115 protein-coding genes, 1 tRNA gene, 1 other RNA gene and 1 pseudogene (1 of these 118 cut by a window edge) are annotated in these 109,296 nt (G+C 72.8%); 49 read left to right on the plus strand and 69 right to left on the minus strand.

Annotated elements, in window-relative coordinates; genetic code table 11:
• Positions 1-137, minus strand: partial view of an alpha/beta hydrolase gene (locus tag AC07FJ_RS01920; RefSeq protein WP_479044258.1) — the 5' end (the start) only. The gene continues 1,180 nt to the left of window position 1, outside the view; the window shows 137 of its 1,317 coding nt (coding positions 1-137); it begins with the start codon at positions 135-137; its stop codon lies off the left edge, out of view.
• Positions 138-397: 260 nt separating this feature from the next.
• On the minus strand, positions 398-1,069 hold the full coding sequence (locus AC07FJ_RS01925) for a TetR/AcrR family transcriptional regulator (protein ID WP_479044261.1): 672 nt from the start codon (positions 1,067-1,069) through the stop codon (positions 398-400).
• A gap of 115 nt (positions 1,070-1,184) precedes the next feature.
• On the opposite strand from AC07FJ_RS01925, the gene AC07FJ_RS01930 reads away from it, so the two are divergent.
• Both AC07FJ_RS01930 and AC07FJ_RS01935 read left to right on the plus strand, forming a co-directional pair.
• Positions 1,185-2,813 (plus strand): MFS transporter, encoded by a 1,629-nt coding sequence (locus AC07FJ_RS01930; protein WP_479044263.1) that lies wholly within the window; start codon positions 1,185-1,187, stop codon positions 2,811-2,813.
• 257 nt (positions 2,814-3,070) lie between these two features.
• Positions 3,071-3,487 (plus strand): peptidase inhibitor family I36 protein, encoded by a 417-nt coding sequence (locus AC07FJ_RS01935; protein ID WP_479044265.1) that lies wholly within the window; start codon positions 3,071-3,073, stop codon positions 3,485-3,487.
• An 89-nt stretch (positions 3,488-3,576) separates the two neighbouring features.
• Here the strand turns inward: AC07FJ_RS01935 and AC07FJ_RS01940 are convergent, their stop codons facing one another.
• Together AC07FJ_RS01940 and aceE are read right to left on the minus strand one after the other, a co-directional pair.
• Complete coding sequence (locus AC07FJ_RS01940) at positions 3,577-4,329, minus strand: potassium channel family protein (RefSeq protein ID WP_361414004.1); 753 nt, start codon at positions 4,327-4,329, stop codon at positions 3,577-3,579.
• Positions 4,330-4,443: 114 nt separating this feature from the next.
• The gene (aceE, locus tag AC07FJ_RS01945) at positions 4,444-7,191 is read right to left on the minus strand and encodes a pyruvate dehydrogenase (acetyl-transferring), homodimeric type (RefSeq protein WP_479044267.1); all 2,748 of its coding nucleotides are present in this window, start codon (positions 7,189-7,191) and stop codon (positions 4,444-4,446) included.
• A 431-nt stretch (positions 7,192-7,622) separates the two neighbouring features.
• Here aceE and AC07FJ_RS01950 point away from each other — a divergent pair, with 431 nt between their 5' ends.
• From AC07FJ_RS01950 to AC07FJ_RS01975, 6 genes are all read left to right on the plus strand, one after another.
• Complete coding sequence (locus AC07FJ_RS01950) at positions 7,623-8,066, plus strand: DUF3052 domain-containing protein (RefSeq protein WP_468295690.1); 444 nt, start codon at positions 7,623-7,625, stop codon at positions 8,064-8,066.
• A gap of 179 nt (positions 8,067-8,245) precedes the next feature.
• Entirely contained in the window at positions 8,246-8,731 is a 486-nt protein-coding gene (locus AC07FJ_RS01955; RefSeq protein WP_361414013.1) for a peroxiredoxin, read from the plus strand.
• A 113-nt stretch (positions 8,732-8,844) separates the two neighbouring features.
• Entirely contained in the window at positions 8,845-9,420 is a 576-nt protein-coding gene (locus tag AC07FJ_RS01960; protein WP_361414016.1) for a TerD family protein, read from the plus strand.
• Positions 9,421-9,556: 136 nt separating this feature from the next.
• A complete protein-coding gene (locus tag AC07FJ_RS01965; protein ID WP_361414019.1) occupies positions 9,557-10,132 on the plus strand; it encodes a TerD family protein in 576 nt (191 codons plus the stop codon).
• Between the two features lie 85 nt (positions 10,133-10,217).
• On the plus strand, positions 10,218-11,360 hold the full coding sequence (locus AC07FJ_RS01970; protein WP_479044272.1) for a DUF475 domain-containing protein: 1,143 nt from the start codon (positions 10,218-10,220) through the stop codon (positions 11,358-11,360).
• Between the two features lie 93 nt (positions 11,361-11,453).
• Positions 11,454-12,194 carry a TerD family protein gene (locus AC07FJ_RS01975; RefSeq protein WP_479044275.1) on the plus strand — a complete coding sequence of 247 codons (741 nt, stop codon included), beginning with the start codon at positions 11,454-11,456 and terminating at the stop codon, positions 12,192-12,194.
• Positions 12,195-12,259: 65 nt separating this feature from the next.
• On the opposite strand, the gene AC07FJ_RS01980 is transcribed toward AC07FJ_RS01975, so the two are convergent.
• Complete coding sequence (locus AC07FJ_RS01980) at positions 12,260-13,216, minus strand: TerD family protein (protein WP_479044277.1); 957 nt, start codon at positions 13,214-13,216, stop codon at positions 12,260-12,262.
• A 188-nt stretch (positions 13,217-13,404) separates the two neighbouring features.
• Here AC07FJ_RS01980 and AC07FJ_RS01985 point away from each other — a divergent pair, with 188 nt between their 5' ends.
• The 3 genes from AC07FJ_RS01985 to AC07FJ_RS01995 are packed head-to-tail and all read left to right on the plus strand — an operon-like array spanning position 13,405 to position 17,923.
• Positions 13,405-14,568 (plus strand): HpcH/HpaI aldolase/citrate lyase family protein, encoded by a 1,164-nt coding sequence (locus AC07FJ_RS01985; RefSeq protein ID WP_479044280.1) that lies wholly within the window; start codon positions 13,405-13,407, stop codon positions 14,566-14,568.
• 26 nt (positions 14,569-14,594) lie between these two features.
• Positions 14,595-17,102, plus strand: a complete 2,508-nt coding sequence (locus AC07FJ_RS01990) for a phosphoribosyltransferase (RefSeq protein ID WP_479045241.1) — start codon at positions 14,595-14,597, stop codon at positions 17,100-17,102.
• Entirely contained in the window at positions 17,099-17,923 is an 825-nt protein-coding gene (locus AC07FJ_RS01995) for an HAD family hydrolase (RefSeq protein ID WP_479044282.1), read from the plus strand. The genes AC07FJ_RS01990 and AC07FJ_RS01995 overlap by 4 nt, the downstream gene beginning before the upstream one ends.
• On the opposite strand, the pseudogene AC07FJ_RS02000 reads toward AC07FJ_RS01995, so the two are convergent.
• The 4 genes and pseudogenes from AC07FJ_RS02000 to AC07FJ_RS02015 form a co-directional block, all read right to left on the minus strand.
• Positions 17,892-18,503: pseudogene (locus AC07FJ_RS02000) on the minus strand (DedA family protein); the annotation flags it as partial. The gene AC07FJ_RS01995 and the pseudogene AC07FJ_RS02000 overlap by 32 nt on opposite strands.
• A gap of 89 nt (positions 18,504-18,592) precedes the next feature.
• A complete protein-coding gene (locus AC07FJ_RS02005; RefSeq protein ID WP_361414040.1) occupies positions 18,593-18,820 on the minus strand; it encodes an FmdB family zinc ribbon protein in 228 nt (75 codons plus the stop codon).
• Positions 18,821-18,865: 45 nt separating this feature from the next.
• Entirely contained in the window at positions 18,866-20,242 is a 1,377-nt protein-coding gene (locus tag AC07FJ_RS02010) for a hypothetical protein (protein ID WP_479044284.1), read from the minus strand.
• 107 nt (positions 20,243-20,349) lie between these two features.
• The gene (locus tag AC07FJ_RS02015; RefSeq protein ID WP_479044286.1) at positions 20,350-21,069 is read right to left on the minus strand and encodes a DUF4097 family beta strand repeat-containing protein; all 720 of its coding nucleotides are present in this window, start codon (positions 21,067-21,069) and stop codon (positions 20,350-20,352) included.
• Positions 21,070-21,335: 266 nt separating this feature from the next.
• Here AC07FJ_RS02015 and AC07FJ_RS02020 point away from each other — a divergent pair.
• From AC07FJ_RS02020 to AC07FJ_RS02040, 5 genes are all read left to right on the plus strand, one after another.
• Positions 21,336-21,410: transfer RNA gene (locus AC07FJ_RS02020), tRNA-Val, on the plus strand.
• A gap of 566 nt (positions 21,411-21,976) precedes the next feature.
• On the plus strand, positions 21,977-23,248 hold the full coding sequence (locus AC07FJ_RS02025; RefSeq protein ID WP_479044289.1) for a WS/DGAT domain-containing protein: 1,272 nt from the start codon (positions 21,977-21,979) through the stop codon (positions 23,246-23,248).
• Between the two features lie 10 nt (positions 23,249-23,258).
• Positions 23,259-23,786: an SMI1/KNR4 family protein gene (locus AC07FJ_RS02030; protein ID WP_479044291.1), complete on the plus strand. Its 528-nt coding sequence runs from the start codon at positions 23,259-23,261 to the stop codon at positions 23,784-23,786.
• 43 nt (positions 23,787-23,829) lie between these two features.
• Positions 23,830-24,351 carry a DUF6584 family protein gene (locus AC07FJ_RS02035; protein WP_479044293.1) on the plus strand — a complete coding sequence of 174 codons (522 nt, stop codon included), beginning with the start codon at positions 23,830-23,832 and terminating at the stop codon, positions 24,349-24,351.
• Between the two features lie 48 nt (positions 24,352-24,399).
• Positions 24,400-24,951 carry a DUF6882 domain-containing protein gene (locus tag AC07FJ_RS02040; RefSeq protein ID WP_479044295.1) on the plus strand — a complete coding sequence of 184 codons (552 nt, stop codon included), beginning with the start codon at positions 24,400-24,402 and terminating at the stop codon, positions 24,949-24,951.
• A 5-nt stretch (positions 24,952-24,956) separates the two neighbouring features.
• Here AC07FJ_RS02040 and AC07FJ_RS02045 read toward each other — a convergent pair whose 3' ends face one another.
• The 4 genes from AC07FJ_RS02045 to AC07FJ_RS02060 all read right to left on the minus strand — a co-directional run bounded on the left by AC07FJ_RS02045 (position 24,957) and on the right by AC07FJ_RS02060 (position 27,074).
• Positions 24,957-25,649 carry a pentapeptide repeat-containing protein gene (locus AC07FJ_RS02045; RefSeq protein ID WP_479044296.1) on the minus strand — a complete coding sequence of 231 codons (693 nt, stop codon included), beginning with the start codon at positions 25,647-25,649 and terminating at the stop codon, positions 24,957-24,959.
• A gap of 241 nt (positions 25,650-25,890) precedes the next feature.
• Positions 25,891-26,538 carry a DUF7691 family protein gene (locus AC07FJ_RS02050; protein WP_479044298.1) on the minus strand — a complete coding sequence of 216 codons (648 nt, stop codon included), beginning with the start codon at positions 26,536-26,538 and terminating at the stop codon, positions 25,891-25,893.
• Between the two features lie 43 nt (positions 26,539-26,581).
• Positions 26,582-26,656, minus strand: a complete 75-nt coding sequence (locus AC07FJ_RS02055) for a 50S ribosomal protein bL37 (protein ID WP_403550818.1) — start codon at positions 26,654-26,656, stop codon at positions 26,582-26,584.
• Positions 26,657-26,750: 94 nt separating this feature from the next.
• Entirely contained in the window at positions 26,751-27,074 is a 324-nt protein-coding gene (locus tag AC07FJ_RS02060) for a hypothetical protein (RefSeq protein WP_479044300.1), read from the minus strand.
• Positions 27,075-27,314: 240 nt separating this feature from the next.
• Here AC07FJ_RS02060 and AC07FJ_RS02065 point away from each other — a divergent pair, with 240 nt between their 5' ends.
• Both AC07FJ_RS02065 and AC07FJ_RS02070 read left to right on the plus strand, forming a co-directional pair.
• A complete protein-coding gene (locus tag AC07FJ_RS02065; RefSeq protein ID WP_479044302.1) occupies positions 27,315-27,485 on the plus strand; it encodes a hypothetical protein in 171 nt (56 codons plus the stop codon).
• A 25-nt stretch (positions 27,486-27,510) separates the two neighbouring features.
• Positions 27,511-27,756, plus strand: a complete 246-nt coding sequence (locus AC07FJ_RS02070) for a DUF2277 domain-containing protein (RefSeq protein WP_479044305.1) — start codon at positions 27,511-27,513, stop codon at positions 27,754-27,756.
• Here the strand turns inward: AC07FJ_RS02070 and AC07FJ_RS02075 are convergent.
• The 5 genes from AC07FJ_RS02075 to AC07FJ_RS02095 form a co-directional block, all read right to left on the minus strand.
• The gene (locus AC07FJ_RS02075; RefSeq protein WP_479044307.1) at positions 27,728-28,312 is read right to left on the minus strand and encodes a DedA family protein; all 585 of its coding nucleotides are present in this window, start codon (positions 28,310-28,312) and stop codon (positions 27,728-27,730) included. The genes AC07FJ_RS02070 and AC07FJ_RS02075 overlap by 29 nt on opposite strands.
• A gap of 64 nt (positions 28,313-28,376) precedes the next feature.
• The gene (locus AC07FJ_RS02080) at positions 28,377-28,868 is read right to left on the minus strand and encodes a DoxX family protein (protein ID WP_479045244.1); all 492 of its coding nucleotides are present in this window, start codon (positions 28,866-28,868) and stop codon (positions 28,377-28,379) included.
• A 107-nt stretch (positions 28,869-28,975) separates the two neighbouring features.
• The gene (locus tag AC07FJ_RS02085; RefSeq protein WP_479044309.1) at positions 28,976-30,877 is read right to left on the minus strand and encodes an FAD/NAD(P)-binding protein; all 1,902 of its coding nucleotides are present in this window, start codon (positions 30,875-30,877) and stop codon (positions 28,976-28,978) included.
• A 237-nt stretch (positions 30,878-31,114) separates the two neighbouring features.
• Positions 31,115-32,764 (minus strand): alkaline phosphatase D family protein, encoded by a 1,650-nt coding sequence (locus AC07FJ_RS02090; RefSeq protein WP_479044311.1) that lies wholly within the window; start codon positions 32,762-32,764, stop codon positions 31,115-31,117.
• Positions 32,765-32,851: 87 nt separating this feature from the next.
• The gene (locus tag AC07FJ_RS02095; RefSeq protein ID WP_361415142.1) at positions 32,852-33,508 is read right to left on the minus strand and encodes an HNH endonuclease family protein; all 657 of its coding nucleotides are present in this window, start codon (positions 33,506-33,508) and stop codon (positions 32,852-32,854) included.
• 212 nt (positions 33,509-33,720) lie between these two features.
• On the opposite strand from AC07FJ_RS02095, the gene AC07FJ_RS02100 reads away from it, so the two are divergent.
• Together AC07FJ_RS02100 and AC07FJ_RS02105 are read left to right on the plus strand one after the other, a co-directional pair.
• The gene (locus AC07FJ_RS02100) at positions 33,721-34,479 is read left to right on the plus strand and encodes an ABC transporter permease (protein WP_479044313.1); all 759 of its coding nucleotides are present in this window, start codon (positions 33,721-33,723) and stop codon (positions 34,477-34,479) included.
• Between the two features lie 240 nt (positions 34,480-34,719).
• On the plus strand, positions 34,720-35,304 hold the full coding sequence (locus AC07FJ_RS02105; RefSeq protein WP_403549960.1) for a TMEM165/GDT1 family protein: 585 nt from the start codon (positions 34,720-34,722) through the stop codon (positions 35,302-35,304).
• A gap of 61 nt (positions 35,305-35,365) precedes the next feature.
• On the opposite strand, the gene AC07FJ_RS02110 is transcribed toward AC07FJ_RS02105, so the two are convergent.
• Complete coding sequence (locus AC07FJ_RS02110; protein WP_479044316.1) at positions 35,366-36,055, minus strand: HAD-IA family hydrolase; 690 nt, start codon at positions 36,053-36,055, stop codon at positions 35,366-35,368.
• 209 nt (positions 36,056-36,264) lie between these two features.
• Positions 36,265-37,335 (minus strand): peptidoglycan-binding domain-containing protein, encoded by a 1,071-nt coding sequence (locus AC07FJ_RS02115; protein WP_479044319.1) that lies wholly within the window; start codon positions 37,333-37,335, stop codon positions 36,265-36,267.
• A 186-nt stretch (positions 37,336-37,521) separates the two neighbouring features.
• Between AC07FJ_RS02115 and AC07FJ_RS02120 the strand changes: the two genes are divergently transcribed.
• Positions 37,522-39,597: an MFS transporter gene (locus AC07FJ_RS02120; protein ID WP_479044321.1), complete on the plus strand. Its 2,076-nt coding sequence runs from the start codon at positions 37,522-37,524 to the stop codon at positions 39,595-39,597.
• A gap of 12 nt (positions 39,598-39,609) precedes the next feature.
• Here the strand turns inward: AC07FJ_RS02120 and AC07FJ_RS02125 are convergent, their stop codons facing one another.
• The 9 genes from AC07FJ_RS02125 to AC07FJ_RS02165 form a co-directional block, all read right to left on the minus strand.
• On the minus strand, positions 39,610-40,596 hold the full coding sequence (locus AC07FJ_RS02125; protein ID WP_479044323.1) for an NAD-dependent epimerase/dehydratase family protein: 987 nt from the start codon (positions 40,594-40,596) through the stop codon (positions 39,610-39,612).
• Between the two features lie 69 nt (positions 40,597-40,665).
• On the minus strand, positions 40,666-41,157 hold the full coding sequence (locus AC07FJ_RS02130) for a GNAT family N-acetyltransferase (RefSeq protein WP_479044326.1): 492 nt from the start codon (positions 41,155-41,157) through the stop codon (positions 40,666-40,668).
• Between the two features lie 2 nt (positions 41,158-41,159).
• Entirely contained in the window at positions 41,160-41,849 is a 690-nt protein-coding gene (locus AC07FJ_RS02135) for an O-methyltransferase (RefSeq protein ID WP_479044328.1), read from the minus strand.
• Between the two features lie 67 nt (positions 41,850-41,916).
• Positions 41,917-42,318 carry an aggregation-promoting factor C-terminal-like domain-containing protein gene (locus AC07FJ_RS02140; RefSeq protein WP_479044331.1) on the minus strand — a complete coding sequence of 134 codons (402 nt, stop codon included), beginning with the start codon at positions 42,316-42,318 and terminating at the stop codon, positions 41,917-41,919.
• A 318-nt stretch (positions 42,319-42,636) separates the two neighbouring features.
• Complete coding sequence (locus tag AC07FJ_RS02145) at positions 42,637-43,503, minus strand: ECF transporter S component (protein WP_479044334.1); 867 nt, start codon at positions 43,501-43,503, stop codon at positions 42,637-42,639.
• The gene (locus AC07FJ_RS02150; RefSeq protein WP_479044336.1) at positions 43,500-45,206 is read right to left on the minus strand and encodes an ABC transporter ATP-binding protein; all 1,707 of its coding nucleotides are present in this window, start codon (positions 45,204-45,206) and stop codon (positions 43,500-43,502) included. The genes AC07FJ_RS02145 and AC07FJ_RS02150 overlap by 4 nt, the downstream gene beginning before the upstream one ends.
• Positions 45,203-46,297 (minus strand): energy-coupling factor transporter transmembrane protein EcfT, encoded by a 1,095-nt coding sequence (locus AC07FJ_RS02155; RefSeq protein ID WP_479044339.1) that lies wholly within the window; start codon positions 46,295-46,297, stop codon positions 45,203-45,205. The genes AC07FJ_RS02150 and AC07FJ_RS02155 overlap by 4 nt, the downstream gene beginning before the upstream one ends.
• 10 nt (positions 46,298-46,307) lie before the next feature.
• Positions 46,308-46,991 (minus strand): SCO2322 family protein, encoded by a 684-nt coding sequence (locus AC07FJ_RS02160; protein ID WP_479045246.1) that lies wholly within the window; start codon positions 46,989-46,991, stop codon positions 46,308-46,310.
• Complete coding sequence (locus AC07FJ_RS02165; RefSeq protein WP_479044341.1) at positions 46,991-48,301, minus strand: prenyltransferase/squalene oxidase repeat-containing protein; 1,311 nt, start codon at positions 48,299-48,301, stop codon at positions 46,991-46,993. Before AC07FJ_RS02165 ends, AC07FJ_RS02160 begins: the two co-directional genes overlap by 1 nt.
• 291 nt (positions 48,302-48,592) lie before the next feature.
• Between AC07FJ_RS02165 and AC07FJ_RS02170 the strand changes: the two genes are divergently transcribed.
• Positions 48,593-49,006 (plus strand): VOC family protein, encoded by a 414-nt coding sequence (locus tag AC07FJ_RS02170; RefSeq protein WP_479044343.1) that lies wholly within the window; start codon positions 48,593-48,595, stop codon positions 49,004-49,006.
• A gap of 17 nt (positions 49,007-49,023) precedes the next feature.
• Here AC07FJ_RS02170 and AC07FJ_RS02175 read toward each other — a convergent pair whose 3' ends face one another.
• Positions 49,024-49,653 carry a TetR family transcriptional regulator gene (locus tag AC07FJ_RS02175; RefSeq protein WP_479044346.1) on the minus strand — a complete coding sequence of 210 codons (630 nt, stop codon included), beginning with the start codon at positions 49,651-49,653 and terminating at the stop codon, positions 49,024-49,026.
• Between the two features lie 196 nt (positions 49,654-49,849).
• Between AC07FJ_RS02175 and AC07FJ_RS02180 the strand changes: the two genes are divergently transcribed.
• From AC07FJ_RS02180 to AC07FJ_RS02190, 3 genes are all read left to right on the plus strand, one after another.
• Complete coding sequence (locus AC07FJ_RS02180) at positions 49,850-51,169, plus strand: glycosyltransferase family 4 protein (protein WP_479044348.1); 1,320 nt, start codon at positions 49,850-49,852, stop codon at positions 51,167-51,169.
• A 70-nt stretch (positions 51,170-51,239) separates the two neighbouring features.
• Positions 51,240-51,980, plus strand: coding sequence for a class I SAM-dependent methyltransferase (locus AC07FJ_RS02185; protein WP_479044350.1), 741 nt, complete (start codon positions 51,240-51,242; stop codon positions 51,978-51,980).
• A complete protein-coding gene (locus tag AC07FJ_RS02190) occupies positions 51,977-53,050 on the plus strand; it encodes a prenyltransferase/squalene oxidase repeat-containing protein (protein WP_479044351.1) in 1,074 nt (357 codons plus the stop codon). Before AC07FJ_RS02185 ends, AC07FJ_RS02190 begins: the two co-directional genes overlap by 4 nt.
• A gap of 1 nt (position 53,051) precedes the next feature.
• On the opposite strand, the gene AC07FJ_RS02195 is transcribed toward AC07FJ_RS02190, so the two are convergent.
• The 12 genes from AC07FJ_RS02195 to AC07FJ_RS02250 all read right to left on the minus strand — a co-directional run bounded on the left by AC07FJ_RS02195 (position 53,052) and on the right by AC07FJ_RS02250 (position 64,649).
• Entirely contained in the window at positions 53,052-54,059 is a 1,008-nt protein-coding gene (locus AC07FJ_RS02195; protein ID WP_479044353.1) for a hypothetical protein, read from the minus strand.
• 15 nt (positions 54,060-54,074) lie between these two features.
• Positions 54,075-54,665, minus strand: a complete 591-nt coding sequence (locus AC07FJ_RS02200) for a hypothetical protein (RefSeq protein WP_479044355.1) — start codon at positions 54,663-54,665, stop codon at positions 54,075-54,077.
• Positions 54,662-54,799, minus strand: a complete 138-nt coding sequence (locus AC07FJ_RS02205) for a hypothetical protein (RefSeq protein WP_479044358.1) — start codon at positions 54,797-54,799, stop codon at positions 54,662-54,664. The genes AC07FJ_RS02200 and AC07FJ_RS02205 overlap by 4 nt, the downstream gene beginning before the upstream one ends.
• Positions 54,800-54,816: 17 nt before the next feature.
• Positions 54,817-55,371, minus strand: coding sequence for an SMI1/KNR4 family protein (locus AC07FJ_RS02210; RefSeq protein ID WP_479044360.1), 555 nt, complete (start codon positions 55,369-55,371; stop codon positions 54,817-54,819).
• Between the two features lie 90 nt (positions 55,372-55,461).
• Positions 55,462-55,932: a hypothetical protein gene (locus tag AC07FJ_RS02215; protein WP_479044362.1), complete on the minus strand. Its 471-nt coding sequence runs from the start codon at positions 55,930-55,932 to the stop codon at positions 55,462-55,464.
• A gap of 22 nt (positions 55,933-55,954) precedes the next feature.
• Positions 55,955-60,622 (minus strand): DUF6531 domain-containing protein, encoded by a 4,668-nt coding sequence (locus tag AC07FJ_RS02220; protein WP_479044365.1) that lies wholly within the window; start codon positions 60,620-60,622, stop codon positions 55,955-55,957.
• A 164-nt stretch (positions 60,623-60,786) separates the two neighbouring features.
• Positions 60,787-61,080, minus strand: a complete 294-nt coding sequence (locus AC07FJ_RS02225) for a hypothetical protein (protein ID WP_361414149.1) — start codon at positions 61,078-61,080, stop codon at positions 60,787-60,789.
• A 92-nt stretch (positions 61,081-61,172) separates the two neighbouring features.
• Positions 61,173-62,051: a hypothetical protein gene (locus AC07FJ_RS02230; RefSeq protein WP_479044367.1), complete on the minus strand. Its 879-nt coding sequence runs from the start codon at positions 62,049-62,051 to the stop codon at positions 61,173-61,175.
• 100 nt (positions 62,052-62,151) lie between these two features.
• Complete coding sequence (locus tag AC07FJ_RS02235; protein ID WP_479044369.1) at positions 62,152-63,027, minus strand: N-acetylmuramoyl-L-alanine amidase; 876 nt, start codon at positions 63,025-63,027, stop codon at positions 62,152-62,154.
• 9 nt (positions 63,028-63,036) lie between these two features.
• Complete coding sequence (locus AC07FJ_RS02240; protein ID WP_479044372.1) at positions 63,037-63,438, minus strand: hypothetical protein; 402 nt, start codon at positions 63,436-63,438, stop codon at positions 63,037-63,039.
• An 8-nt stretch (positions 63,439-63,446) separates the two neighbouring features.
• A complete protein-coding gene (locus AC07FJ_RS02245) occupies positions 63,447-64,055 on the minus strand; it encodes a hypothetical protein (protein ID WP_479044375.1) in 609 nt (202 codons plus the stop codon).
• Positions 64,056-64,067: 12 nt separating this feature from the next.
• Positions 64,068-64,649 carry a class I SAM-dependent methyltransferase gene (locus AC07FJ_RS02250; protein ID WP_479045249.1) on the minus strand — a complete coding sequence of 194 codons (582 nt, stop codon included), beginning with the start codon at positions 64,647-64,649 and terminating at the stop codon, positions 64,068-64,070.
• A gap of 315 nt (positions 64,650-64,964) precedes the next feature.
• Between AC07FJ_RS02250 and lanL the strand changes: the two genes are divergently transcribed.
• Positions 64,965-67,667, plus strand: a complete 2,703-nt coding sequence (gene lanL, locus AC07FJ_RS02255; RefSeq protein ID WP_479044377.1) for a class IV lanthionine synthetase LanL — start codon at positions 64,965-64,967, stop codon at positions 67,665-67,667.
• 14 nt (positions 67,668-67,681) lie between these two features.
• Positions 67,682-67,834, plus strand: a complete 153-nt coding sequence (locus AC07FJ_RS02260) for a VenA family class IV lanthipeptide (RefSeq protein WP_479044379.1) — start codon at positions 67,682-67,684, stop codon at positions 67,832-67,834.
• A gap of 64 nt (positions 67,835-67,898) precedes the next feature.
• Here the strand turns inward: AC07FJ_RS02260 and AC07FJ_RS02265 are convergent, their stop codons facing one another.
• Positions 67,899-68,339 carry an ATP-binding protein gene (locus tag AC07FJ_RS02265; RefSeq protein WP_479044381.1) on the minus strand — a complete coding sequence of 147 codons (441 nt, stop codon included), beginning with the start codon at positions 68,337-68,339 and terminating at the stop codon, positions 67,899-67,901.
• Between the two features lie 84 nt (positions 68,340-68,423).
• Here AC07FJ_RS02265 and AC07FJ_RS02270 point away from each other — a divergent pair, with 84 nt between their 5' ends.
• The 3 genes from AC07FJ_RS02270 to AC07FJ_RS02280 all read left to right on the plus strand — a co-directional run bounded on the left by AC07FJ_RS02270 (position 68,424) and on the right by AC07FJ_RS02280 (position 71,025).
• Positions 68,424-69,272 (plus strand): helix-turn-helix domain-containing protein, encoded by an 849-nt coding sequence (locus tag AC07FJ_RS02270; protein ID WP_479044383.1) that lies wholly within the window; start codon positions 68,424-68,426, stop codon positions 69,270-69,272.
• Positions 69,232-69,507 carry a DUF397 domain-containing protein gene (locus AC07FJ_RS02275; RefSeq protein ID WP_479044385.1) on the plus strand — a complete coding sequence of 92 codons (276 nt, stop codon included), beginning with the start codon at positions 69,232-69,234 and terminating at the stop codon, positions 69,505-69,507. The genes AC07FJ_RS02270 and AC07FJ_RS02275 overlap by 41 nt, the downstream gene beginning before the upstream one ends.
• A 66-nt stretch (positions 69,508-69,573) precedes the next feature.
• On the plus strand, positions 69,574-71,025 hold the full coding sequence (locus AC07FJ_RS02280; protein ID WP_479044387.1) for an MFS transporter: 1,452 nt from the start codon (positions 69,574-69,576) through the stop codon (positions 71,023-71,025).
• Between the two features lie 59 nt (positions 71,026-71,084).
• Here AC07FJ_RS02280 and AC07FJ_RS02285 read toward each other — a convergent pair whose 3' ends face one another.
• On the minus strand, positions 71,085-71,384 hold the full coding sequence (locus tag AC07FJ_RS02285; RefSeq protein ID WP_479044389.1) for a type II toxin-antitoxin system Phd/YefM family antitoxin: 300 nt from the start codon (positions 71,382-71,384) through the stop codon (positions 71,085-71,087).
• Positions 71,385-71,454: 70 nt separating this feature from the next.
• Here AC07FJ_RS02285 and AC07FJ_RS02290 point away from each other — a divergent pair, with 70 nt between their 5' ends.
• Entirely contained in the window at positions 71,455-72,096 is a 642-nt protein-coding gene (locus AC07FJ_RS02290) for an ATP-dependent Clp protease proteolytic subunit (RefSeq protein WP_479044390.1), read from the plus strand.
• Complete coding sequence (locus AC07FJ_RS02295) at positions 72,096-72,404, plus strand: hypothetical protein (RefSeq protein ID WP_468295943.1); 309 nt, start codon at positions 72,096-72,098, stop codon at positions 72,402-72,404. Before AC07FJ_RS02290 ends, AC07FJ_RS02295 begins: the two co-directional genes overlap by 1 nt.
• 56 nt (positions 72,405-72,460) lie before the next feature.
• Here the strand turns inward: AC07FJ_RS02295 and AC07FJ_RS02300 are convergent, their stop codons facing one another.
• Together AC07FJ_RS02300 and AC07FJ_RS02305 are read right to left on the minus strand one after the other, a co-directional pair.
• Complete coding sequence (locus AC07FJ_RS02300; protein WP_361415223.1) at positions 72,461-72,607, minus strand: hypothetical protein; 147 nt, start codon at positions 72,605-72,607, stop codon at positions 72,461-72,463.
• A 60-nt stretch (positions 72,608-72,667) separates the two neighbouring features.
• Positions 72,668-73,957, minus strand: a complete 1,290-nt coding sequence (locus AC07FJ_RS02305; protein WP_479044393.1) for a hypothetical protein — start codon at positions 73,955-73,957, stop codon at positions 72,668-72,670.
• Between the two features lie 262 nt (positions 73,958-74,219).
• On the opposite strand from AC07FJ_RS02305, the gene AC07FJ_RS02310 reads away from it, so the two are divergent.
• The 4 genes from AC07FJ_RS02310 (at position 74,220) to AC07FJ_RS02325 (ending at position 78,053) form a co-directional block, all read left to right on the plus strand.
• Entirely contained in the window at positions 74,220-75,035 is an 816-nt protein-coding gene (locus AC07FJ_RS02310) for a Nif3-like dinuclear metal center hexameric protein (RefSeq protein WP_361414188.1), read from the plus strand.
• Positions 75,032-75,775, plus strand: a complete 744-nt coding sequence (locus AC07FJ_RS02315) for a zinc ribbon domain-containing protein (RefSeq protein WP_479045252.1) — start codon at positions 75,032-75,034, stop codon at positions 75,773-75,775. The genes AC07FJ_RS02310 and AC07FJ_RS02315 overlap by 4 nt, the downstream gene beginning before the upstream one ends.
• Positions 75,775-77,055: a bifunctional RNase H/acid phosphatase gene (locus AC07FJ_RS02320; protein ID WP_479044395.1), complete on the plus strand. Its 1,281-nt coding sequence runs from the start codon at positions 75,775-75,777 to the stop codon at positions 77,053-77,055. The genes AC07FJ_RS02315 and AC07FJ_RS02320 overlap by 1 nt, the downstream gene beginning before the upstream one ends.
• 182 nt (positions 77,056-77,237) lie before the next feature.
• Positions 77,238-78,053 (plus strand): SCO4651 family lipoprotein, encoded by an 816-nt coding sequence (locus tag AC07FJ_RS02325; RefSeq protein ID WP_479044397.1) that lies wholly within the window; start codon positions 77,238-77,240, stop codon positions 78,051-78,053.
• Here AC07FJ_RS02325 and eda read toward each other — a convergent pair.
• Positions 78,050-78,697, minus strand: a complete 648-nt coding sequence (gene eda / locus AC07FJ_RS02330; protein WP_479044399.1) for a bifunctional 4-hydroxy-2-oxoglutarate aldolase/2-dehydro-3-deoxy-phosphogluconate aldolase — start codon at positions 78,695-78,697, stop codon at positions 78,050-78,052. The genes AC07FJ_RS02325 and eda overlap by 4 nt on opposite strands.
• A 63-nt stretch (positions 78,698-78,760) precedes the next feature.
• Positions 78,761-79,543: a peroxide stress protein YaaA gene (gene yaaA / locus AC07FJ_RS02335; RefSeq protein ID WP_479044401.1), complete on the minus strand. Its 783-nt coding sequence runs from the start codon at positions 79,541-79,543 to the stop codon at positions 78,761-78,763.
• Between the two features lie 193 nt (positions 79,544-79,736).
• Between yaaA and AC07FJ_RS02340 the strand changes: the two genes are divergently transcribed.
• Positions 79,737-81,185: an RNB domain-containing ribonuclease gene (locus AC07FJ_RS02340; protein ID WP_479044402.1), complete on the plus strand. Its 1,449-nt coding sequence runs from the start codon at positions 79,737-79,739 to the stop codon at positions 81,183-81,185.
• On the opposite strand, the gene AC07FJ_RS02345 is transcribed toward AC07FJ_RS02340, so the two are convergent.
• Together AC07FJ_RS02345 and AC07FJ_RS02350 are read right to left on the minus strand one after the other, a co-directional pair.
• On the minus strand, positions 81,136-81,747 hold the full coding sequence (locus AC07FJ_RS02345; protein WP_479044404.1) for a hypothetical protein: 612 nt from the start codon (positions 81,745-81,747) through the stop codon (positions 81,136-81,138). The genes AC07FJ_RS02340 and AC07FJ_RS02345 overlap by 50 nt on opposite strands.
• Positions 81,744-82,520 (minus strand): MerR family transcriptional regulator, encoded by a 777-nt coding sequence (locus tag AC07FJ_RS02350; RefSeq protein ID WP_479044406.1) that lies wholly within the window; start codon positions 82,518-82,520, stop codon positions 81,744-81,746. Before AC07FJ_RS02350 ends, AC07FJ_RS02345 begins: the two co-directional genes overlap by 4 nt.
• An 89-nt stretch (positions 82,521-82,609) precedes the next feature.
• Here AC07FJ_RS02350 and rnpB point away from each other — a divergent pair.
• Positions 82,610-83,008, plus strand: an RNA gene (gene rnpB, locus AC07FJ_RS02355) — RNase P RNA component class A.
• Between the two features lie 8 nt (positions 83,009-83,016).
• On the opposite strand, the gene AC07FJ_RS02360 is transcribed toward rnpB, so the two are convergent.
• Both AC07FJ_RS02360 and AC07FJ_RS02365 read right to left on the minus strand, forming a co-directional pair.
• Positions 83,017-83,313, minus strand: a complete 297-nt coding sequence (locus AC07FJ_RS02360) for a DUF6087 family protein (RefSeq protein WP_479044409.1) — start codon at positions 83,311-83,313, stop codon at positions 83,017-83,019.
• A 161-nt stretch (positions 83,314-83,474) separates the two neighbouring features.
• Positions 83,475-84,524 (minus strand): excalibur calcium-binding domain-containing protein, encoded by a 1,050-nt coding sequence (locus AC07FJ_RS02365; RefSeq protein WP_479044411.1) that lies wholly within the window; start codon positions 84,522-84,524, stop codon positions 83,475-83,477.
• Positions 84,525-84,771: 247 nt separating this feature from the next.
• On the opposite strand from AC07FJ_RS02365, the gene AC07FJ_RS02370 reads away from it, so the two are divergent.
• Complete coding sequence (locus tag AC07FJ_RS02370; RefSeq protein ID WP_479044412.1) at positions 84,772-85,080, plus strand: hypothetical protein; 309 nt, start codon at positions 84,772-84,774, stop codon at positions 85,078-85,080.
• 8 nt (positions 85,081-85,088) lie between these two features.
• Here the strand turns inward: AC07FJ_RS02370 and AC07FJ_RS02375 are convergent, their stop codons facing one another.
• The 3 genes from AC07FJ_RS02375 to AC07FJ_RS02385 all read right to left on the minus strand — a co-directional run bounded on the left by AC07FJ_RS02375 (position 85,089) and on the right by AC07FJ_RS02385 (position 88,582).
• Positions 85,089-85,970, minus strand: a complete 882-nt coding sequence (locus tag AC07FJ_RS02375) for a PhzF family phenazine biosynthesis protein (protein ID WP_479044414.1) — start codon at positions 85,968-85,970, stop codon at positions 85,089-85,091.
• Positions 85,971-86,082: 112 nt separating this feature from the next.
• Positions 86,083-87,516: a hypothetical protein gene (locus AC07FJ_RS02380; RefSeq protein WP_479044416.1), complete on the minus strand. Its 1,434-nt coding sequence runs from the start codon at positions 87,514-87,516 to the stop codon at positions 86,083-86,085.
• A gap of 307 nt (positions 87,517-87,823) precedes the next feature.
• Entirely contained in the window at positions 87,824-88,582 is a 759-nt protein-coding gene (locus AC07FJ_RS02385) for an SDR family oxidoreductase (RefSeq protein ID WP_479044418.1), read from the minus strand.
• Between the two features lie 96 nt (positions 88,583-88,678).
• Here AC07FJ_RS02385 and AC07FJ_RS02390 point away from each other — a divergent pair, with 96 nt between their 5' ends.
• Entirely contained in the window at positions 88,679-90,292 is a 1,614-nt protein-coding gene (locus AC07FJ_RS02390; protein ID WP_479044420.1) for an alkaline phosphatase D family protein, read from the plus strand.
• A gap of 95 nt (positions 90,293-90,387) precedes the next feature.
• Complete coding sequence (locus AC07FJ_RS02395) at positions 90,388-91,671, plus strand: Bcr/CflA family multidrug efflux MFS transporter (RefSeq protein ID WP_479044422.1); 1,284 nt, start codon at positions 90,388-90,390, stop codon at positions 91,669-91,671.
• Positions 91,672-91,674: 3 nt separating this feature from the next.
• On the opposite strand, the gene AC07FJ_RS02400 is transcribed toward AC07FJ_RS02395, so the two are convergent.
• A complete protein-coding gene (locus AC07FJ_RS02400; RefSeq protein WP_479044425.1) occupies positions 91,675-93,000 on the minus strand; it encodes a hypothetical protein in 1,326 nt (441 codons plus the stop codon).
• Positions 93,001-93,187: 187 nt separating this feature from the next.
• Here AC07FJ_RS02400 and AC07FJ_RS02405 point away from each other — a divergent pair, with 187 nt between their 5' ends.
• Together AC07FJ_RS02405 and AC07FJ_RS02410 are read left to right on the plus strand one after the other, a co-directional pair.
• On the plus strand, positions 93,188-94,156 hold the full coding sequence (locus AC07FJ_RS02405) for a small ribosomal subunit Rsm22 family protein (RefSeq protein WP_479045254.1): 969 nt from the start codon (positions 93,188-93,190) through the stop codon (positions 94,154-94,156).
• Positions 94,157-94,285: 129 nt separating this feature from the next.
• Positions 94,286-94,771, plus strand: a complete 486-nt coding sequence (locus tag AC07FJ_RS02410) for a hypothetical protein (RefSeq protein WP_479044426.1) — start codon at positions 94,286-94,288, stop codon at positions 94,769-94,771.
• Positions 94,772-94,845: 74 nt separating this feature from the next.
• Here the strand turns inward: AC07FJ_RS02410 and ddaH are convergent, their stop codons facing one another.
• Complete coding sequence (ddaH, locus tag AC07FJ_RS02415; RefSeq protein WP_479044428.1) at positions 94,846-95,694, minus strand: dimethylargininase; 849 nt, start codon at positions 95,692-95,694, stop codon at positions 94,846-94,848.
• An 87-nt stretch (positions 95,695-95,781) separates the two neighbouring features.
• Entirely contained in the window at positions 95,782-95,970 is a 189-nt protein-coding gene (locus AC07FJ_RS02420) for a DUF6243 family protein (protein ID WP_479044430.1), read from the minus strand.
• Positions 95,971-96,088: 118 nt separating this feature from the next.
• Here AC07FJ_RS02420 and AC07FJ_RS02425 point away from each other — a divergent pair, with 118 nt between their 5' ends.
• Positions 96,089-96,715, plus strand: a complete 627-nt coding sequence (locus AC07FJ_RS02425) for a TetR/AcrR family transcriptional regulator (protein WP_479044432.1) — start codon at positions 96,089-96,091, stop codon at positions 96,713-96,715.
• A 131-nt stretch (positions 96,716-96,846) separates the two neighbouring features.
• Positions 96,847-97,584 (plus strand): bifunctional DNA primase/polymerase, encoded by a 738-nt coding sequence (locus AC07FJ_RS02430; RefSeq protein ID WP_479044434.1) that lies wholly within the window; start codon positions 96,847-96,849, stop codon positions 97,582-97,584.
• Between the two features lie 44 nt (positions 97,585-97,628).
• On the opposite strand, the gene AC07FJ_RS02435 is transcribed toward AC07FJ_RS02430, so the two are convergent.
• Positions 97,629-98,588, minus strand: coding sequence for an SCO2278 family lipoprotein (locus AC07FJ_RS02435; RefSeq protein WP_479044436.1), 960 nt, complete (start codon positions 98,586-98,588; stop codon positions 97,629-97,631).
• On the minus strand, positions 98,497-99,405 hold the full coding sequence (locus AC07FJ_RS02440; RefSeq protein ID WP_479044439.1) for an FTR1 family protein: 909 nt from the start codon (positions 99,403-99,405) through the stop codon (positions 98,497-98,499). Before AC07FJ_RS02440 ends, AC07FJ_RS02435 begins: the two co-directional genes overlap by 92 nt.
• A gap of 43 nt (positions 99,406-99,448) precedes the next feature.
• On the opposite strand from AC07FJ_RS02440, the gene AC07FJ_RS02445 reads away from it, so the two are divergent.
• The gene (locus AC07FJ_RS02445; protein ID WP_479044441.1) at positions 99,449-100,108 is read left to right on the plus strand and encodes a PhzF family phenazine biosynthesis protein; all 660 of its coding nucleotides are present in this window, start codon (positions 99,449-99,451) and stop codon (positions 100,106-100,108) included.
• Positions 100,109-100,148: 40 nt separating this feature from the next.
• On the opposite strand, the gene AC07FJ_RS02450 is transcribed toward AC07FJ_RS02445, so the two are convergent.
• Both AC07FJ_RS02450 and map read right to left on the minus strand, forming a co-directional pair.
• Positions 100,149-100,817, minus strand: coding sequence for a biliverdin-producing heme oxygenase (locus AC07FJ_RS02450; RefSeq protein ID WP_479044442.1), 669 nt, complete (start codon positions 100,815-100,817; stop codon positions 100,149-100,151).
• Positions 100,818-100,950: 133 nt separating this feature from the next.
• Positions 100,951-101,808 carry a type I methionyl aminopeptidase gene (gene map / locus AC07FJ_RS02455; RefSeq protein WP_479044444.1) on the minus strand — a complete coding sequence of 286 codons (858 nt, stop codon included), beginning with the start codon at positions 101,806-101,808 and terminating at the stop codon, positions 100,951-100,953.
• Positions 101,809-101,866: 58 nt separating this feature from the next.
• On the opposite strand from map, the gene AC07FJ_RS02460 reads away from it, so the two are divergent.
• Positions 101,867-102,091: a hypothetical protein gene (locus tag AC07FJ_RS02460; RefSeq protein WP_479044446.1), complete on the plus strand. Its 225-nt coding sequence runs from the start codon at positions 101,867-101,869 to the stop codon at positions 102,089-102,091.
• Here the strand turns inward: AC07FJ_RS02460 and AC07FJ_RS02465 are convergent.
• A complete protein-coding gene (locus AC07FJ_RS02465; protein ID WP_479044448.1) occupies positions 102,088-103,368 on the minus strand; it encodes an MFS transporter in 1,281 nt (426 codons plus the stop codon). The two genes, AC07FJ_RS02460 and AC07FJ_RS02465, sit on opposite strands and share 4 nt — an antisense overlap.
• A 43-nt stretch (positions 103,369-103,411) precedes the next feature.
• A complete protein-coding gene (locus AC07FJ_RS02470; protein WP_479044450.1) occupies positions 103,412-104,020 on the minus strand; it encodes a hypothetical protein in 609 nt (202 codons plus the stop codon).
• A gap of 99 nt (positions 104,021-104,119) precedes the next feature.
• Here AC07FJ_RS02470 and npdG point away from each other — a divergent pair, with 99 nt between their 5' ends.
• Together npdG and AC07FJ_RS02480 are read left to right on the plus strand one after the other, a co-directional pair.
• Positions 104,120-104,800: an NADPH-dependent F420 reductase gene (gene npdG / locus AC07FJ_RS02475; RefSeq protein ID WP_361414248.1), complete on the plus strand. Its 681-nt coding sequence runs from the start codon at positions 104,120-104,122 to the stop codon at positions 104,798-104,800.
• A gap of 12 nt (positions 104,801-104,812) precedes the next feature.
• Positions 104,813-105,037 (plus strand): hypothetical protein, encoded by a 225-nt coding sequence (locus tag AC07FJ_RS02480; protein ID WP_468295469.1) that lies wholly within the window; start codon positions 104,813-104,815, stop codon positions 105,035-105,037.
• Here the strand turns inward: AC07FJ_RS02480 and AC07FJ_RS02485 are convergent.
• From AC07FJ_RS02485 to panB, 5 genes are all read right to left on the minus strand, one after another.
• Complete coding sequence (locus AC07FJ_RS02485; protein ID WP_479044453.1) at positions 105,027-105,836, minus strand: site-2 protease family protein; 810 nt, start codon at positions 105,834-105,836, stop codon at positions 105,027-105,029. The genes AC07FJ_RS02480 and AC07FJ_RS02485 overlap by 11 nt on opposite strands.
• Positions 105,837-105,921: 85 nt before the next feature.
• Positions 105,922-106,716, minus strand: coding sequence for an ABC transporter permease (locus AC07FJ_RS02490; RefSeq protein ID WP_479044455.1), 795 nt, complete (start codon positions 106,714-106,716; stop codon positions 105,922-105,924).
• On the minus strand, positions 106,713-107,783 hold the full coding sequence (locus AC07FJ_RS02495; RefSeq protein ID WP_479044457.1) for an ATP-binding cassette domain-containing protein: 1,071 nt from the start codon (positions 107,781-107,783) through the stop codon (positions 106,713-106,715). Before AC07FJ_RS02495 ends, AC07FJ_RS02490 begins: the two co-directional genes overlap by 4 nt.
• 57 nt (positions 107,784-107,840) lie before the next feature.
• Positions 107,841-108,203, minus strand: coding sequence for a cupin domain-containing protein (locus AC07FJ_RS02500; RefSeq protein ID WP_361414258.1), 363 nt, complete (start codon positions 108,201-108,203; stop codon positions 107,841-107,843).
• 147 nt (positions 108,204-108,350) lie between these two features.
• Positions 108,351-109,217 carry a 3-methyl-2-oxobutanoate hydroxymethyltransferase gene (panB, locus tag AC07FJ_RS02505; RefSeq protein WP_479044461.1) on the minus strand — a complete coding sequence of 289 codons (867 nt, stop codon included), beginning with the start codon at positions 109,215-109,217 and terminating at the stop codon, positions 108,351-108,353.
• Between the last annotated feature and the right edge of the window lie 79 nt (positions 109,218-109,296).

A 109,296-nucleotide genomic window follows, 5' to 3' on the forward strand; every position in this document is an offset into this window, starting at 1 on the left:
GCCTCGCGCGGCTCTCCCGGCGCCCCCTGGGGGCGTATCGCCGTCCAGCCGGTGGTCATGAGGAGGATGAAAACCACCGCGAGAGCGAGCAAAGTGCGCCAGACGGTGAGCGTGGGAGAGGAGTCGAAGGAAGTCACTGCGGGACACCCTAGGAGAAGCGCGTGGGGCCTCGCGAAACGGGTGACGCAGATCACGCTTAGGGGAGGGAAAGCGGGGAAGCGCGGTCACCCACTGTGCGCACCCCGCGCACCTTTGCGCCCGGGCGCACGCGACGGCGCGCCCGGCTCCGACGGCGTACGCACCCGCTACGGCCCAGGCGTAGGCCACGGCCCAGGCGTACGCCACGGTCCAGGCGTACGCCACGGTCCAGGCGTACGCCACGGTTCTGCGCGTCCGGCTACGAGGCAGGCGCGCCCGAGCGGGCCGGGTCGCGCCAGGCGCCGGCGAGGGCCGGGCCCAGGTGGTCGAGGTAGGACTCGGTGAGGGCGCGGATCGCCTCCAGGGAGGCGTCCTCCCCGCGGCCCCACAACTGGCCGGTGATCCGCATGACGCCGCTGAACGCGGCGACGGCGACGCGCGGCCGCGGATCCGCGTCCACGTCCAGCCCCTCGCGGTCGGCGATGAGCCGGGCGATGTTCTCCTCCATCTCGATGGAGCGGCGCAGATGGACGGCGAGGAGCGCGGGCGTCGACTCGATCACCTGGAAGGTGCGCAGGTACAGCTCGACCGGGACGACCTCGGTGATGGCCTCTTCGATCGTGTCCCAGGCGGACAGGAGGGCGTTGCGGAGGGCGTCGAGCGGGGCCTCGTGGGCGGGGCGGTCGCACAGCGCGGTCACGAAGTGCCGCTCGACCATGTGCTGGACGGCGAAGGCGACCTCTTCCTTGCTGGCGAAGTAGCGGAAGAAGGTGCGCTGCGAGACGTCCACGGTGGCGGCGATCTCGTCGACGGTGGTCCGCTCGTACCCCCGGGTGGTGAAGAGCTCCAGCGCGGCGCGCACGAGGGCGTCCCGAGTGCGCTGCTTCTTCCGCTCGCGCAACCCCACGACGGGCGGCTGCTCAACCGTCACTTGATGGCCCTTGTCTCGACACTTTCACCAGCTCAGGGTACCTGTGAGCGATATGACAGTTACCGGCGTGTGAATTGCTTTGTCAATTGTCAGTCGCTGACACTAGCCTCCCGGTATGACTAGTCAGACCACCGTCAAGACGCCGTCGCAGGGTCCGGGGGGCCCGCAGGGCCAGGGCTCCCCAGGGGCACCTGGTAAGGGGCTGCGCGGCCATCCATGGCTAACTCTCTTCGCTGTTGCCGTGGGTGTGATGATGGTCGCGCTCGACGGCACGATCGTCGCCATCGCCAACCCCGCGATCCAGCGGGACCTCAACGCGTCGCTCGCCGACGTCCAGTGGATCACCAACGGCTACCTCCTCGCGCTCGCCGTCGCGCTCATCACGGCCGGCAAGCTCGGTGACCGCTTCGGCCACCGCCAGACCTTCCTCATAGGTATCGCGGGCTTCGCGGGGGCGTCCGCCGCGATCGGGATGTCCGACTCGATCGCCCTGGTGATCGCCTTCCGTGTGCTCCAGGGCCTGTTCGGCGCGCTGCTCATGCCGGCCGCGCTCGGCCTGCTGCGCGCCACGTTCCCGGCCGAGAAGCTGAACATGGCCATCGGCATCTGGGGCATGGTCATCGGCGCGTCCACCGCGGGTGGCCCGATCCTGGGCGGCGTGCTGGTCGAGCACGTCAGCTGGCAGTCGGTGTTCTTCATCAACGTGCCGGTCGGCGTCGTCGCCCTCGTGCTCGGCGTGCTGATCCTCAAGGACCACCGGGCGGAGAACGCCCCGCGGTCGTTCGACGTCGTCGGCATCCTGCTGCTGTCCGGCGCCATGGGGTCGCTCGTCTTCGGTCTCATCAAGGCCGGCGAGTCCTGGGGCTGGGGCGGACGCAACACCTGGCTCTGCATGCTCGGCGCCGTGGTCCTCTTCGCGCTCTTCGCCGTCTGGGAGACGAAGGTCAAGGAACCTCTCATCCCGCTGGGCATGTTCCGCTCCGTCCCGCTCTCCGCGGGTGTCGTGCTGATGGTCCTGATGGCCTTCGCCTTCATGGGCGGCCTCTTCTTCGTGACGTTCTACCTCCAGGGCGTCAAGGGGCTCAGCCCGGTCGACAGCGGACTGCACCTGCTGCCGCTGACCGCGATGATGATCGTCTCCTCGCCGCTGGCGGGCGCCCTCATCACCAAGTTCGGACCGCGCGTCCCGCTGGTCGGCGGCATGGTCTGCACCGCCGCGGCCATGTTCGGCATGATCACGCTCACGCCGGGCACGGGCACGCTCGCGATGTCGCTGTGGTTCGCCCTGCTGGGCCTCGGACTCGCGCCGGTCATGGTGGGCGCGACGGAGGTCATCGTCGGCAACGCCCCGCTGGAGCTCTCCGGCGTGGCCGGTGGTCTGCAGCAGGCCGCGATGCAGGTCGGCGGCGCGCTGGGTACGGCGGTGCTGGGTGCGGTGATGTCCTCCAAGGTCAGCGCCGAGTTCGCGGGCAACTGGAAGGCCGCCGGCATCCCGGTCCCGCCGGACCCGCGGCTGGAGGAGGCGGCGGAGTTCGGCATGGTCCCGTCCGAGCTGGCCAAGGCGCCCGGTATGACGCCGGACATGGCCGACCGGATCGGCGGGGTCATCCACGACACCTTCATGTCGGGCATGGGCATGGCGTTCACGGTGGCCGGCCTGGTGGCGGTCGTCGCGGCCCTGGTCGCGACCTTGACCAAGCGCGGCGAGAACGCCGAAGCGGGCGCGGGCGCCGCCCACATCTGACACCGCCGCTCCCCACTCATCGGTGCGGTTTACCGGTGCGGTTTACCGGTGCGGTCTATCGGTGTGGCTTAGCGGTGTGGTTTAGCAATGTGGTGGCTTCGGGCCCCGGCAGCACACGTCTGCCGGGGCCCGCGGTGTGTCCCGCGGCGGTCGGCCACACGATCGGGTGAATGCGGCGGGGCCCCCTTCCGCCCCGCGATCACTCTGCGTCACGCTATAGCCAAGTGATCGTCACGACACGTAACGGGGGACCCGTCATGCGTACCTACGCCACCGTCCTGCTCACCTCCACCGCCGCCGCGCTCGCCGCGTGCGCGGCGGGGCTCGCCCTGCCGGCCAGCGCCGGCGCGACCGTCACCACCGCCCCCGCGGCCCCCGCCGTGGCACCGCGGCTCGGACCATGCGACACCGGCCAGCTGTGCCTGTGGCCGAAGCAGGACTTCCGCGGCGGCCGGCAGACGTACGAGCTGACCGGCGTCGACATCGACAGCTGCGTCCCGCTCCCCGCGGGCACCACCGCCACCGCCGTCGCCAACCGCACCGGACGGCCCGTCACCACGTACCAGTCGGCCGAGTGTGCGGAGACCGGCGAATTCGAGACGTATCCGGGCGGCGGGACCTGGGTGCCCGAATCCCCGTACCAAGTACGGGCCTTCAAGGTCTGGGAATCATGAGCCGGGGTACCCGGACCCCAGCGCGTGGAACCCCCGGTCACGCGGCCGGACGTGGCGGCGGACCGGGCCGGATCGCGCGGCGCGGGACCTCAAGGCCGATCGGAGGGTGCCTGGGCGTGGCGCTGGGGCGGGACGCCCGCCGACAGGCGGGCGACCTCCGCTCGCAGGTCCTTGACCTCCTGCGTCAGGGCTTCGAGGAGCGCCGTCTGGCGGCGCTCCTCCGCGTCGTCCCGCTCGAAGCGGGAGATGAACCACGCTGCGATGTTGGCGGTGACGACACCGAGCAAGGCGATGCCGGAGAGCATCAGTCCCACCGCCAGCACGCGGCCGAGCCCGGTCGTCGGCGCGTGGTCGCCGTACCCGACGGTGGTCATCGTCGTGAACGACCACCAGACGGCGTCACCCAGCGTCTTGATGTTCCCGTCCGGCGCGTCCCGCTCCACGTGCAGCACGGCCAGCGAGCCGAACATCATCAGTCCCACCACCGCGCCGGCCACGTACGTGGTCAGCGTGATCTGCGGCGCCATCCGGGCCCGCCGCCCGACCAACAGCAGGGTGGAGACCAGCCTCAGGAGCCGCAGCGGCTGGATCAGCGGCAGCAGGACCGCGGCCAGGTCCAGCGGGTGGCGGCGCACGAAGAGCCACCGCTCCGGCGCCAGCACCAGCCGTACGACGTAGTCCACGGCGAAGGCGCCCCACACCACCCACTCCACCACCAGACAGCTCTGGTGGACCCAGGGGGCGGCGTCGGGCGCCACGATCGGTATCGCGTAGGCCACGCCGAACGCGACGGCGAGCCCCAGCAGCGGCGCCTGGGTGCGCGCCTCCCAGCGTTCGTTCATGTCCGGAATGCTAGGCGGGTGCGGGGAGACGCAGTCCCCCCGCACCGACCGCCGGGGCACCCACCGCCGGGGCACCTACCGCCGGAGCGTTCGCCGGGGCGTTCGCCGGGGTGCCTACGCGTCGCCGCCCGCCGCGCCCGGGTCGGCCGCCGAGACGTCGAGGAGCTGGTAGCGGTCGATGGCCTGCTTCAGCGCCGAACCGTCCACCTTGCCCGCCCGCGCCAGCTCGGTCAGCACCGCCAGCACGATCGACTGCGCGTCGATGTGGAAGTACCGCCGCGCCGCCCCCCGGGTGTCCGCGAAGCCGAAGCCGTCCGCACCGAGCGAGGTGTACGGGCCCGGGACCCAGCGCGCGATCTGGTCCGGAACCGACCGCATCCAGTCGGAGACGGCGACGAACGGCCCCTCCGCGCCGGACAGCTTGCGCGTCACGTACGGGACGCGCTGCTCCTCCTCCGGGTGCAGCAGGTTGTGCTGGTCGACCGCGACGGCATCGCGGCGCAGCTCGTTCCACGAGGTCGCCGACCACACGTCGGCGCGGACGTTCCACTCCTCCGCGAGGATCCGCTGCGCCTCCAGTGCCCACGGCACGGCGACGCCCGACGCCATGATCTGCGCCGGGACCGAGCCCGCCGCACCGGCGCTGATGCGGTGCAGGCCCTTGAGGATGCCCTCGACATCCACGTCCGCCGGTTCGGCCGGGTGCTGGATCGGCTCGTTGTAGACGGTCAGGTAGTAGAAGACGTCCTCACCCGCTGTGCCTTCGGCGGACTCCCCGTACATCCGGCGCAGACCGTCCTTGACGATGTGCGCGATCTCGTAGCCGTATGCCGGGTCGTACGCGACACAGGCCGGGTTCGTCGAGGCGAGCAGCTGCGAATGCCCATCGGCGTGCTGCAGGCCCTCGCCGGTCAGCGTGGTACGCCCAGCGGTCGCGCCCAGAACGAAACCGCGCGACAGCTGGTCGGCCATCTGCCAGAACTGGTCGCCGGTCCGCTGGAAACCGAACATCGAGTAGAAGACGTACACCGGGATCAGGTGCTGGCCGTGCGTCGCGTACGCCGACCCGGCGGCGATCAGCGAGGCCGTGCAGCCGGCCTCCGAGATGCCGTCGTGCAGCATCTGACCGGTCGGCGACTCCTTGTACGCGAGCAGCAGCTCGCGGTCGACCGCCTCGTACTGCTGCCCCAGCGGGTTGTAGATCTTGGCGCTCGGGAAGAAGGAGTCCATACCGAACGTGCGGTATTCGTCGGGCGCGATCAGCACGAACCGCTTGCCGAGCTCCTTGTCCCGCATCAGGTCCTTCAGCAGGCGGACGAACGCCATCGTCGTCGCGATCGACTGCTGCCCCGAGCCCTTCTTCACCGCCGCGTACGCCTTGTCGTCCGGCAGCGCCAGCGGCTTCGCCCGCACGACACGGGTCGGGACGTACCCGCCCAGCGCCCTGCGGCGGTCGTGCATGTACTGGATCTCCTCGGACTCCGGGCCCGGGTGGTAGTACGGCGGCAGCCCGTCCTCGAGCTCCTTGTCGGCGATGGGCAGGTGCAGCCGGTCGCGGAAGCGCTTCAGGTCGTCGACCGTCAGCTTCTTCATCTGGTGCGTGGCGTTGCGGCCCTCGAAGTTCGGGCCGAGCGTCCAGCCCTTGACCGTCTGCGCCAGGATCACGGTCGGCTGGCCCTGGTGCTCCACGGCCGCCTTGTACGCCGCGTAGATCTTCCGGTGGTCGTGACCGCCGCGCCCCAGCATCAGGATCTGGTGGTCGGTCATGTTCTCGACCATCGCGCGGAGCCGGTGGTCGCCGCCGAAGAAGTGCTCCCGGATGTACGAGCCGGTCTCCGTGGCGTACGTCTGGAACTGTCCGTCGGGCGTGGTGTTCAGCTTGTTGACCAGCACGCCGTCGCGGTCCTGGGCCAGCAGCGGGTCCCAGGAGCGGTCCCAGATCAGCTTGATCACGTTCCAGCCGGCGCCGCGGAACTGCGACTCCAGCTCCTGGATGATCTTGCCGTTGCCGCGCACCGGGCCGTCGAGCCGCTGGAGGTTGCAGTTGACGACGAAGGTCAGGTTGTCCAGGCCCTCGCGGGCGGCGATCGACAGCTGGCCGAGCGACTCCGGCTCGTCCATCTCGCCATCGCCCAGGAAGGCCCAGACGTGCGACTTGGAGGTGTCGGCGATGCCGCGCGCGTGCATGTAGCGGTTCATCCGCGCCTGGTAGATCGCGCCGATCGGACCCAGGCCCATGGAGACCGTCGGGAACTCCCAGAAGTCCGGCATCGACCGCGGGTGCGGATACGAGGACAGGCCGTCGGGGTACTTCGACTTCTCCTGGCGGAAGCCGTCGAGCTGCGTCCCGGTCAGCCGGTCCAGCAGGAACGCGCGGGCGTAGATGCCGGGCGACGCGTGCCCCTGGAAGAAGATCTGGTCGCCGCCGTCGCCCTGGTCCTTGCCACGGAAGAAGTGGTTGAAGCCCACGTCGTAGAGGGACGCGGAGGAGGCGAAGGTGGCGATGTGCCCGCCGACGCCGATGCCCGGGCGCTGGGCGCGGGAGACCATCACCGCGGCGTTCCAGCGGGTGGCGTTGAGGATCTTGCGCTCGATCTCCTCATTGCCGGGGAAGAACGGCTCGTCCTTGGTGGCGATGGTGTTCACGTAGTCCGTGCTGCGCATCTCGGGCACGGCCACGCGCTTCTCGCGGGCCCGCTCGATGAGGCGCAGCATCAGATAGCGGGCCCGCTCACGGCCGCGTGCGTCGATGGCGGCGTCGAGCGAGTCCAGCCATTCCTTGGTCTCTTCGGGATCGAAATCCGGGACCTGGCTGGGAAGGCCGCCAATGATGATCGGGTTGCGATCGGATCCGGAAGCCACGCTGTTCCTTCTGGTCGGTGGAGCCTACGGGGAAGGGCCGGTAGTACGGTCGCGCCGCCACCATCGTCTACCCCGTGGAGGCAAACGTCATCTCTACTGTGAGGTAACCCCGGGGGGAGTCCCGGACCAAGATCCGGGGTGAATCGCAACCTTACGCCCGATTCGGCCCTGCGTTCGGCGGGATGATCGATCCTCTGCGGGCGCCAGGAGGGAGCAGAAGCCCCTAAAGTGGGTCAAGAGCCGCGGTTGCATGACGGGCGCGGGTGGAGCGGTACCTGGAGTTGGGGCGAGACGGCCCCAAAAGTCACCGTTTCGGCGGTCTCGGCCGCCGGGTACTTGCGCGATCCGCCCAGCACGTGTGGACTACGGCCAACGCCTCGCGTACGCGCGCGGCCGAAGCATTTTCCAAAAACACGATCAGGAGGCAAGCCGTGAGCGCGACCGCGGACCACGCGGAGGAGCGGACCAACCCGGCAGCGAAGCTGGGGTTCGAGCCCGGACAGGTGGTCCAGGAGATCGGCTACGACGATGACGTCGAGCAGGAGCTCCGTGAGGCAATCGAGGCCGTCACCGGCCAGGAACTCGTCGACGAGGACTACGACGACGTCGCCGACGTCGTGCTGCTGTGGTTCCGTGACGAGGACGGCGACCTCACGGACGCGCTGGTGGACGCCATCGGTCTGATCGACGAGGGTGGGGAGATCTGGCTCCTGACGCCCAAGACCGGCCGGGACGGCTACATCGAGCCCAGCGACATCAATGAGGCCGCCCAGACCGCCGGCCTCTCCCAGACCCGGAGCATCAGCTGGGGCAAGGACTGGACCGGCAGTCGGCTGATCACGCCGAAGGCGGCCAAGACCAGCACCAAGCGCTGACCCCGCCGACTCACTCGAGAGCTCTCAGGGCCCCCGCCGACACCGTCGGCCGGGGGCCCTGTGCGTAGGGTGGACCCGGCCGGAGCCCCGCCCGGCCCGCCCGCGCTCGCCGGCAGCCACCGGGCCGCCGGAAGCCGCCGGGATGCCACCGGATGCCCACTGGAAGGGATTGCGTTTTCATGACGATCGAGGCGACCCGTGCCGCTGAGCCGATCACCGTCGGCACCAAGGCCCCCGACTTCGAGCTGAAGGACAACCACGGGCGCACCGTGCGCCTCTCCGACTTCCGCGGCGAGAAGAACGTGGTGCTGCTCTTCTACCCGTTCGCCTTCACCGGCGTGTGCACGGGCGAGCTCTGCGCGCTCCGCGACGAGCTGCCGGCCTTCGTCAACGACGACACCCAGCTGCTGGCCGTCTCCAACGACTCCATCCACACGCTGCGGGTCTTCGCCGAGCAGGAGGGCCTGGAGTACCCGCTGCTGTCCGACTTCTGGCCGCACGGCGAGGTGTCGCGCGCGTACGGGGTCTTCGACGAGGAGAAGGGCTGCGCGGTGCGCGGCACCTTCATCATCGACAAGGAGGGCGTGGTGCGCTGGACCGTCGTCAACGCCCTGCCCGACGCCCGTGACCTGAACGAGTACATCAAGGCGCTCGACACCCTCTGAACTCTTCAGGCCAAGAGCCTGCTCGTCTCGGGAACCGGTCACTAGGATCCAGTCGTTGATCCGATGCCAACGCACGACGGGGGCGCTGCCCCTGGAAACCAATGGAGGGACTCGTGGGAGTCAGCCTCAGCAAGGGCGGCAACGTCTCGCTGACCAAGGAGGCCCCGGGCCTGACGGCCGTCACCGTCGGTCTGGGCTGGGACGTCCGCACCACCACCGGGACGGACTTCGACCTCGACGCCAGCGCCATCCTGACCGGCGAGGACGGCAAGGTCCGTAACGACCAGGACTTCGTGTTCTTCAACAACCTCAAGAGCGCCGACGGCTCCGTCGAGCACACCGGTGACAACCTCACCGGTGAGGGCGAGGGCGACGACGAGCAGATCAAGGTGAACCTCGCGGGCGTGCCCGCCGACGTCGCCAAGATCGTCTTCCCGGTGTCGATCTACGACGCCGAGAACCGCCAGCAGTCCTTCGGCCAGGTCCGCAACGCGTTCATCCGCGTCGTGAACCAGGCCGGCGGCGCCGAGATCGCCCGTTACGACCTCAGCGAGGACGCCTCGACCGAGACCGCCATGGTCTTCGGCGAGCTGTACCGCCACGGCACCGAGTGGAAGTTCCGTGCCGTCGGCCAGGGTTACGCCTCGGGCCTGCGCGGCATCGCACAGGACTTCGGCGTCAACGTCTGAGCCCGCGGCGACACCCGCCGCGCAGTCTCGTCCGGCGCCGCACGCTTCCCGCGTGCGGCGCCGGACGTGCCTCATCGAGCAGTACACGGCAGTACAGGCAGTACACGGCAGTACACCTCAGGGGAGGACCACCGTCATGGGCGTCACGCTCGCCAAGGGAGGCAACGTCTCCCTCTCCAAGGCCGCACCCAACCTCACCCAGGTGCTGATCGGGCTCGGCTGGGACGCGCGCTCCACCACCGGAGCGCCCTTCGACCTCGACGCCAGCGCGCTGCTCTGCCAGAACGGCCGGGTGCTGGGCGACGAATGGTTCGTCTTCTACAACAACCTCACCAGCCCCGACGGCTCCGTCGAGCACACCGGTGACAACCTGACGGGCGAGGGGGACGGCGACGACGAGTCCTTGATCGTGAACCTCTCGCAGGTGCCCGCCCACTGCGACAAGATCATCTTCCCCGTCTCGATCCACGACGCCGACCAGCGTGGCCAGACCTTCGGCCAGGTCGGTAACGCCTTCATCCGCGTGGTCAACCAGGCCGACGGCCAGGAGCTCGCGCGCTACGACCTCAGCGAGGACGCCTCCACCGAGACCGCGATGATCTTCGGCGAGCTGTACCGGTACGGCGGCGAGTGGAAGTTCAGGGCGGTGGGGCAGGGGTATGCGTCGGGGCTCCGGGGCATCGCTCTAGACTTCGGGGTCAATGTTTCCTAAAGCACTGCTCCGGGTCGGCTCAAAACCCGGCGCGCACGGCGCGGGGGAGTCCCGTACCCGTACTTAAAACACGATGGGGTAGCCAGTGGTTCTGAAAACCTTCGGCTGGTCGTTCGCCGTCACGGCGCTCGGCCTCGCATTCGCCGCCTGGCAGTGGGGGTGGGAGGCGTTCGGGGTCGTACTGATCCTGTCGATCCTCGAGATCTCGCTGTCCTTCGACAATGCGGTCGTCAACGCCGGAATCCTCAAGAAGATGAACGCCTTCTGGCAGAAGATCTTCCTGACGATCGGCATCCTGATCGCGGTCTTCGGCATGCGGCTGGTCTTCCCCGTCGTCATCGTCGCCATCAGCGCCAAGGTCGGTCCGATCGAAGCGGTCCAGCTGGCCATGGATGATGCCGATCGGTACGAAGCCCTCGTCACCGACGCGCACGCCGCGATCGCCTCCTTCGGCGGCATGTTCCTGCTGATGATCTTCCTCGACTTCATCTTCGAGGACCGTGACCACAAGTGGCTCGGCTGGCTGGAGCGCCCGCTCGCCAAGCTCGGCAAGGTCGACATGCTGTCGGTCTGCATCGCGCTCATCGCGCTCCTGCTCAGCGCCATCACCTTCGCCACCCAGGCGCACACCAGCACCGGACACGTCGACAAGTCGGCCACGGTGCTCCTCTCCGGCGTCGCCGGACTGATCACGTATCTGGTGGTCGGCGGTCTCTCGGGCTACTTCGAGAACAAGCTGGAGGAAGAAGAGGAGCGCGAGCACGAGGAGGAGGAGAAGGCCAAGCAGCAGGGCAAGCCGGTCTCGGCGGTCGGCCTGGCCGGCAAGGCCGCCTTCTTCCTCTTCCTGTACCTCGAGGTGCTGGACGCGTCCTTCTCCTTCGACGGTGTCATCGGCGCCTTCGCCATCACCAACCACATCTTCTGGATGGCGCTCGGCCTCGGCATCGGCGCCATGTACGTCCGATCGCTCACCGTTTACCTGGTCCGCCAGGGCACGCTGGACGACTACGTCTACCTGGAGCACGGCGCGCACTACGCCATCGGCGCCCTCGCCGTGATCCTGCTCATCACGATCCAGCACGAGATCAGCGAGCTCATCACCGGCACCATCGGTGTGTTCCTGATCGCCGCCTCCTTCCTCTCCTCCGTCCGCCGCAACAAGCGGCTGGCGGCCGAAGGAGGAGCGGGACCGGACGACAAGAAGGCCGAGGTCTCGTCCGGAGTGTGACGACCTCGGCAACGAGGAACGCTCTGAGCGGGGCGGCCGGGTGCTCCCGGCCGCCCCGCGGCGTACGTCAGGAGAAGCGACGAGGGGCGGGGCATGGCTTTCTGGGACAACCTGTGGCGGAACAACGCGGCGCAGTTCGACTCCGGCAGCGCCGCGACGAACTCCATCGACCTCACCAAGCGGCGTCCGTCCGTCTCGCTCACCAAGCAGGGCGCCGCCACGGGCAACCTGCGCGTCAACCTCTCCTGGCGGATGCGCACCTCCGACATCGAGGGCCGCTCCAAGCAGAGCGGCCGGCTGCTGCGCAACCCCTCCAAGCTCTTCAAACCGGAGGTGGTCCAGGCCCATACCCAGGGCGTGGCCAATGTGGACCTCGACATCGGCTGCCTGTGGGAGATGGCCGACGGCAGCAAGGGCGTGGTCCAGCCGCTGGGCGGTTTCTTCGGTGACCTCAACTCGGCGCCGTACGTGAAGCTCAGCGGCGACGACCGGTTCGGTGCGCCGTCCGGCGAGACCATCTTCGTCAACCTGGACCACCGCGACGCGATCAAGCGGCTGCTGTTCTTCGTCTACATCTACGACCAGACGCCGGCGTTCGACCGTACGCACGCCACGATGACGCTCTACCCGAGCAACGGCCCGCGCATCGAGATAGAGCTCGACGAGCGGGCCCCGCAGGCCCGCTCCTGCGCGGTGTTCCTGCTGGAGAACGTCAAGGGTGAGTTGACGGTACGGCGAGAGGTGCGGTTCGTGTACGGCTTCCAGGCCGAACTGGACCGGCTGTACGGGTGGGGTCTGCAATGGGGGCGCGGCTTCAAGGCCGGCAAGGTCTGAGGCCGCGCGCCGCGCACATCACCGCCAGGTCACACACGCCACGCAGGTCACGCACGTCACGCACGTCACCTCCGGACGAACTGCGGCCCCATCGGCGGCAGCCGGAAGTCCGGGTCCGGCGCGGGGGCCGCGGCGGCGGCCGGCTGCGGATAGCCGTACGCGGGCTGCGGCGCGGGCGCCGAGCCGGGCTGCGGATACCCGTACGCCGGATCCGGGGCCGGAGCCGCGGCCGGGGCCGAAGACGGCTGGGGGTAGCCGTAGGAGGGCTGCGCCGAGCCGGGCTGCGGATAGCCGTACGCCGGAGGCGAGGTGGGAGCCGGGGGCGCGTTCGGCACCGGAGGCGCGCTGGGCGCCGACGAGGGCGCGGGTGTCTGCACCTGGGTGGGTGCCGCCGCGGACGCCGCCGCCGCTTCCGGCGTCGTCGCCCGGGGCTCCGGCTGCTCGCCCGGCGCCGCCGGCTCCGCACCCGCCGGCTCCTCCTCGTCCACCGAGATCCCGAACGCCGTCGCGAGGCCGATCAGACCTGTCGGATATCCCTGCCCCACCGCCCGGAACTTCCAGCCATCCCCGCGCCGGTACAGCTCACCGCAGATGATCGCGGTCTCCTCGCCCGTCTCCGGCTTCACCTCGAAGACGGCCAGCGGCTCCCCGGCCGCGCCCGCGCCCGCGTCGTACAGCAGGATCCGCAGATCCCGTACGCGGTCGAAGGTGTCCCCGTCCGACGACGCCGCCAGGACCACCTGGTCCACCGACGCGTCCAGCGCCGACAGGTCGGCCTCCACCGTGTCGGTCAGACCCTCGGCCACGCGCTTCTTCGACAACCGTCTGACCAGGCCCGACGGATGGCGCGGCTGGTTGTAGAAGACGAAGTCCTCGTCCGAACGCACCCGCCCGTCGGTGCCGAGCAGCAGGGCGGAGGCGTCCACGTCGGGGACCCCGGGACCGGGGGTCCAGCACAGTACGGCCCGTACGGCCGCGGCGTCGAGCGGGACGTTCGAGCCCTTCAGCATGGCGTGCGTCATGCCCGCCATCCTGCCTGGCGTCCCACGGGCCGGACAACGCGGGGGGCGGGGGAGTGCGGACGCATACGGGGGCGATAAGCAGACGAGTTACCTGAAGTTCATGACGGCGGGGAACCCACGACACCCGTCTCTACGTACTATTACCGGCCACATGTCATCGCGGCCCTCAGGGCAGTTCGGGGAGTTATATGCGTCATTTCGGGCACATCCCGTCCGCTGCCCGGGCCGGACTCTTCCACCGGCAGCCGTGCGAGTTCACCGCGGACTCGCCGGCGAAACTCCTGGCGGCGGCCCTCGGGGCCACCCTCTACAGCCCTGCCACGCGTCCGCACCTCGCCGACGACGTACTGAAACAGGTGGGGCGCGGGGTCGTGTCGATGGTGCTGTGCCTGGAGGATTCCATTGATGACGGTGAGGTGGAAGGGGCTGAGGAGAACCTCGTCCGGCAGCTCACCGACCTTCACGCGCGTGGCGCGGAAACACCCCTGCTCTTCGTCCGGGTCCGCGAGCCCGCGCAGATATCCGACCTCGTACGGCGGCTCGGCGAGGCCGGCCGACTGTTGTCCGGATTCGTACTACCGAAGTTCACGGAGGAGCGTGGCGCGGCGTTCCTGGAGGCGCTCACGGACGCCGAGTCCGCCAGTGGGCGGCGGCTCTTCGCCATGCCCGTCCTCGAATCCCCCGAGCTGCTCCACCTGGAGACCCGCGCCGAGACGCTGACCGGCATCGGCCGGATCGTCGACAAGTACCGCGACCGGGTGCTGGCACTGCGGCTGGGCGTGACCGACTTCTGCTCCGCGTACGGGCTGCGCCGCTCGCCCGACATGACCGCGTACGACGTGCAGATCGTCGCGGGCGTGATCGGCGACGTGGTGAACGTGCTGGGCCGTTCCGACGGCACCGGCTTCACCATCACCGGGCCGGTGTGGGAGTACTTCCGGCTCGGCGAGCGCATGTTCAAGCCACAGCTGCGCCGCAGCCCCTTCATGGAGCAGCGCGCCGACGAGCTGCGCACCGCGCTGATCGAGCACGACCTCGACGGACTGCTGCGCGAGATCGAACTGGACCGCGCCAACGGCCTGCTCGGCAAGACCTGCATCCACCCGTCGCATGTGATGCCGGTCCACGCGCTGTCCGTCGTCAGCCACGAGGAGTTCAGCGACGCGCAGGACATCCTGCGGCCGGAGCGGGGCGGCGGCGGAGTGCTGCGCTCCGCGTACACGAACAAGATGAACGAGGTGAAGCCGCACCGCGCCTGGGCCGAGCGGACCCTCCAGCGCGCCGAGGTGTTCGGCGTCGCGAGGGAGGACGTCGGCTTCGTGGAGCTGCTCACCGCCGGACTGGGCCTGTGAGGGCCGTGAGGGGGAACGACGACGTGGTGTGGTCGGGCACATGGGTAGCCGAGCGGCTGGGCGTCGAACTGGACGGAGACCCCGCGCTGCGCGAGCTGCTGGGCCTGGCCCTGCGCCGCAACCCCAAGCGAGCGCACCTGCTCGTCTCGAACGTGCTCGGCAAGCACGTACCGCAGAGCCCGACGGTGGTGTGGCGTTCCGGTTACGACCTCGGCGTCCGCGTCCGTGAACTCCTCGGTCCCGCCGAGGCCCGGCGGGCCGTCGTCCTCGGTTACGCCGAGACCGCGACCGGCCTCGGCCACTCGGTCGCGGACGGGCTGGGTGTCGCGCCGTACCTGCACTCCACGCGCCGCCCGGTGCCGGGTGTCCCGCGCGCGGGCGGCTTCGAGGAGTCCCACTCGCACGCCACCTCGCACCTCCTGCTGCCCGAGGACCCGGAGCTGCTGGCGGGCGGCGGGCCGCTGATACTGGTCGACGACGAGTTCTCCACCGGGAACACCGTGCTGAACACGGTGCGGGCCCTCCACGAGAGCCACCCGCGCGACCGCTATGTGATCGTGGCCCTGGTCGACATGCGCGCCCCCGCCGACCGCGCCCGGCTGTCCGCCTTCGCCGCCGAGATCGGCGCCCGGGTGGACCTGGTCGCGCTGGCCTCGGGCACCGTACGGCTGCCGGAGGGCGTACTGGAACGGGGCCAGGCGCTGGTCGCCGCGTACCCGCCGCCCGCGTCGCCGGTCGGTACGCCCGGTGCCGCGAGCCCCGGCGACGCGGTGCGCCGCGTGGAACTCGGCTGGCCCGCCGGAGTGCCCGACGGCGGCCGCCACGGCTTCACGCCGGACCACCGCGCCCGCCTCGACGCCGCGCTCCCGGCCATGGCGGAACGCCTCGCGGAAGCGCTGGACCTGCCGGTGCCGGCCTCCGTGCCCGCAGGCCCCGATACTCCACCCCGTGTGCTTGTCCTCGGCTCCGAGGAGCTCATGTACGCGCCCCTCGCGCTCGCCGTCGCCCTGGAGCAGCGCGCCGGGGCCGCCGAGGTGCGCTACTCGACCACCACCCGCTCGCCCGTCCTCGCCGTCGACGACCCCGGCTACGCCATACGCACCCGGCTCGTCTTCCCCGCCCACGACGACCCTGCCGACGGGCCCGGCGACCGGTACGCCTACAACGTCGCGGGCGCCGGCTTCGACGCCGTCGTCGCCGTCGTCGACTCCGCCGCCGACACGCCCGCCCTGCACGCCCCGGACGGGCTGCTGGCCCAACTCGCCGCCCACATACCGCGCGTCGTGCTCGCCGTCGTACCGTCGTACGTCCCGGAACCCGAACCCGAACCCGACCTCGACCCCGTATCCGAACCCGCATCCGACTCCGCATCCGAATCCGAAACGGACCTCATGCTGCCCGAGCCCCTCCGCGGCCCCGCCTTCTCCTCCTACGCCCCGGACGAGGTCGGCTGGCTCCTCCAGGACCTCTCCGGCGTCGAGCTGGAGGCGCCCACCGAGGAGCGGGAGGAGGCGATCCAGCGCGGCGGCGCGCACTACGCCGAGTCGCTGCCCGTCGAGTACCAGCCGACGCCGCAGTACCAGGAGCTGTACCGGGCCGCGCTCACCGCGTCCGCTGCGCGCATCGCCCGCGCCGTCGGCACCGTCACCGAGACCGTCCTCGCGGAGCGGTCGCCGCGGCCGGTGCTGGTCTCGCTCGCACGCGCCGGCACGCCCGTCGGGGTCCTCATGCGCCGTTGGGCGCGCCACCGCCACGGCCTGGACCTGCCCCACTACGCCGTCTCCATCGTGCGCGGCCGCGGCATCGACGCCAACGCGCTGCGCTGGCTCGCCGCCCACCACAACCCCGCCGACGTCGTCTTCGTCGACGGCTGGACCGGCAAGGGCGCCATCACCCGCGAACTGGCCGAGGCGCTGCGCGACTTCCCCAGCTTCGACCCGGAGATCGCGGTCCTCGCCGATCCCGGCTCCTGCGTGCGCACCTACGGCACCCGCGAGGACTTCCTGATCCCCTCCGCCTGCCTCAACTCCACCGTCTCCGGACTGATATCGCGCACCGTGCTCCGCGCCGACCTGGTCGGCCCGGCCGACTACCACGGCGCCAAGTACTACCGCGAGCTCGCCGCGGCGGACGTCTCCCGCGACTTCCTCGACACCGTCGCCGCCCGCTTCGAGGAGGTGACCGACGCCGTGGACGCCGACGTGAAGGAGCTCCTCGCCACCGACCGGACCCCGACCTGGGAGGGCTGGGCGGCCGTCGAGCGGATCAGCGAGGCGTACGGCATCCACGACGTCAACCTCGTCAAGCCGGGTGTCGGCGAGACCACGCGCGTCCTGCTGCGCCGCGTGCCCTGGAAGATCCTCGCCCAGCGCGGCGCGGGTGCCGACCTCGACCACGTACGTCTCCTCGCCCACCAGCGCGGCGTACCGGTCGAGGAGGTCGACGGCCTGCCGTACACGTGCGTCGGCCTCATCCACCCCCAGTACACGCGGGGCGCCACCGGCGCCGACGGCAAGGCGGTCTCCGGCCGATGACCGCCGTGACGATGGTCGCCAGCGACCTCGACCGCACCCTCATCTACTCGCCCGCCGCCCTCGGCCTGACCATGCCGGACGTCGACGCGCCGCGCCTGCTCTGCGTCGAGGTCTACCAGCACAAGCCGCTGTCGTACGTGACCGAGGCCGCCGCCACGCTCCTCGCCGACCTGCCGCGCCACGCCGTCTTCGTACCGACCACCACCCGCACGCGTGAGCAGTACCACCGCATCAAACTCCCCGGCCCGGCGCCGGAGTACGCGATCTGCGCGAACGGCGGGCACCTCCTCGTCGACGGCGTCACCGATGCCGGCTGGCAGCGCACGGTCGCCGGCCGCCTCGCCGACGAGTGCGCCACGCTGGAGGAGGTCCGCGCCCACCTGCTGGCCGCCGCCGACCCCGCCTGGCTGCTCAAGGAGCGGGTCGCCGAGGAGCTCTTCGCCTACCTCGTCGTCGAGCGCGCCCTGCTGCCGGCGGGCTGGGTGAAGGAGCTCGCCGAGTGGGCGGAGGAGCGCGGCTGGACCGTGTCCCTCCAGGGCCGGAAGGTGTACGCCGTGCCGAAGCCGCTCACCAAGAGCGCGGCCATGCGGGAAGTGGCGCGACGCACCGGCGCGTCCCGTGTCCTGGCGGCGGGGGACTCCCTCCTCGACGCGGACCTGCTGCTCGCCGCCGACCGGGCCTGGCGGCCGGGCCACGGGGAGCTCGCCGACACGGGCTGGAGCGCGGACCACGTCGACGTGCTGGAGGAGAAGGGCGTCGTCGCGGGCGAGGAGATCCTGCGCCGCTTCATCCGCTCCGCCGCGCTCCCGTACCCGGCCTGAGCAGCCGTACGGCCACGAAGACGACGACCGCGCCCGCTGCCGTCACCAGCACGGCGGTGGAGTAGAGGGAGACGTAGCGGGTGACGTCGGCCCAGTTGTCGCCGAGGGCGTAACCGGCGAGCACGAAGGCGGTGTTCCAGATCGCGCTGCCGGCCGTCGTCAGCACGAGGAAGAGGGGGAGGGGCATCCGCTCGATCCCGGCGGGAACGGAGATGAGGGAACGGAAGACCGGGATCATCCGCCCGAAGAACACCGCCTTGGTGCCGTGCCGGGCGAACCACGCCTCCGTCCGCTCGATGTCGGCGGCCTTCACCAGGGGCAGCCGCACGGCGAGGGAGACCATACGGTCCCGGCCGAGCGCCGCCCCGGCCCCGTAGAGCGCGAGCGCGCCGATCACCGAGCCCGCGAGGGTCCACAGCAGCGCGGCGGTCAGGCTCATCCGGCCGGTGGCGGAGGCGAAGCCCGCCAGCGGGAGGATCACCTCGCTCGGGATCGGCGGGAAGAGGTTCTCCAGGGCGATGGCCACTCCGGCGCCGGGCGCGCCCAGCGTGTCCATGAGGCTGTTGATCCAGCGTTCCATGGAGCCACGCTAGGAACCGGTGGCTGAAGGGACCCTGAAGCCGCCCCTGCCGCCCCCGCCGAAACCCCCCGAGAGGCCGCGGCCTCCGGCTAGCCGCAGCACCCGCCGCCGCAGCACCCACCGCCACCGCCACCGCCGGCGGCCGGTGCGGGCGCGGCCCCCTTCGAGGCGACGCCGCCGACGGCGACGGTCGACAGCAGCTTGACGGTGTCGTCATGCCCGGCGGGGCAGGCGGCGGGAGCGGAGGACTCGGCCATGGGCCGGCTCAGCTCGAAGGTGTCGCCGCAGCTGCGGCAGCGGTATTCGTAACGAGGCATGGACCCAGGTTAACGAGGCGTACGCCCGTGCAGAGCCCGTCCGGCTCAGACCCCTCGCCTGCCGGCGCCCGGAGTCCCGCCGCCCCCAGCGCGCTCCCCCCTGATCAGTTCCACCACGTGCGCCACGGTCGCCCGCACGGCCTCGGTCTCCTTCAGGAAGTGCCAGTAGTCGGGGTGGGGGCCCGCCTCCAGCCCGGCGACGGCCCGCTCCAGCCGGGCGACGGAGTCGTCCAGGGGGCGCGCGTGACGGGGATCGGGGGTGTTGCGGCCGGCCATGGCGAGGCGCTGGGCGTCGCGGATGGCGAAGCGGGTGCGCTCGATCTCCTGCTGAGGATCCCCCGCCACGGCGTCGAGCCGCCGCAGCCGCTCACCGGCGGCCGATACGGCTTCGTCAGTGCTGTTCAGCACCGCCCGCACCGTGCCGAGGAGCGCGGTGGCGTCCGCCCAGCGCTGCTCGGCGTGAGCTTTGGCCGCCTCCTCCAGCTTCTCCTCCGCCTGGCGGACGCCGCGCGCCGCCTGCTCGGGGACGGGCTGGAGGTCCTGCCAGCAGGCGAGCGTGAACCGGCGGCGGAGCTCGCTGAGGACCGGCTCCACGGAGGCGGCGCGGTTGGCGAGCGCCTGCGCCCGGGTGCGGAGGGAGACGAGCCGCTTGGCCATCTCGGCGGCACGCTCCGGCAGCCGCTCGGCCTCCCCGCGCACCGCCTCGGCGTCGCGTACGACCCGGTCGGCGCGCTGCAGCGTCTCGGCGACACCGTGCCGGCCCGCGCCCTCGTTGAGCTTGGTCAGCTCGGGCGCGAGGGAGGCGAGCCGCGCCGCGAGATCGTCCGCGCGCATACCGGAGCCGCGCACCGCGTCGAGAGCGGTGCTCGCGGACAGCAGCGCCGCCCGAGCGCGCTCCACCGCCGGCGCCAGCCGCGACAGCTGCGTCTCCGCCTGGTCGAGCAAGGGCCGCAGCCCCTGCTCGAACCGGTCCAGCTCGCCCTTGACCCGCACGAGCTCGTCCTTGGCACGGTTCAGCTCGCCCCGCGCCCTGGCGGCGGTGGACCCGTCGAGGTCGTCCCGGTCCAGGTCGTACGCGTCCACCGCCGTGATGTACGCGTGGCTCACCTCGTCGATGCGCCGTCCGAGCTCCGCGAAGTCGTCCACGGCCCGCCGCGCGGCCGGCGACCCGTCGACCGCGGTGATCGTCTCGATGGAGATCCGTAGGTCCCGCTGCGCACTGTCCAGCTCGTAGAACGCCGCGGCCGCGGCATCCTTGGCCGCCTGCGCGTCGGCCCTCCGGCTGTCGCCCCGCCCGCCGAACCAGCGCCGGGTGCCGCCGCCCGCGAAGGCGGCCGGCGCGGCGGCGATCAGGAGCGGCACAGGCAGCAGCACCAGCGCGAGGACGTCCGTCGCGTACCGCCGCGCGTGTGTCGCCGTCACATCCCGCTCCCGTGCCGTGTCCGCCCCTGCCCGGTCATTCTCCCACCAGGTAAGGACGAACACACGGGCCGTTCAGTTCGCTCCGCCGGTGCTCCGGATCCGCCCGGTCAGCTCGCCGAGTCCGCCGTGCGCACGGTGATGTGCCCGTTGTCGCTCCGTGCCTTGACTATGTGAGGGCTGCTCCCGTCGCGGGGCACGTCGACCTTCACCTCGCCGTGGTCACTGCGCGTCTCGACGGCGTACGCGGTCTTCCCGCGGGGCAGCTCCACCGTGATCTCGCCGTTGTCACTGGTGGTCTCCACCCGCTGAGGCGCTGCCCCGAACGCGAGCCGCATCACGCCGTTGTCCGCCCGCGCGATCACGCTCTTCGACACGGCCCGCTCCACGACGATCTCGCCGTTATCGCTCTGCAGCTCCAGCGGGCCCATGGCGTCCCTCACGACGACCCGGCCATTGTCGGCCTGCACCTTCAGCGCCGTACGGAACCCGTCGGCGCTCACGCTCCCGTTGTCCCCCTGCACCGTGACGGCGACCCCGCGCGGCACCTTCACCTCGTGCCGCGACTGGCAGTCGCTGATCATGGCGTCGCACTTCACGCGCAGCGTGAGCTTCCCGCCCTCCAGCCGCCACGTCGGCGTGGGCCCCTCGCCCGCGACGACCCACCCGTCGATCTGCCGGCTGACCTCCACGTCCTTCACATCGGCCGGCACCAGCACCAGCTCGGAGTTCTCCGAGTCGATGGTCAGGGCCTCCCCCTCGAACGCGAACACCTTCCTCTCGACCGGCGCGCCCGCCACATCGGCCTCACCGCACCCGGTTACCCCCACCGCGACGAGCGCGGCCCCGCCGACGGCGACAAAAGTACGAATACGGCGACGCGTACGGCGTCCGGTCACGATGAACCCCCAGGTAGAGCTGCTGTGTCCCCTTTACGCTACGTAACCGCGCGCCCGACCGCGATCCGGGGACCCACCCTTCCCGGGGTAGGGACAACCCCCGCACGCCGCTGTGGCCGGCCATGCCTCAGGCCACGGGTTTGCCACGGGTTTGCAGGACACACCAGGGAGCGATGTACGCTGTTGCCTCACTCCACGGGTGCGTAGCTCAGGGGTAGAGCGCTGCTCTTACAAAGCAGATGTCGGCGGTTCGAAACCGTCCGCGCCCACCAGTGCACAGAGACCCCCCGCCGATCATGGCTGGGGGTCTTCGTCATCTCTGTCCGGCAGCGACGGCGATGCCGCTCACGGCCGGGAAGCCTCCTGAGCAGCCGAACCACGCGGCCGGCCGCGCCTGACGGCGGAGCGGGATCGGCTGCTTCCTACCGTGACGGCGGGTGAAGCTGCTCGTGGTGGTGCCAGATGAGGTACCGGTCCTCTCGGCGCAGTTCTGCAGAGCCCCACTCAACGCAGCGTGAGGGTGAGCCGCGCAAGAGGGCGTCCGGCGCACGATGGGGCACACGGCACCGCGGAGTACGACCAATTGGGGCGGGGCGCGTTCCTGACTCGGCATCCGGCGTACCCGGGCAAGCTCTCGAGGGAGGCGTTCTTGGCAGCCGGCCCCCCTGCCCGCACCCGGCCCTGTTCGGTTCCTGACTTGCCGGAGGGTGAGCCGGCGAGTCCACCGGTCCGCCTCCGCTCGGGCCTAGAGTGGCTCCCCCGGAGTCGACGGTGTCTCTGCGGGACGGCTGGTCTCAGGTGTTGCCGTTTCAGGCGGGGCGGATCGGGTGGAGCGGGCATGTTCGTGGCGATGTCGCCGGTGGACGCGATGCTGGCCGGTCTTCAGCGGCGGCATGGGACGCCGTTGACCCTTGCCGCCGTTCTCTCCGTGGAGGGCGCGCCCCTGTCCGTGCCGGAGGTCGCGGAGTTGGTGGCGCGGCGGTGGAGGAACGTCGGGCGGTTGTGGTGGAGCGCCGCCGACGACGGGACGTATCGGTGGTGCGCGGCGGGGCGCGGCGAGGAGTCGCCGCCGGTGTCAGCGCTGCGGGTTCCGCCGGGTGGGTCCCTGCCGGGGGCGGTGTCCTCGTTGCTGGAGCGGGCTCTGCCCGAGCGGCCCGGGGGGTTGCTGTGGGAGGTGCGCCTGCTGCCGTGGCAGGAGGGCCGGCAGGCGCTCGTGTTCCTCGTCCACCACGCCCTGCTGGACGGCTCGTCGGTGGGCACGGTGCTGCGTCTGCTGTGCGACGACGCCGGTGGACTCACCGGTGAACAGGTCGCCGCCGCCCGGGAGACCGAGTCCGGCCCGCGGTTCGCACGGCGCCTCCGGGAGGAGGCCGCGTGCCTGCGCGGGGTCGCCGTCCCCGCGTCCGTCACGCGCCGCCCCACGGGGACGGGCCGGTCTGCGGCCTGGTCCACGGTCGACGACGACGTGGTGCAGCGGGCGCGGCGCGCCGCGGGCGAGGCGGCGGTGACCGTGAACGACGTCGTGCTGGCCGCCTTCACGGGGGCTCTGCGCACGGTGCCGGGCCGCCGGCCCGGGGCGCGGCCGCCGACGAGGGTGTACGCGGCGGTGCCGGTCGACCTGCGGCCGCACCTGGGGCTGGAGCACCGGCTGGGCAATGTGGTGTCGTCGGTGCGGCTGCGGCTCCCCCTGGACGTGGACGACCCCGTCGGCCGTCTGCGCGCGGTGCACCGCGCCATGGCCGTGAACAAGGCGCGCGGACGGGCGAGGGGAGGGCTGTCCTTGGTGACGGCGCTGGGCTCGCGTCTCGGGCCGCGGGCGCTGGACACCGTCGGCGAGTGGCTGATGGCGAACCCCCGGATGGCCACCGTCTCCTGCTCCAACTTCCGGCTCAGCGAGGCGCCGCTGCGTCTGGCCGGCCGGCGGGTCGGCACGCTGCACGTGGTCTCCTGCCTCCCGCCCCGGATGGGCACCCTGGCCGCCTTCACCTCGTACGCCGGCACCCACACCTTCTCCGTGACGGCCCAGCGGGAGAGCGCCACCCATGCCGTCCGACTCGCTGAGCGCTTCGCCCACGAGGTGGTCCGGCTGGCATCGCGGGCCCCTCGCTAGTCTGTTCGGCGTGACACCGTGCGAAGACCGGCAGTTCCCCGCCGCGCTCGCCGCCGCGCTGGCGGTCGGGTTCGACTACGCCGACGGTGACGGCGTCGACTTCGAGCCCTTCGAAGCCTTCCTCTCCGCCGAGGAGACAACCGACTGGTTCCGGGCTTGGACCGGCAACGGCGAGGTGGACGGCGACCACTTCCGCGTGTTCGGGCAGGACGGCTCCGGCGGGTACGCGGCGGTGTGGCTGGTCCGGCCCGGCCGGCCGCTGGTCGAGCAGCCCGTCGTCTTCCTCGGCTCCGAAGGGGAGACCGGCGTCGTCGCACGCGACCTGGGCGCCTTCTTGTGGCTGTTGGCCGACGGCTTCGGCCCTTGGGAGGCGGCAACCCCGTACGCGTCCGGCCGGACTCCCCGCCCCCATCGCCAACTGACGGCCGTCGCGGAGCGTTGGGCACCGGACCACCGGGCGCCGGCGGCTGCCGTGATCGAGCAGGCCGCGTCGGAGTTCCCCGACTTCGACGACCTCATCATGGGGCTCTGCCGCTGAAACCGGTTCGACGGCGGTCGCCGCGGTAGCCGATCATACGTTCATGCCCCTGAGAGACACCCTCGCCCGGGTCGAGGCCGACCTGGCCGTCGGCCGTGTGCCCGTCGCGCGCCAGCGCCTGCGCGGACTGGTGTCGTCCTTCCCGAACGACCTGGCGCTGCGCCGGCGCCTGGCCGAGGTGTACCGGCTCTACGGCGACGCCGCGGAAGCCGGCCGCTGGATGTACCTCGAGGAGGACCGGGACGAGGCCGAGACCGCCGCTTTCGAGGCGCGCTACCGCACGGCTTCGTGGCGCATGCGAGCCCTCGCCTGGCGCGGCCCTGAGTCCCTCGCCCCCTCCGCCTTCGCGCAGGAGCAGCTGGCGGCGGTACGAGCGGCCTGTTCCGAGGCCGTGGGGCGCGACGTCGACTGGGACGCGGTGCCGTTCGACGAGGAGGTGTCCGAGGCGGAGCAGGGCGACAGCGGGTGGTCCGTCTCCGGCGTCCTGGCCGGGGCAGGCTGCCTGGTGGCGGTCCTCGCCTTCCTCGCGATCTGGGTCAACGGGCTCGTCGCCCTCTTCGACTGACCCACCCGGCGTGCGCCGTCGTCCCTGCTCACTGGCACACTCCACGGCATGGGTATGTTCAAGCGGGCCGGCAAGCGGGAGAGCGCGGCACAGGGTCAGGCCGCGCCTCAAGCCGCCGACCTGAGCGAGCTGCTGCCGCAGGGCGAGGACATGATCGAGCAGTCGGCTCGCGCACACATGTCCTGGGGACTGGGCTCGGCCGACCGGTGGGGCCTGGACCAGGAGACCGGCCTCATCACCTGGACCTTCCCCGACCGGACCGCGACGGCTCCCGCCCAGATCCTCGGCAGTTTCAGCCCGTCGTCACGCTCCTGGCTGTGGGCCTGGGCGAACGAGAGCATCCTTCCCGGCATGAGCCGCGACGCCCGCACGTTCCGGGACTGGGCCGAGACCCACGGCCACGAGGGGCTCGCCCAGCCGGAGATCGACGCGGACGAGTCGACCGCCTCCGCCCTCGTGGCCGTCGCCGTCCGGATCACCGGGGCGACCGGCTACTACCGGGCCCCCGCAGGCAACTCCGTTCTGATCATCACGTTCGGACCGGTCACCCTGACGGCCGCGGACGGCAGCACCTCCACGTTCACCGTCGGTATCGACTGACGCGCTCACCGCGCGCCGTCGACCGGCATCGCCTCCACCCGTACGCCCAGCTGCGCCGCGAACGCCGGCGCGAGGTCGAGCAGTTGGGACGGGCTGATCACCGCACCGGAGAGGCGGTCGACGCCGCGCGCGATGTCCAGGTCTCCGGCCGCCCGCAGGTCCACGTCCGCCATGAGGGCGCCGCTGAAGTCGGCCTGCCGCAGTGCGCAGTCGCGGAAGGCCACCCGCTCCAGTCGCGCCCCCGCGAAGTCAGGCTCGACCAGTACGCAGCCGTCGAAGACCACGTCCTTCAGCCGGGCCTGCCGCAGGTTCAGGTAGTCGATCTTGCCGCCGCGTACGACGACCCGCTCCAGTGTCGCGCCGTGCAACTGGAGCCCGCCGAACCGCACGTCGGCCAGCTCCACATCCCGGAGCGACGCCTCGGCGAGGTCGACACCGATCCCGCGGACGCCCGTCAGGAGGCAGTCGGCGAACCGCGCCCGCCGCAGGGAGGTCTCGTCCAGTGAGCACCGGATCAGGGCGCACTCCGTGAAGCGGGCGCCCCGCCCGTTCTGCCCGTGGAGGTCGACGCCGGTGAACTCCAGCTCGTCGTACGCCTCGTCCACCGCGAGCGCGCCGTCCACGTACGGCCGCAGCGGAGGGAGCCGGATGTCGGGGAGCCGGGGTGCCCGGGTCCTGTCCGTCTTGCGTGTCGCCATGTCCGCCACTGTCCCGTGAGCCGTGAGCCGTGAGCCGTGAGCCGTCAGCCGTGAGCCGTCAGCCGTCAGCCGTCAGCCGCGAGGCGTGAGCTGAGGTGAGGGGGGCGGGATTGCGGCCTGCGACACAGTCCCGAGATGGCTTCCGGGGACCTTTGTGCCCGCCCCCCTTGACCGCGGACCTCGAGGGTTCTCTGACCGGTCTGCACTCGGCGGCACAGTAGCAGGCGTCGGCAGCGCGGCTTCAGCCGCTGATCCAGAACAGCAGCGTGTCCATGGTGTGGCCGTACTTCAGGGCGCTCTGCCACTCCTCGTGCTCGGTCTCGAATATCTCGATGAGGTGCTTGGCGTCGTACGCGAAGGCGTCGTCCATGCGGTCCAGTACGGCCGTGTACGCGTCGGCGACCGCCTTGGCCTTGGACAGGGGGAGGTGGCCGATGGCCGGGTAGCCGTCCACGGGGCTCGGGATGGAGAACGGGATCCCGTCGGGCAGGTCCGCGTAGAGGATGCGGTGCGGCAGCAGGTCGGCGGGCACTCCGAGGCGGGCGAGCTCGTCGTCCATGCGCCCGAAGAACGTGGACGGCTTGGAGTAGACGCCCACGTCGATGGGGTCGGAGCCGGTGCACTCGATGAGGGACAGCAGCGCGGTGTAGTAGGCGTTGCCCACGTACGGGCCCTCCGCGTCGGCCCGTCCGGCGACCAGGTGCTCCAGGGCCTGCGGGACGGTCAGGCCCCAGTCGATGTCCTGGTGGTCCAGGCGTCGCTGGGTGGCCTCGGCGTGCTGCCGCATCTCGTCGAGCATGCGCCGCTGGTGATCGGTCGGCTCGCCGCCCCGCAGATAGGCGAGCATGCTGCTCAGAGTGATGGTCTTCCGGGTGATCACGTGGCTCATGCGGCCATGGTGGCAGGCGCCACTGACAACGCCGCCGACGCGGTCAGGAGTTGGGGCGCTTGCCGTGGTTCGCCTTGCGGTTCTTGCGGGCGCGGCGCTTGTTTCCTCGCTTGGACATGGTGCCTGCCTCCCTTATGCGCGGTACGTCGGTCCCCTTCGAGCGTAGGTCCGCACGGTCTCCTCCGCACGGGCGGAGCCCCGCGCCGCCGCGATCAGACCGTGGCCGCCCGCACCACCGCCAGGAGCATCAGCACGAGGGGCGGCGCGAGCCACCACCGGCTCAGCACGCGGCGCCGCGAGGGCAGCAGGGTGAGGAGGACGGCCCAGAAGCCGAGGAACAGGACGAAGAGGCAGACGGCGTCGATGCCGGCGTAGGCGCCGTCGTCCCAGACGCCCTGGGGCTGGGTGCGGTAGGCCGCGAAGCACAGTCCCGCCATCAGGACGTCGAGGATCACCAGGGGGACGCCGACGAGCCAGCGCAGCGGCGTGCGGTCCCCCTCCGGGTCGTAGGGCAGGTGCGGCAGGTCGGGCTTCACTCGGCGCCGGTCCTCGCTCCGGGGATGCGCCCCCGGCGGTCGCACCATGATCGTCGCATCCGCCCACCCTAAGCCGCCCGCGCGCCGCCCGTCGCCGCCGTCGCGCACGCGACCGCCCGGCCCGCGTGCGCGACGGAGCGTGCCGTGGCGGCATCGGGTGCGCGCCCTGCCGGAGCGGAGGGGGAGGTTCCACGCTGACGGAGGGGGACCTTGGCGTCGGAGAGGCAGGAGGCGAGAGTCATGGCTCGTACGCAGACCCCGTGCGGTGCGCCGACCAAGAACGGCGGCACGTGCAGGCGGCTGGCCATGGTCGGGGTCGCGCGGTGCAACCTGCACCGAGCGGACTGGGCCACGTACCCGGTCGAGCGCTTCAGGGAGGAGCAGCGGGAACGGGAACGCCGCGGCGGCTGAAGCGGCGCGGGGGCAGACTGGAGGCATGTGCCGCAGCATCAAGACCCTCCGCCCGCCCGCGCTCTCCCACGAGGCGACCGGCGAGGACATCCGCGCCGCCGCCCTCCAGTACGTACGCAAGGTCTCCGGCTTCCACGTCCCCGCCGCGCACAACCGCGAGGTGTTCGAGCGGGCCGTGGAGCAGGTCGCCGAGGCGACCCGCGCGCTGCTGGACGACCTCGAGGTGCGCGGCTCCGGGAGCCCTAGGAAGCAGGAGCAGGGCGCCGCATGACGTAGGCCGCCAGGCTGCCGGCCAGGGCGAGCGCCACGGCCGAGACCGCCACGGCCGTCCAGGTGGCGCCGAGCCACTGGCCGCCGAGGTAGCCGAGGCCCACGCTGTACGTCGCCCAGACGACGCCGGCCAGCGCCGACCACGGCAGGAACTCGCCGGGTTCGCGGCGTGCCGCGCCCGCGCCCAGGGAGACCACCGAGCGGCCCGCCGGGGCGAAGCGCGCGAGGACGACGAGGAGGCCGCCACCGCGGGCCAGCGCCGCGCCGAGACGTTCCTGCGCGGTGGTGAGGCGGCGCGAGCGGGCGATGGCCCGGTCGAGGCGGGCGCCGCCGCGTCGGGCCAGGGCGTACGCCGCGAGGTCGCCGGCGAGGGAGGCGGCCGCCGCGCACAGCGTCAGGGTGAGCAGGGAGCCGGTGCCGGTGGCGGCGGCGGTGGCGGCCGTGACGACCAGGACGCCGCTCGGCAGGACCGGCAGGAAGACGTCGAGGACGACGGATGCGGCGACGGCCGCGTAGATCCATGGGCCGGCGGTCAGCGACCCCACGCTTTCGAGCACTTCACTCCCCGGTCCCGCGCCGCAGGGCGGCTGCACAGGCCCAGAGCGTACGCCCGGCGGGGTGTCAGGCGGCGACCGGGTCGCCCTTCTTGTCGCGCTCGTCCGCGCCCGCGCGCGCCTCCGTCGTGCCGAACTCCTCCGCCACGGCCGCGGACCCGCGCGAGGTGAAGAGCGCGTCCAGGGACAGCGCGCCCGGGCCCGTGAACACCAGCAGCAGGAGCGCCCAGCAGAAGAGCGCCGAAGCCTCGCCGCCGTTCTCCAGCGGGAACAGGCCCATGGGCTGGTGGACCGCGAAGTACGCGTACGCCATCGAGCCCGAGGCGAGGAAGGCGGCCGTCCGCGTGCCCAGGCCGACCAGTACCAGGGCGCCGCCGACGAGCTGGATCACCGCCGCGTACCAGCCGGGCCAGGCACCGGCCGGGACGGTGCCGCCGCCGACCGCGCCGCCGAGGACGCCGAAGAGCGAGGCGGCGCCGTGGCAGAGGAAGAGCAGGCCGACGACGACGCGGAACAGGCCGAGGGTGTAGGGGCGGGCCTGGTCGAGGCGGTCCGTCAGCGTGGACGTGGACGTGGACCTGGACGTGGGGGTGGACGGGGGCGTGGACACGGGTGCGGGCATGGGGGAACTCCTGTTCGGCGGGGACGTACCGATGAGACCCCAGGTTAGGTCGCCCTCACCATTGCTTGCAACTTCAACAATCGGACTGTGTCAGGTCGCGCGGCGGCCTGCAGCGCCGCCCGCGCCACCGCGTCCGCGTCCGACAGGGTCACCGAGTCGACGCCCGGCCGGGCGCCCGCCGCCGTGACCCAGTGCACCCCCTCCGTCGGCACGCCCACCGCGAACCGTCGCGGATGCACCCGCCCGTGACGGTCGATCAGGCGGTACGGGCGCGGCGTGACGTCCAGGCCGCCGGTGTCGTACCCGTCGACCACGTGCGTACGGCACGCGCCCGTCGCCAGCAGGTCCGCGAGGAGGGCGTCGCCGGTACGGCGCAGGTCCGGCTCGGGCAGCCGCGCCTCGATCAGGGCGGTCGCCGCCACGGCCGAGCCGGGCACCTCCGGTGACTCCGCGACGAAGGTGCCGGCCTCGGTGCGGACGCGCAGGCGCGGGCCGACCACCTCCAGCACCCCCGCCTCGACGAGCGCCGCCATCTCCTCGATGCGGCGGCGCGGCGGGCCGATGGACAGGAAGGCGTTCAGCGGCGTGTACCAGCGGTCGAGGTGGTCGCGGCGCGACGCGCCCGACAGGCCCGCGTGGTCCACGATCTGCCGCAGCTCGTTGCGGATGTCGCGCAGCACGTCCAGCGCCGCCTTCAGCGGGCCCGTGACATTGCCGAGCGCCGCCTGGGCGGCGTCCCGGCGCAGGTACGCGAGCAGCCAGGCGCGGTGTTCGACCGGCGAGCGGAACGTTTCGTCGCCGTACGGGCGCGCGAGCCGGTCCCAGCACCAGCGGTCGGCCGCGGCCACGCCGTACGCGTCCAGGGCCGCCTCCGGGTCGTCCAGGTAGCGGGTGCGGAACCCGGGGGCGGTGGTGCCCGAGCGGGCCGGCAGCAGCTTCTCGTAGTACGCCGTCTCCACCTCGCGCGCCACCAGCGGCCAGACCTCGGCCAGGAAGTCCGGCGGATCGCCCGCCTCCGCCCGCTTGCGGAACGTCTCGATGACGTCCGGCGTGAGCAGCACCGGCTCGTGCCGCTCCGACGCGCCCTTCTCGTTGTCGCCGCGCGCCTGGTACGGCACACCGCGCCGTGACCCCGCGTACAGGCGCGGCTCGCGCCCCGATGGGCGGTACACCAGCCCGGAGCCCGAACCGGTCCGCTCGAAGGTGCCGCCGCGGCCCTCCGTCAGCAGCGCCATGTGGTCGAAGAAGTTGAGGCCGAGGCCGCGCAGCAGCACCGGCTCCCCGGCCGCGAGGCCGGAGAGGTCGAGGTCCGCGGGGTTGGCGGGCGGGAAGTAGCGCAGGCCGTGGCGTTCCGCGTACGCGCCCAGCTCCGCCTCCGTCCGGCCGGCGGCCGACGGCAGGTGGCCCTGCGCGAGGACGACCGCGGCGAGGCCGGTCAGCACGGTGCCGTCGTCCAGCTCCAGGGTCTGCGGTCCGTCGGGGCCGTCGGGGCCGTCCGTCAGGCGCACGGCCCGGGCCCGGTGCACCCGTACGGTCACCTCCGGTGGCGCCTCGCGCACCGTGCGCGTGAACGCCCACTCCAGGTAGGCCCCGTAGCAGGCGCGCGTCGGGTAGTCGTCGGGGCCGAGTCCGTACGAGCGGGTGGCGGCCCACTCGTAGAGGCTCGGCCCCCGGCGTATCGGGCCCTCGCAGCGCACGCTGTCGTCGGTGAAGACGGTGACCTGGGAGGCGACCGTGTTCATCAGCAGCTCGGCGGGCTGGTCGGTGCGCCAGACGCGGCCGGCGCCCGGCGGGGCGGGGTCGACGACGTGGACCGTCAGCGGGGCTCCGGGGGCCAGCTCCGGCACGGAGGCACAGAGCCTCTCCAGTACCGACGTACCGCGGGGGCCGGCGCCGACCAGGGCTATGGCAGGGGTGAGTGCGGGCGGAACGGGCGAGACGAACAAGGCGCGGACTCCCCAGGCAGGCGGGTGCGGCAAGCGGAACGCTCATCATGCCGGTGCCGCCGCCCCCACCGAAGCCTTGGTGAGAGCTTCACTGTCCGCTGTGTGCGGGATCGTGACATGCCTGTACGGGACATTCACCGGACGTTCACAGGCGTGGCGGCGCACCCTTACGCGTCACGCGTCATGCGTCAGGCCCCACGCGTCACGCGTCACGCGTCACGCGTCAGGCCCCACGCGTCAGGCCCCACGCGTCACCGCTTCCTCCTGGACGGTCACCAGCCCGCCCCCCTCCCGCGCGTGCTCCAGCCGCAGCCGCGCCGAGCGCCCGCGCAGCGTCAGCGTCATCAGCTGGTTGCCGAACCACGGCCCGCCCGTGCGGCGCCAGTCGACCACCGGGCGCGGCGCCCGCCCGTGGCGCCGCAGCACGTGCCCGAGCACCCGCCCCGCCCCGCTCCAGCCGAAGCGGAATCCCCAGCGCAGCGAGCCCGGGATGCGGTTGTGTACCGGCGAGCAGGTCAGTTGCAGCACCCGGGAGCGCGGCGCCGCCTCGCGCCACACCGGCTCGGCGACGTACGCGTGGTGCACGTCGCCCGACAGCACGCACACCGTCGCCGGGGCGTCCGGCCCGCTGCCCGCCTCCGCCAGCAGCCGCGCCAGCCGCTCGAACGACTCCGGGAACGCCGACCAGTGCTCCAGGTCCGCCTTCCGGCGCACGGCCTCCGAGAACCGTGCCCAGCGCGCCCCCCGCTCACCCCGGCACAGCGCCGCGTTCCAGCCCTCCGCGTCGTGCATCAGGGGCGGCAGCAGCCACGGCAGCGAGGTGCCGATCAGCAGGTGGTCGCAGGCGGCCCGGTCGGCCAGCGCCTCGTCGCGCAGCCACCGCTCCTCCGCCTCGTCGAGCATGGCCCGCCGCCGCTCGTCGAGCACCCGGCCCGCCCGGGTGTCCACCATCAGCAGCCGCGTCCGCCCGAAGTCCCGCCGGTAGCTCCACCGCACGCTCGCCGGGTCCTCGTCCGCGTCCGCCGCGAACCGCCGCAGCACCTCGGCCCCGTCGGGCGCCGCGCGCACCGCCGCGTACAGCGGGTCGGCGTCCAGTTCGTCGGGGGAGAGGTTGCCGAGGTGCTGGTAGACCCAGTACGACATCAGCCCACTGAGGATCCGCTCCCGCCACCACCCCGTGCGGCGCATGTCGGCGACCCAGGCGGCGCTGGTGTTCCAATCATCGACCACGTCGTGGTCGTCGAAGATCATGCAACTGGGCACGGTGGACAGCAGCCAGCGCACGCCCGAGTCCTGCCAGGACTCGTCGTAGAGGTAGGTGTACTCCTCGTAGTCCGCCACCTGGTCCCCCGGCGGCTCGCGCAGGTCGCGGCGGGCGCCCAGCCGTCGGCGCGTGGCGGCGGACGTCTCGTCGGCGTACACCTGGTCGCCGATGAGGAGCAGCACGTCGGGGCGCTCGGCGGTGGGGTCGGCGGCCAGGCGGGCGGCGAGCTTGTCCAGCGCGTCCGGGCCCACCGGGTCCTTGCCGTCGCCCGGCGGCGCGGACCAGCGGCACGAGCCGAAGCAGATCCGCAGCGGGTCGGTGCCGCCCGCGCCGGGCGTGGTGATGGTGCTCGCCGGGTACCGCGCATCGGCCGGCGGCCACACCCGGTGGCCGTCCAGCAGCACCTCGTACGGGGTCGTGGTGCCGGGCGACAGGCCGGTGACCTGGACCAGCGCGTAGTGGTGGCCGGCGACCCGGAAGGTGCGGGTCTCGCCGCCGGCGCCGTCGGCGCAGCGGACCTCGGCCGTGCAGGGGCGGTCCGTCTCGACCCAGACGGTGGCGCGGCCGCCGCCGTTCCAGTCGACGTACCGCAGTACCGGCCCCAGTCGTAGTCCGGCTGCCATGTGCGGCCTCCTCGCCCGGCGTCCTCCGTCGCCCCGTACCCCCTACGGTACGGAACGACGGAGGCCCGGTGTCGGCGGTCCCGCGGTTCAGCAGCCGTTGAGGACCGACTGCAGCGCGCTCTTCTCGGCCGTGTCCACGCTGAGGTTCCAGTGGTGCTTCACGTGCACCCACATCCGGGCGTACGTGCAGCGGTACGCGGTGCGGGGCGGCAGCCACTCGGCCGGGTCGAGGTCGCTCTTGGCCTGGTTGACGTCGTCGGTGACGGCGATGAGCTGCGGACGGGCGAGGTCGTTGGCGAACGCCTGCCGCTGCGAGGTCGTCCAGCCGCTGGCGCCCGAGCGCCAGGCCTCGGCGAGGGCGACGACGTGGTCGATGTCCAGGTCGGACGCGGCCTTCCAGGTGGCGCCGTCGTACTCCGAGTACCAACTCCCGCTGACCGCCGCGCAGGAGGAGTCCTGGACGACGTTGACGCCGTCGCGCTTGAGGACGACCTCGCGGGTGTTGCAGGTGCCGGACTGGGTGCTCCAGTGCGGGAACAGGTCGCGGCTGTAGCCGCTGGAGGAACCTTCCGCCCGGACCGTGAGCTGACCCAGGTACGTACGGGCGGTGGCCGCGCTGATCGGGGTCGGCGGGGCGGCCTGGGCGGTGGGGGCGGTGGCCAGCACGCCGGTGGCGGTGAGGGCGGCGGAGGCGGTGAGCAGGGCGGTTCGACGGGCTATTCGACGCGCGTAGACACCGGACAGGGCACCGGACAGGACACCGGACATGGGTGACTCCCTTGGGATGTGGGGGTGTTGGCCGCACGCCCGTTCGGGCGCTCGGTCATCGTGGTGGCGCCAGGTTTCCCCGGGGGATGCGCCGGGTTACAGAGTGGCGACGTGTGCACGTCACATCAAGAGGTGTGCCCGGTTTCTGACGTCCCGGCACCTGCCTTGTCCGGCTTTAGGGTTGACGTGTGCTGCTGCCCGTCAACGCCACGTTCGCGGCTGTTCTGGCCGTCCTGCTCGCCGTCGCCGCCACCGTCGTGGCCGTCGCCCGGCTCCGGCCGCCGCGCGACACCGTCACCGCGGGCGTCCGGGCGGCGGTGCAGCTCGCCGCCGTCTCGTTCGTCATCGGCTGGGTCGTCCGGGCCGTGCCCCTGCTGTTCGCCTTCCTGCTGCTGATGTACGCCGTCGCCGTACGCACCGCCGGGCGCCGCGTCACGCCCAACGGCACTTGGTGGTGGGCGGCCGTGCCGATCGCCGCCGGGGTCGTCCCGGTCGTCGCGGCCCTGCTGCTCACCGGGCTCGTACCGGTCAGGGGCATCGCGCTGATCCCGGTCACCGGCATCCTCATCGGCGGCGCGCTCACCGCGACCGTGCTCGGCGGGCGCCGCGCCCTGGACGAGCTGGCCACGCGCCACGGCGAGGTGGAGGCGGGGCTCGCGCTGGGGCTGCTGGAGCGTGACGCCCGGCTGGAGGTCGCGCGGGCGGCGGCGGCGGACGCCCTGCTGCCGGGGCTCGACCAGACGCGGACGGTGGGGCTCGTCACCCTGCCCGGCGCCTTCGTGGGGATGTTGCTGGGCGGCGCGGCGCCGCTGGAGGCGGGGGCGGTGCAGGTGTTCGTGCTGGTGGGGCTGATGGCGGTGCAGGCGGTCGCGGTGGCGGCGGTGCTGGAGCTGATCGCGCGCGGGAAGCTGCACCGGGAGGAGCTCCGCGAGCGGCCCCCGGGGTGAGGATCCCGTACCCTGGACGGAGCAGAAGGGGAGTAGCTCTTCGCCGGAACGTCGACATACTGCTGGGCCACGCGCCCGGCCGGCGCCCGGAGGCGGCCTCGTCAGGGGCCCGCCAGCGAGACCTTCGGCAACAGCAGTGCCATGAACATGCCCGACATGCCCATGGTGCCGCCGTGCCGAAGCGACCCCTGACACGTCTCTTCTCGGTGCGGCGGTGCCCGACCGATTGAGGAACCATCCGTGCTCAGCCTCACCATCACGGCGATCACCTTCGGCGTCGTCTTCCTCGCCGAGCTTCCCGACAAGACCGCGCTCGCCGGGCTCATGCTGGGCACGCGCTACCGCGCCTCCTACGTCTTCGCGGGCGTCGCCGCGGCCTTCGCCGTCCACGTCGCCCTGGCCGTGGCCGCCGGCAGTGTGCTGACCCTGCTGCCGCACCGGCTGGTGCAGGCGCTGGTGGGCGTGCTGTTCCTCTGCGGAGCGGCGGTGCTGCTGCTGAAGAAGGACGACGGGGACGAGGAGAAGATCAAGGCCCCGGCCGACCAGTCCTTCTGGAAGGTCTCCGGGGCGGGCTTCATGCTGATCCTGGTCGCGGAGTTCGGCGACCTGACGCAGATCATGACCGCGAACCTCGCCGCCCGCTACGACAGCCCGCTCTCCGTCGGCCTCGGCGCCGTCCTGGCCCTGTGGGCGGTCGCCGGAATCGGCATCCTGGGCGGCCGCACGCTCATGAAGTACGTGCCGCTGCGGCTGATCACCAAGGTCGCCGCCTGCCTGATGCTGGCGCTGGCGGGCTTCAGCCTGTACGAGGCGCTGGCGCCGTAGCCCGCCGGGCGACGGGCCGTGAGCGCGGACGGCGATCCGGCCGCCGACCGCCGCCCGACTCCTACGCCGTGAACCCCGTGATGTGGAGGCGGATGGTGCCGTCGGCGCCGTCCGCCTCCACGCGTACGTGCGACAGGTCCGGTACGAGGGCGTCGGGGGCGAAGGCGCCCGCGCGCGGGCCCACGCCCACCACGCGCATCCCGGCGGCGCGGCCCGCGGCGATGCCCGCCTCGGAGTCCTCGAACACCACGCAGTCGGCCGGGTCGAAGCCCAGCTCGGCGGCGCCCTTGAGGAAGCCCTCCGGGTCCGGCTTGCTCGCGCCCACGCGCTCGGCGGTCACGCGCGTGTCCGGCATGCGCAGGCCGGCCGCGCCCATCCGGGCCCGGGCGAGCTTCTCGTCGGCGGAGGTGACGAGGGCGTGCGGGAGTGCGGCGATGGCGTCCATGAAGGCGGGTGCGCCGCCGATGGGCACGACGCCGTCGAGGTCGGCGGTCTCCTCGGCGAGCATGGCGCGGTTGTCGGCGTGGTTCTGCTCCATGGGCCGGTCGGGCAGCAGGACGGCCATGGTCGCGTAGCCCTGGCGGCCGTGCACCACCTTGAGGGCCTCCTCGGGGTCCAGCCCGTGCCGGAGCGCCCAGCGGCGCCAGCAGCGCTCCACCACGGCGTCCGAGTTCACGAGGGTGCCGTCCATGTCGAGCAGGAGGGCCCGGGTGGTCAGGAGGGTGGTGGCGGGCGCGGCGGGCGTCGTCATGGAAGGACTCCACGGAAGCAGGGGGCGCGGACGCGATACGAGACCGCATGAAGGGGTTCGAGCGGCATGAAGCAGCACAAAGCGGTACGAAGTGGCCCGCCCGCCGGTCAGGGAGTACGGGCGGGACCACTTTGTTCCTCGACGATACAAAACAAAGCAGCCCCAGCGCCAGCCCGGGGTTCCCGTCAGTGCCTCAGCGCCTCAGCGCCTCAGCGTCCGGTGGTCTCCGATTCCAGGGCCCGGCGGGTCGCCGGCCCGTACACGCCCCAGTCGTCCTCCTCGATGGCGCGCGCCCACTGGTAGCGGTACACGCCCTCCTCCACCGCCTCGTTGTAGCGGCCGTTCATGGGGCCGTCGTACAGCCCGGCCTGGCGCAGCCGGTACTGGAGCTCGCTGACCTCCGGGCCCCGGTCGCCGCGGCGCAGGGTCGGCGCCTGCTCGGGCTCCGGTTCGGGTTCCGGATCCGGTGCGGCGGGGACCTGGCCGTTGGTGCGGGCGGGCGAGGGGCGCCCGCCGCCGCCCGGGCCCGACGCGCCCGGGGCCGTGGCGGAGGACGCTCCCGAGGGCGTACCGGCGGACGCGGAAGCGGAGGCCGAGGCGGAGGCGGACGCCGACGGGGACGCGGAGGCGGAGACGGAGGGCGACGCCGAGGCCGTACCGGCCGCGGAGCCGGACCGGAGGGTGGAGACGGAGGGGGCGGTGGACGGCCCGTCCGGCAGGGCGCTGGGCCAGGCCGGCGCGCTCACGTCGAGGTCGGGCAGGACGCGGTCGGACTCGTCGTCCCCCTCGAACAGGCCGCTCGCGAGCGTGGCCACGCACGCCACCGCCACCACGGCCACCGCCGCGCCCAGCGCGGTGCGGGAGCTCCCGGCCCGGGTCCGGCGCCGTTCGCGCTCGTGGGCCCGGGAGCGGCGCGGCCCGAGGACCTGCTCGTCCCTCGGCACTTCCGCTTCCGCTTCCGTATCGGCTTCCGGTTCGTACGCCGGGGCCGGGGCCGGGGCGGCAGCCGGCGCAGCGTGCGGCGCCCAGTCGGGCTGCTCCTGCCCGCCGTACGCCGCGTACGTCTCGGCGTACGGCTCGGCGTGCGCATCGGCGTACGGCTGCGCATACGGCTCCGCGTACAGCGGCATCGCCGCCGTCGTCCCGGCGGCGTCATGGCCGGGCGTCGCGTCGAGGTTCACGTACGGGCCTATGCGCAGCTCGAAGCCGTCGGCGGCGCAACCGCACATCCCGCTGCCCGCCGGCGCCGTACCGCACTCAGGACACACCTGTCCCGTCAACGTGGGTCCCCTCCCCTTGAAACTGCCAGCGATTATGCAGCCACTTCCGGCCGCCGGAATCCGGCCGCGTCCCGTTCGGCAGGCCATAACGGGCCAGAACGCCCAGGATGGGAGAGGAAAGAGGGGGTACGCGACGGACCCGACCGACCGACCCACACCGGGAACAGGGACAGGGAGAGGATGTCGATGGCACAGGAAGTGAGCACCCCGGCCACCAGCCCCGGCCCCGCCCCGGGCGAGGGGCTCAGCCATCGCACCGTCCTGGTCGCGATCGGGGCCCTGCTGCTCGGCATGCTGCTGGCCGCGCTCGACCAGACCATCGTCTCCACGGCCCTGCCGACGATCGTCAGCGAACTCGGCGGCATGGAGCACCTCTCCTGGGTCGTCACCGCCTACATGCTGGCGGCCACGGCCGCGACGCCGCTGTGGGGCAAGCTCGGTGACCAGTACGGCCGGAAGAAGCTCTTCCAGTCCGCGATCGTCCTCTTCCTCGTCGGCTCGGCGCTGTGCGGCATTGCCCAGAACATGCCGCAGCTCATCCTCTTCCGCGCCGTCCAGGGCCTCGGCGGCGGCGGTCTGATGGTGCTGTCGATGGCGATCGTCGGCGACATCGTCTCGCCGCGCGAACGCGGCCGCTACCAAGGCCTCTTCGGCGCCGTCTTCGGCGCCACCAGCGTCCTCGGGCCGCTCCTGGGCGGGCTGTTCACCCAGCACCTGTCCTGGCGGTGGGTGTTCTACATCAACATCCCCGTCGGCATCGTCGCGCTCTTCGTCATCGCCGCCGTCCTCCACATCCCGGCGCGCCCCACCCGCCACACCATCGACTACCTCGGCACCTTCCTCATCGCCTCCGTCGCGACCTGCCTGGTGCTCGTGGCCTCGCTCGGCGGCACCACCTGGGAGTGGGGCTCGCCGCAGATCATCGGCCTCGCCGTGCTCGGCGCCGTGCTGCTCCTGTGGTTCGTCCGGGTCGAGAAGCGCGCCGCGGAACCGGTGCTGCCGCTGAAGCTGTTCCGGATCCGCACCTTCACGCTCGTCTCGGTCATCAGCTTCATCGTCGGCTTCGCGATGTTCGGCGCGATGACCTACCTGCCGACGTTCCTCCAGGTCGTGCAGGGCGTCTCGCCGACCATGTCGGGCGTGCACATGCTGCCGATGGTCCTCGGCATGCTGCTCACCTCCACCCTCTCCGGGCAGCTCGTCAGCCGCACCGGCCGCTGGAAGGTCTTCCCCCTCGCCGGGACGGCCGTCACCGCCCTCGGGCTGGTCCTCCTGCACCGGCTGGAGGAGACCAGCTCGGACGCGGAGATGAGCGTGTACTTCTTCGTCTTCGGCGCCGGCCTGGGCCTGGTCATGCAGGTCCTGGTGCTGGTGGTGCAGAACGCCGTCGGGTACGAGGACCTCGGCGTCGCCACCTCCGGGGCCACCTTCTTCCGCTCCATCGGCGCCTCCTTCGGCGTGGCCGTCTTCGGCACGGTCTTCACCAACCTGCTCACCGGCAGGCTGCGGGACGCGCTGGCCGGGCAGGAGCTGCCGCCCGGCGCCGGGCCCGACCAGCTCGCCGCCGACCCGCGCGCCATCGCCGAACTCCCGCCCGACCTGCGCACCGGCGTCCTGCACGCGTACGCCACGTCCATCACGGACGTCTTCCTGTACGCGGCGCCCGTCGTGCTCGTCGCCTTCCTCGTCGCGTGGCTGCTGAAGGAGGACCGGCTGCGCGGCTCGGTCACCGCGCCCGACGCCAGCGAGACCCTCGCCTCCAACCCGGTGACCCGGTCCTCGTACGAGGAGTGCGCCCGCGCCCTGTCGGTGCTCGGCTCCCGCGAGGGCCGCAAGGCGGTCTACGAGAAGATCACCGCCCGCGCGGGCCTGGACCTGCTGCCCGCCGCGAGCTGGCTGCTGCTGCGGGTCCGGCGGCACGGCACGGTCGAGCCCGGGCGGCTCGCCGACACCACGCCCGTCCCGATCAGGGCCATCACCGAAGCCGCCCGCCAGCTGGAGGAACGTCGCCTGGTACGCCGCGAGGGCCTCCAGCTGATCCTGACCGACGAGGGCGTGGACGTCGCCGCCCGCCTGGCACGCGCCCGCGAGGAGTCCCTCGCGGAGCTCCTCGGCGACTGGTGGGGCCCGGAACGGCCCACGGACCTCGTCCAGCTGGTCGAGCAGCTGACGGCCGAACTGTGCGGCTCCACCCGGGAGCGCCCCCGCTCCCCGGAGCCGCGCCGCAACCACGCGGCCCCGCGGGCGGCGCAGGGCGGCTGAGGAAGCCGACGGTCAGCCCAGGCGCTCCAGCAGCTCGCGCTCCCGCCCCGCGCTGAGGCCCGCGCGGCGGGTCCGGTCCAGGCCCTCCTCGCGTTCCCAGCGCAGGGTGTCGGCCAGCAGCTCCGCCCGGGGGCGGTGGCGGAGCCCCGCGGCCTGCGCCGCCGAGCCGTTCCGGGCCGACCAGCCCTGCCAGTCCGGGTCCACCAGCCACATCGGCAGCGACTCCTCGCCCATGTACTCGTTGACGCCCTGCGCGCGCAGCCACGCCGAATCGGCCGTGACGACCGGGCCGGTGTGGCCGCCGAGCGCGCGGGACAGCTCGATCCACTCCGCGAACGGAACGACCGGGCCGACGGCGTCGTACGTCCCCGTGCGCCCGCTCTCCGCCGAGTCGAGCAGCCAGGCGGCGAGGTCCCGTACGTCGACCGCCTGGGTGGGCAGGTCCGGGGCGTCGGGCACCAGCAGCGGGCCGTGCGGGTCGCGGGCGGCGCGGGCCACCCAGTAGCCGGTGCGTCCGGAGTGGTCGCCCGGGCCGCCGATCAGCCCGGCGCGTGCGATGAGCAGGCGGTCGCCCACGGCGGCCCTGGACGCCTGCTCGCAGGCGACCTTCGCCTCCCCGTACAGCGCGCGGTCGACCTCACCGCGGTCGGTCGGCGGGAGGAGGGCGGCGGACTCGTCCGCGTCCGGCTCGGCATGGGAGGCATAGGCGCTGATGGAGGAGACGTAGGCCCAGTGCCGGGCCCGGTCCCCCAGCGCCTCGAGCGCCCCCCGGACGAAGGCCGGCTGCCACGACACCTCGACCACCGCGTCCCACGCCCGGTCCTTCAGCGCTTCGTACGCCGCCGGGTCGCGCCGGTCGACGGCGACCAGCTCCGCCCCGGCCGCGGTCTTCCCGCTCTCACCGCGGGCCAGGCACGTCACCCGGTGACCGCGCTCGATCGCCTGCCGTGATATTTCCCGGCCCACCCATGCCGTTCCGCCCAGTACCAGAATGTCCATCCCGCCACCCAAGCACCGCTTCTCACGCGGGCCCGGCCTGTTTCGCCCTGGGCGGAGGGCCTCCGGAGATCAGCCGAGCTCCTTGCCGTACCAGATCTCCATGTACGGGCCCTCGCAGTACGCCGGGATCTCGCGGTACCCGTGGCGCGTGTACAGCGCGCGGGCCTCCACCAGGTCCAGGCGCGTGTTGAGGACCATGCGCGAGGCCCCCAGCTCGCGCGCGGCGGATTCCAGCGCGGCGAGCAGCAGGCCCGCGCCGCCGGTGCCGCGGAAGGCGGGCCGTATGAAGACGCGGGTCAGCTCGGCGCGCTCGGCGTCCAGCATCAGCACGCCGCCGCAGGCCGCCGGCTCCCCGGCCAGGCGGCCGACCACGAACCGGCCCGTCGGTGGCGTGAGCAGCTCCACACCGTCGCCCGCGAGGCCCTCGTCGATCTCGGCGGTGGTGGCGGGCCGGCCCCAGTAGCGGCTGGCGACCTCGTCGTAGTAGTCGCGCCGCAGCGCGGTGGCGTCGGCGGTGTCGTACCGCTCGTCCTCCATGGTCCACAGGGTCGTGGTCGTCATGGTCAGGCCACCACCCGGGCCAGCAGCATGCCGTCGTAGCCCTTCCGGCCGACGGTCTGCACCGCCGTGGCGTCCAGGCGCGGGTCGCGGGCGACGAGGTCGTACATCTCGCGGGTCCCGCGCACCGCCGGGTCGGTACTGGTCTCGTCGAGGATCGCGCCGCCGCGCACCGCGTTGTCCACGACGATGAGGCTGCCCGGCCGGGTGAGCCGCAGCGCCCACTCCACGTACCGCGCGTTGTTCTGCTTGTCGGCGTCGATGAAGACGAGGTCGAAGGGGCCCGCTCCCTCCTCGGCCAGCGCCGGCAGGGTGTCCAGGGCCGCGCCCGTACGCACCTCGGCGACGCCGTCGAGCCCGGCGTGCGCGAGGTTCGCCCGGGCGACGTCGGCGTGGACGGGGTTGTACTCCAGCGTGATCAGCCGGCCGTCGGCCGGCAGCGCGCGGGCCAGCCAGATGGCGCTGTAGCCGCCGAGCGTGCCGATCTCCAGGACGGTGCGCGCGCCCTGCGTACGGGCCAGCAGGTGCAGCAGCTTGCCGTCGGCCGGGGTGACGGCGATGGCGGGGAGGCCCGCGGCCTCGCTCGCGGCGAGGGCGGCGGACAGGGCCTCGTCCGGCGGCGCCAGCATGTCCGTGAGGTAGTCGGCCACGGCGTTCCACCGGACCTGCGGGTCCTGTGTCTGATCGTGTGTCATGGAGCCGAACGTACACGCGGGAAGGCCCCGGTGCGGGTGCACCGGGGCCTGTCCGAACCTGCTGGATTTAGTACCAGTGGTTGGCCTGCCAGAAGTTCCAGGCGCCACACGGGCTGCCGTAGCGGTCGTTCATGTAGTCCAGGCCCCACTCGATCTGGGTGGCCGGGTTCGTCTTCCAGTCCGCGCCGGCGGACGCCATCTTCGAGCCCGGGAGCGCCTGGACCAGGCCGTACGCGCCGGAGGAGGCGTTCGTCGCGGACGGGTTCCAGCCGGACTCGTGCTCCACGATCTTGCTGAAGCACTGGTACTGGCCCGCCGGGACCATCTTCTTGGCGATGTCCTGCGCGGAGGCGGCCGAAGCCGGGGCAGTCGTACCGAGCACCGCGCCGGTCGCACCGAGCAGCACGGCGGCACCGGCGGCGACGGACTTGTGGCGGGCGGAGAAACGGCTGGCGAGCGAGCGGAACACGTAGGAGACCTAACGTCGGGGACAGGGGGTGTCGCCCGGGCAGGCCGGTACCGCGCCAGGAGGGCGGGGGAGAGGCTGCCAGGGGCGCTGCGACCCGCTGCGATGCGAGCGGCGCCCGGCGACGTCCACCAGAGAAGCAGCCGCGGCGGGGGTGGTGCAACGCCCCCCGGTACTACCCGGCACCGGAGACGGAGGCCGTACGCCCCCGGGGCTCCGGAAGCCGTCCGCGCACGTCGCCACGGGGAGAACCGGGCCGTCGGACGGCCCGGAACCGGCTACTACCGACCGTCGTAAGTGACCTACGTCCTATGGGTCACCTCACTCCGGAAGGCCCCTTTCCCGCCCTTTCCGACCCCTTTGAGGGCCTTCGAATGTGACCTGTGCCTCGAAGTTCGCCCGCCGGGTCGCACGCCGCAGCGCCTTCAGGACCGTCGATCCGATGGTCACCGTCAGCACCACCGTGAGCACGGCCCGTCCCAGGTCCCAGCCGAGCGAGGTCGCCGCGCAGTAGGCGAGGAACCGGACCAGGTTCTCGTGCAGCGGGTCACCGGGGTGGAAGGAGATCCCGCTGCTCATGCCCTGGAGGATGACCCAGCCCTGCAGGTTCATGACCACGCCGTACGCGAACGACGCCACCGCCCCGTACGACGCGAGGAGCGCCAGCTCACCCCGGCCGCGCAGCCGGTCCGGGCCCGGCAGCAGCCCGGCGCCCATCGTGAACCAGCCCATCGACAGCATCTGGAACGGCATCCACGGCCCGACCCCGCCCGTGAGCAGCGCGGACGCGAAGATCGTCACGGCGCCGAGGACGAAGCCGAAGCCCGGACCGAGGACCCGCCCGCTCAGCACCATGAGGAAGAACATGGGCTCCAGGCCCGCCGTCCCCGCGCCCAGCGGGCGCAGCGCCGCCCCCACGGCGGCCAGCACGCCGAGCATCGCCACCGCCTTGGCGTCCATGCCCTGGTCCGCGATGGTCGCCACGACGACCGCGACCAGCAGCGGCAGCAGGACGGCGAAGAGCCACGGAGCGTCGGTGGCGCGGGTCGCCAGGCCCGAGCCGCCGTCCGCGAGCAGCGGCCAGCCGAGCGCGATCACGCCGATGACCGTGATCAGCGCGAGCGCGGCGGCGGACCGCGCCCCGAGGCGCAGCGCCCGCCGCGGGCGGGGCCGCGATGCCGTCCTCACAGCGCCGCCTCCACCTGCGCGACCGTCAGCCACTTCTGCGGGGCCAGGATTTTGGAGACCTGCGGCGCGAACGCCGGCGACGACGTCACGACCTCGGCCGCCGGGCCGTCCGCGACGACCTCGCCGTCCGCGAGGATCACCACGCGGTGCGCCAGCTCGGCGGCGAGCTCCACGTCGTGCGTCGCCAGCACGATGCCGTGGCCGTCGGCCGCCAGCCCCCGCAGGATGGCGACGAGCCGCGCCTTGGCCGCGTAGTCGAGGCCCCGGGTCGGCTCGTCGAGCAGCAGCAGCGGCGGCCGCCCGGTGAGGACGACGGCCAGCGCGAGCGCGAGCCGCTGCCCCTCGGAGAGGTCGCGCGGATGCGTGTCGTCGGCCACGTCCGGCAGCAGCTCCGCCACCAGGGCCCGGCACGCCCCGGGCGCGGCCCCCGCGTCGGCGTCGGCGGCCGCGCACTCGGCGGCGACGGTGTCGGCGTACAGCAGGTCGCGCGGCTCCTGCGGGACGAGCCCGGCCTGCCGGACCAGCTCGCGCGGCGCCGTGCGGTGCGGCACGCGCCCGCCCACGAGCACCCGGCCGCCCGACGGCTCCACCATCCCGACGAGCGCCCCGAGCAGCGTGGACTTCCCGGCGCCGTTGCGCCCCATGAGCGCCACGGTCTCGCCGCCGCGCACCACCAGGTCCACGCCCCGGAGCACCTCCGCGTGCCCGCGCCGCACCCGCAGGCCCTCGGCGGCGACGAGCCCGGCGGCCGCCGCACCGGCGGGGGCTTCGGGGGTACGGCGCCGCCGCCACCACCAGCGCCCCGTGCGCGGGAGTTCCGGACTGGGGGCCCCGGCGGGCGCGGCCACGCGCGCGGCCGGCTCTGCGGCCCGCACGGGCGGTTCGGCCCCCGCCAGCCGCTCCCGCAGCCCCGCCGCGCGGCGCCGGGCGTCCCGTACCGACAGCGGCAGCGGCGACCAGCCCGCCACCCGCGCCAGCGACACCACCGGCGGGTGGACCGGCGACACCGCCATCACGTCCGCCGGAGGGCCGAGCAGCACCGGCTCGCCGGGCGCCCGCAGGAGCGCCACCCGGTCGGCGTACTGCACCACCCGCTCCAGGCGGTGTTCGGCCATCAGCACCGTCGTGCCGAGGTCGTGCACGAGGCGCTGGAGGACCGCGAGGACCTCCTCCGCGGCCGCCGGGTCCAGCGCCGAGGTCGGCTCGTCCAGCACCAGCACCCTCGGGTGCGGGGTGAGTACGGACCCGATCGCGACGCGCTGGCGCTGGCCGCCCGACAGCGTGGCGATCGGCCGGTCACGCAGCTCCGCCAGGCCCAGCAGGTCGAGCGTCTCCTCCACGCGGCGGCGCATCACGGCGGGCGGCAGGCCCAGCGACTCCATGCCGTACGCGAGCTCGTCCTCGACGGTGTCGGTGACGAAGTGCGCCAGCGGGTCCTGGCCCACCGTGCCGACGACGTCGGCGAGTTCGCGCGGCCGGTGCGTGCGCGTGTCGCGGCCGTCGACGGTGACCCGGCCGCGCAGGGTGCCGCCCGTGAAGTGCGGCACCAGCCCCGACACCGCGTTCAGCAGCGTCGACTTGCCGACCCCGGACGGGCCGACCAGCAGCACCAGTTCGCCCTCGGGGACGGTGAGGTCCACGTCCCGCAGGGTGGCGTCCCGGGCACCGTCGTACGTCACGGAGACGTTCTCGAAGCGAATCACGACAACCTCTTCGGCGAGGGGGCAAGGGGGGCGACGAACGCGGGCACCAGGCCCAGCAGGATGACCAGCGCCGGCCACACCGGCAGCTCCGGCGCGACGAGCGGTACGACACCGGGACGCAGGGCCGTCTCGTCCCAGACGGCCAGCAGACCGCCGACCGCCGCGCCCGACGCCGCCACCAGCCAGGCGCGCACCCCCCACCGGTCCGGCCGGTACCGGGTCCGTACCGAACGCCGGCCCCCCAGGCGCAGACCCACGAGCGCCGCCAGCAGACCGGCGGCCACGAACGGCAGGCCGTACGCGTCGCCTTCGGCGGTGAGCAGCCCGTACATGCCGACGCACACGCCCAGCAGCCCGCCCAGCGTCAGCACCGCCGTCACGCGGCGCACCGCGCGCGGCACCCGTGCGGTGCGGCCGTACCCGCGCGCGTCCATCGACGCGGCGACGGCGACCGACCGCTCCAGCGCGCCCTCCAGCACCGGCAGCCCGATCTGCAGCAGCGCCTTCACCCCGCCCGTCGGGCGTCCGCGCAGCCGCCGCGCCGTGCGCAGCCGGGCCACGTCGGCGACCATGTTCGGCGCGAACGTCATCGCGACGACCACCGCGACCCCCGCCTCGTACAGCGCGCCCGGCAGCGACTTCAGCAGCCGGGAGGGGTTGGCGAGCGCGTTCGCCGCGCCCACGCAGATGAGGAGCGTGGCGAGCCTGGCCCCGTCGTACAGGGAGAAGACCAGCTGCTCGGCCGTCACCCGACCGCCGATCCGGATGCCCCGCGCCCACTCCGGCAGCGGCACTTCCGGCAGCGTGAGCAGCACGTGCGTCCCCGGGATCGGCGAGCCGAGCAGCACGGAGAACACCAGCCGGATGGCGAGCACGCCCAGGCCCAGCTTGACGAAGGCGCCGTACGAACGGGCCCACGGCGCGTCGGTGCGGCGGGCCGCCACCACATAGCCGGCCACACCGACGAGCAGGCCCAGCAGCAGCGGGTTGGTGGTGCGCGAGGCGGCGGTGGCCAGGCCCAGCGCCCACAGCCACCACGCCCCGGCGTGCAGCGCGTTGCTCCGGTGCGCCTCGGGTGCGCGCAGCGTCATCGGCGACGCCTCACCGGCGTCGGCGGCGGGCCTGTACGACGGCGGCGGCGCCCAGCGCCAGCACGGCGGCGGCCCCGGCGACCAGCCCGAGGGACGGTCCGCCGTCCCCCGTTTCCTCTTCCTCCGCCTTCGGGCGGGCGGTCACGGTCAGCGTGTCCCGCCCCGCCTGGTCCGGCTCGACCTGCTCGCCGCAGCCCGTCCTCGGGTACCCGGAGATCGCGCACAGCAGCCCGTCGCCGCTGTACCGCAGCGGCTTGGCGACCGCCGCCAGCGCCTCCGCGCTCGTCGCGTCCTCGGGGACCCGCGCGCACGCCGCCCGCTGGTCCGGGGACGGCGGAAGGGACCCCTCCGGGGCGTCCGCCGCCGTGCCGAAGTCGACGACGACGGCGACCCGCTTGGTGCCCTCCGCGCGGGGCGTCCCCGCGCAGACGGTGACGAAGTCGGCCGCGTGGCGCGGTGTCGCCGCCGTCGAGGAGTTGCTGCTCACCGCGAAGCGGAAGCCGTTCACCTCGCCGTCGACGGGCCGGGCCGTGGCCGGGCCCTCGGTCGCGAACGCCCAGCCGCCGCCCGGGCCGGTCCGCCAGAACGACCAGTAGCGGTAGTCGGCCGCGTGGGCGGGGGCGGCGGCGAGGCCGAGCAGTACGAGCGCGAGGGCGGAACCGAGGACGGCTCCGAGGCGGCCGAGGACCCGCATCACGGCTGCCGGTTCTTGTTGCGGCCGCTGATCAGGAAACCGATGCCCATACCGGCGAAGAGGAAGACGCCGACGACGAGCCAGACGCCGAAGCCGGTGTTCTCGCCCGACTCCTTGTTCTCGTGCTCCTGCTTGGCCCGCGTCTCGTCGGTCGACTCCGGCGTGGGGCCGGTGGCGTTGAGCCGCTGGACGAGGTCGACGCCGCCGAAGTCGCGGGTGTCGGCGCCGACCGTGTGGGCGGCGAGTATCAGCTGGGCCCAGGCGGCGGGACCGTTCTGGGCGGCCCAGGCGGGGCCGTTCTTCTTCAGCCACGCCACCGCGCCGGCGGCCTTGTCGCCGTGCCCGGCGGCGCCGAGGGCGACGACCGCGTCCGCGGTGTTGCCGAAGTCGGGCGCGGGGGCGGTGGTCTCGGCGCCCGGCATCGGCGGCAGGTCCAGGTGTCCGGTCTTCGCCAGGGCGGTGGCGAGGTAGGCGGCGCCGTTGCGGGCGACCCGCTCGGCGGTCGGCTTGGCGGCGGCCTCGCAGGTCGGCGGCTGGCCGGGCTCGGCGCCGCGCGTGCGGGCCTGCTTGCCGAGCCCGGCGAGCACGGCGGCGGCGGTGGCGTCGGCGTTGGCGACGAGCTTGCCGTTCTGGTCGGGCTGGTACGCGAAGGCGCCGGCGCCCGCGTCCTTCGCGGAGCACGGGATCGCGAAGCCGACGAGCGCGTCGTAGGGGCTCCTGCCGTCCGCCGACTTCACGGTGCCGGGCTTCTCGCCCGCCGCGGCGAGGGCGCCGATGACGATCGAGGTGGAGTTGGCGTCGCTGGCACCGCCCGGGTTGTAGCTCCAGCCGCCGTCCTTGTTCTGTACGCCCTTGAGCCAGTGGACGCCCGCCCGCAGGGCCTTGGTGACCGGGTCGGTCCCGCCGTCCGCCGCCTCCGGCTTGTCGAGCCCGGCGAGCGCCTGGACGGCGGCGGCGGTGGCGTTGGTGTCCAGCACGGTCGAGGCGTCGCAGGGCTTGCCGGGGTCGGGGCGGTACGCGGCGAAGGCGCCGTCGTCGCACTGCTGCCGGAGCAGCCAGTCCACGGCCTGGTCGGCCGGGTCGACGCCGCTCGTCTGCTGCGCCAGGAAGGCGAAGGACTGCCGCCAGACACCGTCGTAGGTCGGGTCCTTCGTGCCGTACAGCCCGGCGGGCAGAGCGGCGGCGGACGGCGACGGCGACGGCGCCGCCTGCGCGGCGGGGGCGACGGCGAGGGTCCCGGCGCCGCCCCCGCACAGCACGGCGGTGGCGGCGAGCGCTGCGGCGGTGCCGCGGCGGCGAACGGTGGTCATGGCTGGGTGGCCTCTCCTGCGCGGTCTTGTCCGGGACGGGCGGGGCGGGGACCGGCGCACACGGAAGGGCACCAGGCTCCGGCTCCGCATTCCTCGACGGTGCCGGCCACCGGGGCGGGTCGCTCCCGGTGACACGAGCCGAACATGTACGCGTACGGGGCGATCCGGCTCACCACCTGGGCGGCGGTTCACGGTTGCGGGTCAGCGCCGGATTCGCACCGGCTTCCCCCCGTACGGGCGTGATGACGACGGGCCCACTGTACCGGGGTGCCCGTCTGCGAGCATCGGGGGATGACGGACACACGCCCGAAGATCAAGGACCTCATCGTCGACTGCCGCGACCCCGAGCGGCTCGCCTCCTTCTGGTCCCGGCTCCTGGGCCGGCCGATCGTCGCCAGGACCGGACCGTACGTCTGGCTCGACCGGGGCGACGGCCCCGGAATGGGCTTCCAGCGCGTCGACGCCCCGAAGGCGGGCAAGAACCGCATCCACTTCGACGTCTCCTCGCCGGACCCCGCCGCCGAGCGGGAGCGCATCGAGGCGCTGGGCGGCCGACGGCTCGACGCGTACGCGGCCGGCGGCTTCCTCGTCATGGCCGACCCCGAGGGGAACGAGTTCTGCGTCATCCCGGAGGGCCCCTTCGACGTGGACGACGACGGCCGGGCGAGCTACCTGCGGGACGGGGGAGAGTCGGGCAATCCGTAGCCCGGCCCGGACACCGCCTAGGGCGCGTCGGGTGAGGTCACGTCGATCAGGCGGCACGCCGTCTCGATGTCCAGCCGCACCTGCGCGATCGACGCCCGCCCCGCCAGCCAGGTGATCAGCGCCGAGTGCCAGGTGTGCGCGATGACCCGCACCGCCGAGAGCTGCTCCGGGGTCGGGCGCTCCAGGCCCGTCGCGTCCAGGATGATCGCGGTCGTCTGCCGCGAGACCGTGTCCACCTCGCGGTTCACGCCGCGGTCCGCGAACGTCAGCGCGCGCACCATCGCGTCCGCGAGCTGGGGTTCGCGCTGGAGGGCGCGGAAGGCGCGCATCAGGGTCTCGGCGACCCGCGTGGACGGGGTCTCGCCGGCCGGCGGGCGTTTGCGCAGGGTCGCGTGCAGGTGCTCCAGCTGGTCCTGCATGGTGGCGACCAGCAGATGGATCTTGGACGGGAAGTAGCGGTACAGCGTGCCCAGCGCGACCCCGGCGGCCTCGGCGACCTCGCGCATCTGAACGGCGTCGAAACCGCCCCCGCTCGCCAACTGCCTACTGGCGTGCAGGATGCGGCGGCGGCGCGCCTCCTGGCGCTCGGTCAGCGGCGCCCGGCGCTCGGCCGACGGCGGCGACGCCGGTCTGTCTTCCGCTGTCATGTGGTCCGTTCGGTACGCGTGTGGTGGTACGCGACAGGAGGGCGGGCGCCGTGGTGTGAATCACCTGTTCCGGCCCTCACAGCGGCGCTACCTGCGGGTAGATTCAAAGCTCCTTGAACCGTCAAGTCTGAAACTTGTTCTAGATTAGCGCGACCGGTTACGCTCCGGCGAAATGCAGGCAAGAAGGGGGCCGCGAGTGACCGCTGAGGCCATAGAGGCAGGCCCCCGCGGCGGTGTCACCGGCGGCGACGACCGCCCGCTGCGCATCGCCCTCCTCACGTACAAGGGAAACCCCTTCTGCGGCGGCCAGGGCGTCTACGTACGGCACCTGTCGCGCGAGCTCGCCCGCCTCGGGCACACCGTCGAGGTGATCGGCTCCCAGCCCTACCCCGTCCTCGACGAGGGCGACGACCTGACCGGTCTGAAGCTGACCGAGCTGCCGAGCCTCGACCTGTACCGGCAGCCCGACCCCTTCCGCACGCCCGGGCGCGACGAGTACCGCGACTGGATCGACGCCCTCGAAGTCGCCACCATGTGGACCGGCGGCTTCCCCGAGCCGCTCACCTTCTCGCTGCGCGCCCGCAGGCACCTCGCCGCCCGCCGCGGCGACTTCGACGTCGTCCACGACAACCAGACCCTCGGCTACGGCCTCCTCGGCGACCTCGGCGCGCCCCTCGTCACCACCATCCACCACCCCATCACGGTGGACCGGCAGCTGGAGCTGGACGCCGCGCAGGACTGGAAGCGCCGCGCCTCCGTACGCCGCTGGTACGCCTTCACGCGCATGCAGAAGCGCGTCGCCCGCCGCCTCCCCTCCGTCCTCACCGTCTCCGGCTCCTCGCGGGACGAGATCGTCGAGCACCTCGGCGTGCGCGAGGACCGCATCCGGGTCGTGCACATCGGCGCCGACACCGACCTGTGGTCGCCGGACCCGTCCGTCCCCGAAGTCCCGGGCCGCATCGTCACCACCTCCAGCGCGGACGTCCCCCTCAAGGGCCTGGTCCACCTCGTGGAGGCGCTCGCCAAGCTGCGCACCGAGCAGCCGGACGCCCACCTCGTGGTCGTCGGCAAGCGCGCCGAGGACGGCCCCGTCGCGCGGGCCATCGAGCGGTACGGCCTCGACGGCGCGGTGCGCTTCGTCAAGGGCGTCACCGACGCCGAGCTCGTCGACCTCTACCGGGGCGCCCAGGTGGCGTGCGTGCCCTCCCTGTACGAGGGCTTCTCGCTGCCCGCCGCCGAGGCCATGGCCACCGGCACCCCGCTGGTCGCCACCACCGGTGGGGCCATCCCCGAGGTCGCGGGCCCCGACGGCGAGACCTGCCTGGCCGTGCCGCCCGGCGACGCGGGCGCGCTCGCCGCCGCCCTCGGCCGGCTCCTCGGCGACACCGCACTGCGCACCCGGCTCGGCGCGGCGGGCCGCGCCCGGGTGCTGGACAGGTTCACCTGGGCCCGCGCGGCCCAGGGCACGGCCGAGCTGTACCGCGAGGCGATCGTGGCGCGCGGAGCCCGCCGGTGACCCGCCCCCGTACGCCTCGCCCCCTCCTCCTCCGCACGCTCCCCCTCCTCCGTGAAAGCAGGCCGTCCCCGTGCTGACCGTCGACTTCACCCGCTTCCCGCTCGCCCCCGGCGACCGTGTGCTCGACCTGGGCTGCGGGGCGGGGCGGCATGCGTTCGAGTGCTACCGGCGCGGGGCGCGGGTCGTCGCCCTCGACCAGAACGGCGACGAGATCCGCGAGGTCGCCAAGTGGTTCGCGGCCATGAAGGAGGCCGGGGAGGCGCCCGCCGGGGCCACCGCCACCGCCATGGAGGGCGACGCCCTCAACCTGCCCTTCCCCGACGCGTCCTTCGACGTCGTGATCATCTCCGAGGTGATGGAGCACATCCCCGACGACAAGGGCGTGCTCGCCGAGATGGTCCGCGTGCTGAAGCCCGGCGGCCGCATCGCCGTCACCGTCCCCCGTTACGGCCCCGAGAAGGTCTGCTGGGCGCTCTCGGACGCGTACCACGAGGTCGAGGGCGGCCACATCCGCATCTACAAGGCCGACGAGCTGCTCGCCAAGATCCGGGAGGCCGGGCTCCGGCCGTACGGCACCCACCACGCCCACGCGCTGCACTCGCCGTACTGGTGGCTGAAGTGCGCGTTCGGCGTCGACAACGACAAGGCGCTGCCCGTCCGCGCGTACCACAAGCTGCTGGTCTGGGACATCATGAAGAAGCCCCTGGCCACCCGCCTCGCCGAGCGGGCCCTCAACCCCGTCCTGGGCAAGAGCTTCGTGGCGTACGCGACCAAGCCCCACCTGCCGAAGGCCGAGGCCGAGACCGCGTGACGAGCCCCGAGAGGACCGAGCACCTCGTCCTGCCCGGCGTCCTCACCGCCGAGCAGGCCGCCGAGACCGTCGCCGGCATCCTCGCCGGCCAGCGCGAGGACGGCGCCATCCCGTGGTTCCGCGGCCACCACCTCGACCCCTGGGACCACACCGAGGCGGCCATGGCCCTGGACGCGGCCGGCGAACACGCCGCCGCCGCCCGCGCCTACGAGTGGCTCGCCCGCCACCAGAACGACGACGGCTCCTGGTACGCCGCGTACCACGACGGCGACCACACCCAGGTGACCGACGCGAGCCGCGAGTCCAACTTCGTCGCGTACGTCGCCGTCGGCGTCTGGCACCACTACCTCGCCACCGGCGACGACACCTTCCTCGACCGCATGTGGCCGGCCGTCTACGCGGCGGTCGAGTTCGTGCTGCGCCTCCAGCAGCCCGGCGGCCAGATCGGCTGGAAGCGCGAGGCGGACGGCACGCCCGTCACCGACGCGCTGCTGACCGGCTCCTCCTCCATCCACCAGGCGCTGCGCTGCGCCCTGGCCATCGCCGAGGAGCGCGAGGAGCCGCAGCCCGACTGGGAGCTCGCGGCGGGCGCGCTGGGCCACGCCATCCGCAGTCACCCGGAGCGGTTCCTCGACAAGAGCCGCTACTCGATGGACTGGTACTACCCCGTGCTCGGCGGCGCCGTCACGGGCGCGGCGGCCAAGGAGCGCATCGAGAGCGGCTGGGACGCCTTCGTGGTCCCGGGCCTCGGCGTGCGCTGCGTCGTGCCGAACCCCTGGGTCACGGGCGGCGAGAGCTGCGAACTGGCCCTCGCGCTCTGGGCGATGGGCGAGTCCGACCGGGCCCTGGAGATCCTCCAGTCCATCGGCCACCTGCGCGCCGAGGGCGGCATGTACTGGACGGGGTACGTCTTCGAGGGCGAGCGCGCGGTCTGGCCGGAGGAGCTCACCACCTGGACGGCGGGCTCCCTGTTGCTCGCGGTCGCGGCCCTGGGCGGCGACGAGGCGACCACCGCGGTCTTCGGCGGCGAACGCCTGCCGCGCGGCCTGGAACCGGACTGCTGCGGGTAGTTCAGCGGGCACCGGTACGCCAGCGCCGGACGGTGTCGCCCTCCACGGTGAGCCACGTGCCGTCGCCCAGCGCCAGCGGGTCGAGGCAGTCCGTGCCGGGGTAGTCCAGTTCGGCGACCGGCCGCAGGGTGCGGCCGTCCAGGATCACGTGCCGGGTCTCGGCGGAACCCTGTTCCTCGGCGACGGCCACCAGGACCCGGTCCTCGTCGAGGAAGCCGGGACGGTGACCGGCGAAAACCAGGTCCTCGGGAAGGACGTCCTCGGCATCGACACTGACGTCGGCCCGGCCGGGCTCGTACCGACTGAGCCATGCCCCACCCACGTCGAGCTTCAGAACGGCCCCGTGCATGCCGACTCCGGCGAACAGCTCGTCGTCCAGGCCCAGCGGCTCCGCGCGCAGAACGTCCTGTGTGGAGGTGACCACGAGCGAGAAGAACGTGTCCCCTTGCGCCGCGTTCAGCAGGAGGTGTCCCGGATCGGTGAGGGACTGCTGGAAGACGTAGCCCGCCGAGGCCGACGGGAGGACGGCCTCCCTCAGCCGCCGGCCGTCGGACAGGTCCAGGGCAAGGCACAGGTCGCCGCCGTAGGGCTCACCGGCGTTCATGGGACCGGGCACGGTGGCGACGAGCCGGTGCCCCGACGCGTCGGCGGTGCAGGCGGCGGAGGCGGTGCGCTGTTCCGCCCAGGGCTGGTGCTCGTACGTCCAGCGCACCTGTCCGCTCGCCCCGTACACCGTGACGGCGTCGCTGCCGCTCACCGCGAGCCCGCCGTCCGGTAGCGGGGAAGCGAACCCATGGCCCCGCCCCGCGCGGGGAACCGGCCAGCGCCGCCGCTCGGCGAAGACGCGGCCCGGGTCCTCGTCGACACGCCCCACGACGATCTCGCCATCGGCCTCCGCCACGAGCCAGACCGCTCCGTGGCGCACCAGCCAGGCGTCATGGGCGTGGAGGTCGATCCCGGGGAACTCCTCTTCGGCGATGAGCGTGGCGGCGAGGGGTGTGTCGTCCATGTCCGTCTCCCCGCCCTAGAAGCCCATGGGGTCGCGGTGCGGCGTGAGGCCGGGGTCCTCGGACCACACCAGGCGGGCTTCGAGGTCGTCGCCGAGGAGTTCGCGCAGCCGGTCGACCGCCCAGCCGTTCCAGTAGACGACCTTGGGCGACTCCGGTATGCGGAAGGCGGGCAGGTCGTAGGGCAGGGCGTCCACCCGGAAGACGGCCTGTTTGATTCTCCCCGTCGTCTTCTTGGGCCTGGAGGACCGTCGCGTGTCCAGGCAGTCCACGACGGCCTCGACGGCGTAGAGGAGGAACTCTCCGCTGTCGGGGGCGTCGGTGCGGACGGGCACCAGCCGGCCGGCCGTCAGCAGGTCGCCGCGCAGGGCGTCCGCGACGCTGAGGCCGAGCACGGGAGCACCCGGGTAACCCGAGGGGAATGCGGTCACCCGCAGGGCGGGGTGTCCGATCCATTCCCCATGGAGTTCCGAAGGGAGATGCGCCGGATCACCGGTGCGCTGCCAGCGCATGACCGTACCCAGGCCGGCCTCGAGGAGCAGCGTCCTGAACTCTCCGAGGGCGGGCAGCAGTCGGTACACCCGGCGAGGGTGGATGTAGGCGGTCATCGGGCGCGAGCCGATTCCGCGACCAGGACGTGCGTGCGGTGGCCGGGTTCCCGCGCCGTCTGCCGTCCCTCCTCGATGGACGAGCCGAGCCGGAAGGGCCCCGCGCCGACGCGCGGCAGAAGTGTGATGTCCATCCGTTTCGTCCTTGGGCTCAGGCTCGCCGCCGTGGAGAGGGGTGCAGGAAGTCGGAGCTCGGCCGGAAGCCGTGGCTGGCGGCGGGGAGGTCGCAGAGGATGTCCGACTCGATGTCCCCGGTGACCAGGATTCCCTCCAGGAACGCGGTGCAGGACAGGGGAAAGCGTTCCCAGTCCGGGCCGCGGCCTTCGTTGACCATGACGGTCCAGTCGTCCGGTTCCCGACCGGGGCGGACGAGCCAGTAGAGGGCGGCGCCGTCCTCCGTCAGGGCCCAGGCGATGACGTCGCTGCCTTCTTCGTCCAGTTCCGGGGGCTTGGAGCCGCTGCGCTCCAGTGCCTGTCGGCGCATGCCCTCGTTCTCGGTGAGCAGGTCGTAGTGCTTGTTGGCGCAGCCCGGTTCCAGCAACCAGACGGCGTCGTCGAACAGTCCGCCCCCGAAGGTGCCGACCAGTTCCTTGTAATCGGCCGGAAGCGCCGTGCCGAGCGTGGTTTCGACCTCGTGCCAGTTCTTCCGCGCCGGCGCCGGGGGCAGGGGGAAGCTCTCGGCGAGACGTCTGACGCGCGGGTTCACGGGTTCACCCTTGATGGCATGGGCCGGTTGTCCCTGGAGCGATCGACCGCCCGGGGCCGACCCCACACGGGCCGGCTCCGGCGCACCGGCTCAGGGGTGGATCTGGTCCGACACCAGGACGTAGTCGTAGTACAGGGGATCGCCCTCTTCGTCCGTGGGGTAGTCGTAGCTGCTGGCATTGGCGAAGATGATGTTGAGGTCGGATACGCCGTCGAAGCCGAGGTCGTTCTCCTCCACCGCGTGCCCCCGCTCCTCGAGCAGTTCCACCAACTGCTCCTGTGGCGTGCGGAAGACGTCCAGACCGTCGAGGGTGACGTGCACGTCCGCGTCCTCGTTGCGGAAGCGCCACAGCTCCACGGCGTTGAGCTTGTCGTCCTCGCGGAAGATCAGCACGCACCTCATGCGGAATTCGTCGTGCACCACGACGAACTTTCCGGGCGGGCGCTCGTCCGGGCTGTTCGCCACGGTGCCGAACTCCCGGGCCGCTTCCATCGCGTCGTCGAACGCCATGCCGAGCCGGAGCGACGCGACACCGGTATGCGGCAGAATCTCGATATCCATCCTTGGCTCCGTCAGCGTCGGATCATTTCAACAGTGCGGCCGTGTCGATCGACCAGCCACGCTTTGCGAGCATGTCCTGCAGAGGCTTGTTGTCCTTGAGGCTGGCCACCATATCTTCGATGTGCTGGTCGTACTTGCCCGGGAACTTGTGCTTGATGTCCTCGATGTCCATCCTCATGGCCTCGGTGATGCGGCCCTGGTTGACCAGTTCTCGCTGCCACATCTGCCACGCCTGTGCCTGGAGATCGTAACCGGTGCTGCGCAGCCTGCCGTGGTCGCTCTCCTCCATGCGAATGGCCGGACCGTATCGGACCTTCTGCTTCTTGTGCGGTTTGCCCGCTCGGTAGAAGCCCGGGTCGGTGATGTCCTTCCACGACGCCTTCGCCGGGATGTGGTTGACCTCCATGTCGATGGACGAGCGGCGGTTCTTGTTCTTGTCCAGGAGGTTGGCCGGCAGGAGCCCGCCGTACCATCCGCCGCTCTCCGTGCAGCCCTTGGCGATCAGCCCCTCGGGGTCCATGCGCGTATGCGGGTTGATGACGTACGCGACCGGATTGGGCGCCGGGCCGAGGCCGAGCGGGTCGGGGGAGACGTAGCGTGCCGTCTCGGGGTCGTAGTGACGGAAATAGTTGTAGTGGAATCCGGTTTCCGGATCGTCGTATTGGCCCGGGAAGCGCAGAGGGGTGTACGCGTCGGCGTCCCGGTTCCAGGACGTCGCCCCCCACAGCGTGGACTGCCGGTGCCAGGCGACGTCGCCGCGCTCGTCGACCAACTCGGTCGGGGAGCCGATGAGATCGGTGACGATGGCGAAGAAACGGCTGTCGACCTCGGATTGCGCCGCCCCTGGATCCAGCCGTCGTTCGAGCTGGCCCAGCGGTCGGTAGCCTTCGTAGTCCCAGGTGAGGGTGGACCCCGTCGAGGGGTCCGTCTGCTCGGCGAGACTGCTCCCGTCCCAGCTGAAGTGGAGGGAGCCGACCACGGTGCGGCCGTCGTCCGCCATCCGGTACTTGCCGGTGCGGCGGCCGAGCGGGTCGTAGGTGTACCGCCACGTCGTGCCGTCGGGAGTGGTGCAGGAGGTCAGCCGGTCCTCCGCGTCCCACTCGTAGCGCCAGGTGTCGGGCTTCCGCGACAGCCGTGTCTTCTGCCGCAGGACGACCCGTCCCGCGGCGTCGTACTCGTACCGCACTCCGCCCGCCGTGAGCAACCGGGTGCCCGCGTACGTGCGTTCGCCGCGGCTCTCGGCGCGGTGAGCCCTGGCCGGCCACTGCGCCAGGGTCTGGTTCCCGGCGGCGTCGTACGCGTAGGACTCCGACCAATCGTCGGCGGTGACGCCGAGGGGACGGCCCATCGGGTCAAGGGTGACGTGCGTGCTGCGGCCCGTCAGCTCATCGGTCATGGAGGTGAGGAAGCCGTCCGTCCGATAGGCGTACGTGCGCGAGCGAAGCGTGCGGGTCGGGGTCGTGACCGACTGGGACGTCAGGCGGCCCATGGCGTCCCACCCGGAGGTGAGGGTGACGGGCGCATCGGCCGGTCCGAAGGTGCGCTGGAGCTCGTGCCCCAGGGCGTCGTGGGTGAAGTTCAGGGTGTGACCGGAGAAGGAGACACGGGTGCGGTTTCCGCCGGCGTCGTAGGCGAAGTCCGTGATCGCGCCGGTGGGCGTCGTACGTGAGATCAACTGGCCGGCGGGGTCGTAGCCGTACCGCATGGTGCGGCCGTCGACGGTTTCGGCGACGAGCCGACCCATGGCGTCGCGTTCGAACGTGACGCTCGACGTCGGCGAGACCGCCTGCGTCAGCCGGTCACCGGCATCGTACGTGTACCGGGTGACGACACCGTCCACCTCCTTGGAGACCGGGTTGCCCACGGCATCGAAGGCCATGGATATGCGCTGCCCGAGTGGCGTGACCCGAGTGGTGAGCCGCCCGGCCGCGTCGTACTCGTACGTGGACGTGCGGCCGTCGAAGTCGGTCTCCGACATCAGGAGCCCGGACGGCCCGTACGTGTAGGTCCAGGTCAGCCCCTGCGGGGTGCGCACCCCGGTGAGCCGCAGCTCGGTGTCGTAGGTGAACTCGTACCGCACGCCGTCGGGGCCCGTGCGGGCGGCCAGCTGGTCGAAGCGCGTGTACTCGAAGCGGGTCACGGCACCGAGGGAGTCGGTGTACGAGACGCAGTTGCCCTCGTCGTCCCACGCCCAGGACTCCGTCGCACCGTCCGCCGTCTCACGGCGTGACAGCCACCCGTCCGCTGTCCACCGCAGGCGGGTGACCGCTCCGGTGGGGTCCACGGACTCGACCGGCCGGCCGAACGCGTCGCGGACGACCGCGTAGGAGTTGCCCAGGCTGTCGGTGACCGACAGGGTCACGCCCGCTTCGTTGTTGGAGCGCCGTTCCACGGCCCCGGTGGGGTAGGTCGCTGTGGCGAGGGCGCCCGCCGCGTCGTACGTGAAATGGGCGGAGGTGCCGTCCGGGGCGGTGATGCCGGTCCGGTTGCCGCGCTCGTCGAAGCTCTGCCGCCACGTCGAACCGTCCGGGCCGACCAGCACCTCCGGCAGGTGCAGTGCGTTGTACACGGCCGACGACTCCCGCCCGTCCGGGTACCTGATCGTCGTCAGATTGCCGTGGTCGTCCCAGGTGAACCGGGCGGTGTTGCCCAGCTGATCGGTGCGCGAGATCAGGTTGTCCCAGCGGTCCCACTCGAAGAAGACGGTGTGGCCGAGAGGGTCGGTCTCGGCGATGACCTGGCCCAGCTCGTTCAGCCGGGTGGTGGTGACCGCGCCGGTCGAGTCGGTGAACCGGGTGACGCGGTTGGCCAGGTCGTAGGAGAAGCGGGAGGAGAGCGCGCCGTCCGGTCCGATGGTCTGCACCACGCGCCCGGCAGTGTCGTACACGTACTGGTAGGTGTAGCCGTTTCGGTCGGTCCAGGACGTGATCCGGCCTTCGTCGTCGTAGGTGAACCGCAGTGGCGCACCGGCCGCGTTGGTGACCGCCTCCAGGTTCCGGTCGCCGTCGTATCCGAAGGAGGTGACCTCGACGGGACCGTCGGGCGTGTGCAGGGCCAGTGCGGTGACCCGGCCGAGCTCGGCGTCGTGGGTCACGCGCACGCGGTATCCGCCCTCGTGGAGGACCATGGTGGGCAGGCCGTCCCCGGTGCGGCTGATCTGTAGGGCGTTGCCGTTGCGGTCCTCGATCTCGCGCAGCCAGTACAGGCCGCCCGCGTAGGGATTGCCGCTGAAGCGCCGGATCTGGCCGGAGAGCCCGTCCTTCACGGCGTACGTGACATCGCCCAGGGAGGTTCGCTCGACGAACGTGAGCGCCAGCCGGTCCCCTTCGACGGGCAGGATCTCCTCCTCCGCGTCGCGGGGCAGGCGCGGGTAGACCAGCAGGGAACCGTCCTCGCGCGCCCAGACGGCCCCGTCGGCGGTCAGCTCCAGGCGTTCGTCGAGCGTGGACGCCCAACTGATGCCGAAGCAGTGGCCGTAGCGGTAGCTGGATATGTGGGTGCGGCTCAGCACCAGAGGGAGCACGCCGGGCAGGGCGAGGTCGGTCTGGGGGAGGACCATCTCGCCGCTGGCCACGTCGACCGGGTCGGTCTTGCAGCGGCGGCGCAGGAGGGCGACGGCCTTCGCGCGTACGTCGTCCAGCACGTCCCGGAGCGACTTGGGCCGCTTGCCGTCCGCGGTTCGCCCCGCCGGCCCCGACTTGCCCCGCTGCCCGTCCAGCCCGCCGTCGTCCTTGCCGGTCGGTGACTTGACGCGCTTGGCGGCGTCGTGGACGCCCTGGTCGGTGTCCCGGTGGGTCTTGGAGCCGCCCCTGATGGCGTCGGGGAGCTTCTTGCCGATGTGGTCGCCGAGGTCGTCCAGGGCTTTGCCGAGCTTCTCGGTCACGCCCTCGATGGTGGTGTCCAGGACGGCGGTGAGGGAGTCCTTGCCCTTGGCGCGGCCGTGGTGGGACTTGGCCTTGCCGAGCTTGCCGCGCGTCTTGCCCTGCATGGCGATCTGTACGTCGGTGAGGTTGCCGCCGGCCTTGCCGTGGGCGTCGTGGTCGATCACCGGGCCGCCGCCGGGTCCGCCGCCCGCGCCGCCGGCGGAGTTGATCTGCAGGCCGTCCTTGCCGGCCTGGACGGTCTGGCCGGTGTTGTAGCCGTCCTGGACGCCGGTGACGTTCAGCGCGGTCTGGATCGCCAGGTCCGCCACGACGTTCTCGATCGCGGCGACCGCGGGCTGGGTGAGCACCGCGACGATCTCGGCGACAGCCGCCTCGGCCATCTCCTTGAGGATCTTCTTGAAGGCGATGCGGGTGGCGGCGATCTTCGCACCGGCGAGCAGGGTGGACAGGCCGGCGGTGACCGGGGCGAAGGCGAGGGTGATGCCCACCGTGGCGCACAGGTCGGCCAGTTCGCCGACCGCGGCGATCTTGCGGGCGACGATGATGTCGGCCACCCGGTCCAGGGCGTCCGCGACGAGCCGGGCGGCCTTCGCCAGGTCCGCGTGCTTGCCCTGCACCTTGGACCAGTGCTTGTCGAGCGCGGTCAGCGACTCGCTCTGCCCGGTGGACAGCAGCCGCTGGATGTGCTGGTGGGCCGCGTGGCCGTCGTCGTCGGCGTCCTCGGCGAACTCCCGCAGCGCCGTGGCCATGTCGCGGTAGGCGTCCTCGTCGACGTTCGGCCAGCCGACGCCAACGATGTCGAGCATCGTGTCGACGCCTTCGGGAATGGTGTAACCCACAGCGCAAAGCCCCCGTTTCACGCACTGTCATGCCGCGGCAGATCGTTTCAGCATGCCATGTGACGTGCAAGGGACTCCAAGCGGTTCCCTAAAGTGAAGAGTTCGGCGGAGCCGGGACCCCGCCGGGCCCCCTAGTACCGGCGCAGCCGGTCCGCCAGCAGGTGCCCGGCGAAGACGTACACGATCGCCGCGAGGCCGTACCCCGCGACGACGCGCAGCCAGGCCGCGTCGAAGGTGAACAGGTCGTGGGACCAGCCGGCGAGCCAGCGGGCCGCGCCCTGGACGAACTGCACCAGGTCGTTGGCCCGGTTGGCCTCCAGCAGGTACATCAGGATCCACAGGGCGATGATGGCGGCCAGGACATCCGCGAGGACCGCTATGGCGGTCGCCGCCTGCGCGCTTCCGTTCCGATGACGGGGAGACATGCGGTACGGGTTGCCGCTCGGCCCCGCGCCCAAACGTGAACGGCCCCCGCCCGCAAGGGCGAGGGCCGTTCTTCATGTACGGAGCGGGCTGCTCAGCCGCGCTGGATGCCGGTCGTGTCCTGGAGCACGCCGCGCCGGCCGTCCTGCGTCTGGGCCACCAGGCCCTGGCCGCGCTGCTCCACCGCCAGGTACCAGGTGCCGGGCGCCAGTTCGGCGATCGGCGTCGGCGAGCCGTCCTCCGCGTACAGCGGGCGCGCGACCGGGACCGCGAACCAGAACGGGGAGAAGTCCGAGGGGGCCGCGGTCGCGGCCGCCGGAGCGGGCGCCGGAGTGTGCTGCTCGGCCTGCGGCTGCTGCGGCTGCTGGCCCTGCGCCGGCTGGGGCTGGCCCGGCTGCTGGGGGGCGGGGTAGCCGTAGCCGCCCTGCGGCTGGCCCGGCTGGCCACCGTACGGCGGCTGCTGCGCGCCCGGGTAGCCGTAACCGGCCTGCGGCTGGCCCGGCTGACCGCCGTACGGCTGCGGCTGCTGGGGGCGCGGGGCGCCCAGGAGCGGGGCCTTGAGGGCGGGGACGAGCGGCGCGGCGACGGCGGCGGCGGCCAGCACGATGGTGGACAGCAGGCCGAGGATCATGCCCGCACCGGCGTCGGCCGTCATGTCGATGATGGTCCAGAAGGCCGTCCACAGCGAGAAGACGGCGAAGGCGACACCGAACTGGCCCAGGTCGATGCCCGCGACCTTGCGGCCCGGCATGGCACGACCGACGACGATGAGCGCGGCGGCGATGACGCCGGAGAGGAACATGCTCATCAGGAGGCCCAGGCTGTCCCAGGCGTTCGGGCTGTCGAACTTGGAGCAGTCGATCCCCTGGGGGCAGTCGACGCCGGGGGTCAGGCCGAGGAACGAGGCGATGAACAGCACCACCGCTGCTCCGATCACCACGCCATCGCCTCGAGTGAGGGAGCGGATGTTCACGTGTAGAAGTCCTTCGTCGGTTGTGTCGTCGGGATGCGGGGGTGGCGCGAAGCACACGGGGGCGGCCCCATCGTACGGATGAATCTATCGTCCGCCCGGCCTAGTCCCGTAGGTAGGTGCTGATCCCGTCCGCGATCCCCCGGGCCGCTTTCTGCCGCCACGCGGCATCCGTCAGCAATGCGGCGTCCTTCGGGTCACGCATGTTGCCGCATTCGACGAACACTTTGGGCACGGTCGACAGGTTCAGTCCACCGAGATCTTTGCGTACGTCCAAACCGTCGCCGCCGCCCACGTAGTTGGCGGGCGCGCTGCCCGTGGCCGCCGCGAAGCGCGCGGCGACGTGCTCGCCGAGGGCGCGGGAGGGGCCGACGATGCGTGCTGTGTCCGCCGTACCGCCCTTGACCAGGGCGGGAAGGATGACGTGGAAGCCGCGGTTGCCGACGGCGGAGCCGTCCGCGTGGACGGAGACGACGGCGTCGGCCTTCGCGTCGTTGCCGACGCGGGCGCGTTCGTCGATGCAGGGGCCGAAGGGGCGGTCGGCGTCGTGGGTGAGGCGCACCGTGGCGCCCTGCTGTTGGAGGAGAGTGCGGAGACGGTGTGAAACATCCAGGGTGAAGGCCGCTTCGGTGTAGCCGGAGGCGGTGGCGGTGCCGGTGGTGTCGCATTCCTTGCGGTTCGTGCCGATGTCCACCTGCGCGGCGATCTCCTTGGGATGGGAGAAGTTCCCGGGGTTGTGCCCGGGGTCGATCACGACGACCTTGCCCGCGAGGGGAGCGGCCGCCGTCGGCGCGGAGGCGGAGGCCGTCGGCGAGGGCGTCGCTCCCGCCCGAGGCGCCTTCGCGTCGGCTCCGTCCGCCCCGCAGCCGGCCGTCGCGGCGATCAGGGCCACGGCTGCAGCGAGGACCGCGGTACGGCGGCGGCCGGCGGCGCGGCGGGCGGCGCGGCGGGCGGGGGAGGGGCTGTGGTCGTCGTGCACGCACCGATGCTAGGGGGTGTCGACGGTGGCGTACGGCAGGCGTCGTCGGAGGAACGGCGCGGTGCCGAGGACGAGGGCGGCGAAGAGGGTGAGGCGCTGCAGCCCCGGCTGTGCGGCGAAGTCGCTGTGCAGGATGCCGTAGCACGCGTACCAGTTGGCGGCGGTGTCGGTCGCCATGATGGCGCAGGCGAGGTCCACGCCCCGGCGCTTGCCGCCGATCAGGAGCGCGGCCGCGAGCGGGTCGAAGAGGGCGAGCGAGGACCAGTAGAGGTTGAGCCAGCCCGGTGCCCAGTCGTACGGGCGCACGCCGTGCCGGAGGAGGTCGACGCCGTGGGAGACGGCGCCGACGAACAGCAGGACGCCGGCGATGGTCAGGGTGAGCGCCACTGCCCAGCGCGGAGCACGGCGCATCCAACCGGTCACGTCCTGGAGGACCGCGGTGTGGCGGGCAGGGGAGGGGACGGCGCGGCGGGCGGTGCGGCCGGCGGCGCGGCGGGCAGGGGAGGGGCTGAGCCCGCCGTGGCCTGGATGCTGTACACGTCGCCCACCCGCAGCGCGTCCGGCGTGCTGTACTCCCCGTACGTGCCGATGACCGACACCTCCACCCCCGAGCCCGGCTGCCGGAACCGCCGGTAATAGGGCGTGTTCGCCGGGACCTCCGGCACCTCCACCAGCGGGACGCCGCGCCTCTCCAGCAGGCGCCGCAGCTTCGCGAACCGCAGCCTCGGCGCGAAGCGCCCGTACCGCGCCCGCACGGCCCCGTTCACCAGCCGGCTCCCGCCGTGCGCCAGGCGGTGCACCTGGAGGGTGAGGTGGTGGCCCGACCACGGTTCCCCGGCGGACGCCCGGTCCCAGAAGAACTCGACCAGGCCGTGGTCCCGCCCCAGGCTCAGATCGCCGAAGCGGTTCTCCGCGAAGTCCGTCCCGAGGACCTCCGCGACCCGCTCGGGGGAGTCCGAGGGCCGCACGCCCAGCACGGTGCCGGTGGTGACGACGTCCACGTAGAAGGCGAGCGAGTACGGGGTCACGGCGTCACCGGGTCACGCGGCCGTGCGCCGCAGCACGCGCAGCGAGTCCGTCACCGAGACCTCCGCGAACGCGCCGGACTCCAGCGCCCGCAGGTAGATCCGGTACGGGGCCTGCCCGCCGTCCGCCGGGTCCGGGAACACGTCGTGGATGACCAGCAACCCGCCGGGCGCCACGCGCGGCGCCCAGCCCTCGTAGTCGGCGGTCGCGTGCTCGTCGGTGTGGCCCCCGTCGATGAAGACCAGCCCCACCTCGCCCGCCCACACCTTCGCCACCTGCGGCGACCGCCCCACGACGGCGACCACGTACTCCTCCAGACCCGCCTTGTGCAGCGTCCGGCGGAACGTCGGCAGCGTGTCCATCAGCCCGACCTCGGGGTCCACCACCGTCGGGTCGTGGTACTCCCACCCCGGCTGCTGCTCCTCGCTGCCCCGGTGGTGGTCGACCGTGACGACCACCGTGCCCGCCGCCCGCGCCGCGTCCGCCAGCAGGATCGTCGAGCGCCCGCAGTACGTGCCGACCTCCAGCAGCGGCAGCCCCAGCTCCGCCGCCTCGGCCGCCGCCGCGTACAGCGCCAGCCCTTCCCGTACGGGCATGAAGCCCTTGGCCGCCTCGAACGCGGCGAGCGTCTCCGGCTTGGGCGTAGCGGCCACGGCTTCCTCCTGGGCTGGTGCGGACTGGTGTGGACGGGTGTGCTGGGCGGGCGATGTGCCTACTGAGCGGTCACATCGTAGGCGCGGCCCCCCGCCGCCCGGTCGGGCGCCTCCCTCCGCGCCGGAGCGTGCCCCCGGGCGGGGGAGCAGCGGTGCGCGCTTACCGGATGGGGTGATCCCGGCCGGGGTGGCGTTGGTATGCCTATGTCATCGGGCACGCCCCCTACCAGCGGTTCTCACCTCTGGGAGGGGCCACGTATGACGAGTCACACCATGGAAACCGCCACGAAGGCCGCGACGGGCGCCCCACCCGAAACCGAGCTGGAGGCCCTCCTCCACCGCGCGCTGCACGCCACGGGCACCGCCGAGCGCTGGACCGCCGCCACGGACGAGACATGGTGCCACGTGGCCCCCGGGTCCGGGACGCCCCGCGCACAGGGCTGGAAGCTGCACCTGTCGGCCACGGTCGCCTCCGCCCCGGCGGTCCTCGAAAAGGCCCTGGACGTCCTGCTGCGCGCGGAGTCGGCGTTCAAGTTCGCCCGGTCGCTCGACCAGGTGGGCGCGCTCAACTCCCGCGCCACACCCCGGGGAAGCGCGGGCAAGTTCGTCACCGTCTACCCGCGCTCCGACGCCGACGCCGTCCGGCTCGCCGAAGAGCTCCACCGGGCCACCGCGGGGCTGCCCGGCCCCCGCATCCCGTCCGACCAGCCGTACGCCCCACACAGCCTGGTGCACTACCGCTATGGCGCCTTCACCGGCAGGCGGCGGCTGTCGGACGACGGCCTGCTGGTGTGGATCATCGAGGACCCCGACGGCAGCCCCGTGGAGGACAAGCGGACGGGCCGGTACACCCCGCCCCCCTGGGCTGTCTGCCCGTTCCCCGCCACGGTGCCCGCCCCGCCGCCCGGGGAGGGCACGGCGCCGGGCGGCCCCGTGCTGCTCGGCGGCCGCTTCGCCGTACGCGAGGCGATCCGGCACACCAACAAGGGCGGTGTCTACCGGGGCACGGACGTCCGCACCGGCGCCGCCGTGGTGATCAAGGAGGCCCGCCCCCACGTCGAGGGCGACGCCTCCGGCCGCGACGTCCGCGACTGGCTGCGCGCCGAGGCCCGCGCCCTGGAGCGGCTCAAGGGCCTGGGCCTGGCACCGGAACCCCTGGCGCTCTTCGAACACGGCGGCCACCTCTTCCTGGCCGAGGAGCGGATCCCGGGCGTCAGCCTGCGCGCCTGGGCCGCCGACCACTTCCGCGACGTCGGAGCCGAGCGCTACCACGCCGACGCCCGCGCCCTGGTCGCCCGGCTGGTCGACGTCGTCGCGGCGGCCCACGCCCACGGCTGCGTCCTGCGGGACCTCTCACCCGGCAACGTCATGGTCCGCCCGGACGGCGAACTGCGCCTGATCGACCTCGAACTGGCCGCACTGGAGGACGAGTCGCCCCCGCCGACCCGCCTGGGAACCCCGGGCTTCAGCGCCCCCGAGCGCCTGACCGACGCACCGGTCTCCCCGACGGCCGACCTCTACGGCCTCGGTGCCACCGCCCTCTTCGCCCTGGCCGGGAAGGTGCCGCAGCTGCTGGACGACGAGCCCGCCACCAGGCCCGCCGAACAGCGCCTCGCCGCCTGGCTGGACGCCTGCGCCGGACCGCTGCGGCTGCCGGAGACGCTGACCGAGGCGATCCTCGGACTGATGCGGGACGACCCCGCCGCACGCTGGGACCTGCCCCGGGCCCGCGCGGCCCTCGGGACGCCGATCCCGGCGTACGCGGCGGGCGACGGCGCCCGTCCGGAGCCGGGGGACGACGACGCCGAGGACGCGGTGGCCGGGATCGTCGACCACCTCATCGCCTCCATGACCCCGGCGGACGACCGACGGCTCTGGCCGGTGTCCACCAGGGCGGGGGAGAGCGACCCCTGCACCGTGCAGCAGGGCGCCGCAGGCGTCCTCGCCGTCCTCACGCGGTACTTCGAGCTCACCGGCGACCCGCGCCTGCCCGAGGTGCTCGCCACGGCGGGCCACTGGATCGCCGTCCGCGCCGACACCGGCTCCCCCCGCCCCGGCCTGCACTTCGGCGGGCGCGGAACCGCCTGGGCCCTGTACGACGCCGGACGCGCCCTCGACGACCGCCGGCTCACCGACCACGCGGTGGCCCTGGCCCTGGCGCCGCAGCGGTCCACGCCCAGCCACGACATCACCCACGGCGCGGCGGGCAGCGGCCTCGCCGCCCTCCACCTCTGGCACCGCACCGGCGATCCGCGCTTCGCCGAACTGGCCGTCGACGCCGCCGACCGCCTGACCGCCGCCGTACGCCGCGACAAGCCCGGCGTGAGCTGGGCGGTCCCCGCCGAGGCCGCCTCCCGGGCGGCCGGCAAGCGCTACCTCGGCTTCGCCCATGGCACGGCCGGCATCGGCTGCTTCGTTCTCGCCGCCTCGGCCGTCTCCCGCGACCCGGAACACCTGGAGCTCGCCGTGGAGACCGGCGAGGACCTGCTGGCCCACGCCGTACGCGTCGGCGCGGCGACCTGCTGGCCCGCCCAGTACGGGGACCCGCCCACGGCCCCGTACTGGTGCCACGGCGCCTCGGGCATCGGCACCTTCCTCGTCCGGCTGTGGCAGGCCACCCGCGACGACCGGTACGGCGAGCCCGCCCGCCGCGCGGCGCACGCGGTGGCGGAACACGCCTCCCGCGCCCCGCTCACCCAGTGCCACGGACTGGCGGGCAACGGCGACTTCCTCCTCGACATGGCGGCGGCCACGGGCGACCCCACCTACCGCGCCATGGCCGAGGAGTCGGCCCGCCTCATCCTCGCCGAACGGGCCCACCGAAACGGCCATGTGGTCTTCCCCAACGAGTACGGGGACGTCTCCACCAGCTGGAGCGACGGGTCCGCCGGAATCCTGGCCTTCCTCCTCCGCCTGAGTCACCCCTCGCCCCGGCACTGGACGGTCCAGCCGCCGGCCTGAGAAAGGAGAAACCCATGGAGAACCAGGACCTCGAACTGCTGGCCCGGCTCCACGCCCTTCCCGAGACGGAGCCCGTCGAGGTCGACGGGACGCCGTTCGACCTGACGTGCGGATGTGCCGGAATTCTGACGTTGCTGAACACCATCTGCATGGGCGTCACCTGCTAGTCGGTCCCACGGCGGTACGCTCCGTCCGGCAGCCGCCTTCGACAGCCGCCGGACGGAGTGACCGTCAGACCGAAGCCGCGGCCCCGCTCGGCGACTTGGCGTCGCACTCGAACCACACCGTCTTCCCGGCGGCCAGCGGCACCGTGCCCCACCGTTCCGTCACCGCTTCGACCAGCACCAGCCCGCGCCCGCCCTCGTCGAGCGCGTCCCCCGCCTCGACCGGCAGCGGCGGTCGGTCCAGGCCGTCCGTGACCTCGACCCGCAGCCCCTCCGGCCGCCGCAGGATCAGCACCGTGCAGCGGCGCCCCGGCACATGCCGTACGACGTTGGCGACGAGCTCCGTCAGCGCCAGCTCGGCCGCGTCGGTCAACTCGGCCAGCCCCCACCGCATGAGGAAGGTGCGCAGGATGCGCCGCATGTGACGCGCGGAGTGCTCACCCACGGTGAAGCCCATGCGGTAGCCGGTCTCAAGGTCCCCCTCCCGGGGGTGACTTGCGTGATTCATGCCACCAGGGTGCGGTCGCCTGATTACGCTCGGCTACAGAACGAAATGAACGCCGCTCGGCGTGAACTTGGGGGTGGCCGCTACATGGTCAACATCCGCGTCCTCGATCCCAGCGCCTCACCGCTGGACTTCTACGGCTCCGAACTCCGCCGCCTGAGGGAGGAGGCCGGTCTCAAGCAGGGAGAGCTCGGCCGCATGGTCTTCTGTACGGGCTCGCTGATCGGCCAGATCGAGACGACGAAGAAGGTCCCGACCCGCGACTTGTCCGAACGCCTCGACGCCGCACTGAAGACGGGCGGGACCTTCACCCGCCTGATCGGGCTGGTGCTGCGAAGCCAACTGCCGCACTGGTTTCAGCCGTACGCGGAGATGGAGGCGCGGGCGACGTACATCTCGACGTACCAGGCGCAGGCGGTCTATGGCCTGCTCCAGACGGAGGCGTACGCACGAGCTCTTCTCGCTGTCGACTGCCCGGAGGGGGTCGACGAAATGGTGGCGGCGCGAATGGAGCGGCAGCGCATACTGACGAAGGAGCACCCGCCCGTCGTGTGGGTGGTACTGGACGAGGCCCTGTTGCACAGGCAGGTCGGCGATCGCGAGGTCATGCGAGGTCAACTCGCGCACTTGTTGAGCTTCGCGGACCATCAGTGGGTCAATGTCCAGGTCCTGCCCTTCTCGGCCGGTCAGCACACTGGAATGATGGGCTCGTTCAACCTTCTTCGCTTTGAAGACGACCCGGACATCTTCTACGCCGAGCGCTACGACTCGGGCCATATGACGGCCAATCCGCAAGTGATCAGGGAGCGTTCGGTCGGATACGCTCGCTTGCAAGCCACAGCCCTCTCCCCGGAGGAGTCGGCGACGCTGATCGCTCGCGTAATGGAGGAACGTTATGGGCATCAACCAGGACCTGACGGGCGCAGAGTGGCGTAAGTCGTCCTACAGCGGCACGAACGGTGGCGACTGCGTCGAGTGCGCCCCTCTCGGCGCCGCCGCTTGGCGCAAGTCCTCCTACAGCGCCGACACCGGCGGCGACTGCGTCGAGATCGCCGCCCAGCCGTGCCGCGTCGCCGTTCGCGACTCCAAGAACCCCGAGGGCCCCGCCTTCGCCGTCGGTACGGCGGCGTTCGCGGCGTTCGTCGCGGCGGCGGCCGAAGGGGACTTCTGACGTAGGGCGGGTCGTACGTCGAAGGCCCGATGTACGACCCGTACCGCAGCTGTGACCATGACACGCATGGTCCAGCCGCGTCCCGACACTCAGACCCCCGACTCCGCCACCACAGCCACCAGCGCCACCACCCGGACACCTGCCCGCACTTGGCTCGTCCTCCTGGCCGCCTGCGCCGGACAGTTCCTCGTCGTGCTGGACGTCTCCGTCGTGAACGTGGCGCTGCCGTCCATGCGCGCGGACCTGGGCCTTTCGGCGCTGGGGCTGCAGTGGGTGCTCAACGCGTACACCATCGCCTTCGCTGGGTTCATGCTGCTCGGCGGGCGGGCGGCGGACCTGTTCGGGCACAAGCGGGTGTTCCTGATCGGGCTCGGGCTGTTCACGGCCGCGTCCGTGGCGGGCGGGCTCGCGGTGGAGGGGTGGCAGCTGCTCGCCGCGCGCGCCGTGCAGGGCCTCGGGGCGGCGGTGCTGGCGCCCGCGACGCTGACCATCGTGACCGGGGCCGTACCGGCCGGGCCCGCGCGGACGCGGGCGATAGGCACCTGGTCGGCGGTGGGCGCGGCGGGTGGCGCCGCCGGGGGACTGGTCGGCGGCGTACTGACGGACCTGCTGTCCTGGCGCTGGGTGCTGCTCATCAACGTGCCCGTCGGCATCCTGGTCCTGGTCGGCGCCGCGCTGTGGGTCCGCGAGAGCCAGGGCGGCGGCGCGCGGCGGCTGGACCTGCCGGGCGCGGTGCTCGTCACCGGCGGTCTGGCGGCGGTCGCGTACGGCATCGTGCAGACGGAGCAGGCCGGCTGGGGCGCCGCCGAGTCGCTGGTGCCGCTGCTGGGCGGACTGGTGCTGCTGGGGGCGTTCGTGGCGGTGGAGGCGCGTACGGCGGCGCCGCTGATGCCGCTGAAGCTCTTCCGCTCGCGGGCGGTGTCGGCGGCCAACGTGGCGATGATCGTGAACGGTTCGGCGTCGTTCGCCATGTGGTTCTTCATGACGATGTACGCGCAGAACGTGCTCGGCTACACCCCGCTGGAGGCCGGCCTCGCGCTCGTACCGAGCTCCCTCAGCGTCTTCGCCGGCGCCAAGCTGGCGCCGCGCCTCATGGCGGTGACCGGCGCGCGGAACCTCGCGGTGCTCGGCACGCTGATCGCGGCCACCGGTTTCGGCTGGCAGTCGCTGATGGACGCCCACAGCGCGTACCTGACGATGATCATGGGCCCGGGCATCCTGATGATGCTCGGCATCGGGCTGGTCATCACCCCGCTCGCCTCGCTGGCCACCTGGGGCGCGGCCCCCGGCGACGCCGGGCTGGTCTCGGGCCTGGTCAACACGTCCCGCACGATGGGCGGGGCCCTGGGCCTCGCGGCCCTGTCGACGCTCGCCGCGGCCCGCACCTCCGGCGGTACCAGCCCGGAGGCGTTGACCGCCGGTTACGCGCTCGCCTTCCGCGCGGGCGCCGGGATCCTGCTGGCGGGCGCGGTGCTGATGGTGCTGTGGCTGCCGCGCCGGACGACGACGGACCAGTGAGGGCTTGAGGGCCTGAGGGTCTGAGAGCCTGAGGATCCGGTCCGGGAGCCGCCGGACCCCTACATCTCCGTATGCGCGGTGAGGCCCCACTGGCTCTGTTCGCCGACGGAGGACGAGGACGGGGCCTCGGAGAGGGACGACACGGTCCCGATGATCCGCTCCGGCTCCTCCGGCGCGCCCTCCGGTGTGCCCTCTTGAGTGTCCCCGCCTTTCAGTCGCTCCAGGTCGGCGGCCGTCACGAGAGCCACGAGCGGCTTGCCGTGGCGGGTGAGGACCACGTGCTCGCCGCCGTAGACCACGCGGTTGATCAGATCCGCGAGCTCCGCCCGGGCCTGCGTCACCGGAATCTCATAAGCCATTCCCCCATTCTATGTTCTGTACGTCCTGTACATTTTGACTCGTACGCTGGACCAGTGAGGGGACGACGACATGGTGAATCCGGGCACGCTCCACAAGTCCGCCGAGGCGCGCTACGTGCTGCCGCACTTCACGGAGCGCACGTCCCAGGGCGTGCGCGAGTACGACCCGTACGCGAAGCTCTTCGAGGAGCGCATCATCTTCCTGGGCGTGCAGATCGACGACGCCTCGGCCAACGACCTCATGGCCCAGTTGATCTGCCTGGAGGGCATGGACCCGGACCGGGACATCGCCCTCTACATCAACTGTCCCGGTGGCTCCTTCACCGCGCTGACGGCGATCTACGACACGATGCAGTTCGTGAAGCCGGACATCCAGACGGTGTGCATGGGCCAGGCGGCCTCCGCCGCGGCCGTCCTCCTCGCCGCCGGTACGCCGGGCAAGCGGATGGCCCTGCCGAACGCCCGCGTGCTGATCCACCAGCCGTCCGGCGGCACCGATCGTGAGCAGCTCTCCGACCTGGAGATCGCGGCCAACGAGATCCTGCGCATGCGTACGCAGCTGGAGGAGATGCTGGCGAAGCACTCCACCCAGCCGATCGAGAAGATCCGCGACGACATCGAGCGCGACAAGATCCTCACCGCCGAGGACGCCCTCGCGTACGGCCTCGTCGACCAGATCATCTCGACGCGCGACAGCCAGCTGGCACTGTGATGGTCCCGGATGAACCGGCGCCGGGGATTCCGGCCCTCACCGAGGCGGAGAGCCGGGTCGTCGACGCGTACCTCGCCGCCCTGAAGCGCCTCGGCGGCGCCAATCCGTCGCGTACGACGGAGACGTACACGGCGCTGAGGGCCGCGCAGGCGCTCGTGGCGGAGGCGCGGGCGCTGCGGGACGGCCTGTCCGCGATGTACGAGCGGCAGGAGAAGGAGATCCACGTACGCACCATGGCGCGGGCCGTACGCGCGCTGGACGGCGACCGCCTGCTCCAGCGACTGAGGCCGCCGAACGGCACATGCTAAGGAGGGCCGCTCCAGGGGATCTCCCCGGAGCGGCCCTCCTCGCGTGCGACGAGCCGTCAGGCCGCGGTGCCCTGGTTCGGGACCTTGCGGTGGCGGCCGTGCGGCTGGGAGGACAGGTCCTCCGTCGTAGCCGCGCCCCCTCGGTGCTTTCCGGAGCCGCCGGCGTTCCCCTGCGGTCGCGTCGCGTGGGTCGTGTCGGTCATGGCCTCAGACATGTAGGAAGTTCACCCCGTAGTGATCGCTGACATATGCGGCCCGTGAGTCTAGCCGCGGGCCGTCGGGCCGGTCAGAGGTGTCCGCCGCAGCAGCGTCGCCCCCTGCAACGGTGCCCCCTGCAACGGTGCTCCGTGCAGTGGTGCCCCCTGCAACGGTGCTCCGTGCAGTGGCGCCCCCTGCGGCGCCGCCCCTCGCAGCGGCGTTTCCTGCGGTGGTGCTCCCTGCGGTGGTGCTCCCTGCAGCGGTGCCTGTTGCAGCGGAACCGGTTTGCACACACCAGGAGTCACCTCGCGCCCCGGCGGTTCCCCCTCCGCGGACTCCGGTTGTGGCGGTTGTGTGAGCGCCTTCGGGTCCGGTGCGATCCGCGCGAGCCCGCACCGTACGGACCCGGCGACGTACGGCAGGTGCAGCACGCCGTCCCGCGTCCACAGGCCCGTGCCCGTCAGCCAGCCCGCCGGTGCCGGGAGCTGGAGCAGCCGCCGCCCGGACGGCCGCCACACGCCCACCCAGCTGCCGGTCGCCGCGTCGATGCGCAGCGCCACCGCGCAGGATTCCGGCGTCAGCATCTGCCCCGGCTGGACGGCGAACGGCGTCACGGCGGCGTCGGCCAGGCGCAGGCAATCGGGGAAGCGGACCGGCAGTGTGCTGCCGAGGACGCCCCAGCCCAGCCGGGCGTGCCCCGGTGACGGGGCGTCGGAGCGGATCAGCAGCAGGCCGCTGTCCGCGTCCGCCAGCAGCAGCCGGTCCTCGCTCGCCTCCGTGATCTGGAGCAGCGGGGTCACCTCCCCGCCCCGCTCCAGGTCGACCGCGACCGCCTTGACCGGACCGCCGTCGAGCTGCCGGTCCAGCGCCAGGAGCCGCCCCGTACGGTCCAGCCAGACCCCGCCCGTACAGTGCCCCTTTACCTCCGCGACGTGCTCCGGGCCGAACGCGCCGCCCGCCACCAGCCAGACGCTGGAGGAGTACTCGCCCACCGTCAGGGCGTACGCGCGCGTACCGCCCGGAGGTGGCGGGAGCAGCCGCAGGGACGGCGACTCGACCGCGCCCAGCGGCAGTTGGCCGGTGCCCGGCCCGGTCGGGTACAGCAGGGAAAAGGTGTGCCGTTCGCCCGTGCGGCGACCGATCAGCACCCTTCCGTCCGCGAGCGGCAGCAACTGCGCGTGCGGGTCCTCCGGCTGGGAGAGCGGCAGCGGCACCGCGTACGGCTCCGGGCCGTCCAGGGTCCACCGCTCCGGGTACAGCGCCTCGCCGTCACCCGCCAGCCGCGCCGCGTAGGTACCGTTCGCCGCGATCGTGAATCCCGTACGCCCGGCGGTATCGATGGCACAGACAGTCATCGATTCGTCACCTCCGGCGACTGAAAGTAGTTTTCGTACGCCGGACCGAACCGCGCGTGTCGCGCTGCTTCACCTATAAGGGTGGCGATGTCCCGATTCTCCTGAGGGGGTGGGGTCGGATGTGCTGGGGGAGCAGGGGGAGTGGTGAGAGCAGGGCGTGCGGGGTGCGGCGCGGCGGCCGCAGGGGACGCCGCTGCACGGGCGGGCGGGGTTGTCCACAGGCCAGGGCGGCGGGGCGTGCGGGGCAGGTAGCCTTTCCTACGTGCCCCGTCTGTCTGAAGTCATCGCCGAGCTCGACGCCCTCTGGCCCCCCGAGCGGGCCGAGCAGTGGGACGCCGTCGGCACGGTCTGCGGCGACCCCGACGCCGAGGTCACGCGCGTCCTGATCGCCGTCGACCCCGTCCAGCCGATCGCCGACGAGGCGCTCGCCCTCGGCGCGGACCTGATCATCACGCACCACCCCCTCTACCTGCGCGGGACGACGACGGTCGCGGCCGGCCACTTCAAGGGCCGCGTCGTCCACACGCTCATCAAGAACGACATCGCGCTGCACGTCGCGCACACCAACGCCGACACCGCCGAGCCCGGCGTCTCCGACGCCCTCGCCGGCGCACTCGACCTCCGCGTCACCGGGCCGCTCGTCCCCGAGACCGGCCTCGGCCGGATCTGCGAGGTCGACCCGCCCGAGACCCTGCGCGACTTCGCGGCCCGCGCCGCCAAGCGGCTCCCCGCCACCGCGCAGGGCATCCGCGTCGCCGGCGACCTCGACGCCCTCGTCCGTACCGTCGCCGTCAGCGGCGGCTCCGGCGACAGCCTCTTCGACGCCGTACGGGCCGCCGGGGTCGACGCGTTCCTCACCGCCGACCTGCGCCACCACCCGGCCTCCGAGGCCACGCAGCACACGCCGCTCGGGCTGGTCGACGCCGCCCACTGGGCCACCGAATGGCCCTGGTGCGAGCTGGCCGCCGCCCAGCTCGACGAGATTTCCGACCGCCACGGCTGGGACCTGCGGGTCCACGTCTCCAAGACGGTCACCGACCCCTGGTCCCACCACTCTTCCTCTGGAGCCCCCAACTGAACGCCGCGCCCGCCGACCAGATCCGCCTCCTCGACGTCCAGGCCCTCGACACGCGCCTGTCGCAGATCGCCCACAAGCGGGAGTCGCTGCCCGAGCACGCCGAGATCGAGTCGCTGACCAAGGACCTCACCCAGCTGCGTGACCTGCTCGTGGCCGCGCAGACGGAGGAGAGCGACTGCGCCCGCGAGCAGACCAAGGCGGAGCAGGACGTCGACCAGGTGCGCCAGCGCGCCGTCCGGAACCAGCAGCGGCTGGACTCCGGCGCCATCACCTCCCCCAAGGACCTGGAGAACCTCCAGAAGGAGATCGTCTCCCTCGCCAAGCGCCAGGCCGACCTGGAGGACGTCGTCCTCGAGGTCATGGAGCGCCGCGAGTCCGCCCACGAGCGGGTCGCCGAGCTCACCGAGCGGGTCGGCTCCGTGCAGGGCAAGGTCGACGACGCGACCGCGCGGCGCGACGCGGCGCTGCAGGAGCTGGACGGCGAGGCCGCGTCGGTCGCCAAGGAGCGCGAGGTCGTGGCCGCGTCCGTGCCCGCCGACCTGATGAAGCTCTACCAGAAGATCCGCGAGCAGCAGGGCGGCGTCGGCGCGGCCCGCCTGTACCAGCGCCGCTGCGAGGGCTGCCACATCGAGCTCAACATCACCGAGGTGAACGAGGTGCGGGCCGCCGCCCCGGACACCGTCCTGCGGTGCGAGACCTGCCGCCGCATCCTGGTCCGCACGGCGGAGTCCGGCGTCTGATGCCCGCCGCCGAGCTGCGCGAGCTGATCGTCGAGGCGGACGGCGGCTCCCGGGGCAACCCGGGCCCGGCCGGGTACGGGGCGGTCGTCCTGGACCCGGTGTCCGGGGAACCCCTGGTCGAGACCGCCGAGTACATCGGCGTCGCCACGAACAACGTCGCGGAGTACCGCGGCCTGGTGGCCGGGCTCAAGGCGGCGCGGGAGCTGGCGCCCGACGCGAAGATCCGCGTACGAACGGACTCCAAGCTCGTCGTGGAGCAGATGTCCGGCCGCTGGAAGATCAAGCACCCGGACATGAAGCCGCTCGCGGCGGAGGCCGCCCGCGTCTTCCCCGCGTCCCAGGTGACGTACGAGTGGATCCCGCGCGAGAAGAACAAGCACGCGGACCGGCTCGCGAACGAGGCGATGGACGCGGGCAAGCGCGGCAAGCAGTGGCAGCCGTCGGCGTCGGTCGCCGCCCTCGACGCGGGCGCGGCCCGCGTGGTCGGCGACGCGGCGGCCGGCGCGGCGAAGGCGCGGGCGGCACTGGCCGGCGTCTCGTCGGGGGTTTCGGCGGTGCCGGCCCAGCCGACGAGCGTCTCGGCGGTGGCCACGGCGGCCGCCGCGGAGGCCGCGGCGCACTCCACGCCCCCGGTCGGCTGGGGGGCGCCCGCGGACCTCGGCGCACCGGCCACCTTCGTGCTCCTGCGCCACGGCGAGACGGCGCTCACCCCCGAGAAGCGCTTCTCGGGCAGCGGCGGCAGCGATCCGGAGCTCTCGGCGGTGGGCCTGCGCCAGGCCGAGGCGGTCGCCTCCGCGCTGGCGGCGCGCGGCACGATCCAGGACATCGTCTCGTCGCCGCTGCAGCGCTGCCGCCAGACGGCCGCGGCGGTCGCGGCGCGGCTGGGCCTGGACGTCCGCATCGAGGACGGCCTGCGCGAGACGGACTTCGGCGCCTGGGAGGGCCTCACCTTCGCGGAGGTCCGCGAGCGGTACCCCGACGACCTGGACGCCTGGCTGTCCTCCGCCAAGTCGGCCCCCACGGGCGGCGAGTCCTTCGCGGCGACGGCACGCCGGGTCGCGGCGGCCCGCGACGAGCTGACGGCCCGCTACGCGGGCCGCACGGTCCTGCTGGTCACGCACGTCACCCCGATCAAGACCCTCGTCCGCCTGGCCCTGGGCGCCCCGCCGGAGTCCCTGTTCCGCATGGAACTCTCGGCGGCGTCGCTCTCGGCGGTGGCGTACTACAAGGACGGCAACGCCTCGGTCCGGTTGCTGAACGACACGTCGCACCTGCGCTGACCGCCCCGGAACCGGGGGCCCGGGGTGGAGCCCCCGGGCCCCCGGGCCCCGGTTCCGGGACCCGCTCCACCCCGCCCGACCTCCGCTGCACATGGTCCGACCTGCGCAAACGGCTAAGATCGCGAAGAATGTCGGACAACTGAGAAGGAATGTGGCCTGTGCAGGCAAAGGGGAGGGGCATCGTGCTGGCAGCCGCGGGGGCGGCGCTCACGATGGTGCTGACGGGATGCGGTGGCGACGCAGGTCAGGGCAAGGGCGGTTCCGACCGCGCCGGTGGCGGGAGCCGGAGTGACGACGACAGCAGGCGGACCGATCCGCGTGCCGTGCTGATGTCCGCGGCCGAGAAGATGGACGCCCAGCCGTCGTACAAGACGATCCAGACGGGCCATGGCCCCGACGACCCGGGCAGCCGGTCCGAGATGCTCTTCCAGCGGAAGCCCTCGGCCACGGACATGAAGACGAAGTCGGCCACGGGGTCGCAGCACATGATCTTCGCGGGCGGCAACGTCTACGTGAAGACGGACGCGATCCCCGGCAAGGGCTGGTACACCATGGACCTCGGCGGTGCCGACGGTGGCGACGCGGGGAACTCCCGTGCGGCGGGCTACATCACCGAGTTCGCGGGCGCGCTCGCCGCGACCGACTCCACCGCGTGGGTCGCCGAGGAGAAGGTGGCCGGCCGCCCCGCCGACCACTACCGCGGCACGGTCGTGCTCGACCGGCTCGCTTCGTACGACGGCCCCGCCATGAAGAAGGACGTCCGCGACTCCTACGTCCAACTCGCCAAGAAGCAGGGCTTGAAGTCGGTCGTCATCGACATGTGGGTCGGCAAGGACGACCTCGTGCTCAAGGCCCAGGAATCCGGCACGACCCCCAAGGGGCAGCAGCAGCTCGCCGAGGAGTACTCCGACTTCGGCGCCGTCCCCCCGGTCACCGCGCCCCCGGCGAAGACGGTCGCCACCTGGGACGAGTTCGTCGCCGGCATGGGCAAGTCCTAGAGCTGGGGCGTATCCCGCAGCGACGACGCCTCGCGTGCCAGGGACTCCACCCGCGGCCAGTCCCGCGCCGCGAGGGCGTCCGGCGGGAGCATCCAGCTGCCGCCGACGCAGGCGACGTTCGGGAGGGCGAGGTAGGCGGGCGCCGAGGCGGCCGAGATGCCGCCCGTCGGGCAGAAGCGCGCCCCCGGCAACGGGCCGGCCAGCGACCGCAGGTACGCCGTGCCGCCCGCCGCCTCCGCCGGGAAGAACTTCATGGCGCCGACCCCGCGCTCCAGCAGCGCGACGACCTCCGAGGCCGTCGACACCCCCGGCAGGTACGGCACGCCGGACGCCTCCATCGCGTCCAGCAGGCCGTCCGTCCAACCGGGGCTCACCAGGAACCTGGCCCCCGCCGCGACCGCGGCCGCCACGCCGCGCGCCGAGAGCACCGTGCCCGCGCCGACCACCGCGTCCGGTACGCCGTCGGCGATGGCCCCGATGGCGTCGAGCGCCGCCGGCGTACGCAGCGTCACCTCGATCGCCGTCAGCCCGCCGGCGACCAGCGCACGCGCCAGCGGTACGGCGTCGGCGGCGTCATCGAGGACGACGACGGGGACGACGGGGGCGGCGGCGGCCAGGTCCAGCACGGAAGGCGCGGGGTTCACCCCGGCATCCTCCCGAGGCTCCGTGCGCACCGCAACGGCCGTTGCACACTGCGCAACGGCGGCTCAGTGGATCTCGTCCACCAGCACGTCCAGCTGCCACGCCTTCCCCGCCTTCGCCGGGGCCTCCGCCTCCACCACGTACCCCAGGTCCCGCAGCCCCTCCACGAGCTCGGCCGGTGAGCCGGGCGCGGCCCCGTTCTCCAGGAGGCTCCGGACGATCCGGCCCTTCGTCGCCTTGTTGAAGTGGCTCACCACCTTGCGCGTCGGCGCGTGCAGCACCCGCACCGTCGCCGTACGCCCCGCCACCTCGCCCTTCGGCTTCCACGCCGCCGCGTACGCCGCCGACCGCAGGTCCAGCACCAGCCCCTCCCCGGCGGCCTCGGGCATCACCGCGGCCATGGGCGTACGCCAGTACGCGCCCAGCGCGCCCAGTCCCGGCAGCTTCACGCCCATCGAGCAGCGGTACGACGGGATCCGGTCGTCCACGCGCACCGCGCCCCACAGCCCCGAGAACACCAGCAGCCACTCCCGTGCCCGCTCGCGCGCCGCCTCGTCGAGCGTGGCCAGGCCCAGCGCGTCGTACAGCACGCCCGTGTAGATCTCCCCGGCCGGTCGCGCGCCCGCCGTCCGCAGCCCGGCGTTCTTGGCGACCTCGCCGCGCAGCCCCTCGCTGAGCCCGAGCACCTCGCGGGCCTTGTCCTCGTCGGCGGCGCACAGCTCCACCAGCTCGTCCAGCACGGCGGCCCGCGCCCCGGCGAGCCCGGGCAGCGACAGGGCGCCCGGCTCCAGCGGCGCGCCGCTGCCGGAAGCGGCCTTGCCCTCGGAGGGCGGCAACAGCACGAGCACGGTGGTTCTCCTTCGTCACGTACGAAAAGGGGGTGCGGCCCCCGCGCCAGCGTACGAGACGACGGCGAGGAGCCGCCGACGTGCCGCATGCCGCCCCCGCCCCCGCCCCGCGGGCCACCGAGGTGCCGCGGGCCGCTGATGCGCCGCAGGGCGCCGACGTGCCGCCCCCCGCCCTGCGGCCTACGCTCGGTCCATGCCCCGCCGCCAGATCCGCGTCACCGGCGCCGCCGAGGCTCCCCTCCGGGCCGCGCTGGAGGCGTTGCGCGCCCGGCTCGACGTCCCCGGCGCCTTCCCGGCCCCCGTCCTCGCCGAGGCGGAGGCCGCCGCCAAGGCGCCGCGCCTGCCGGCCCGGGACGCGACCGACATCCCGTTCTTCACGGTCGACCCGCCCGGCTCCACCGACCTCGACCAGGCCATGCACCTCGCCCACCGGCCCGACGGCGGCTACCGCGTCCACTACGCCATCGCCGACGTCGCCGCCTTCGTCACCCCCGGCGGCGCGCTCGACGCCGAAGCCCACCGCCGCGTGCTCACCCTCTACTTCCCCGACGCCCGCGTCCCGCTCCATCCCCCCGTCCTCTCCGAGGGCGCCGCCAGCCTCCTCCCGGGCCGCCCGGTCCCCGCCCTCCTCTGGCGCATCGACCTCGACGCGTACGGCCACCCCGTCGCCACCGACGTCGAGCGCGCCCTCGTCCGCAGCCGCGCCCGCCTCGACTACGCCGAGGTCCAGGAGCAGATCGACACCGGCACCGCCGAGGAGCCCCTCGCCCTCCTGCGCGACATCGGGATGCTGCGCGAACGCCTGGAGGCGGAGCGCGGTGGGATCTCCCTCAACGTCCCCGAGCAGGAGGTCACCCGGAGCGACCGGGACGGGACCTACAGCCTGGAGTACCGCGCCCCGCGCCCCGCCGACGGCTGGAACGCCCAGATCTCCCTCCTCACCGGCATGGCCGCCGCCGACCTCATGACCGCCGCGGGCACCGGCATCCTGCGCACCCTGCCCACCGCGCCCTCCGGCGCCGTGGCCCGGCTGCGGCACGCGGCCAAGGCGCTGGGCATCGCGTGGCCGCACCACGTCTCGTACGCCGCCCTCGTCCGCTCGCTCGACCCCCGCGACCCCCGCCACGCCGCCTTCCTCCAGGACTGCACCACGCTCCTGCGCGGCGCCGGCTACACCGTCTTCGACGGCGGCAAGCTGCCGGAGCCGGCCGTCCACGCCGCCGTCGCCGACGCGTACACGCACTGCACCGCGCCGCTGCGCCGGCTCGTCGACCGCTACGCCGGCGAGCTCTGCCTCGCGGCCGTCGCGGGCCGCGAACCCCCCGAGTGGGTACGCGCCGCCCTGCCCGCGCTCCCCGACGAGATGGCCGCGGGCACGCGCCGGGCGGGCACCGTCGAGCGGGAGTGCGTCGACCTCGTCGAGGCGGCCCTGCTCCAGGACCACGTCGGCGAGGTCTTCGACGCGTACGTCGTCGACGTCCACGACCGCGACCCGGCCGTCGGCACCGTCCACCTCCAGGACCCGGCGGTCGTCGCCCGCGTCGAAGGCGGCACGCGCCCCCTCCCGCTGGGCGAGCGGCTGCGCGTACGGCTCACCCAGGCCGACCCGGGCCGGGCGAAAGCGCTGTTCGCGCCCGCCTGACCGCGGCCACCAGCGCCCGCGCGTCGTCCGCGTGACACCGCACCGTACGCACCGGATACCGCCCGCCCAGCAACCGTACGGCGGTGACGGGCTCGGCCAGCTCGATCGTGACGGACGTCTGCGACGCGACCGCCAACTGGAGAGCCCCCTCCTCCTTCGGATGCGAGAAGAACAGCTCATGCCGTACGGACGCGATGCGCTCCAGCGGTATCACCACGTCCACGTGCCCCGCCTGCCGCACCCGCAGCGCGTCGCGGGTCAGCACGTGCGGCCGGGTCACCGACGCGGCGTGCAGCCCCAGCACGAACAGCACGGTGTACACGTCCAGCACCAGGAACACCTGGTGGACCACCGGCCAGGGCGCCAGCAGCCAGGCCATGCCCACCGTCTCGACGGCGCACACGAAGGCGAAGCCGTACATGTACGCCGCCTGGTCCCGCGCATGTCCGAAGACGCCCAGGACGTCCGCCCCGCCGACCCCGTCCGGCCGCCTGGCCACCCACCGCGCGAGGCTCGCCAGGAGCCGGGCCTCGTGCCGGACGAGCGCCACCACCGGCCTCACCGCCCCCGCTCCCCGACGATCCGCAGCGCCCGCCGGAGGGTCTCGGCCTGCGCGGGCGCGAAGTCCGCGAAGAACACGTCCATGAGCGCCCGGTTCTCGGTCTCCGCCGCCTCCGGCACCATCCCATCCGGCAGCAGCCCGGCCAGCGCCCGCGAGGCCTCCTCCACCCGCACGTCGTCGACCGCGGCGTCCGCGAGCGCGTCGAGCCGCTCGTACACCTGGTACGCCCGGTCCATCGCCCCCGGCGCCAGCGCCATCGCCCGCATGGCCTCCACCAGCCGTTCCCCCTCCTCTCCGGGCGCCACGGACTCCAGCAGCGCCAGCACCTCGCGGTCCCGCGCGGCCATCGCGGGCTCGGGCCCGGGCCGCGCGGCGGAGGCCCGGGCCATGTCCCCGAACAGCTCCGCGAGGCCCGGCGACACCGGCCCCTCGACCGGCAGCCGCCCCGCCCGCGCCCGCCCCAGCAGCGTCCGCAGCCGCTCCCGCCGCGCCCCGATCTCCGCCTGCTGCCGCGCCAGGTCGGCGTCCAGCTCCTCCAGTACGTCGACGAGCTCACGCCCCGCGTCGTCGGCGAGCACGTCCCGCACCTCCTCCAGCCCGAGCCCGAGCTCGGTCAGCCGCCTGATCCGCGCGAGCAGCACGGCGTCGCGCAGCCCGTACTCGCGGTAGCCGTTGGCCCGCCGCGAGGGCTCGGGCAGCAGCCCCAGGTGGTGGTAGTGCCGCACCGCACGCGTGGTGATCCCGACGAGGGCGGCGATCTCTCCGATTCGCATGGAACCAGTACAAACGTTGACGCTGCGGCAAGGTCAAGGCGTCCGGTCCCGGCGTCGCGGCAGCCGGGTACCATGGTCGACACGGCAGACGAGCCGGGCGGACGGCCGCGTGGGGATCCTCGGATCCTCCCGAGGAACGTCCGGGCTCCACAGGGCAGGGTGGTGGCTAACGGCCACCCGGGGTGACCCGCGGGACAGTGCCACAGAAAACAGACCGCCGGGGACCTCGGTCCTCGGTAAGGGTGAAACGGTGGTGTAAGAGACCACCAGCGCCTGGGGTGACCCAGGCGGCTAGGTAAACCCCACCTGGAGCAAGGTCAAAAGGAGACACCCCGGTGTCTCTGCGCGGACGTTCGAGGGCTGCCCGCCCGAGTCCGCGGGTAGACCGCACGAGGCCGGCGGCAACGCCGGTCCTAGATGGATGGCCGTCGCCCCGACGACCGCGAGGTCCCGGGGCACAGAACCCGGCGTACAGCCCGACTCGTCTGCCCCACACCTACCGCGGAGCCTGCGGCTTCCGGTGCCTCCCGGTTCCGGGTCCGAGCTTCGGCGTCGGCGCCTCGGCAGGCGCCGTCTCGGCGTCGGGGAACAGCACCCGCCTCGCCTGCGCGAGGTCGGTCGCGAAACCGTGGGGCTCCCACATGTGCCCGTTCCACCGCTGGATCGCACGCGGTGCCTCGGGGTTCAGATGCGACCCGCGGGGCCCGTCGCCGCTCACGAGCGGCACGGCGCGGAGCTGCCCGATCCTCGCGTCGCGGCGCTCGGCCCACTGGGACAGCGGTTCATCGTCCATGCGCCGGAGGGTAGTGCCCGGACGAGCCGGTGCTCCCGGCGCAGCGGGAGGCTTCCCCCGATCCGGTACGGGCGGGGCCCTTCGGTGACGCGAGCCGTACCGTGCCGGGGGTACGGACGACGAAGCCCCCGCCAGGGGCGGGGGCTTGCCGGGGCCGGTGGTTACCTGTCGCAGGCGATGCCGTCGCCGTCCCGGTCCAGGCCCTTGCGGTAGCCGGGTTCACCGCTGCGGATGGGGGCCACGCCGGCGGCCTTGGCCGCGTCACAGTTCTTGTAGTAGGCGCTGCCGCCCCCGCCGGAGCCGGTCGAGCCGCCGGACGACGAGGAGCCGCCGGACGACGAGGAGTCCGCGTCGTCGTCGCCGGTGCTGGGCGGCGGCGTCGTCGGGTCGGGATGCAGTTCGGTGTGCTCGTCCGTCGGGCACGCGGTACCGGGCGCGGTCAGCTTGAGGTACGCCGTGGTCGTCTTCGGGGACTCGATCTCCTTGCCCTCCTCGGGCTCCTGGAAGCAGACCTTCCAGTCGTCCACGGAGGCGGGGAGCGTGACGTCGGTGTACGCGCTCTGCGGCTCGATCTCCTCGAAGCCGATCGGCTCGAGGGTGTCGGACGCCTTCGTGAACGTCAGGCCGACGACCTTCGGCATCTTCGGGAACGGGATCGGCTCGCCGTCCTTCGCCGGGCACGGCCACTCCACGCGGACCACGCCGAAGTCCAGGGTGGGCAGCTTGCCGGTCTTCTTCGCCGCCGGAGTCTGGAAGCAGACGCGCCAGTTGTCGTCGTCCCACTGGCCGGCGTCCTTGTCCGAGGCGTCGTGCGAGACGGAGTCGTACCCGGCGGCGTCTGCCGCGGCGCGGGCGTCCTTGAGGTTCTTGCCGACGTAACTGGGCGGTCCCGCCGGGCTCGGAGTGGTGCCGGGTGCCGGAGTCGTCGGCGCCGTGCTCTTGGTCGCGGCGGGTTTCGCGTCGGCCTGCGGCTCCTTCGGCGGGTCGCTGAGGACGATCGCCAGGAACCACACGCCGGAGAGCACCGTGGCGACGATCTTCTTCGTACGGCTCCAGCCGCTGAGCCAGGCGAGCGCGATGCCACCCGGCGGGATGAGGACCAAGGCCGTGATGATGAGCGCGGGGTGCTGCCACCAGCGGCGGACCGGCGAAGGCGCATACGGATACGGCGGGGGCTGCTGCGGGTAGCCGGGCGGCGGCGGTGGCGTCATCGGGTCTCCAGGGGCCGTGAACTGAGCGCCGCTCAAACTACACAGGACGTTCACAGGTGGAGGGGTGATTCCACAGATTGGGCCTCCACGACCTCGTGGGTGTCCAGGGTCCGGCGTCCCGTTCGGCGCAACTCGTCCGCCGCCCCTCGTCCGCAGCCCCTCCGCTACGCTGCCGCACGCCGTACTCAGGCCCGGCTGGGTACGCGTACTCATTCGCCGTGGGCAGTACGGCGGCACGGTGGGACGCATGAGCGAAGCATCCGCGTCCCGGCCCCGGCCCGGGCCGCGCAATCTCGGGCTCTTCCTGGCCGCGCTGCCCTTCAACGTGCTGATCTGCGGGTACGCGTTCCTCGACGTCGGCATGACCGAATGGGCGGCGGCCGTCGGCGGGGGCGGGCGGGTCGAGCCGCCGGTTCAGGACCTGCTCGTCTGCGCGGGGCTGACCGTCGCGCTGGGGGCGCTGCTGTGGCTGGGCAAGGGGCGCGTCGCCGCGTTGCTCCAGGCCCTGCCGCTGCTCTTCGTCGTGATGCTCATCGAGGGCTGGCAGCCCTCCTGAGGCACCCGCTACCCGGTGATCCGCGCCCCCGCGCCGCTCACGCGGACGCGGCCCTCGCCCGCGCGCAGTTCGACGGTCAGGACGCCCGGGCGGCCCATGTCCTCGCCCTGGTGGAGCGTGAGCACCGCCGCCTCGGGCACCAGGCCCACCTCGCGGGCGTACGCGCCGAAGGCGGCCGCCGCCGCGCCCGTCGCCGGGTCCTCGACGACGCCGCCCACCGGGAACGGGTCGCGGACGTGGAACACCGTCGGCGAGGCGCGCCACACCAGTTGGACCGTCGTCAGGTCCAGGCGGCGCATCAGCGTCGCGAGGCGGTCGAAGTCGTACGCCAGGTCCGCCAGGCGGGCCCGGGTCGCGGCGGCCAGCACCAGGTGGCGGGCGCCCGCGAAGGCGATCCGGGGCGGCAGGGCCGCGTCCAGTTCGGCGGGTGACCAGCCCAGCGCCTCCAGCGCCTCGTGGACGTCGGCCGGCGAGGCCTCCTCGACGCGCGGCTCCACGCTGGTGAGGGTGGCCCGCAGTGCCCCGCGGTCCTCGGTCACCGTCACCGGCACGGTCCCGACGGGCGTGGCGAACGCCAGGTCCCCGGGCCCCAGGCGCTCGCCGAGCGCGACGGCCGTCGCGACGGTGGCGTGCCCGCAGAACGGCACCTCCGCCTTGGGGCTGAAGTAGCGGATGGTGAACGCCCGCCCCGCGCCGGCTCCGTCCAGCCCCTCCGGCGGCGGCGTCAGGAACGCGGTCTCGCTGTACCCGAGCTCGGCGGCGATCGCCAGCATGTCCGCGTCACCGAGCCCGGCGGCGTCGAGGACGACACCCGCCGGGTTGCCCCCGCCGGGGTCGGCGGAGAACGCCGTGTAGCGCAGGACCTCGGCGGAGCGCGAAGTGATCGTCATGTCCGTCCCAACGCACCCGGGGCGGACTCTTGTTCCACGCCGCGCCGCCTAGGGCCTGTCTTCTGGATCTTTCCGGGCCGCCCCGCCGGGGCGGGGCAGCCGGCGGGCTCCGTTACTGGGTGACGGAGTACAGCATGCGTTTCCCTGGGAATTCGCTGACGCTCCAGATGAGGTCGGCTCCGTCCCGTGGCCAGACCGAGAGGTCCTCCACGCCGATCGCCGCGACGCGGCGGACCGGGTCGGCGGTCAGCGTTCCGGTGCTGGTGCCGGGCTGGGTGGCCTTGATCAGGGTGCCCAGCTTCGTGGAACCGTAGCTCTGGCTCAGGTACCAGGTCCCGTCGATCACGGCCGCGCCCTGGACGGTGCCGTTCTGATCCCATGTGGAGACATAGGGAATGCGGTAGGCCGCGTCGGCCCGCCACATCCCGTTCGCGTCGGTACGCGGGACTCCACCGCTGGTCTCCATCGGCCAGCGGATGACCCGGCCCGTCTCCTTCGGACCGGACACGGCGGTTGCCGAGCACCACTCACCGCTCACGATGTGCCGTACGGATCCGGAGCGGTCCAGGCTCGCGTAACTGGTCCTCGGGGTGCGGTCGTCCGCGGTGCAATCCTTGTCCTCGTCCTGCATGTCACAGCCGGGCAGGCCGCCAGGGAGGTCGAAGTCGTCGCATGCGGCGTTGGTCCAGCCGGTGGACTCGGGGAGGATGTACCGGTAGCCGTGACCGTAGTAGACGCCGTCCTGCCGGCCCACCATGCGCTTCTCGGTCAGGTTGCCCCTGTCGCCCGCGGCCTTGAGATCCATGATGTCCCGCAGGTCGAACACGCGGAAACCACGGGCCGTGTCGGGCACGTACAGCTTGTACCCGTACCACACGATGCCGCCGGCGTGCAGGGAACCCTCTCCGTAGCGCTGCGACGTGCGCAGGCTCATGTAGCTGGCGTTCTGGTTGACGTTGTCGTACGGGTAGACCAGCAGGACGTGCGCGTACTTGCCGGTGTTCTTGTCGATGATGCTGATCCGCACGCCCTTGACGTCGGTGTTCTTTCCGTTCTTGTCAGGGGACTCGGTGACCTTGTCCAGGTGGTACCAGGTGACGATCATCGGCCGGTGTTCGGACGGGTTCCAACCGATGTCGGGTTCGGGATCGCCCCAGACCTGGTCCGCGTCGGCGTCGGCGACACTCGTCACGCCCTGGGGACGCCACTCGGGGGTGCCGCCGTCGGTTCCCGCGTCGTCGGCGTCGAAGCAGATGCTGCTGTACAGGTTGTCGATGGGGACCCCGGCCGACGCGGACGGGTTGCACGAGCCGGATCGTTCCCGTGTGCCCGTGTTGTTCGCCTCTTGGAGGATCTTGTTGACTCCGACCGTTGGGATCTCGGTCTTCAGCTCGCTTGTGAGCCTGCCCAACGTGGCCTGGTTGCGTACCGGCCGCAGGACGAAGTTGTCCAACGACAGGCCATGGTCCTCCGCGGCCTGGACACCCTGCTCGGCCTGAGCCTGTGGACTCCCCGGCCCGAGCAGTGCGAGCGCAACGGTCGCCATGCCGGCGGCCATTGCCACGAAACGCCTCTTCAACTGGTTCCTTCCCCGTAGCCGCCGCTCATGGCCCCCGTCGGCGGCGGAGCCTCCGACCTCAGACGCGGTCGGTGCGTGTCAGCAGCGACCCTACGCACCGGGGTGATCATCCGACAAAGCGTTCGGACGCGGCTCGGTCCTGTTCGGCGGATCGTGTTCGGGCAGGGCTCGGTGGGTTGGCCGGTACGGGGGCGACCCGCCGCCCTGCGATCACACGCACCAGACGCCGCGGGCCCTGCCCTGCGGGCAGACGGCGCTACTTTCCGGACACGCCCTAGCCGCGCCCGATGTACGGCATCGCCGTGGCCATGACTGTCGCGAACTGGACGTTCGCCTCCAGCGGCAGCGCCGCCATGTGTGCCACCGTCCGGGCCACGTCCGCCGCGTCCATCACCGGCTCGGGGGCCAGGGTGCCGTTCGCCTGGAGGATGCCCGCCTGCATGCGCTCGGTCATCTCCGTCGCCGCGTTGCCGATGTCGATCTGGCCGCAGGCGATGCGGTACGGGCGGCCGTCCAGCGAGAGCGACTTCGTCAGGCCCGTCATGGCGTGCTTGGTCGCCGTGTACGCGATCGAGTGCGGGCGCGGCACGTGCGCCGAGATGGAGCCGTTGTTGATGATCCGGCCGCCCTGCGGCGACTGCTCCTTCATCTGGCGGTACGCCGCCTGGGCGCACAGGAACGCGCCCGTCAGGTTGACGTCGACGACCGACCGCCACGTGTCGTGGTCCAGGTCCTCGACCGGCGTGCCGCCGCCCGCGAAGCTGCCCGCGTTGTTGAAGAGCAGGTCGACGCGGCCGTACCGGTCGCGTACGGCGGCGAAGAGGGCCGCCACCGCGTCGGGGGAGGTGACATCCGTCGGGACACACAGCGCCTCCGCCCCCTCGCCCGCGCGTGCCGCCGTCTCCTCCAGGGGCTCGGCCCGCCGGCCCGCCAGCGCCAGCGACCAGCCGTCCTCCGCCAGTGCCAGCGCCACGCTCCGGCCGATGCCCGAGCCCGCGCCCGTCACCACCGCGATCCTCCGTACAGCGTTCATGGGGCCGCAGCGTACGGGAGGGTCCGGCACCTGGAACTCATATGGCCGACATGTGGATGTTGTGGACGCGACAACCAGGCCGGGTGCACTGAGCACATGACCGCCGAACTGCGCGCCGCCGCCCGCCACTTCGACCGCCGCCGCTTCCTCACCGTCACCGGGGCCGCCGCCGCCCTCGCCTTCGCCGTGAACCTGCCGGCCGCGGGCGCGGCGAGCGCCGCCGAGCTCGACGCCCGGAAGATCACCGAGGACCCCTTCACGCTCGGCGTCGCCTCCGGCGACCCCCTGCCCGGCTCGGTCCTGTTGTGGACGCGCCTCGCGCCCCGCCCGTACGAACCCGGCGGCGGCCTGCCGCGCGCCCGCGTCCAGGTGCGCTGGGAGCTCGCGCACGACGAGGCGTTCACCCGGATCGCCAGACGCGGCCACGCCACCGCGCACCCGGAGTTCGACCACACCGTGCACGTCGAGGCGGGCGGCCTCGCTCCCGGGCGCCCGTACTACTACCGCTTCCGCGCCGGGGCCTGGCTGAGCCCCGTCGGCCGCACCAGGACCGCGCCGCACGCCGCCGCCCGCGTCGGGGAGCTGCGGCTCGCGGCCGCGTCCTGCCAGGCGTACCACGACGGGTACTTCACGGCGTACCGGCATCTCGCGGAGGAGGACGTCCACGCGGTCTTCCACCTCGGGGACTACCTGTACGAGTACGCCGTCGACGCGGCGGGCGGCCACCGGCGCTACACCGACCGGCAGCTGCCCGCGCACTTCAACCGGGAGACGGTGACCCTGGAGGACTACCGCCTGCGGTACGCCCTCTACAAGACGGACGGGGACCTGAAGGCCGCGCACGCCGCCCATCCCTTCGTCGTCACCTGGGACGACCACGAGACCGAGAACAACTACGCGGGCGGCACCCCCGAGAACGACGTACCGCCGGAGGAGTTCCTGCTGCGCCGGGCCGCCGCCTACCGCGCGTACTGGGAGAACCAGCCCCTGCGCACCCCACAGCGGCCGACCGGGGCCGGCATGCGGCTGTACCGGCGGCTGCGCTTCGGCGACCTCGCGCAGTTCGACATCCTCGACACCCGCCAGTACCGCTCCGACCAGGCCTACGGCGACGGCTGGCAGACCCCCGGCCCGGAATCGGAGGACCCGGCCCGCACCATGACCGGCGCGGAGCAGGAGCGCTGGCTGATCGACGGCTGGAAGGACTCCGGCGCCGTGTGGAACGTCGTACCGCAGCAGGTCACCTTCGCCCGGCGGCGCAACGTCCCCGGGCCCGACTTCAAGCTGTCCATGGACGCCTGGGACGGTTACCCCGCCTCCCGCAAGCGCGTCCTCGACGGCGCCCAGGCGGCCGGGGTGGAGAACCTCGTCGTGCTGACGGGTGACGTGCACGTCGGGTACGCCTTCGACCTCAAGGCCGACTTCGACGACCCCGCCTCCCGCACGGTCGGCACCGAGCTCGTCGCCACCTCCGTCAGCAGCGGCCGGGACGGCGCCGACAAGCCCGCCAACTGGGACAACCTCACCCGCGCCAATCCGCACCTGCGGTTCTACAACGGCCGCCGCGGCTACCTCAGGGTCACCCTCACGCCCGGACAGGCCCGCGCCGACTTCCGTACCGTCTCCGCGGTGACGACCCCGGGCGCCTCCGTCACCACCGCCGCGTCGTTCGTGACGGAGGCGGGGAATCCGGGCCTCCGGCCGGTATGACCCCGGCGGGGCCGCCCCCGGCCCTTGAGGTTTCAACCATTGCCGTCGACCTGCGAGCATAGGGCGCTGAGCCAGCCCGCGAACGAGGAGACGTGATGCCGGAGAGCGGCCCCAGCCACATACGCACCGAAGGCGCCGAGACCACGGCACCGACGACAGGGGGAGCCACGGCCGCCGCGCGCCGCGCGAGCCTCCTCGTCACGCTCGTCCTCGGCGGGCTCACCGCCCTGCCGCCGCTCTCCATGGACATGTACCTCCCGGCCCTGCCGGAGGTCACCAAGGCCCTGGGCGCGCCCGCCGCCACCGTGCAGCTCACCCTCACCGCCTGTCTCGCCGGCCTCGCGCTCGGCCAGCTCGTCGCCGGTCCCATGAGCGACAAGTGGGGCCGCCGCCGCCCGCTGCTCGTCGGCATGATCGTGTACGTCGCCGCCACCGCCGTCTGCGCCTTCGCGCCCGGCATCGAGCTGCTCATCGCCTTCCGGCTGCTCCAGGGCCTCGCCGGCGCGGCCGGCATCGTGATCGCCCGGGCGGTGGTGCGGGACCTGTACGACGGGGTCGAGATGGCCCGGTTCTTCTCCACCCTCATGCTGATCTCCGGCGTCGCGCCGATCATCGCCCCGCTGATCGGCGGGCAGGTGCTGCGGCTCACCGACTGGCGCGGCGTCTTCCACGTCCTGACCGCCGTCGGGGTGCTGCTCACGCTCGTGGTGTGGAAGTGGCTGGGCGAGACGCTGCCCCCGGAGCGGCGGCACGGCGGTGGCGTCGGCGAGGCGCTGCGCACCATGCGCGGGCTGCTCGCCGACCGGGTCTTCACCGGCTACATGCTCGCCGGATCGCTCTCCTTCGCCGCGCTGTTCGCGTACATCTCGGCCTCGCCCTTCGTCGTCCAGGACCTCTACGGGGCGTCCCCGCAGACCTTCAGCCTCCTCTTCGGGCTCAACTCCGTCGGCCTCGTCGCGGTCGGGCAGATCAACGGAAAGCTGCTGGTGGGCCGGGTCAGCATGGACAAGGTGCTGGCCTTCGGCCTCGCGGTGCTCACACTGGCCTCCCTCGCCCTGCTCCTCATGACCAGCGGCGTCTTCGGGCCCGTCGGCCTGGTGCCGGTCGCCGCCGGGCTGTTCGTCCTGATGTCGGCGATGGGCCTGGCCATGCCCAACACCAACTCCCAGGCGCTGATGCGCACCCCGCACGCCGCCGGCTCCGCCTCCGCGCTGCTCGGTACGTCGTCGTTCCTGATCGGCGCGGTCGCCTCCCCGCTGGTGGGCATCGCCGGGGAGCGGACGGCCGTTCCGATGGCCGTCGTGCAGCTGGTGTGCGCGGTCGGCGCGGTGGGCTGCTTCCTGCTGCTGTGCCGTCCCTGGCGCAAGGAAGCGGCCTGAGCGCTAGTCCTTCTCCGCGTACGCGACGAGGTGCACCCGGTCCGCCGGGTCCGTCCAGCGGAACAGTCCCACGCCCGCCACCTCGGCCTCCGGCAGCCGTACGTTCGGCGGGAGCGCCTGGGGCACCCCGGTGGACAGGTCGATCCGGACCGGGTTGCCGCCGCCCGCCAGGGCGTCGGACGGGCTGCGCGCGCTGCTCGCGCCGTAGACCACGCCGTCGTCGGTGACCGTGGTGAGGGTGAGCGGGCTGGTGCCGTCGGGGTTCTCGAAGCAGCGGCCGGTGCGGGCGTCCAGGTCGAAGGCGAGGCTTCCGGCGGCCAGGTACCGCGCGCCGGGCGAGGTCACGGCCCTCGGGTGCTCGCCCGGTTCGATCGCGGGCTTGCGGCACTCCGTCTGCACCAGCGGCGCGCCGGTGGTCACGTCGTGCACGGCCCAGACGTCGTGCGTGGCCGCCCGCCGGGCGCCCTTCTTGTGCTGCCAGCGGGCCAGGACGTGCCCCGGGGTCAGCGAGGTCGGCACCCCGCTCGCCGGATCGGCGCCCGAAGGGGCGTGGCCGCGGCTCGCCCAGCCCCCGCGCACCCAGAAGCTCCGGGCGCCGCTGACCAGCAGGCCCTTGGGGGTCATCCCGCGCACCTCGGTGAGGGTGCGGCACTCCGGGCAGCCCTTCGGATACCCGAGCGCCTCCGGCGCGACGGTGGTGACCTCGCCGGTGTCCGGCGCGACGACCGCGCTCCTCGCCTTGCCGTCGCTGACGACGACACCCGGCCCGGTGGCGGTCACTATCGGCGCGTCCGGCCACGGCACCTCCACCCGCCGCCGGGCGCCGTCGGCGGCGTCGTACACGTCGAGGGAGACGAAGCTGCTCGCCGGCGTCAGCGGGTCGCCGCGGAGCGAGCCGTACGACCAGGCCACGACGTACCGCCGGCCGTCCTTGGCGAGGGACAGCAGACGCGGTACGTCGCCGGGGCCGCCCAGCGGGTGCCACGGGCGGCTCGTCCAGCGGGGCCGGCCGGTCGTGGCGTCGACGGTGCGCAGGCGGTACTGCGCCGCGCCCACCGGCTCCAGATAGGCGATCAGGCCGGTGGCGGGGTCCACGACGTAGCCGGCGGAGACGTCGGGGAGCTCCCAGCCGCGGCGGGTGTCGTACGCGGCGGGGACGGTCAGCCGGGTGACCGGGGCGGCCGGAGTGGCGCTGCCGGTGGCGGTCCGGGTCGGCTTCGGGGTGCCCTTCGGGTCGTCGGCGCCGCCACCGCAGGTGGCGAGGAGGAGCAGCAGGGCCAGGACGGTCACACCGGCCACCAGGGCCATGCGCACGATCCTCTGTCTCATGGTCCCCCCGTGAGCCCGCCCACCCGGATCAGGGCGGCCAGCCTAGCAACGCGGGGCACCTCCGGGGGCCGCCTACGATGGGTCGGTGAACGTCTCCCCGTCCCCCTCCGACTCCGTCTCGGCCTCCGTCTCGGCCTCCGCTCCGGCTTCCGTTCCGGTCTCCGCCTCGGCCTCCGTCTCGGGCGCTCTGCGTGACGCGCTGGCCGGGCTGCTCGACGGGCTCCCGCCGACGAAGGCCGCGCAGGCCGTCGAGCGGCTCATCGCCAGCTACCGGGGGACGACCCCGACCGACGCGCCCGTGTTGCGCGACCGGTCCGACGTCGTCGCGTACGCCGCCTACCGCATGCCCGCGACGTTCGAGGCGGTGCGCTCCGCGCTGGACGCGCTGCGGGCCGCGGCCCCGGAGTGGGTGCCGGGCACGCACACCGACATCGGCGGCGGTACGGGCGCGGCGAGCTGGGCCGTCGCGGAGGCGTGGGACTCGGCGGCGCGGACCACGGTGCTGGACTGGGCCGAGCCCGCGCTGGCGCTGGGGCGCGAGCTGGCCGCCGCGTCCGGGGTGCCGGGGCTGGCGGACGCGGTGTGGCGGCGCGCCCGCATCAGCGGGGCGCTCCGCGTGGAGGGCGGCGACCTCGTCACCGTCTCGTACGTCCTCAAGGAGCTCACCGAGGCCGACCGCGCGGCCGTCGTCACCGAGGCGGCCCGCGCCGCGCAGGCCGTCGTGATCGTCGAACCGGGCACCCCCGACGGCTACGCCCGGATCATCGAAGCGCGCGACCTGCTGATCGCCGCCGGCCTGCGCATCGCCGCACCCTGCCCGCACAGCGCCGCCTGCCCCATCGAGCCGGGCACCGACTGGTGCCACTTCGCGGCGCGCGTCAGCCGCTCGTCGCTCCACCGCCAGGTGAAGGGCGGGTCGCTGGCGTACGAGGACGAGAAGTTCTCCTACGTCGTGGCGACCCGCTTCCCCGTCGTCCCGGCGCCCGCGCGCGTCACCCGCAAGCCGCAGATCCGCAAGGGGCAGGTGCTGCTCGACCTCTGCACCGAGGCCGACGGGCTGCGGCGCGACACGGTCACCAAGCGGCACGGCGCGCTCTACAAGGCGGCGCGGGACGCGGCGTGGGGCGACGCGTGGCCCCCGCCCCCGCACGAGTGAGCCGACCCTCCGATGAGGTGACAAGCGGCAACCGCCCGGGTGAGGGGGCGCCCCCGCCGGTTGCCGGGCGGCCGGGGCCGGGTTGAGCTGGGGTCGCTGCCGTCCCCTCACCTCATCTCAGGAGGCCCCATGCTCCGCGCCCTCGCCACCGCCGCGCTCGCCGCCATCGCCCTCGGTCTCACCGCCGCCACCCCGGCGGCGTCGGTGCCCGTACCGGCCAAGGACGAGACGAAAGTGCTCGACTGGCTGGCGGTGAAGCAGTCGGACACCAAGCCCGTCGGCCCGCTGCTGCACACGGGCGCCGACTGGTCGGTCTTCGCGCACCTGCACGAGAACGACAAGGGCAAGCCCGGCAAGAAGATCGGGGACGCCACCGCGCAGTGCACCGCCGTCAAGGTGGACCGCAAGGGCTATGTGGCGCAGTGCCAGCGCGTGCTGCGCACCGACGAGGGCAGCATCACGCTCACCGACACGATCGACCGCTACGGGCGGGGTCCGCACGGCGGCGACTCGGCGATCACCGGCGGCAGCGGCGCGTACGAGGACGCCGAGGGCAAGGCCGAGGTCGTCCTCCACGGCCACCACGCCTTCTTCAAGCTGACGTTGGAGGACTGACCCGGCGGTGCGGACCCGGTCCGGGCGGGAGTCCCCGCGCCCGGACCGGGTCCGTCCGTTCCCGGCTCGCGCCCCTACTCCCGCAGCTCCTGCGTGCAGCACTTCACGCTGCCGCCGCTCTTGAGCAGCTCGCCCAGGTCCATGCCGATCGGCTCGAAGCCGCGCTCCCGCAGCGGCCGGAAGAGCCCCACCGCCGCCTGGGGCAGCAGCACGTGTCTGCCGTCGCTCACGGCGTTCAGCCCGAAGGCCGCCGCGTCCTCCTCCTCGGCGATCAGCGCGTCGGGGAAGAGCCGCCGGAGCACCGCGCGGCTGCCCGGCGAGAAGGCGCCGGGGTAGTACATGATCTCGTCGCGCGCCTCGTCCAGGACGCACAGCGCCGTGTCGAGGTGGTAGTAGCGGGGGTTCACCAGCTCCAAACCGATCACCGGGCGGCCGAAGAACTCCTGCGCCTCGTCGTGCGAGAGCGGGCTGGAGCGGAAGCCGCGCCCGGCCAGGAGATAGGTGGAGGTGACGGCGAAGTCGCCCTCGCCCTCGTTGATGTGGTCGGGTTCGTGGATGTCGGTGAAGCCGTGCGCCAGGAACCAAGCGCGGTGCACCGCGGCCTCGGGCACGCGCTCGGCGTGGGCGAACCTGGCCAGCAGCACCCGCCCGTCGATGACGGTGGCGCCGTTGGCGGCGAACACCATGTCGGGCAGGTCGGGGCGGGGGTCCAGCTGCTCGACGGTGTGGCCGAGCGAGCGGTAGCGGTCGCGCAGGTCTTCCCATTGGGTGAGGGCGAGCGGCAGGTCGACCGGTTTCGCCGGATCCATCCACGGGTTGATGGAGTAGGTCACCCTGAAGTGCGCGGGTGGGCACATCAGGTAGCGGCGGGGTGTTGCGTCACGAGGCAAGGAAGGCTCCTCACGGACGGCATGGCAACGCACGGTGTGTGCGTGCAAGCCATGGTGCGCCGTGAGGAGCCTTCGCGCAGTGGACCGTACGGGTGAGTTGGCGGGCGGTTCACCCGGGACTCACGAAGCGTCGCGCGCCGTACGTCCCTGCTTCACCTCCCGCAACGTGCGCAGCAACTCCCGCTTCTGCGCCGCCGGATCGGCACCCCGGCCGGCCCGGCCGCCGCCGCTGCCGCGCAGCGCCGCGCGGGAGAGGTTCCTGCGGGTGCCGCCGACGCCGAGCATGCCGCCGCTTCCGCCACGCGTCATGGTGGTCTCCTTCCGCCGTCGTCCGTGCTGACACTCCGATACTGATACGAGACGTATCGTCTTGTCAAGCTTTTCAAGACGAACCGTCTCGCCTCGCGTGGCTGCTAGATTGAGACCCATGGCAGACACCAAGGCACCCGACTCCGCGCGCCGCAGCGAACGCTCCCGCCGCGCCATCTACGCCGCCGCCCTCGCCCTCGTCGGCGAGGTCGGCTACGCCAAGACCACCATCGAGGGCATCGCCGCCCGCGCCGGGGTCGGCAAGCAGACCATCTACCGCTGGTGGCCCTCCAAGGCGGCCGTGCTCCTGGACGCCTTCCTCGACCTCGGGCGCCAGGCCAACGAGGCGCTCGGCGGCGACGCCGACAGTGAGATCCCCGACACCGGCGACCTGGAGGCCGACCTCAAGTTCGTCCTGCGCGCCACGGTCGACGAGATGAACGACCCCGTCTACGAAGCCCCCTCCCGCGCGCTCGCCGCCGAGGGTGTGATCAACCCCGAGCTCGGCGCCCAGTTCGTCGAGCTGCTCCTGGAGCCGCAGCTCCAGCTGTACGTCAAGCGGCTGCGCGCCGCCCAGGAGGCCGGCGACGTCCGGGCGGACATCGACCCGCGCATCGCCCTGGAGCTCTTCGTCGGCCCGCTCGCCCACCGCTGGCTGCTGCGCACCCTCCCGCTCACCCACGAGTACGCCGACCGGCTCGTCGAGTACGCCCTCCACGGCATCGCCCCCCGCCCCGCGGGCTGAGCAATTCCGGCATAGCCACCCATCACGCCCAGTTGTTCCACCCCGGTTGGGGACTCCGGTCACCCGGGGCGCAGGATGGTGGGACCATGGCAGGGACCGCAGGGCTTGCATGATCAGGTGTGAGGGGATAGATGGGCGACGGTATCGGCCGCTACCGCGGCACGGAGAGCAAACTCGCGCACTGGCTGCGCCGGCGTCCGAGGAAGTCCGCCGCCGACGTACCGACCCGTGAGGACCTGCTCCTCGCCATCGCGGCCGCCGGACTGCCCCTCGCCCCCGCCGCGTACCCCGTCGGCTACCGCTGTTCCTGCGAGCGCATCGGCTGTCCGACCCCGGCCCGCCATCCGGTCTCGTTCGCCTGGCAGACGCAGTCCACCACCGACGGCGCGCAGATCCAGCGGTGGGCCGAGGGCCAGCCGCAGGCCAACTTCATCACCGCGACCGGCATGGTCCACGACGTCCTGGACGTTCCGTTGGAGGCCGGTCGCGCCGCGTTGGAGCGGCTGCTCGGCGAGGGCGTCGACGTGGGGCCGGTCGCCGAGTCCGGGGACGGCCGGATGCTGTTCTTCACCGCCACCCGGGGCACGCCCGAGGACGAGGACGAGTGGTGGCCGTGCGAGCTGGACTGCCACCCCGAGACCATGGACGAGCACCCCGGCCTGCGCTGGCACTGCCGCGGTTCCTACGTCCTCGTCCCGCCCGCGCGGCTCCCCGGTGACCTCGGCGTCGGCTGGGTACGCGGCCCCGAGCACCCGCTGCCCGACCCGCTGACGCTGCTCGAAGCCCTCACCGACGCCTGCGCCCGCCACGCCGACCAGCTCGACGACGACCACGACCACCACTCGGTGGCCTGGCCCCTCAGCCGTTAGCGACGGCGGGGACGCCTACGACCCCGTCGCCTCGGCCCCGCCGCCTACGACCCCGTCGCCGACGTCACGCCCTGGAGCCGGCCCACCACCGTGACCTGGTCCGAGGCGGCGCCGGACGGCTTCACCAGGGCGACCAGGCCCGCCACCCACTCCTTGGTGAGGGTGGTCTTCACCTCGCCGGTCATCAGCGCCTTCACATCCGGGTTGACCTTGGGCCGGTAGCCCGCCGCCGCCGTCTGGCGGTCGTAGAAGCGCGTCGAGAAGAAGACGAACGCCCCGCCGTCCTCGGTCGCCAGCCCGAGCGGCGCGTAGTCGCCCGTGTCCAGCGGCTGGTCCACGAACTGCGTGGACAGCCCCGGCCGCCGTGCGAGGCTCTGCCGCTCGGCCCGCCACACCGAGGTGTGCGGGCCCGCCGCGAAGTGCGCGGGCTTCCCGGAGTGGAGGTAGGAGGTGTACTCCTCGCTCAGGTTCTTCGGCGCGACCGCCAGCGTCGCGGAGTCCGGCGCGACCGGCTCCGCGTAACCCTCGGCGTCCGTCTTGAACGCCGGGATCTGGTTCGGCGCGAGGATCGACAGGTACGCGACCTCCCACAGCTGCTGCGAGCTGTTGCGTACGAAGACGAGCACCCAGCGGCTGTCGCCCGTGCCCTGGTCGGTGTCCCGGTTGGAGTCGGCGTTCGCGACGAACCAGCGCGGCCAGCCCGCCTTCTTCGGGATCGTGTAGGTGGCGTCCGACAGCACCAGGGGCCGGTGGTCGGGGTTGCCGCCGGGGCTGGTGATGGAGCGGGACTTCAGCCCCGCCTGGTTGACCGCGCCGAGCGCGCCGGTGACCCGGCCCGCGTCGAGCGCCGGGTCGTACGCCTTGTCGGCCGCGTTGTACGCGTCCGTGAAGTCCTTCAGTGCCTGCGCGGCCTCAGCCTTCGTCGCCGCCGGGACGACCTCCAGCTCGCCGTGCACCGTCACGCACCCGCTCGCGGTCAGCGCCAGCACCACGGTCGCCGTCACCGTCGCCGCGAGCCTCGCCGCCCGACCCCGACCCAGCCTTCTCATCGGTTGCCTTCTGATCCTCGACCCCCACTGACCGTCCGAACCCTACCGGGGCCGGCAACAGCGCGAGCGCCGGGACCAGATACAGCAGCCACACCCCGGCCTGGAGGACCGTCGGACCAGGCACGAAGGTGAAGACGCCCTGCAGCACCGCCCCGTACCAGCTGTCCGGCCGCACCACGGCGGAGACGTCGAACGCCACCGCGCCGGTTCCGAAGACGCCACCCGGGGCGACCGCTTCCTGGAGGCCGCGTACGCCGCCGGCCAGGACGCCCGCCGCCACGACCGGCAGGAGCGGGCCGCACCGCAGGGCGCACCGGAACAGCGGCCACCCCACGACCGCGGCCGCCGTCGCGAGGCCCACCAGCACCCAGGTCAGCGGCTCCCCCGAGCCCGCCTCGTCCGCCGCCGCCCGGACCGTCGCCCAGACGAACAGCGCCGTCTCCAGCCCCTCCCGGCCCACCGCCAGGAACGCCGCCGAGGCCACCGCCCCCGCACCCGCCCGCCCTCCGGCGACCAGCCACGTCAGCACCCCCGCCGCCCCCACCGCGCACGCACCGCCCAGCAGCTTCCGCGCCTCCGGGGTCAGTTCGTACGCGCCGAACTCGAGGAGCGCGCCGAGCGCGAGCGACAGGCCCGCCGCCGCGGCGACGCCCGTCCACACCGACCGGAGCGCGTCCCGCCGCCCCGTCCTCACCAGGTGCGCCAGGAGGACGCAGAGGACCGCGGCCGCCGCCAAGCCCCCGCGCAGGCCGAACAGATAGGTGCCGAACATGCGGGCCATCCTGCCGTGTCCCGCCCCGTGCTTGAATGCCGGGATGAACACCGCACGCGACGTCGTGGACGTCCTGGCCGTCTTCTGCGCCGCCGACGGCCGCCACGGGAACCTCCTCGGCGTCGTACGCGACGGCCGCCTCCGCCCCGACGAGGCGTCGCGGCAGGCGCTCGCCAAGCAACTCGGCTTCAGCGAGACCGTGTTCGTCGACGACCCCGAGCGCGGGGACGTCGACATCTACACGCCCGGCACGCGGCTGCCGTTCGCCGGACACCCCCTGGTGGGCGTGGCCTGGCTGCTGGACCTGGAGGTGGTGAACCCCCCGGCGGGCGAGGTGTGGGTGCGCCAGGACGGCGAGTTCACCTGGATCACCGCCCGCCCGGAGTGGGCGCCGCCGCGCACACTGCGGCAGTACGCGTCGGCCGCCGAGGTCGAGGCGCTCGACGTACCGCCGCCGGGGGAGTGGGCCTACGCGTGGGCGTGGGAGGACGAGGCGGGCGGCCGGGTCCGCGCGCGGGCCTTCCCCGGGCGCGGCGACGGTGTGGACGAGGACGAGGCGACGGGCGCGGCGGCCCTGCTGCTCACGGCACGCCTCAACCGCGCGCTGAACATCACGCAGGGCCGGGGTTCACAGCTGCTCACGGCCCCCGGCCCCGACGGCATCATCGAACTCGGCGGCCGCGTACGGGAGGTCGGGCGCTGAGGCTCGGGCGCTGAGGCCCGCGGACGTCAGGCGCTGAGGCTCAGGCGCTGAGCGGGAACTCCCGGTCCAGCTCCCGGAACACCGCGCCGTTGAAGTCGAACGCCCGCTTGCACTCGTCGACGATCCGCTGCTTCTCCAGGTCGTCGGCGTTCACCCGGTCCAGCAGCTCGCGGTACGTCCGCTTGAAGGCGGCCGGGTTGGTGATCTCCTCGAAGACGTAGAACCGCACGCCGTCGCCCTTGCGCGCGAAGCCCCAGGTCCGCTCGGCCTTGTCCCGGATGATCTGGCCGCCGGAGAGGTCCCCGAGGTACCGGGTGTAGTGGTGCGCCACGTACCCGGCGGGCCAGGTGCGGGCGCACTCCTCGACGCGGGCGGCGTACGCGGCGGTCGCCGGCAGCGCGCTCACGCCGGTGCGCCAGTCCCCGCCGCGCAGATGGGCCAGGTCCCGCTCCAGCTCGGCGGTGCGGAACAGCTCGGGGCGTATGAACGGGCCCGCCACCGGGTCGTCCGCCAGCGGGCCGGCGGCCTCCTCCAGGGCCCGGTAGACGAACCACAGCTGCTCGGTGTACCGGGCGTAGGCCTCCACGCCGAGCCGGCCACGGAGCAGGTGGCTCATGAAGGGCGAGCTCTCCGCCTCCGTGTGCTGCTGGTGCGAGGCGGTGCGGATGAGCGTCGAGAAGGGGGTCACGGTGGTGGCGCTGGCATCCAAGGCGGGCCTCCCGGTCCGGGTCAACGGGAAGTGGCAGCCGGGGCCGCCACTACCGCCGATCTTCCTGCTGAGGCTTACCTAAGTCAACGGGTTGCCGACGGTCCGTCGGAAAAAAGCCTACCCGCCCCGGGCGTCACGGCAACGTGAGGATCTCGGCCCCGGTCTCCGTCACGACGAGCGTGTGCTCGAACTGCGCGGTCCGCTTCCGGTCCTTCGTCACGACGGTCCAGCCGTCGTCCCACATGTCGTACTCGTGCGTCCCCAGCGTCAGCATCGGCTCGATGGTGAACGTCATGCCGGGCCGCATGACCGTCGTCGCGTGGGGCGAGTCGTAGTGCGGGATGATCAGGCCGGAGTGGAAGGACGAGTTGATGCCGTGCCCGGTGAAGTCCCTGACCACCCCGTAGCCGAAGCGCTTGGCGTACGACTCGATGACCCGGCCGATCACGTTGATCTGGCGGCCCGGCTTGACGGCCTTGATGGCGCGGTTCAGCGACTCGCGGGTCCGCTCGACCAGGAGCCGCGACTCCTCGTCGACGTCACCGCACAGATACGTGGCGTTGTTGTCGCCGTGGACGCCGTTGATGTACGCCGTGACGTCGAGGTTCACGATGTCGCCGTCGCGCAGGACGGTGGAGTCGGGGATGCCGTGGCAGATGACCTCGTTGATCGACGCGCACAGCGACTTGGGGAAGCCCCGGTAGCCGAGCGTCGACGGGTAGGCCCCGTGGTCGCACATGTACTCGTGGGCGACCCGGTCCAGTTCGTCGGTCGTCACCCCGGGGGCGATGTGCTTGGCGGCCTCCTCCATCGCCTGCGCGGCGATGCGGCCCGCGATGCGCATCCGCTCGATGGTGTCGGAATCCTGCACCTCGGGGCCGGTGTACGGCGCCGGCATGGGCTTTCCGACGTACTCGGGGCGGCGGATGGACCCGGGGACGGAACGAGGGGGAGACAGCTCCCCTGGTACGAGCAGCGACTGGCCAGACATGCAGCGAGTCTAACCAGGGTGCACGGGGCACCATGGCGTCAGAGGAAGGAGCCCGACGATGGCCCTGTTCAAGAAGCGCACGAGCGGAAAACCGGGCGAGTGGTACTACTGCCTGAAGCACCAGAAGGTCGAGGAGGGCCCGGAGTGCCCGGCCAAGAACCGCTTCGGCCCCTACACCACCCGCGAGGAGGCCGCCCGCGCGATGGACACCGCGCACGAGCGGAACCTGGAGTGGGAGACCGACCCGAAGTGGCATGACACCCCCCGGGACCAGGCGCCCTAAGGGAGCTGCGCCGCCTCCCGGGCCGCGCGGCGGCGCAGGGCGTCCTCGTCCGTCGTCGCGTCGTACGTCAGCAGCTTCGGCAGCGCCGCCGCGAGCAGGCCCACCGCCGCCACGCACGCCAGTCCGCCGCTCCAGAACGCCGGGCGCGTCCCCGTCCAGCCGGCCATCGCGCCCGCCCGGACCTGGCCGAGCTGCGGGCCGACGCTGTACGACAGGACCTCGATGCCCGCGAGCCGGCCCCGCAGCTCGTCGGGGATGGTCTGGTTCCAGATCGTCGAGCGGCCGAGCCCGCTCAGGGTGTCGCCCGCGCCCGCGACCGCCAGGCACACCAGCACCGGCCACACGCTGGAGAACCAGCCGGCCGCGGCGATGGCCAGCCCCCAGCAGGCCGCGCCGCACACCACGAGCAGACCGTGCCGCCGCACCCGCGAGGTCCAGCCGCTGGTGAGGTTCAGCGCCAGCGAGCCGATCGCGCCCGCGGCGTACATCAGGCCCAGCGACCACTCCGCGTCCAGCTCGTCCGCCAGGAACGGGAAGATCGTGTTCGGGAAGGCGAAGAACATCGCGGCCAGGTCGATCGCGTACGTGCCCAGCAGCACCGGCCGCGACCAGGCGTAGCGCGCGCCCTCCGCGATGCCCCGCAGCGACGGCTTCCCGCCCGAGCGGGCGGGCGGCGCGGGCGTGAGCCGCAGGCACAGCGCCACCGAGACGGTGAAGCAGACCACCGTCGTGCCGTACGCCGTGGCGAGGTTCCCGTAGGCCACCAGCAGCCCCGCCAGGGCCGGACCGGCGATGGCGCCCAGCTCCCAGCGGATGGCGTTCAGCGAGGCCGCCGCCGTCAGCTTGTCGTGCGGCACGATCCGGGCGAGCAGCGCGTCGATCGCGGGCCGCTGCAGCCCCGCCAGGCCCGCGACCCCGGCGGCCACCACGTACAGCGGCCACAGCAGCGGCGACGGCAGCAGGGCGTTGACCAGCAGCAGTACGGCGAGCAGGCCGAGTGCCGTCTCGGTGGAGAGGATCACCTTGCGCCGGTCCGCGGCGTCGGCGAGCGCCCCGCCGTACAGGCCGCACACCACCAGCGGGACCAGCTCGACCGCGCCCATGACCCCGACCGCCAGCGGCGAACCGGTCAGCTCCTTGATCTGGAGCGGCAGCGCGACCATCGCCGCGAAGCTGCCGAAGTAGGTGACCAGCCCCTGTATCCACAGGAGCCGGAAGTCCCGCGACGCGCGCAACGGCGACAGGTCGGGGAGAAGGGCGGAGAGTCGGGGGGCCACGAGTCGCCATGGTCGGCGGCGGCCGTCACCCCGGGCAACCGAATTACCAGCGCGTCGGCGGCGGCGAGGTCAGCTGGTCGGCCAGCCGCGACAGCCGGTCGCGCAGGCGCCGACGGCCCCGCCGGGAGGAGCCCGGCAGGGTGTTCTCGCCCGCCGCCGCGCTCACCAGGTGCTGCACCGTGTCCAGGTCGACGTCCTGCTCCTCCGCCACGGTCAGCGCCTCGTGCGCCAGCCCGTGCACCTCACGGTCGCCGCGGTCCAGCGACAGCACCGTCGCCCCCGCCCGCCGCGCGTCGTGCACCCGCTCCAGCAGACCGCCGTCCGGCCGGTCCGGCGCCACCACCAGCAGCGTCGAGCCGCGCCCGGCCGCCTCCAGCCGCCCCAGGCCCACCGCCAGGTGCGCGGGATCGGAGGGCCGCACCCGGTGGCGTACCAGCGTCGGCGCCAGCTCCGGCAGCCCCGACCAGGCCGCCTCGTCCACCAGGTGCGCCGTCAGGTGCCACGGCTCGTACTCCGCGGTGCCCACCAGCAGCAGCCCGCCGCCGTGCGACACCACCGAGGAGCGCAGCACCCCGGCGAACCGGCGGGTCGCCGCCGGCCACTCCGTACCGGCCAGGACCTCACGCAGCAGTGCGACGCGTACGGCATCCATGGCGCCGCATCATGCCCCCGGGCCGGGCCGCCGCGCAGGGTTTCGGCCGGGCGTCACCCGGACGGGGCGGGCTCGGTGGCGTCCCCGTACTGTCGGGCCATGACTACTGCTACTGATCCGTACGAACTCCCCGACGTCTCCGGGCTCGTCGTCGGCGTCCTCGGCGGCACCGGTGACCAGGGGCGGGGCCTCGCGTACCGGCTCGCCCGCGCAGGCCAGAAGGTGATCATCGGGTCCCGGGCCGCCGAGCGCGCCGAGACCGCGGCGGCCGAGCTGGGCCTGGGCGTCGAGGGCGCCGACAACGCCGCGTGCGCCCGCCGCAGCGACATCGTGATCGTCGCCGTGCCGTGGGAGGGCCACGCCGCGACGCTCGAGTCGCTGCGCGAGGAGCTGCGCGGCAAGATCGTCGTCGACTGCGTCAACCCCCTCGGCTTCGACAAGCGCGGCGCCTACGCCCTCAAGCCCGAGGAGGGCAGCGCCGCCGAGCAGGCCGCCGCCCTGCTGCCCGACTCACGGGTGACGGCCGCCTTCCACCACCTGTCCGCCGTCCTGCTGCAGGACGAGACGGTCGAGGAGATCGACACGGACGTGATGGTGCTGGGCGAGAAGCGCGCCGACACCGACGTCGTCCAGGCGCTCGCCGCCCGCATCCCCGGCATGCGGGGCGTCTTCGCGGGCCGGCTGAGGAACGCCCACCAGGTGGAGGCGCTGGTCGCCAACCTGATCTCCGTCAACCGCCGCTACAAGGCCCACGCGGGCCTGCGCGTGACCGACATCTAGGAAGCGGTGGGCATGGGGGACACTGGACGGGCAACACCCGCACCCGGACAGGAGCCGACCCCCATGCCCCGCCTCGCTCTGTACGCCCTCGTCGTCTGCGCCCTCGCCGTCGCCGCGGCCGTGGTCTCCTTCGTCCAGGGCAGCTGGCTCGGCATCGTGTGGGTGCTGCTGTCCGGCGTCTCGTCCAACATGGCGTGGTACTACTGGCGCCGTCGCCCGCAGCGCGTCACCAGCTGACGATCTCCTCGCAGGCCGGGGTCTGCTCCTGCCACAGGCTGCTGAAGAGGTCCCGCCCGCAGTACGTCTCCAGGTCCGAGATGGAGAGCGCGTCGAGGACGAAGTGGACCAGCCCGAAGAAGGCCGCGCCCACCTCGGGGATGAAGAGGAACACGAACACCGCGAGCAGCCCGAAGGGCGCGTACGGCTCCACCTTCCGCCGGACCCGGTAGGACAGCCACGGCTCGATCACGCCGTAGCCGTCCAGGCCGGGAACGGGCAGGAAGTTCAGGATCGCCGCCGTCACCTGGAGCAGCGCGATGAACGCGAGGGCGAAGCGGAAGGGGACCGGCACGCCGTCCACGGCACCCAGCCAGAAGGGCGCGGTGCACACGAGCGCGAACAGCACGTTCGTCAGCGGTCCGGCCGCGGAGACCAGGCTCTGCTTCCAGCGGCTGCGGATGCGGTTCTGCTCGATGAAGACCGCGCCGCCGGGCAGACCGATGCCGCCCATGATGACGAAGACGACCGGCAGCACGATGCTGAGCAGCACGTGCGTGTACTTGAGCGGGTTGAGGGTCAGATAGCCCTTCGCGCCGATGGAGATGTCACCGCCGTGCAGGGCCGTGCGGGCGTGCGCGTACTCGTGCAGGCAGAGCGAGACGATCCACGTCGACGTGACGAAGAGGAAGACGGCCAGGCCCAGGTTGGCCGAGAAACCCGTCCATACCGCCCATCCGGTGACCACCATGACGGCGGCGATACCGAGGAAGACCGGACTGATCCTCCGCTCGCTGTGGCGGGACGTGGCGGTGGCCATGGGCGGCGCTCCTGGGCTCGGGGACGTACAGACCGTACCCGACGCCCCTTCCGTCACACGCCGCCCATCGCTCACCGCCCCACCGTCACGTCCGCTTGCGGAACTTGGCGACCGCGAGGGGCGCCGTCACCAGGGTGATGGCCGCCGCCCAGGCCAGCGTCGTCCACACCGACTCGGCGACCGGGCCGCCGTTGATCAGGTTGCGCGCGGCGTCGGCGAGGTTCGACAGTGGGTTGTACTCGGTGAACGCCCGCAGCCAGCCCGGCATCGAGGACGGCGGCGCGAAGATCGACGAACCGAACTGGAGGGGGAACAGCACCAGCATCGCCATCCCTTGGACGGCCTGCGCCGTCTTCATCGCGAGGCCGAGCAGGAGGAAGATCCACATCAGGGACGCGCCGAAGACCACGGACAGCCCGACGGCCGCGAGCAGGGAGCCCACCGAGGTGTGGATCTCCAGACCCAGCAGGAAGCCCATCACGAGCAGGATGGCCGAGGCGATCACCATCCGGCCGATCTCCACCACGATCTTGGCGATGAGGACGGACGACCGGGCGATGGGCAGGGTCCGGAACCGGTCCATGACGCCCGTGCGGAAGTCGTCGTTGATGCCGGTGCCGACGGCCATGGCGATGTTCAGGCCCATCATCCCCATCAGCCCGGGCACGACGTAGTTCACGTACGCGTCCCGGTCGCCGCCCAGGACGAGCCCGACCGAGCCGCCGAAGACGAACACGAACAGCACCGTGAGCACGATCGGCGTCAGGACGACGTCGAACATCGACTGCGGATCCTGCTTGAGGTGCAGGGCGTTGCGCCGGACCAGCGCGCCGATGTGCCGCAGGTTCGCCCGCGCGGCCCGGGTCCCGACCGCGCTCACGCGGTCACCTCCTCGACGGTGGACGTACCGGTGGACGTACCGGTGGACGAGCCGTTGGACGAGCCGTTGGACGAGCCGGCCGTCGCACCCGCGGCCGGTGACGACTTCTCGCCCGTGAGGGCCAGGAACACCTCGTCCAGGCTGGGCAGATGGGTGCCGATGTGCGTGATGCCGAAGCCGCGCGTGGCCAGCAGCCCGACGACCGCGGTCAGTTGCTCGTCGCTGAGGATCGGCACGTACAGCAGGCCGTCCTCCGGTACGACCGTGGAGCCCGCGATCCCGTCGAGGCCGCTGTCGGCCAGCGCCCGCGCCATCGCGGGCAGGTCCGCCGGGTCCACCGGCCGGACCTGGAGGGTGCGGCCGCCGACCTTGGCCTTGAGCTCGTCGACCCGGCCGGCGGCGATGACCCGGCCCCGGTCGACGACGGTGAGCTCGTGCGCCAGCCGCTCGGCCTCCTCCATGTACTGGGTGGTGAGCAGGACCGTCGCGCCGTCGGCGACCAGGCGCGTGATCTCGTCCCACACCTCGTTGCGGGACCGCGGGTCCAGGCCCGTCGTCGGCTCGTCCAGGTACAGCACCGCCGGGCGGCCGATCATGGACGCGGCCAGGTCGAGGCGGCGCCGCATGCCGCCGGAGTACGTCAGCACGGCGCGCCCCGCGGCCTCCGTGAGCGAGAAGCGCTCCAGCAGCTCGTCGGCGCGGCGCCGGGCGTCCCTGCGGGACAGGTCGAGCAGCCGCCCGATCATGTACAGGTTCTCCCAGCCGGACAGCTTCTCGTCGACCGAGGCGTACTGACCGGTGAGGCCGATGACGCGGCGCAGCGCGCGGGGCTCGCGCACCACGTCGTACCCCGCGACGGTCGCGGTGCCGGCGTCGGGCACGACGAGCGTGGACAGGCAGCGGACGAGCGTGGTCTTGCCCGCGCCGTTGGGACCGAGGACGCCGAGGACGGTGCCCTCGCGGACGTCGAGGTCCACGCCGTCCAGCGCCCTGGTCTCGCCGTAGTGCTTCACGAGGCCGCGTACCTCGACGGCGGTGGTGTCGGATGGTCGTGTCATGCGACCCATGTCACCAGCCGTCACCGACACGGCACCGATACGGCGCCGATACGCGGCCTAAGGGGGTCAGCGCTTGGCGTAGTCGGCGAACCCCTGCCAGTCGATCATGACGCACGGCTCATCGCCGACGACCCACGCGTCGTGGCCCGGCTCGATGGCCGCGAAGTCTCCGGGGCCCACTTCGTCCTCGGTGCCGTCGTCCATGACGATGTGCAGCCGGCCGCTGACGGTGTAGCAGGCGTGGGCGGCCATGCAGCTGTCCGTGCCGGCGATGGGCTTGACGTGCTCGGACCAGCGCCAACCCGGTTCGAAGACCGCCCGGCCGACCGGGCCGCGGTCCGTGGTGAGTAGATCGAGCTTGCCCTTGTCGCCCTCGAAGGGACGTGTTTCGTCGGGGGATCCAAAGCTCTTGTGGGTGATTCCGGCCATGATGTCTCGCCTCCTCCCTTCGAGACTAGGCCCGTACGGGCCGGTACGCCCGACATGCCGACAGCCCGCCGATGGGGGAAGTCGGCGGGCTGTCGTCCGTACCGGGAGTGGCTTGGTGGCCCGGGGTCCCCTGGCCTCGGTACGGGCCTAGTGGAAGGTGTGCTCCTCGGCCGGGAACGCCCCGCCGGCCACGTCCTCGGCGAACGCCTTCGCCGCGTCGCCGAGCGTCTGCCGCAGGCTGGCGTACTGCTTGGTGAAGCGCGGCACCTTGCCGCCGGTCAGCCCGGCCATGTCGGTCCACACCAGGACCTGCGCGTCGGTGTCCGGGCCGGCGCCGATGCCGATGGTCGGGATGTGCAGCGACCGCGTCACCTCGGCGGCCAGCTCCGCCGGGACCAGCTCCAGGACCACGGCGAAGGCGCCCGCGTCCTGCGCGGCCTTCGCGTCGTTCAGCAGCCGGTGGGCGGCCTCGTCGCCGCGGCCCTGCACCCGGTAGCCCATGGTGTTGACGGACTGCGGGGTCAGGCCGAGGTGCGACATGACGGGGATGCCGGCCTGGACCAGCATCTCGGTCTGCGGCAGCGAGCGCTCGCCGCCCTCCAGCTTGATCGCGCCGACGCCCGCCTCCTTGACCAGCCGCGTCGCGGAGCGCAGCGCCTGGACGGGGCCCTCCTGGTACGAGCCGAAGGGCAGGTCGCCGACGACCAGGGCACGCTTGGTGCCCCGTACGACGGCGGCGGAGAGCAGGGCCATCTCGTCCATCGTGACGGGCACGGTGGTGTCGTAGCCGAGGTGGCAGTTGCCCATGGAGTCGCCGACGAGGATGACCGGGATGCCGGCCTCGTCGAAGACGGACGCGGTCATCGCGTCGTACGCGGTCAGCATGGGCCACTTCTCGCCGCGCTCCTTGGCGGCGGCGATGTCGTGGACGGTGATGCGGCGGGTTCCCTTGCCGCCGTACAGCGCCTTCGCGCCGTCGGCGGGCCGCTGCTGCTGGGCAGCCTGAAGCGTCATGGAAAACGGCTCCTTCGTCATCTCGAGGCGCCCTGACGGCGTCCCCGGACCAGGTCCATGGTGGCACTTCGTGCCGCGT

The organism is Streptomyces sp. NPDC045998, from assembly GCF_056430285.1.

Excerpts from the sequence above, each read along its gene's own strand:
- AC07FJ_RS01955 (WP_361414013.1), top strand. The coding sequence starts at position 8,246 with ATGACGATCGAGGCGACCCGTGCCGCTGAGCCGATCACCGTCGGCACC.
- AC07FJ_RS02370 (WP_479044412.1), top strand. The coding sequence starts at position 84,772 with ATGAGCGAAGCATCCGCGTCCCGGCCCCGGCCCGGGCCGCGCAATCTC.
- AC07FJ_RS01940 (WP_361414004.1), bottom strand. The coding sequence starts at position 4,329 with ATGAACGAACGCTGGGAGGCGCGCACCCAGGCGCCGCTGCTGGGGCTC.
- AC07FJ_RS02300 (WP_361415223.1), bottom strand. The coding sequence starts at position 72,607 with ATGACCGACACGACCCACGCGACGCGACCGCAGGGGAACGCCGGCGGC.
- AC07FJ_RS02110 (WP_479044316.1), bottom strand. The coding sequence starts at position 36,055 with ATGACGACGCCCGCCGCGCCCGCCACCACCCTCCTGACCACCCGGGCC.
- map (WP_479044444.1), bottom strand. The coding sequence starts at position 101,808 with ATGTCTGGCCAGTCGCTGCTCGTACCAGGGGAGCTGTCTCCCCCTCGT.
- AC07FJ_RS02025 (WP_479044289.1), top strand. The coding sequence starts at position 21,977 with ATGTTCGTGGCGATGTCGCCGGTGGACGCGATGCTGGCCGGTCTTCAG.
- npdG (WP_361414248.1), top strand. The coding sequence starts at position 104,120 with ATGACTACTGCTACTGATCCGTACGAACTCCCCGACGTCTCCGGGCTC.
- AC07FJ_RS02050 (WP_479044298.1), bottom strand. The coding sequence starts at position 26,538 with ATGAGCCACGTGATCACCCGGAAGACCATCACTCTGAGCAGCATGCTC.
- AC07FJ_RS02395 (WP_479044422.1), top strand. The coding sequence starts at position 90,388 with ATGCCGGAGAGCGGCCCCAGCCACATACGCACCGAAGGCGCCGAGACC.
- AC07FJ_RS02225 (WP_361414149.1), bottom strand. The coding sequence starts at position 61,080 with ATGTCTCCCCGTCATCGGAACGGAAGCGCGCAGGCGGCGACCGCCATA.
- AC07FJ_RS02040 (WP_479044295.1), top strand. The coding sequence starts at position 24,400 with ATGGGTATGTTCAAGCGGGCCGGCAAGCGGGAGAGCGCGGCACAGGGT.
- AC07FJ_RS02390 (WP_479044420.1), top strand. The coding sequence starts at position 88,679 with ATGACCGCCGAACTGCGCGCCGCCGCCCGCCACTTCGACCGCCGCCGC.
- AC07FJ_RS02420 (WP_479044430.1), bottom strand. The coding sequence starts at position 95,970 with ATGACGCGTGGCGGAAGCGGCGGCATGCTCGGCGTCGGCGGCACCCGC.
- AC07FJ_RS02260 (WP_479044379.1), top strand. The coding sequence starts at position 67,682 with ATGGAGAACCAGGACCTCGAACTGCTGGCCCGGCTCCACGCCCTTCCC.
- AC07FJ_RS02320 (WP_479044395.1), top strand. The coding sequence starts at position 75,775 with ATGCCCGCCGCCGAGCTGCGCGAGCTGATCGTCGAGGCGGACGGCGGC.
- AC07FJ_RS01965 (WP_361414019.1), top strand. The coding sequence starts at position 9,557 with ATGGGCGTCACGCTCGCCAAGGGAGGCAACGTCTCCCTCTCCAAGGCC.
- AC07FJ_RS02220 (WP_479044365.1), bottom strand. The coding sequence starts at position 60,622 with ATGCTCGACATCGTTGGCGTCGGCTGGCCGAACGTCGACGAGGACGCC.
- AC07FJ_RS01980 (WP_479044277.1), bottom strand. The coding sequence starts at position 13,216 with ATGACGCACGCCATGCTGAAGGGCTCGAACGTCCCGCTCGACGCCGCG.
- AC07FJ_RS02045 (WP_479044296.1), bottom strand. The coding sequence starts at position 25,649 with ATGGCGACACGCAAGACGGACAGGACCCGGGCACCCCGGCTCCCCGAC.
- AC07FJ_RS02120 (WP_479044321.1), top strand. The coding sequence starts at position 37,522 with ATGGCACAGGAAGTGAGCACCCCGGCCACCAGCCCCGGCCCCGCCCCG.
- AC07FJ_RS02495 (WP_479044457.1), bottom strand. The coding sequence starts at position 107,783 with ATGGGTCGCATGACACGACCATCCGACACCACCGCCGTCGAGGTACGC.
- AC07FJ_RS02290 (WP_479044390.1), top strand. The coding sequence starts at position 71,455 with ATGGTGAATCCGGGCACGCTCCACAAGTCCGCCGAGGCGCGCTACGTG.
- AC07FJ_RS02280 (WP_479044387.1), top strand. The coding sequence starts at position 69,574 with ATGGTCCAGCCGCGTCCCGACACTCAGACCCCCGACTCCGCCACCACA.
- AC07FJ_RS02285 (WP_479044389.1), bottom strand. The coding sequence starts at position 71,384 with ATGGCTTATGAGATTCCGGTGACGCAGGCCCGGGCGGAGCTCGCGGAT.
- AC07FJ_RS02005 (WP_361414040.1), bottom strand. The coding sequence starts at position 18,820 with ATGCCTCGTTACGAATACCGCTGCCGCAGCTGCGGCGACACCTTCGAG.
- AC07FJ_RS02380 (WP_479044416.1), bottom strand. The coding sequence starts at position 87,516 with ATGGCGACCGTTGCGCTCGCACTGCTCGGGCCGGGGAGTCCACAGGCT.
- AC07FJ_RS02375 (WP_479044414.1), bottom strand. The coding sequence starts at position 85,970 with ATGACGATCACTTCGCGCTCCGCCGAGGTCCTGCGCTACACGGCGTTC.
- AC07FJ_RS02035 (WP_479044293.1), top strand. The coding sequence starts at position 23,830 with ATGCCCCTGAGAGACACCCTCGCCCGGGTCGAGGCCGACCTGGCCGTC.
- AC07FJ_RS01930 (WP_479044263.1), top strand. The coding sequence starts at position 1,185 with ATGACTAGTCAGACCACCGTCAAGACGCCGTCGCAGGGTCCGGGGGGC.
- AC07FJ_RS02295 (WP_468295943.1), top strand. The coding sequence starts at position 72,096 with ATGGTCCCGGATGAACCGGCGCCGGGGATTCCGGCCCTCACCGAGGCG.
- AC07FJ_RS02240 (WP_479044372.1), bottom strand. The coding sequence starts at position 63,438 with ATGCGCCGTGCTCCGCGCTGGGCAGTGGCGCTCACCCTGACCATCGCC.
- AC07FJ_RS02215 (WP_479044362.1), bottom strand. The coding sequence starts at position 55,932 with ATGGATATCGAGATTCTGCCGCATACCGGTGTCGCGTCGCTCCGGCTC.
- AC07FJ_RS02155 (WP_479044339.1), bottom strand. The coding sequence starts at position 46,297 with ATGACGCTGCGCGCACCCGAGGCGCACCGGAGCAACGCGCTGCACGCC.
- AC07FJ_RS02250 (WP_479045249.1), bottom strand. The coding sequence starts at position 64,649 with ATGCCCGTACGGGAAGGGCTGGCGCTGTACGCGGCGGCGGCCGAGGCG.
- lanL (WP_479044377.1), top strand. The coding sequence starts at position 64,965 with ATGACGAGTCACACCATGGAAACCGCCACGAAGGCCGCGACGGGCGCC.
- AC07FJ_RS02430 (WP_479044434.1), top strand. The coding sequence starts at position 96,847 with ATGGGCGACGGTATCGGCCGCTACCGCGGCACGGAGAGCAAACTCGCG.
- AC07FJ_RS02360 (WP_479044409.1), bottom strand. The coding sequence starts at position 83,313 with ATGGACGATGAACCGCTGTCCCAGTGGGCCGAGCGCCGCGACGCGAGG.
- AC07FJ_RS01935 (WP_479044265.1), top strand. The coding sequence starts at position 3,071 with ATGCGTACCTACGCCACCGTCCTGCTCACCTCCACCGCCGCCGCGCTC.
- AC07FJ_RS02200 (WP_479044355.1), bottom strand. The coding sequence starts at position 54,665 with ATGACCGCCTACATCCACCCTCGCCGGGTGTACCGACTGCTGCCCGCC.
- AC07FJ_RS02385 (WP_479044418.1), bottom strand. The coding sequence starts at position 88,582 with ATGAACGCTGTACGGAGGATCGCGGTGGTGACGGGCGCGGGCTCGGGC.
- AC07FJ_RS02445 (WP_479044441.1), top strand. The coding sequence starts at position 99,449 with ATGAACACCGCACGCGACGTCGTGGACGTCCTGGCCGTCTTCTGCGCC.
- AC07FJ_RS02340 (WP_479044402.1), top strand. The coding sequence starts at position 79,737 with ATGCCCCGCCGCCAGATCCGCGTCACCGGCGCCGCCGAGGCTCCCCTC.
- AC07FJ_RS01985 (WP_479044280.1), top strand. The coding sequence starts at position 13,405 with ATGCGTCATTTCGGGCACATCCCGTCCGCTGCCCGGGCCGGACTCTTC.
- AC07FJ_RS02500 (WP_361414258.1), bottom strand. The coding sequence starts at position 108,203 with ATGGCCGGAATCACCCACAAGAGCTTTGGATCCCCCGACGAAACACGT.
- AC07FJ_RS02265 (WP_479044381.1), bottom strand. The coding sequence starts at position 68,339 with ATGAATCACGCAAGTCACCCCCGGGAGGGGGACCTTGAGACCGGCTAC.
- AC07FJ_RS02130 (WP_479044326.1), bottom strand. The coding sequence starts at position 41,157 with ATGACGACCACGACCCTGTGGACCATGGAGGACGAGCGGTACGACACC.
- AC07FJ_RS02470 (WP_479044450.1), bottom strand. The coding sequence starts at position 104,020 with ATGGATGCCGTACGCGTCGCACTGCTGCGTGAGGTCCTGGCCGGTACG.
- AC07FJ_RS02195 (WP_479044353.1), bottom strand. The coding sequence starts at position 54,059 with ATGGACGACACACCCCTCGCCGCCACGCTCATCGCCGAAGAGGAGTTC.
- AC07FJ_RS02170 (WP_479044343.1), top strand. The coding sequence starts at position 48,593 with ATGACGGACACACGCCCGAAGATCAAGGACCTCATCGTCGACTGCCGC.
- AC07FJ_RS02425 (WP_479044432.1), top strand. The coding sequence starts at position 96,089 with ATGGCAGACACCAAGGCACCCGACTCCGCGCGCCGCAGCGAACGCTCC.
- AC07FJ_RS02350 (WP_479044406.1), bottom strand. The coding sequence starts at position 82,520 with ATGCGAATCGGAGAGATCGCCGCCCTCGTCGGGATCACCACGCGTGCG.
- AC07FJ_RS02365 (WP_479044411.1), bottom strand. The coding sequence starts at position 84,524 with ATGACGCCACCGCCGCCGCCCGGCTACCCGCAGCAGCCCCCGCCGTAT.
- panB (WP_479044461.1), bottom strand. The coding sequence starts at position 109,217 with ATGACGCTTCAGGCTGCCCAGCAGCAGCGGCCCGCCGACGGCGCGAAG.
- AC07FJ_RS02160 (WP_479045246.1), bottom strand. The coding sequence starts at position 46,991 with ATGCGGGTCCTCGGCCGCCTCGGAGCCGTCCTCGGTTCCGCCCTCGCG.
- AC07FJ_RS02400 (WP_479044425.1), bottom strand. The coding sequence starts at position 93,000 with ATGAGACAGAGGATCGTGCGCATGGCCCTGGTGGCCGGTGTGACCGTC.
- AC07FJ_RS02485 (WP_479044453.1), bottom strand. The coding sequence starts at position 105,836 with ATGGCCACCGCCACGTCCCGCCACAGCGAGCGGAGGATCAGTCCGGTC.
- AC07FJ_RS02205 (WP_479044358.1), bottom strand. The coding sequence starts at position 54,799 with ATGGACATCACACTTCTGCCGCGCGTCGGCGCGGGGCCCTTCCGGCTC.
- AC07FJ_RS02175 (WP_479044346.1), bottom strand. The coding sequence starts at position 49,653 with ATGACAGCGGAAGACAGACCGGCGTCGCCGCCGTCGGCCGAGCGCCGG.
- AC07FJ_RS02070 (WP_479044305.1), top strand. The coding sequence starts at position 27,511 with ATGTGCCGCAGCATCAAGACCCTCCGCCCGCCCGCGCTCTCCCACGAG.
- AC07FJ_RS02440 (WP_479044439.1), bottom strand. The coding sequence starts at position 99,405 with ATGTTCGGCACCTATCTGTTCGGCCTGCGCGGGGGCTTGGCGGCGGCC.
- AC07FJ_RS01995 (WP_479044282.1), top strand. The coding sequence starts at position 17,099 with ATGACCGCCGTGACGATGGTCGCCAGCGACCTCGACCGCACCCTCATC.
- AC07FJ_RS02460 (WP_479044446.1), top strand. The coding sequence starts at position 101,867 with ATGGCCCTGTTCAAGAAGCGCACGAGCGGAAAACCGGGCGAGTGGTAC.
- AC07FJ_RS02165 (WP_479044341.1), bottom strand. The coding sequence starts at position 48,301 with ATGACCACCGTTCGCCGCCGCGGCACCGCCGCAGCGCTCGCCGCCACC.
- AC07FJ_RS02125 (WP_479044323.1), bottom strand. The coding sequence starts at position 40,596 with ATGGACATTCTGGTACTGGGCGGAACGGCATGGGTGGGCCGGGAAATA.
- AC07FJ_RS02090 (WP_479044311.1), bottom strand. The coding sequence starts at position 32,764 with ATGGCAGCCGGACTACGACTGGGGCCGGTACTGCGGTACGTCGACTGG.
- AC07FJ_RS01975 (WP_479044275.1), top strand. The coding sequence starts at position 11,454 with ATGGCTTTCTGGGACAACCTGTGGCGGAACAACGCGGCGCAGTTCGAC.
- AC07FJ_RS02135 (WP_479044328.1), bottom strand. The coding sequence starts at position 41,849 with ATGACACACGATCAGACACAGGACCCGCAGGTCCGGTGGAACGCCGTG.
- AC07FJ_RS02065 (WP_479044302.1), top strand. The coding sequence starts at position 27,315 with ATGGCTCGTACGCAGACCCCGTGCGGTGCGCCGACCAAGAACGGCGGC.
- AC07FJ_RS02275 (WP_479044385.1), top strand. The coding sequence starts at position 69,232 with ATGGGCATCAACCAGGACCTGACGGGCGCAGAGTGGCGTAAGTCGTCC.
- AC07FJ_RS02410 (WP_479044426.1), top strand. The coding sequence starts at position 94,286 with ATGCTCCGCGCCCTCGCCACCGCCGCGCTCGCCGCCATCGCCCTCGGT.
- AC07FJ_RS02480 (WP_468295469.1), top strand. The coding sequence starts at position 104,813 with ATGGGGGACACTGGACGGGCAACACCCGCACCCGGACAGGAGCCGACC.
- AC07FJ_RS02305 (WP_479044393.1), bottom strand. The coding sequence starts at position 73,957 with ATGACTGTCTGTGCCATCGATACCGCCGGGCGTACGGGATTCACGATC.
- AC07FJ_RS02270 (WP_479044383.1), top strand. The coding sequence starts at position 68,424 with ATGGTCAACATCCGCGTCCTCGATCCCAGCGCCTCACCGCTGGACTTC.